Annotated in this window: 111 protein-coding genes and 2 pseudogenes (2 of these 113 only partly in view); 65 read left to right on the top strand and 48 right to left on the bottom strand. The window is 41.5% G+C overall.

The annotated features are described in order from the left end of the window. Positions 1-1,030: the 5' portion of an ABC transporter substrate-binding protein gene (locus ACOQOA_RS06380; protein ID WP_420547814.1), read on the bottom strand. Its footprint begins 551 nt before the window's first position; the window shows 1,030 of its 1,581 coding nt (coding positions 1-1,030); it begins with the start codon at positions 1,028-1,030; the stop codon falls past the left edge of the window. A 571-nt stretch (positions 1,031-1,601) separates the two neighbouring features. Between ACOQOA_RS06380 and ACOQOA_RS06385 the strand changes: the two genes are divergently transcribed. From ACOQOA_RS06385 to ACOQOA_RS06415, 7 genes are all read left to right on the top strand, one after another. After that, complete coding sequence (locus ACOQOA_RS06385) at positions 1,602-2,552, top strand: ABC transporter permease (RefSeq protein ID WP_420547815.1); 951 nt, start codon at positions 1,602-1,604, stop codon at positions 2,550-2,552. Then, positions 2,549-3,415 carry an ABC transporter permease gene (locus ACOQOA_RS06390; protein WP_420547816.1) on the top strand — a complete coding sequence of 289 codons (867 nt, stop codon included), beginning with the start codon at positions 2,549-2,551 and terminating at the stop codon, positions 3,413-3,415. Before ACOQOA_RS06385 ends, ACOQOA_RS06390 begins: the two co-directional genes overlap by 4 nt. Beyond that, positions 3,415-5,217 carry an ABC transporter ATP-binding protein gene (locus ACOQOA_RS06395; RefSeq protein WP_420547817.1) on the top strand — a complete coding sequence of 601 codons (1,803 nt, stop codon included), beginning with the start codon at positions 3,415-3,417 and terminating at the stop codon, positions 5,215-5,217. Before ACOQOA_RS06390 ends, ACOQOA_RS06395 begins: the two co-directional genes overlap by 1 nt. A gap of 158 nt (positions 5,218-5,375) precedes the next feature. Beyond that, complete coding sequence (gene gcvA / locus ACOQOA_RS06400; protein ID WP_420547818.1) at positions 5,376-6,287, top strand: transcriptional regulator GcvA; 912 nt, start codon at positions 5,376-5,378, stop codon at positions 6,285-6,287. Between the two features lie 103 nt (positions 6,288-6,390). Beyond that, a complete protein-coding gene (locus tag ACOQOA_RS06405; RefSeq protein WP_420547819.1) occupies positions 6,391-7,521 on the top strand; it encodes a glycine cleavage T C-terminal barrel domain-containing protein in 1,131 nt (376 codons plus the stop codon). Between the two features lie 28 nt (positions 7,522-7,549). Then, on the top strand, positions 7,550-9,088 hold the full coding sequence (locus ACOQOA_RS06410) for a class I adenylate-forming enzyme family protein (RefSeq protein ID WP_420547820.1): 1,539 nt from the start codon (positions 7,550-7,552) through the stop codon (positions 9,086-9,088). Next, positions 9,085-9,918: an SDR family NAD(P)-dependent oxidoreductase gene (locus ACOQOA_RS06415; protein ID WP_420547821.1), complete on the top strand. Its 834-nt coding sequence runs from the start codon at positions 9,085-9,087 to the stop codon at positions 9,916-9,918. The genes ACOQOA_RS06410 and ACOQOA_RS06415 overlap by 4 nt, the downstream gene beginning before the upstream one ends. On the opposite strand, the gene ACOQOA_RS06420 is transcribed toward ACOQOA_RS06415, so the two are convergent. Continuing rightward, positions 9,911-10,675, bottom strand: a complete 765-nt coding sequence (locus tag ACOQOA_RS06420; protein WP_420547822.1) for a class I SAM-dependent DNA methyltransferase — start codon at positions 10,673-10,675, stop codon at positions 9,911-9,913. The genes ACOQOA_RS06415 and ACOQOA_RS06420 overlap by 8 nt on opposite strands. Before the next feature lie 126 nt (positions 10,676-10,801). On the opposite strand from ACOQOA_RS06420, the gene ACOQOA_RS06425 reads away from it, so the two are divergent. From ACOQOA_RS06425 to purH, 8 genes are all read left to right on the top strand, one after another. Then, positions 10,802-11,815, top strand: coding sequence for an SLAC1 anion channel family protein (locus ACOQOA_RS06425; protein ID WP_420547823.1), 1,014 nt, complete (start codon positions 10,802-10,804; stop codon positions 11,813-11,815). A gap of 189 nt (positions 11,816-12,004) precedes the next feature. Then, a complete protein-coding gene (locus tag ACOQOA_RS06430; protein WP_420547824.1) occupies positions 12,005-12,874 on the top strand; it encodes a hypothetical protein in 870 nt (289 codons plus the stop codon). Between the two features lie 72 nt (positions 12,875-12,946). Beyond that, positions 12,947-13,345, top strand: a complete 399-nt coding sequence (locus ACOQOA_RS06435; protein ID WP_420547825.1) for a DUF423 domain-containing protein — start codon at positions 12,947-12,949, stop codon at positions 13,343-13,345. A gap of 71 nt (positions 13,346-13,416) precedes the next feature. Continuing rightward, positions 13,417-14,085, top strand: coding sequence for a ribulose-phosphate 3-epimerase (gene rpe, locus ACOQOA_RS06440; RefSeq protein WP_420547826.1), 669 nt, complete (start codon positions 13,417-13,419; stop codon positions 14,083-14,085). Positions 14,086-14,109: 24 nt separating this feature from the next. Beyond that, positions 14,110-15,732 (top strand): heparinase II/III family protein, encoded by a 1,623-nt coding sequence (locus tag ACOQOA_RS06445; protein WP_420547827.1) that lies wholly within the window; start codon positions 14,110-14,112, stop codon positions 15,730-15,732. Beyond that, entirely contained in the window at positions 15,732-16,709 is a 978-nt protein-coding gene (locus ACOQOA_RS06450) for an MraY family glycosyltransferase (RefSeq protein WP_420547828.1), read from the top strand. The genes ACOQOA_RS06445 and ACOQOA_RS06450 overlap by 1 nt, the downstream gene beginning before the upstream one ends. Positions 16,710-16,772: 63 nt before the next feature. Continuing rightward, positions 16,773-18,713 (top strand): polysaccharide biosynthesis protein, encoded by a 1,941-nt coding sequence (locus tag ACOQOA_RS06455; protein WP_420547829.1) that lies wholly within the window; start codon positions 16,773-16,775, stop codon positions 18,711-18,713. 30 nt (positions 18,714-18,743) lie between these two features. Then, on the top strand, positions 18,744-20,300 hold the full coding sequence (gene purH / locus ACOQOA_RS06460) for a bifunctional phosphoribosylaminoimidazolecarboxamide formyltransferase/IMP cyclohydrolase (RefSeq protein WP_420547830.1): 1,557 nt from the start codon (positions 18,744-18,746) through the stop codon (positions 20,298-20,300). A 56-nt stretch (positions 20,301-20,356) separates the two neighbouring features. Here the strand turns inward: purH and chrA are convergent, their stop codons facing one another. After that, on the bottom strand, positions 20,357-21,556 hold the full coding sequence (chrA, locus tag ACOQOA_RS06465) for a chromate efflux transporter (protein ID WP_420547831.1): 1,200 nt from the start codon (positions 21,554-21,556) through the stop codon (positions 20,357-20,359). A gap of 93 nt (positions 21,557-21,649) precedes the next feature. Further along, positions 21,650-23,056, bottom strand: a complete 1,407-nt coding sequence (gene lpdA, locus ACOQOA_RS06470; protein WP_420547832.1) for a dihydrolipoyl dehydrogenase — start codon at positions 23,054-23,056, stop codon at positions 21,650-21,652. 234 nt (positions 23,057-23,290) lie between these two features. On the opposite strand from lpdA, the gene ACOQOA_RS06475 reads away from it, so the two are divergent. Together ACOQOA_RS06475 and ACOQOA_RS06480 are read left to right on the top strand one after the other, a co-directional pair. Then, positions 23,291-23,866, top strand: coding sequence for a TetR/AcrR family transcriptional regulator (locus tag ACOQOA_RS06475; protein ID WP_420547833.1), 576 nt, complete (start codon positions 23,291-23,293; stop codon positions 23,864-23,866). Between the two features lies 1 nt (position 23,867). Then, positions 23,868-24,314 carry an SRPBCC family protein gene (locus ACOQOA_RS06480; protein WP_420547834.1) on the top strand — a complete coding sequence of 149 codons (447 nt, stop codon included), beginning with the start codon at positions 23,868-23,870 and terminating at the stop codon, positions 24,312-24,314. A gap of 16 nt (positions 24,315-24,330) precedes the next feature. Here ACOQOA_RS06480 and rlmH read toward each other — a convergent pair whose 3' ends face one another. The 3 genes from rlmH to ACOQOA_RS06495 form a co-directional block, all read right to left on the bottom strand. After that, the gene (gene rlmH / locus ACOQOA_RS06485) at positions 24,331-24,789 is read right to left on the bottom strand and encodes a 23S rRNA (pseudouridine(1915)-N(3))-methyltransferase RlmH (protein WP_420547835.1); all 459 of its coding nucleotides are present in this window, start codon (positions 24,787-24,789) and stop codon (positions 24,331-24,333) included. 51 nt (positions 24,790-24,840) lie between these two features. After that, positions 24,841-25,200, bottom strand: a complete 360-nt coding sequence (gene rsfS / locus ACOQOA_RS06490) for a ribosome silencing factor (RefSeq protein WP_420547836.1) — start codon at positions 25,198-25,200, stop codon at positions 24,841-24,843. A 111-nt stretch (positions 25,201-25,311) separates the two neighbouring features. After that, entirely contained in the window at positions 25,312-25,917 is a 606-nt protein-coding gene (locus tag ACOQOA_RS06495; RefSeq protein ID WP_420547837.1) for a nicotinate-nucleotide adenylyltransferase, read from the bottom strand. 109 nt (positions 25,918-26,026) lie between these two features. Here ACOQOA_RS06495 and ACOQOA_RS06500 point away from each other — a divergent pair, with 109 nt between their 5' ends. Together ACOQOA_RS06500 and ACOQOA_RS06505 are read left to right on the top strand one after the other, a co-directional pair. Then, a complete protein-coding gene (locus ACOQOA_RS06500; RefSeq protein ID WP_420547838.1) occupies positions 26,027-26,764 on the top strand; it encodes a hypothetical protein in 738 nt (245 codons plus the stop codon). A gap of 105 nt (positions 26,765-26,869) precedes the next feature. Next, positions 26,870-27,610 carry a substrate-binding periplasmic protein gene (locus ACOQOA_RS06505; protein WP_420547839.1) on the top strand — a complete coding sequence of 247 codons (741 nt, stop codon included), beginning with the start codon at positions 26,870-26,872 and terminating at the stop codon, positions 27,608-27,610. 18 nt (positions 27,611-27,628) lie between these two features. On the opposite strand, the gene ACOQOA_RS06510 is transcribed toward ACOQOA_RS06505, so the two are convergent. The 8 genes and pseudogenes from ACOQOA_RS06510 to nhaA form a co-directional block, all read right to left on the bottom strand. Next, positions 27,629-28,498 (bottom strand): hypothetical protein, encoded by an 870-nt coding sequence (locus ACOQOA_RS06510; protein ID WP_420547840.1) that lies wholly within the window; start codon positions 28,496-28,498, stop codon positions 27,629-27,631. A 29-nt stretch (positions 28,499-28,527) separates the two neighbouring features. Continuing rightward, the gene (locus ACOQOA_RS06515; RefSeq protein WP_420547841.1) at positions 28,528-29,808 is read right to left on the bottom strand and encodes a glutamate-5-semialdehyde dehydrogenase; all 1,281 of its coding nucleotides are present in this window, start codon (positions 29,806-29,808) and stop codon (positions 28,528-28,530) included. A 29-nt stretch (positions 29,809-29,837) separates the two neighbouring features. Then, positions 29,838-30,953: a glutamate 5-kinase gene (gene proB / locus ACOQOA_RS06520; protein WP_420547842.1), complete on the bottom strand. Its 1,116-nt coding sequence runs from the start codon at positions 30,951-30,953 to the stop codon at positions 29,838-29,840. Positions 30,954-30,990: 37 nt separating this feature from the next. Beyond that, positions 30,991-32,082: a GTPase ObgE gene (obgE, locus tag ACOQOA_RS06525; RefSeq protein WP_420547843.1), complete on the bottom strand. Its 1,092-nt coding sequence runs from the start codon at positions 32,080-32,082 to the stop codon at positions 30,991-30,993. Positions 32,083-32,224: 142 nt separating this feature from the next. After that, entirely contained in the window at positions 32,225-32,491 is a 267-nt protein-coding gene (gene rpmA, locus ACOQOA_RS06530) for a 50S ribosomal protein L27 (protein ID WP_155153610.1), read from the bottom strand. Between the two features lie 133 nt (positions 32,492-32,624). Next, positions 32,625-32,933 (bottom strand): annotated as a pseudogene (rplU, locus tag ACOQOA_RS06535) (50S ribosomal protein L21); the annotation flags it as partial. Positions 32,934-33,146: 213 nt separating this feature from the next. After that, positions 33,147-33,515, bottom strand: a complete 369-nt coding sequence (locus ACOQOA_RS06540; RefSeq protein ID WP_420547844.1) for a response regulator — start codon at positions 33,513-33,515, stop codon at positions 33,147-33,149. Positions 33,516-33,610: 95 nt separating this feature from the next. Further along, complete coding sequence (gene nhaA, locus ACOQOA_RS06545) at positions 33,611-34,771, bottom strand: Na+/H+ antiporter NhaA (RefSeq protein WP_420547845.1); 1,161 nt, start codon at positions 34,769-34,771, stop codon at positions 33,611-33,613. Between the two features lie 268 nt (positions 34,772-35,039). On the opposite strand from nhaA, the gene proC reads away from it, so the two are divergent. Both proC and ACOQOA_RS06555 read left to right on the top strand, forming a co-directional pair. Then, the gene (proC, locus tag ACOQOA_RS06550) at positions 35,040-35,870 is read left to right on the top strand and encodes a pyrroline-5-carboxylate reductase (protein WP_420547846.1); all 831 of its coding nucleotides are present in this window, start codon (positions 35,040-35,042) and stop codon (positions 35,868-35,870) included. Between the two features lie 228 nt (positions 35,871-36,098). Continuing rightward, positions 36,099-36,641: a phasin family protein gene (locus ACOQOA_RS06555; RefSeq protein ID WP_420547847.1), complete on the top strand. Its 543-nt coding sequence runs from the start codon at positions 36,099-36,101 to the stop codon at positions 36,639-36,641. A gap of 99 nt (positions 36,642-36,740) precedes the next feature. Here the strand turns inward: ACOQOA_RS06555 and ACOQOA_RS06560 are convergent, their stop codons facing one another. After that, on the bottom strand, positions 36,741-37,553 hold the full coding sequence (locus ACOQOA_RS06560) for a substrate-binding periplasmic protein (protein WP_420547848.1): 813 nt from the start codon (positions 37,551-37,553) through the stop codon (positions 36,741-36,743). 115 nt (positions 37,554-37,668) lie between these two features. Between ACOQOA_RS06560 and ACOQOA_RS06565 the strand changes: the two genes are divergently transcribed. Beyond that, entirely contained in the window at positions 37,669-38,007 is a 339-nt protein-coding gene (locus tag ACOQOA_RS06565) for a tRNA-binding protein (RefSeq protein ID WP_420547849.1), read from the top strand. 103 nt (positions 38,008-38,110) lie between these two features. Here the strand turns inward: ACOQOA_RS06565 and ACOQOA_RS06570 are convergent, their stop codons facing one another. Further along, positions 38,111-38,614, bottom strand: coding sequence for a YbjN domain-containing protein (locus ACOQOA_RS06570; protein WP_420547850.1), 504 nt, complete (start codon positions 38,612-38,614; stop codon positions 38,111-38,113). Between the two features lie 420 nt (positions 38,615-39,034). After that, positions 39,035-39,349: an accessory factor UbiK family protein gene (locus ACOQOA_RS06575; protein WP_420547851.1), complete on the bottom strand. Its 315-nt coding sequence runs from the start codon at positions 39,347-39,349 to the stop codon at positions 39,035-39,037. Positions 39,350-39,535: 186 nt separating this feature from the next. On the opposite strand from ACOQOA_RS06575, the gene rfaD reads away from it, so the two are divergent. The 10 genes from rfaD (at position 39,536) to ACOQOA_RS06625 (ending at position 50,067) form a co-directional block, all read left to right on the top strand. Continuing rightward, positions 39,536-40,519 carry an ADP-glyceromanno-heptose 6-epimerase gene (rfaD, locus tag ACOQOA_RS06580; protein ID WP_420547852.1) on the top strand — a complete coding sequence of 328 codons (984 nt, stop codon included), beginning with the start codon at positions 39,536-39,538 and terminating at the stop codon, positions 40,517-40,519. A gap of 43 nt (positions 40,520-40,562) precedes the next feature. Continuing rightward, the gene (gene lgt / locus ACOQOA_RS06585; RefSeq protein ID WP_420547853.1) at positions 40,563-41,414 is read left to right on the top strand and encodes a prolipoprotein diacylglyceryl transferase; all 852 of its coding nucleotides are present in this window, start codon (positions 40,563-40,565) and stop codon (positions 41,412-41,414) included. Between the two features lie 3 nt (positions 41,415-41,417). After that, a complete protein-coding gene (locus ACOQOA_RS06590; protein WP_420547854.1) occupies positions 41,418-42,521 on the top strand; it encodes a class I SAM-dependent methyltransferase in 1,104 nt (367 codons plus the stop codon). Between the two features lie 6 nt (positions 42,522-42,527). After that, on the top strand, positions 42,528-43,325 hold the full coding sequence (pgeF, locus tag ACOQOA_RS06595; protein ID WP_420547855.1) for a peptidoglycan editing factor PgeF: 798 nt from the start codon (positions 42,528-42,530) through the stop codon (positions 43,323-43,325). A gap of 111 nt (positions 43,326-43,436) precedes the next feature. Next, a complete protein-coding gene (locus tag ACOQOA_RS06600; RefSeq protein WP_420547856.1) occupies positions 43,437-44,249 on the top strand; it encodes a hypothetical protein in 813 nt (270 codons plus the stop codon). A 224-nt stretch (positions 44,250-44,473) separates the two neighbouring features. Beyond that, positions 44,474-45,409: a ribose-phosphate pyrophosphokinase gene (locus ACOQOA_RS06605; protein ID WP_420547857.1), complete on the top strand. Its 936-nt coding sequence runs from the start codon at positions 44,474-44,476 to the stop codon at positions 45,407-45,409. Positions 45,410-45,622: 213 nt separating this feature from the next. After that, positions 45,623-46,255 carry a 50S ribosomal protein L25/general stress protein Ctc gene (locus ACOQOA_RS06610; protein WP_420547858.1) on the top strand — a complete coding sequence of 211 codons (633 nt, stop codon included), beginning with the start codon at positions 45,623-45,625 and terminating at the stop codon, positions 46,253-46,255. A 6-nt stretch (positions 46,256-46,261) separates the two neighbouring features. Further along, positions 46,262-47,014, top strand: a complete 753-nt coding sequence (gene pth, locus ACOQOA_RS06615) for an aminoacyl-tRNA hydrolase (protein ID WP_420547859.1) — start codon at positions 46,262-46,264, stop codon at positions 47,012-47,014. 67 nt (positions 47,015-47,081) lie between these two features. Then, entirely contained in the window at positions 47,082-48,182 is a 1,101-nt protein-coding gene (ychF, locus tag ACOQOA_RS06620) for a redox-regulated ATPase YchF (RefSeq protein WP_420547860.1), read from the top strand. A 22-nt stretch (positions 48,183-48,204) separates the two neighbouring features. Next, positions 48,205-50,067, top strand: a complete 1,863-nt coding sequence (locus ACOQOA_RS06625) for an acyltransferase family protein (RefSeq protein WP_420547861.1) — start codon at positions 48,205-48,207, stop codon at positions 50,065-50,067. Here ACOQOA_RS06625 and ACOQOA_RS06630 read toward each other — a convergent pair. Together ACOQOA_RS06630 and ACOQOA_RS06635 are read right to left on the bottom strand one after the other, a co-directional pair. Further along, the gene (locus ACOQOA_RS06630; RefSeq protein WP_420547862.1) at positions 50,051-50,665 is read right to left on the bottom strand and encodes an FMN-binding negative transcriptional regulator; all 615 of its coding nucleotides are present in this window, start codon (positions 50,663-50,665) and stop codon (positions 50,051-50,053) included. The two genes, ACOQOA_RS06625 and ACOQOA_RS06630, sit on opposite strands and share 17 nt — an antisense overlap. Positions 50,666-50,750: 85 nt before the next feature. Further along, entirely contained in the window at positions 50,751-52,496 is a 1,746-nt protein-coding gene (locus ACOQOA_RS06635; RefSeq protein ID WP_420547863.1) for a methyl-accepting chemotaxis protein, read from the bottom strand. A gap of 255 nt (positions 52,497-52,751) precedes the next feature. Here ACOQOA_RS06635 and ACOQOA_RS06640 point away from each other — a divergent pair, with 255 nt between their 5' ends. The 5 genes from ACOQOA_RS06640 (at position 52,752) to ACOQOA_RS06660 (ending at position 55,459) form a co-directional block, all read left to right on the top strand. Then, the gene (locus ACOQOA_RS06640; protein WP_420547864.1) at positions 52,752-53,126 is read left to right on the top strand and encodes an AtpZ/AtpI family protein; all 375 of its coding nucleotides are present in this window, start codon (positions 52,752-52,754) and stop codon (positions 53,124-53,126) included. A gap of 121 nt (positions 53,127-53,247) precedes the next feature. Beyond that, positions 53,248-53,982: a F0F1 ATP synthase subunit A gene (locus tag ACOQOA_RS06645; RefSeq protein ID WP_420547865.1), complete on the top strand. Its 735-nt coding sequence runs from the start codon at positions 53,248-53,250 to the stop codon at positions 53,980-53,982. 94 nt (positions 53,983-54,076) lie between these two features. Then, entirely contained in the window at positions 54,077-54,301 is a 225-nt protein-coding gene (locus ACOQOA_RS06650) for an ATP synthase subunit C family protein (RefSeq protein WP_155153031.1), read from the top strand. Positions 54,302-54,386: 85 nt separating this feature from the next. Then, positions 54,387-54,956: a F0F1 ATP synthase subunit B' gene (locus tag ACOQOA_RS06655; protein ID WP_420547866.1), complete on the top strand. Its 570-nt coding sequence runs from the start codon at positions 54,387-54,389 to the stop codon at positions 54,954-54,956. Between the two features lie 11 nt (positions 54,957-54,967). Further along, positions 54,968-55,459, top strand: coding sequence for a F0F1 ATP synthase subunit B (locus ACOQOA_RS06660; protein ID WP_155153029.1), 492 nt, complete (start codon positions 54,968-54,970; stop codon positions 55,457-55,459). Between the two features lie 73 nt (positions 55,460-55,532). On the opposite strand, the gene ACOQOA_RS06665 is transcribed toward ACOQOA_RS06660, so the two are convergent. Beyond that, on the bottom strand, positions 55,533-56,426 hold the full coding sequence (locus ACOQOA_RS06665) for a LysR substrate-binding domain-containing protein (RefSeq protein ID WP_420547867.1): 894 nt from the start codon (positions 56,424-56,426) through the stop codon (positions 55,533-55,535). A 96-nt stretch (positions 56,427-56,522) separates the two neighbouring features. On the opposite strand from ACOQOA_RS06665, the gene ACOQOA_RS06670 reads away from it, so the two are divergent. The 4 genes from ACOQOA_RS06670 to ACOQOA_RS06685 all read left to right on the top strand — a co-directional run bounded on the left by ACOQOA_RS06670 (position 56,523) and on the right by ACOQOA_RS06685 (position 59,931). Next, positions 56,523-57,470: a glutathione S-transferase C-terminal domain-containing protein gene (locus tag ACOQOA_RS06670; protein ID WP_420547868.1), complete on the top strand. Its 948-nt coding sequence runs from the start codon at positions 56,523-56,525 to the stop codon at positions 57,468-57,470. Between the two features lie 130 nt (positions 57,471-57,600). Beyond that, positions 57,601-57,936 carry a hypothetical protein gene (locus tag ACOQOA_RS06675; protein ID WP_420547869.1) on the top strand — a complete coding sequence of 112 codons (336 nt, stop codon included), beginning with the start codon at positions 57,601-57,603 and terminating at the stop codon, positions 57,934-57,936. Between the two features lie 22 nt (positions 57,937-57,958). Continuing rightward, a complete protein-coding gene (locus tag ACOQOA_RS06680) occupies positions 57,959-59,503 on the top strand; it encodes a PAS domain-containing sensor histidine kinase (RefSeq protein ID WP_420547870.1) in 1,545 nt (514 codons plus the stop codon). 5 nt (positions 59,504-59,508) lie between these two features. After that, positions 59,509-59,931, top strand: coding sequence for a secondary thiamine-phosphate synthase enzyme YjbQ (locus tag ACOQOA_RS06685; RefSeq protein ID WP_420547871.1), 423 nt, complete (start codon positions 59,509-59,511; stop codon positions 59,929-59,931). An 8-nt stretch (positions 59,932-59,939) separates the two neighbouring features. Here ACOQOA_RS06685 and ACOQOA_RS06690 read toward each other — a convergent pair whose 3' ends face one another. Further along, positions 59,940-61,166 (bottom strand): NAD(P)/FAD-dependent oxidoreductase, encoded by a 1,227-nt coding sequence (locus ACOQOA_RS06690; RefSeq protein ID WP_420547872.1) that lies wholly within the window; start codon positions 61,164-61,166, stop codon positions 59,940-59,942. Positions 61,167-61,304: 138 nt separating this feature from the next. Between ACOQOA_RS06690 and ACOQOA_RS06695 the strand changes: the two genes are divergently transcribed. The 3 genes from ACOQOA_RS06695 to ACOQOA_RS06705 all read left to right on the top strand — a co-directional run bounded on the left by ACOQOA_RS06695 (position 61,305) and on the right by ACOQOA_RS06705 (position 63,640). Beyond that, on the top strand, positions 61,305-62,063 hold the full coding sequence (locus ACOQOA_RS06695; protein WP_420547873.1) for a class II aldolase/adducin family protein: 759 nt from the start codon (positions 61,305-61,307) through the stop codon (positions 62,061-62,063). Between the two features lie 122 nt (positions 62,064-62,185). Further along, on the top strand, positions 62,186-62,755 hold the full coding sequence (locus tag ACOQOA_RS06700) for a TetR/AcrR family transcriptional regulator (RefSeq protein WP_420547874.1): 570 nt from the start codon (positions 62,186-62,188) through the stop codon (positions 62,753-62,755). A 126-nt stretch (positions 62,756-62,881) separates the two neighbouring features. Beyond that, on the top strand, positions 62,882-63,640 hold the full coding sequence (locus tag ACOQOA_RS06705; RefSeq protein WP_420547875.1) for an SDR family NAD(P)-dependent oxidoreductase: 759 nt from the start codon (positions 62,882-62,884) through the stop codon (positions 63,638-63,640). 39 nt (positions 63,641-63,679) lie between these two features. On the opposite strand, the gene ACOQOA_RS06710 is transcribed toward ACOQOA_RS06705, so the two are convergent. Beyond that, the gene (locus ACOQOA_RS06710; protein WP_420547876.1) at positions 63,680-64,339 is read right to left on the bottom strand and encodes a glutathione S-transferase family protein; all 660 of its coding nucleotides are present in this window, start codon (positions 64,337-64,339) and stop codon (positions 63,680-63,682) included. Positions 64,340-64,446: 107 nt separating this feature from the next. Here ACOQOA_RS06710 and ACOQOA_RS06715 point away from each other — a divergent pair, with 107 nt between their 5' ends. Both ACOQOA_RS06715 and ACOQOA_RS06720 read left to right on the top strand, forming a co-directional pair. Next, positions 64,447-65,826 carry a leucyl aminopeptidase family protein gene (locus ACOQOA_RS06715; protein WP_420547877.1) on the top strand — a complete coding sequence of 460 codons (1,380 nt, stop codon included), beginning with the start codon at positions 64,447-64,449 and terminating at the stop codon, positions 65,824-65,826. Between the two features lie 72 nt (positions 65,827-65,898). Further along, positions 65,899-66,249, top strand: a complete 351-nt coding sequence (locus ACOQOA_RS06720; RefSeq protein ID WP_155155135.1) for a MarR family transcriptional regulator — start codon at positions 65,899-65,901, stop codon at positions 66,247-66,249. 24 nt (positions 66,250-66,273) lie between these two features. Here ACOQOA_RS06720 and ACOQOA_RS06725 read toward each other — a convergent pair whose 3' ends face one another. From ACOQOA_RS06725 to ACOQOA_RS06735, 3 genes are all read right to left on the bottom strand, one after another. Continuing rightward, complete coding sequence (locus ACOQOA_RS06725) at positions 66,274-67,137, bottom strand: bile acid:sodium symporter family protein (RefSeq protein ID WP_420547878.1); 864 nt, start codon at positions 67,135-67,137, stop codon at positions 66,274-66,276. A 55-nt stretch (positions 67,138-67,192) separates the two neighbouring features. Beyond that, the gene (gene hisN / locus ACOQOA_RS06730) at positions 67,193-67,978 is read right to left on the bottom strand and encodes a histidinol-phosphatase (RefSeq protein ID WP_420547879.1); all 786 of its coding nucleotides are present in this window, start codon (positions 67,976-67,978) and stop codon (positions 67,193-67,195) included. Positions 67,979-68,071: 93 nt separating this feature from the next. Continuing rightward, the gene (locus tag ACOQOA_RS06735) at positions 68,072-68,620 is read right to left on the bottom strand and encodes a c-type cytochrome (protein ID WP_420547880.1); all 549 of its coding nucleotides are present in this window, start codon (positions 68,618-68,620) and stop codon (positions 68,072-68,074) included. A gap of 209 nt (positions 68,621-68,829) precedes the next feature. On the opposite strand from ACOQOA_RS06735, the gene ACOQOA_RS06740 reads away from it, so the two are divergent. Then, positions 68,830-69,561 carry a 3-deoxy-manno-octulosonate cytidylyltransferase gene (locus tag ACOQOA_RS06740; protein WP_420547881.1) on the top strand — a complete coding sequence of 244 codons (732 nt, stop codon included), beginning with the start codon at positions 68,830-68,832 and terminating at the stop codon, positions 69,559-69,561. On the opposite strand, the gene ACOQOA_RS06745 is transcribed toward ACOQOA_RS06740, so the two are convergent. From ACOQOA_RS06745 to ACOQOA_RS06755, 3 genes are read right to left on the bottom strand one after another with little or no spacing between them, the layout of a single operon-like run. Beyond that, a complete protein-coding gene (locus tag ACOQOA_RS06745) occupies positions 69,558-70,895 on the bottom strand; it encodes an ATP-binding protein (protein WP_420547882.1) in 1,338 nt (445 codons plus the stop codon). The two genes, ACOQOA_RS06740 and ACOQOA_RS06745, sit on opposite strands and share 4 nt — an antisense overlap. 43 nt (positions 70,896-70,938) lie before the next feature. Continuing rightward, a complete protein-coding gene (locus tag ACOQOA_RS06750; RefSeq protein WP_420547883.1) occupies positions 70,939-71,640 on the bottom strand; it encodes a response regulator in 702 nt (233 codons plus the stop codon). Positions 71,641-71,663: 23 nt separating this feature from the next. Beyond that, on the bottom strand, positions 71,664-72,188 hold the full coding sequence (locus ACOQOA_RS06755) for a MarR family winged helix-turn-helix transcriptional regulator (protein WP_155155128.1): 525 nt from the start codon (positions 72,186-72,188) through the stop codon (positions 71,664-71,666). Positions 72,189-72,431: 243 nt separating this feature from the next. On the opposite strand from ACOQOA_RS06755, the gene ACOQOA_RS06760 reads away from it, so the two are divergent. The 9 genes and pseudogenes from ACOQOA_RS06760 to ACOQOA_RS06800 all read left to right on the top strand — a co-directional run bounded on the left by ACOQOA_RS06760 (position 72,432) and on the right by ACOQOA_RS06800 (position 80,348). Then, positions 72,432-73,337 (top strand): branched-chain amino acid aminotransferase, encoded by a 906-nt coding sequence (locus tag ACOQOA_RS06760; protein WP_420547884.1) that lies wholly within the window; start codon positions 72,432-72,434, stop codon positions 73,335-73,337. Positions 73,338-73,455: 118 nt separating this feature from the next. Continuing rightward, positions 73,456-74,211 (top strand): annotated as a pseudogene (locus tag ACOQOA_RS06765) (SDR family oxidoreductase); the annotation flags it as partial. A 420-nt stretch (positions 74,212-74,631) separates the two neighbouring features. Further along, a complete protein-coding gene (gene uvrC, locus ACOQOA_RS06770) occupies positions 74,632-76,518 on the top strand; it encodes an excinuclease ABC subunit UvrC (protein ID WP_420550094.1) in 1,887 nt (628 codons plus the stop codon). A gap of 111 nt (positions 76,519-76,629) precedes the next feature. Continuing rightward, a complete protein-coding gene (gene pgsA, locus ACOQOA_RS06775) occupies positions 76,630-77,217 on the top strand; it encodes a CDP-diacylglycerol--glycerol-3-phosphate 3-phosphatidyltransferase (protein ID WP_420547885.1) in 588 nt (195 codons plus the stop codon). Position 77,218: 1 nt separating this feature from the next. After that, positions 77,219-77,722: a molybdopterin-guanine dinucleotide biosynthesis protein B gene (mobB, locus tag ACOQOA_RS06780; protein WP_420547886.1), complete on the top strand. Its 504-nt coding sequence runs from the start codon at positions 77,219-77,221 to the stop codon at positions 77,720-77,722. Between the two features lie 10 nt (positions 77,723-77,732). Beyond that, positions 77,733-79,010 carry a gephyrin-like molybdotransferase Glp gene (gene glp / locus ACOQOA_RS06785; protein WP_420547887.1) on the top strand — a complete coding sequence of 426 codons (1,278 nt, stop codon included), beginning with the start codon at positions 77,733-77,735 and terminating at the stop codon, positions 79,008-79,010. Next, the gene (gene moaD, locus ACOQOA_RS06790; RefSeq protein ID WP_420547888.1) at positions 79,007-79,258 is read left to right on the top strand and encodes a molybdopterin converting factor subunit 1; all 252 of its coding nucleotides are present in this window, start codon (positions 79,007-79,009) and stop codon (positions 79,256-79,258) included. The genes glp and moaD overlap by 4 nt, the downstream gene beginning before the upstream one ends. Positions 79,259-79,262: 4 nt before the next feature. After that, positions 79,263-79,736 (top strand): molybdenum cofactor biosynthesis protein MoaE, encoded by a 474-nt coding sequence (locus ACOQOA_RS06795; protein ID WP_420547889.1) that lies wholly within the window; start codon positions 79,263-79,265, stop codon positions 79,734-79,736. A 96-nt stretch (positions 79,737-79,832) separates the two neighbouring features. Then, the gene (locus ACOQOA_RS06800; RefSeq protein WP_420547890.1) at positions 79,833-80,348 is read left to right on the top strand and encodes a GNAT family N-acetyltransferase; all 516 of its coding nucleotides are present in this window, start codon (positions 79,833-79,835) and stop codon (positions 80,346-80,348) included. 52 nt (positions 80,349-80,400) lie between these two features. Here the strand turns inward: ACOQOA_RS06800 and ACOQOA_RS06805 are convergent, their stop codons facing one another. After that, complete coding sequence (locus ACOQOA_RS06805; RefSeq protein WP_420547891.1) at positions 80,401-81,252, bottom strand: phytanoyl-CoA dioxygenase family protein; 852 nt, start codon at positions 81,250-81,252, stop codon at positions 80,401-80,403. Positions 81,253-81,364: 112 nt separating this feature from the next. Here ACOQOA_RS06805 and ACOQOA_RS06810 point away from each other — a divergent pair, with 112 nt between their 5' ends. Next, positions 81,365-82,243: a LysR family transcriptional regulator gene (locus ACOQOA_RS06810; RefSeq protein ID WP_420547892.1), complete on the top strand. Its 879-nt coding sequence runs from the start codon at positions 81,365-81,367 to the stop codon at positions 82,241-82,243. A 59-nt stretch (positions 82,244-82,302) separates the two neighbouring features. Here ACOQOA_RS06810 and ACOQOA_RS06815 read toward each other — a convergent pair whose 3' ends face one another. Then, complete coding sequence (locus tag ACOQOA_RS06815; RefSeq protein WP_420547893.1) at positions 82,303-83,589, bottom strand: uracil-xanthine permease family protein; 1,287 nt, start codon at positions 83,587-83,589, stop codon at positions 82,303-82,305. Positions 83,590-83,815: 226 nt separating this feature from the next. Between ACOQOA_RS06815 and ACOQOA_RS06820 the strand changes: the two genes are divergently transcribed. The 5 genes from ACOQOA_RS06820 to ACOQOA_RS06840 are packed head-to-tail and all read left to right on the top strand — an operon-like array spanning position 83,816 to position 91,631. After that, the gene (locus ACOQOA_RS06820; RefSeq protein ID WP_420547894.1) at positions 83,816-84,979 is read left to right on the top strand and encodes a DegT/DnrJ/EryC1/StrS family aminotransferase; all 1,164 of its coding nucleotides are present in this window, start codon (positions 83,816-83,818) and stop codon (positions 84,977-84,979) included. 10 nt (positions 84,980-84,989) lie between these two features. Next, positions 84,990-85,940, top strand: coding sequence for an NAD-dependent epimerase/dehydratase family protein (locus ACOQOA_RS06825; RefSeq protein ID WP_420547895.1), 951 nt, complete (start codon positions 84,990-84,992; stop codon positions 85,938-85,940). A 5-nt stretch (positions 85,941-85,945) separates the two neighbouring features. Beyond that, a complete protein-coding gene (locus tag ACOQOA_RS06830; RefSeq protein WP_420547896.1) occupies positions 85,946-88,822 on the top strand; it encodes a 6-hydroxymethylpterin diphosphokinase MptE-like protein in 2,877 nt (958 codons plus the stop codon). After that, the gene (locus tag ACOQOA_RS06835; protein WP_420547897.1) at positions 88,812-90,242 is read left to right on the top strand and encodes a hypothetical protein; all 1,431 of its coding nucleotides are present in this window, start codon (positions 88,812-88,814) and stop codon (positions 90,240-90,242) included. The genes ACOQOA_RS06830 and ACOQOA_RS06835 overlap by 11 nt, the downstream gene beginning before the upstream one ends. Before the next feature lie 42 nt (positions 90,243-90,284). Continuing rightward, complete coding sequence (locus ACOQOA_RS06840) at positions 90,285-91,631, top strand: sulfotransferase domain-containing protein (protein WP_420547898.1); 1,347 nt, start codon at positions 90,285-90,287, stop codon at positions 91,629-91,631. A 218-nt stretch (positions 91,632-91,849) separates the two neighbouring features. On the opposite strand, the gene ACOQOA_RS06845 is transcribed toward ACOQOA_RS06840, so the two are convergent. The 15 genes from ACOQOA_RS06845 to ACOQOA_RS06915 all read right to left on the bottom strand — a co-directional run bounded on the left by ACOQOA_RS06845 (position 91,850) and on the right by ACOQOA_RS06915 (position 107,991). Beyond that, complete coding sequence (locus ACOQOA_RS06845; RefSeq protein ID WP_420547899.1) at positions 91,850-92,089, bottom strand: SPASM domain-containing protein; 240 nt, start codon at positions 92,087-92,089, stop codon at positions 91,850-91,852. After that, positions 92,026-92,379 (bottom strand): hypothetical protein, encoded by a 354-nt coding sequence (locus ACOQOA_RS06850; protein WP_420550122.1) that lies wholly within the window; start codon positions 92,377-92,379, stop codon positions 92,026-92,028. Before ACOQOA_RS06850 ends, ACOQOA_RS06845 begins: the two co-directional genes overlap by 64 nt. A 92-nt stretch (positions 92,380-92,471) precedes the next feature. After that, positions 92,472-92,819 (bottom strand): radical SAM protein, encoded by a 348-nt coding sequence (locus ACOQOA_RS06855; RefSeq protein WP_420547900.1) that lies wholly within the window; start codon positions 92,817-92,819, stop codon positions 92,472-92,474. Between the two features lie 219 nt (positions 92,820-93,038). Beyond that, positions 93,039-95,003, bottom strand: coding sequence for a B12-binding domain-containing radical SAM protein (locus ACOQOA_RS06860; protein ID WP_420547901.1), 1,965 nt, complete (start codon positions 95,001-95,003; stop codon positions 93,039-93,041). 66 nt (positions 95,004-95,069) lie between these two features. Continuing rightward, positions 95,070-95,483, bottom strand: coding sequence for a TIR domain-containing protein (locus ACOQOA_RS06865; protein ID WP_420547902.1), 414 nt, complete (start codon positions 95,481-95,483; stop codon positions 95,070-95,072). A gap of 101 nt (positions 95,484-95,584) precedes the next feature. Further along, a complete protein-coding gene (locus ACOQOA_RS06870; protein WP_420547903.1) occupies positions 95,585-96,436 on the bottom strand; it encodes an SDR family NAD(P)-dependent oxidoreductase in 852 nt (283 codons plus the stop codon). After that, entirely contained in the window at positions 96,433-99,399 is a 2,967-nt protein-coding gene (locus tag ACOQOA_RS06875; protein WP_420547904.1) for a B12-binding domain-containing radical SAM protein, read from the bottom strand. The genes ACOQOA_RS06870 and ACOQOA_RS06875 overlap by 4 nt, the downstream gene beginning before the upstream one ends. 43 nt (positions 99,400-99,442) lie before the next feature. Continuing rightward, entirely contained in the window at positions 99,443-100,921 is a 1,479-nt protein-coding gene (locus tag ACOQOA_RS06880; protein WP_420547905.1) for a B12-binding domain-containing radical SAM protein, read from the bottom strand. A 10-nt stretch (positions 100,922-100,931) separates the two neighbouring features. Next, on the bottom strand, positions 100,932-101,996 hold the full coding sequence (locus tag ACOQOA_RS06885) for an alpha-ketoacid dehydrogenase subunit beta (protein ID WP_420547906.1): 1,065 nt from the start codon (positions 101,994-101,996) through the stop codon (positions 100,932-100,934). Continuing rightward, positions 101,980-102,939, bottom strand: a complete 960-nt coding sequence (locus ACOQOA_RS06890; protein WP_420547907.1) for a thiamine pyrophosphate-dependent dehydrogenase E1 component subunit alpha — start codon at positions 102,937-102,939, stop codon at positions 101,980-101,982. The genes ACOQOA_RS06885 and ACOQOA_RS06890 overlap by 17 nt, the downstream gene beginning before the upstream one ends. Positions 102,940-102,954: 15 nt before the next feature. Further along, positions 102,955-103,887 carry a hypothetical protein gene (locus tag ACOQOA_RS06895; RefSeq protein WP_420547908.1) on the bottom strand — a complete coding sequence of 311 codons (933 nt, stop codon included), beginning with the start codon at positions 103,885-103,887 and terminating at the stop codon, positions 102,955-102,957. Between the two features lie 9 nt (positions 103,888-103,896). Further along, positions 103,897-104,715: a kinase gene (locus ACOQOA_RS06900; protein WP_420547909.1), complete on the bottom strand. Its 819-nt coding sequence runs from the start codon at positions 104,713-104,715 to the stop codon at positions 103,897-103,899. Between the two features lie 212 nt (positions 104,716-104,927). Further along, on the bottom strand, positions 104,928-105,686 hold the full coding sequence (locus ACOQOA_RS06905; protein ID WP_420547910.1) for a sugar phosphate nucleotidyltransferase: 759 nt from the start codon (positions 105,684-105,686) through the stop codon (positions 104,928-104,930). A 13-nt stretch (positions 105,687-105,699) separates the two neighbouring features. After that, positions 105,700-107,022 (bottom strand): glycosyltransferase family protein, encoded by a 1,323-nt coding sequence (locus ACOQOA_RS06910; RefSeq protein ID WP_420547911.1) that lies wholly within the window; start codon positions 107,020-107,022, stop codon positions 105,700-105,702. Positions 107,023-107,025: 3 nt separating this feature from the next. Then, positions 107,026-107,991, bottom strand: coding sequence for a GDP-L-fucose synthase family protein (locus ACOQOA_RS06915; RefSeq protein WP_420547912.1), 966 nt, complete (start codon positions 107,989-107,991; stop codon positions 107,026-107,028). Positions 107,992-108,260: 269 nt separating this feature from the next. On the opposite strand from ACOQOA_RS06915, the gene ACOQOA_RS06920 reads away from it, so the two are divergent. Beyond that, complete coding sequence (locus ACOQOA_RS06920) at positions 108,261-110,378, top strand: YgiQ family radical SAM protein (RefSeq protein ID WP_420547913.1); 2,118 nt, start codon at positions 108,261-108,263, stop codon at positions 110,376-110,378. 65 nt (positions 110,379-110,443) lie between these two features. Further along, complete coding sequence (locus tag ACOQOA_RS06925; RefSeq protein ID WP_420547914.1) at positions 110,444-110,839, top strand: hypothetical protein; 396 nt, start codon at positions 110,444-110,446, stop codon at positions 110,837-110,839. A 91-nt stretch (positions 110,840-110,930) separates the two neighbouring features. Here ACOQOA_RS06925 and ACOQOA_RS06930 read toward each other — a convergent pair whose 3' ends face one another. Together ACOQOA_RS06930 and betB are read right to left on the bottom strand one after the other, a co-directional pair. After that, positions 110,931-112,772: a BCCT family transporter gene (locus ACOQOA_RS06930; RefSeq protein ID WP_420547915.1), complete on the bottom strand. Its 1,842-nt coding sequence runs from the start codon at positions 112,770-112,772 to the stop codon at positions 110,931-110,933. A gap of 339 nt (positions 112,773-113,111) precedes the next feature. Beyond that, complete coding sequence (gene betB / locus ACOQOA_RS06935; RefSeq protein WP_420547916.1) at positions 113,112-114,569, bottom strand: betaine-aldehyde dehydrogenase; 1,458 nt, start codon at positions 114,567-114,569, stop codon at positions 113,112-113,114. A gap of 126 nt (positions 114,570-114,695) precedes the next feature. On the opposite strand from betB, the gene ACOQOA_RS06940 reads away from it, so the two are divergent. Continuing rightward, positions 114,696-115,343, top strand: partial view of a LysR family transcriptional regulator gene (locus ACOQOA_RS06940; protein WP_420547917.1) — the 5' portion only. Its footprint extends 225 nt past the window's final position; the window shows 648 of its 873 coding nt (coding positions 1-648); its start codon is at positions 114,696-114,698; its stop codon lies beyond the right edge, outside the window.

Here is a 115,343-nt window from a genome sequence, read left to right on the forward strand (position 1 = left end):
CACTATAATAGCGATATGTTGGACCAATTGGCGTGTCATTAGAAATTGTACCAATACCACTATATGCTTGGTTCAAGACCAATTCACGGTTCAAGGAATGTTTGAAACCTTTGCGGAAATTGATATCATTTGTTGGCGCACGGTCACACATCAAGACAAAGTTCGCAAAAGAACCTGTTGGAATGTTATAAACATTAATCCCTGGTGCCTGAGACATTTTATTATATGCAGCAGGTGCAATATCGTGGATCATATCCACATCACCAGAAAGAATTGCATTCAGGTTTGCAGTACTATCAGGTACCGGAATAAATTCCATACCATCCAAATATGGTTGTCCATCTAGGAAATATTCATCAAAACGTTCGAAATACATAACTTCGCCAGGGCGGAACTCAGCAATACGGAATGGACCGGAACCAATTGCACCTGCACCAAAATCTGTCTGGCCAGCAGGATGAACGCTTAAGTGATAATCGGAAACTGTAATTGGCATATCCGCGTTACCAGATTCCAATGTGAAACGAATTGTCAATTTATCTACAACTTCGACAGATTTCACACCGGATAGAATTGCTTTCGCTGCGGACTCAGAATTTTCTGCTGTATGTAATGCAAAAGATGCTTTGACATCATCCGCAGTTACGTCCTGACCATTATGGAACTTCGCTTTACGTAACTTAAAGGTCCAAACTGTCGCAGTCGAGTCAACATCCCAGCTTTCGGCCAGATCACCTTCCACTGTTAGATCAGCTTTAAAACGTGTTAAACGGCTATATACCTGATTTGCGTAAATAGCATCAGTTGTAGAAACCATACGTACTGGTTCTAATGTATCTGCTGTATTACCTTCAGCAATGCGCAATACCCCACCACGTTTCGGTGTTGCCGCATGTGCTGGACCAGCCATGGTCAGGATGCTGCTTGCCGCTGGCGCAGCAACACCCAAAGCACCTGCCCCTTTAATAAAGCCACGACGGCTTAAGGCATTGAATTTGTATTGCTTCACGAGTGAATCAAGATCAGACATGGAAACTCCCTTTCCCGTTATTTCATATTTATTTCTATATTTAATATAGCGTGCCTTTTTGTAAGCACGAAATTTATCTTATAAGGTAAATATGAGTCGATTTGACTAAAAACGACAACCCAACCCTTTTACAATTGAATTATCTGCCCATAGGTCGCTATTTTACAAATAAAAAATTACATGTCATAGACAAAAAAATCGGAATACTTATGTTTTTATAGTAACTTGTAAAAGCTGGCCTAAAATATTTTTTAGGCACTACCCCAACTGATTTTTCTGGATCAAATCTCATAACATCCTGTAAAAGATAAATAATATTTTTGCATAACTTCAGTTATATCTAATTCCATCATTTTTCCATTTGTAGAAACTATCATTAAATCGGAAAATTTGATATCACTATTGTACATTTGATCAATAACGACTAAAAAATTCTATAAACCTAAAAAAAAATGTTGCATAGTCGCAAACAGTCAAAATTATATAGAGAGCATGTGCAAACATTATCTAATTAATTTCAGATTAACTGAATAATAAAAATAATATACAGGGAAAGAAAAGGAGGAGCATCTTGCTTCAACTCATCGTTAATCGATGTTTACAAGGTCTTTTGACGCTTGTTTTAGCATCGATCATTATCTTTGCAGCGACGGAGATCCTTCCCGGCGACGTAGCAGAAGCTATATTAGGACAAAATAGGAATGATGCAGCGGCACTAGAAGCTCTGCGTGAAGAACTTGGTCTTAATCGTCCGGCGATCGTTCGCTATTTTGATTGGTTTTTTGGTATCTTACAGGGTGATTTAGGTGTATCGCTCTCTACAGATCGCCCAATTGCCGATATGATGTCTGGCCGTATCTGGAACACGGCGCGCCTCGCGATCATGACAGCATGTGTTGCTATTCCACTTGCACTAATTCTTGGTTTGATCTCAGCTATTCGCGCAGGCGGTGTTTTAGATAAAAGCCTCGCTGTGACTACATTGAGTTTGATTGCTGTACCGGAATTTTTCATTGGCTTGGGTTTAATGACCATCTTTGCTGTAGAGCTTAAATGGCTCGGAGCCAATGCAAATATCCGTCCTTATTACGATTTTGGCAGAATTGTTCACGCCATGGCTTTACCCGTAATGACTTTAGGTTTTGCGGTATTAGCACATATGCTACGTATGACACGTGCTTCCGTGATTAATATCTTTACATCCCCTTACATTGAAATGGCGGTATTAAAGGGTATTCCGAAACGTCGTATTGTTATGCGTCATGCCTTACCAAATGCACTTTCTCCTATCTTTGCAGTTATCGCGTTGAACCTGGCTTATATGGTGAGTGGTGTAATCATTGTGGAAACAATTTTTGCTGTACCTGGCCTTTCTCGCTTGTTGATTGATGGCGTTGCCTTGCGTGATATTCCATTAATTCAGGCATGTGCCATGTTGTTTGGTGCTGTTTACATCATTGTAAACTTACTCGCAGATATTTTTTCCATTATCTTTAATCCACGTTTGAGGTTCCCAAAATGAGTGATGTAGCAGATAAGCCGTCAGCCTCAAAAGGGTTGAAAAGCTTGCGCCTGACCCCGACAGCGGCAATCGCAGGTATCATTTTAATTTTCTGGATTATAGTAGCATTTTTTGGCCCGGCACTTGCGCCTTATGGCGAAGCCGAGATCATTGGTGAAAGCTTTGGCCCTATCGGCGGCGAAGGTCTATTGGGCACAGATAAGCTGGGCCGTGATATCCTGACACGTCTATTATACGGTGTTAGAACCACTTTATTCCTTGCACTCATTACAACAGTCATTTCATTTGTTGTTGGTGTTGTACTTGGTTTCTCTGCCGCAATTTTGCGGGGATGGTTCGATATCTGTATCAGTCGCCTAGTTGAAGCATTTATGGCTTTCCCATCTACAATGTTGGCCTTGGTTGTTATTGGTGCGATGGGGACTTCCATCACCGTATTGATTATGACGGTTGGCCTTGTTCTTTCTATCGGCGTTTTCCGTGTATCCCGTGCCATTGGCATGGATATTTCCGTTATGGATTACGTTGAATCTGCCCGTGCCCGTGGTGAGGGTGTCTGGTGGATCATTACCCGTGAAGTTCTTCCAAATGCAATGCCGCCATTGATTGCGGAATTTGGGTTACGCTTCACTTTCTCCATCCTGTTCCTAAGTGGTCTAAGCTTCCTTGGTTTAGGCGTTCAAGAACCAGCAGCTGACTGGGGCTTAATGGTACAGGAAAATATGGGCGGTATTTTCTTGGGGTCTTCATCTGCATTGATCCCGGCAGCATGTATCGCGTCACTCACTATTTGCATGAACTTGATTGTGGATTGGTTCCAACAACGTCAGCAAGGTGAAACAGTGTTGGAGAAAATGGAATAATGACTGACGTATTATCAATTGAAGATCTCTGGGTTGAAGGCCGTCCACCTGGGGGTAAATATAAGCCAATCGTTAAAGGTGTTAGCTTTAACGTTAAAAAAGGCGAAGTAGTTGCACTGATCGGTGAGTCCGGTTCAGGAAAGTCAACTATTTCACTTGCTTCCATGGGTTTTGCCCGTCCGGGCTGTCGTATTTCCGCTGGCACCATCAAAGTGAATGGCGAAAACGTGATGGATATGACGTCCAACGAACGTCATAAACTTCGCGGTGAGAAAGTAGCCTATGTAGCACAATCAGCCGCTGCTTCTTTCAACCCTGCTATTAAAATCGGCGACCAGGTGATCGAAGCCCCTGTTTTCCATGGCTTACAAACAGCTTTGGAAGCAACTGAAGTTGCCGTTGATCTTTATAAAAAGCTGGATCTTCCGGATGCAGATCGCATTGGCGGACGCTACCCACACCAAGTAAGTGGTGGTCAGCTTCAACGCCTTATGGCGGCTATGGCTTTATCTTGCGGCCCCGATCTTTTAATTTTGGACGAACCGACAACTGCGTTGGATGTAACAACCCAGATTGAAGTTCTGAAAGCCTTCAAAGATATCATTCGTGAACAAAACACAGCTGCAATTTATGTAACTCATGATTTGGCAGTTGTCGCACAGGTAGCCGATCGTATTCTGGTATTAAATGGCGGTGAAGTTCAAGAATTGGGAGAGACGGATCAAATCGTCCATAACCCAACTCATGAATATACCAAAACCTTGATGAATGCCGTTCGACCAGCACCTAACCAATTAGAGTTAGAGCATAAAACCGGTGATAATGATCCGGCGCCTATTCTAACTGCAACCAACATTACAGCTGGTTATGGTTCTGGTCCGTCCAAGAAAACCATTTTACGTGATGTAACTGTTGATGTGCCAGAAGGGTCCGTGGTGGGTGTTATCGGTGAATCTGGTTGTGGCAAATCCACACTGGCTCGTGTCATTGCAGGCCTCACTCCACAATGGGAAGGTGAAGTCACTATTACAGGTCACAAAGCAAATCCACGCGTTGAAAAACGCGATAAGGAAACTTTACGTGATTGTCAGATTGTCTTCCAGATGGCGGACACAGCCTTAAATCCACGCCAGCGCATCTCTGATTTACTAGGACGTCCTTTACAATTCTATCATGGACTGAAAGGCAAAGAGAAAGCAGATCGTGTTGCAGAATTGTTGGAGCTTGTTGAATTGCCTGCTGCTTTTGCAAGCCGCTTTCCAGGGGAATTATCCGGCGGTCAAAAGCAACGTGTTAATCTAGCCCGTTCTTTGGCAGCCAACCCAAAACTAGTTCTTTGTGACGAGGTAACATCGGCACTTGATACAGTTGTAGCTGCCTCTGTGATTGACTTGTTGCAGGATCTAAAGGAACGTTTAGGGCTTTCCTATATGTTTATCAGTCACGATTTATCTACCGTCGCATCCTTCGCAGATCACATTGTGGTTCTATATGCAGGGCGCGTGGTGGAAAAAGGCTTATCCTCACAGGTATTCCAACCACCTTATCACCCATATACGCAACTTTTGCTGAACTCTGTGCCAGAGATGCGTCAAGGTTGGCTGGAAGAGGTTGCAACAACGGACGAGGCCAAGGCTGCCAGCGCAGGCTCAGTTGAGCTTCGCGAAGTTGGATGTCCTTTCTCAAACAGATGTGCCAAGGCAATTAAAGGTGTATGTGAAACAAAAACACCTCCGCTTCGCAAGATTGAAACGGGCCATGAAATCGCCTGTCATCTTGAGACGGATATCTTACCAAAGTAAAAATTCAGGGCGGCTTTTTAGCCGCCCTTTTCTTTTCTATCATTTCGCAAAACCGCTAATCTTGTCGCATATGCGTCTTGTTCTGATTTTCTTTTCACCATATACATAACTCAAATTATGACAAAGTTATGCAAGTTTACATGTATGAGTTTTAAGAAATGCAAAGACGTTTACCACCCTTAAATTGGTTGCGCGCCTTCGAAGCTGCGGCTCGCCATCTAAGTTTCACCCATGCTGCTGAAGAATTAGGCCTAACACAGGCAGCCATTAGTAAGCAGGTAAAAAGCCTTGAATTACATTTAAAGGAACAATTGTTCGAACGAAAACCACGTAGCCTCGTTTTAACTCAGGCCGGCAATGCCTATCTGCCAAAAGTACGTGAAGCATTTGACCGTCTCGCTGCAGGTACAGTGGAAGTATTCGGGCGTCGAAGTGGCGAACTTTTGACCATCCGTGTTTCCGTCGGCTTCTCTACCTATTGGCTGGCATCCCGTCTCCATCGATTTTATGAACGCCATCCAGATATTCCGTTACGTATCGTAAGTTCAGTTTGGTCTGAGGATTGGGAAGACCATGTAGATTTCGAAGTCAAATACGGAACAGGCCGTTGGAGCGGTTATAACGTGCACTTGCTATGTAAGGAAAGCCTATTCCCGGTTTGCAGTCCCAAACTTTTGGAAGGCCCAAATGCCATTCGTGATCCAGAAGATCTGGTAAATCATTCCCTACTTCATGTGATTGGCTATGAAGAAGGATGGGCGAATTGGTTGACCGCAGCAGGTTATTCTAAACTGGAAGTTGGTCGTGGTCAGCAATATGATACTTCTGTTTTGGTGTTTGAAGTCGCGGCATCTGGATATGGTGTGGCATTAGGACGTCGTTCCATGGCCCATCCATTGTTAGAATCTGGGCGATTGGTAAAACCTTTCGATATCGATATTGATGGCAACGAAGCCTTCTATTTACTGGAAACGCAGGATCGTGCACCGCATGCTCATGCAGAAGCTTTCCGGGATTGGATTTTGGAAGAAGTTTCTGCCAGCGACTGGTCACTCACAACCAAGCCATAACTTTTATATAGTCATGGGGTGTGAATTCCTCGTTTGAATCTTATCCTATCTTTTGTGAGAAAAGCGTTAGAAAGTTTAATCATAAAAGATAGGAATAAGCCTCATGGCAAAAATTTCTCTCAGCCCTCGTATTCGTAAATCACCTTACTTCGAAGCAACCGAACGTCATGGCGCTGCGGCCTATAGCGTCTACAATAAAATGTATCTACCTGTTGGATATGGAGATGCTGAAAAAGAGTTTGATGCTCTTTGCAATGCGGTCACTCTTTGGGATGTAGCGGTACAACGGATTGTCGAAATTTCCGGTCCTGACGCCCTAAAATTCACCAACATGCTAACGCCACGTGATTTGACAAAATGCAAAGTCGGCCAGTGCAAATATGTTCTGATTACTGATCAATATGGCGGCATCTTAAATGACCCCGTCCTTCTTCGTATAGCCGAAGATAAGTTTTGGCTGTCTCGCGGGGATAGCGATATTTTAATGTGGGCTAAAGGCGTCGCTGTTAATAGTGGTCTAAACGTGACAATTGGTGAACCGGATGTTGCCGCCATGCAAATTCAAGGGCCGAAATCCTTGGATGTTGTAAAATCCTTGTTTGGACAAGCAGCTGAAAACCTCAAATATTATGACTTTATGGAAGGCCAAATTGCAGGAAATGATGTCATTCTTGCACGCACAGGATGGAGTGCAGAGCGCGGTTATGAAGTATATCTGCGTGGTACCGAAAATGGTGTGAAAGTTTGGGATACAATTATGGAAGCGGGGCAACCATTTGGTATGATCCCATCAGTTCCCAATCGTATTCGTCGTATCGAAGCCGGTATTTTAGATTATTCTGTCGATATGGATGAAAGTAACAATCCATTTGAAATTGGTTTAGATCGCCTCGTTCACCTAGATGGTGATGACTTCATCGGTAAAGAAGCACTTACCAAAATCAAAACTGAAGGCGTAACGCAAAAACTTGTCGGCCTAAATGTTGAAGGCGCCCCTCTCGCCTATAACGAATATAAATGGCCTGCTAAAACAGAAGGCGGTACTTCTATCGGCGCCTTAACATCGGTGGTTTGGTCCCCTCGTCTATCTGCCAACATTGGTATGGCCATGGTAGATATCGCCTATACAGATTTGGGAACAGAGTTTATCATCGAAACCGTTGAGGGGCTGCGTAAAGCAACAGTGGTGGAAAAACCATTTGTTGATCCAAATAAAAAACTCGCACGGGCATGAAAACAACAGGGATAATCGGGGAGGTTTTATGATCCAACATATCGGGCAATTGCTGCCACGCCATGCGAAATATCGACCTAACCACCAAGCCTTATGGACGGAGGGTAAAGACTATACGTTTCAGGAATTTCATCTTGAGGTGAACAAAGTTGGTCATGCCTTATGCAAGGCTGGATTAAGAAAGGGAGATCATTTTGCGACAATCCTTCCCAATGGCTTTGCTTTAATGGCACTTTATTGGGCAGCGGCAGAAACTGGTACTGTTATTGTCCCTATGAGCCCACTGCTGCAATCTGAAGGCTTGAAATCATTGATCAATGTTTCAGATAGTAAAATGATTTTTGCAGATGTTAGTTTTGCCTCAACCTTATCTGAAATCTTGCCCGAGTTAGACAATATAGACCAATCCAACTGCATATTATGTGGTAATAGTAACGATAGTTTTAAATCTTGGAACAGTTTCATTTCAGAAAGTTCCGACGCTGCTTTACCTGATATTAATCTCATCCCATCAGATATCTTCAATATTATGTATTCAAGCGGGACAACAGGCCTTCCCAAAGGGATCATTCATACGCATGAGGTACGGGCGAATTATTGTACTGGCTTTGCGAGTAGCTTACGCATATCGCCGGAAAGTGTGATTTTACATACAGGCTCTATCGTCTTTAATGGTGCTATGATTGATTTGATGCCATGGATGTATCTGGGGGCACGTTACATTCTTCATACTGCTTTTGATGTAGATGCAATGCTATCAACTATTGAAGAAGAAAAAGTCACACATGTGGTGATGGTGCCTGCCCAGATCATTGCGATTTTGACACATCCAAATTTTGATCCAGAAAAGATGAAATCTTTAGAGATGATACTTTCGGTCGGCGCGCCTCTTCTAATGGACTATAAAGAAAAACTAAACGAAGTACTTCCAAATCGATTTTATGAACTCTATGGCCTGACAGAAGGCTTTGCGACTGTTTTAGATTGCACAGTATCCATGCAGAAAACAGGATCGGTCGGCACGCCACCACCTTTTTATGAAATGAAGATTCTACGTCCCGATGGATCGGAATGTGATATTGATGAACCGGGTGAGATTGTTGGCCGTAGCCCGGTCATGTCCCCTGGTTACTATAAACGCCCGGAATCAACGAAAGAAACTTTTCGAAATGGTTGGATACATACGGGCGACGTTGGGAAAGTCGATAAAGATGGTTATCTTTATCTGGTAGATCGCATCAAGGACATGATCATTTCTGGTGGTGTGAATGTATACCCAAAAGACATCGAAGAGCTCATCATCCAACATTCAAACGTTATAGATGTTTCAGTTTTTGGTGTAGAAGATGATCGTTGGGGTGAAAAGCCAATTGCCGCCATCACTTGTTCAAATACCGAGAAATTTGACAAACAAGAATTGATTAATTGGACCAATGAAAGGGTAGCTGCGAAATTCCAGCGCATTCATGACGTTTATATTCTCAACGAATTTCCAAGAAATGTAGCAGGAAAAACCCTGAAGCGGGAAATCAAAGAAAACTATATTAAAGAAGCAGGTGTATCATGAAAAAACTTGAAGGTAAGGTCGCCCTTGTCAGCGGATCTGGTCGTGGTATTGGACGCGAAATCGCCCTCAAACTCGCATCGGAAGGAGCATCAATCGTCGTTAACGACTTAGATAAAGAACCTGCAGAAGAAACCATTTCATTGATCAAGGAGATAGGATCAAATGCTGTCGCGTCTATTGGCGATGTAACCGATAAAGCATTCCCAAAGAAATTTGTCGATACTGCCATCAATGAATTGGGCGGTCTGGATATCATCGTAAATAACGCCGGTTACACATGGGATAATGTCATCCATAAAATGTCTGATGATCAATTTGACGCAGTGATGGATGTGCATGTGGGCGCGCCGTTTCGTATCTTGCGCGAAGCCTCCAATTTCATCCGCGATGCCGCAAAAGCCGAAATTGAAAAAGATGGCGTAGCGAGATGTCGAAAAGTCGTAAATATTTCATCCATCTCAGGGCTTTATGGCATTGCCGGTCAAGTTAATTATAGTGCAGCTAAATCCGCGCTTGTCGGAATGACCCGTACATTATGTAAAGAATGGGGGCGTTATAATGTGACCGTGAATTGTGTTGCCTTTGGCCTCATTCAAACTCGCATGACACAGGCCTTAAATTCCTCAGAAGCAGAAACTGTTGTGGTTGGGGACAAAGAGTTAAAGGCAGGTATGCAACCAGAAATGATCGATATGATTACCAAAATGACACCACTTGGTCGCCCAGGCAGCCCTGAAGATGCAGCCAATGCTGTTTATCTATATTGTGCGCCAGAGTCTGATTTTATCAGTGGACAAGTGACCGTTGCCGCTGGTGGCCTTATTATTTAGTCGCATGTACGATTATTTCGTGCTGACTGGGATCAAAGGGGCGTTGATCCCAGTCCCCATACCATTCCAAATCCCTAAATCCTGTATCCTCTAGCATCTGTTTCATCTTTTGCTGGGGTAAAAAACGCAACCTGTTATCGTCACGATATTCTCTACCATCCGGAAATTTGAAATAAGTAGCAAATCTGACCAATTCATCTTTTTCCTCAATAATATCATGCCAGTAAGTTACATCGCCTACATCTGGTACCGAAACAGTTTCCCGGGTTTCATCCGGCGTCCATCCATCCCAACTTCGAAATTCAATATTTCTGTTTTCAAAAGCTAATATCCCGCCATCCTTAAGATGTGTATAAAGATTATTGAATACTGAAAAAATCTCATCATCTGCCAGAAATACTTGAAACACATGCCCAGTCATTACAATCAAATCAAACCGAGTTGATAACTTAAAAGAGCTCGCAGTTTCTTGATGCCAGTTTACCAAATCACTATCGGGTCGATAATTCGCAACTTTCAACATCCCAAAAGCAGGTTCAATGCCTTCCACTTTATGACCTAACTTTGCCAGTTCCACCGCCAACCAACCGGTACCGCATCCCACATCCAAAATATGCAATTTTCTATCACTTCGGGCAGCTATTTCAGAAGCTAGTTTAATGTAATACTGAACATCATGATCAGCTTCGTTAATCGGATCATAGATTTGCGCCAATTGATAATCTGTATAGCTGTTCCCTTGTGTGATTTCCGTCAAAATGTTCGCTTTCCAAATAAATTTTACATATGAATTCTTTGAATTCTGTACAAATAGAAAAATTATGCAATAATCATCTGATATTTTTCTTTATCTTTATTTATGAATATTTGGGAAGGTTCCATCGTGACAAACGCGACAAATACCCCAGAAGAAACACTTGCTGTTGAACCTGAAACAGAAGATGTGCGGTCTATCAAACATTTTCCTGTGGCAATGTTTGCAGGCTCACTTGGTATCTGTGGTCTTGCTTTAGCGTGGCGATTGGCCGCTGAAAGCTTTGGTCTTCCTATGATTATTTTCAAAATTCTAATGGGATTTGGCATTGGCTATACAATTGCTGTTGCAGCCCTTTACATGACGAAAGCAATACGCCATTGGGATCATATTCCAGCTGACATAAGCCACCCTGTACGTGGTAATTTTTTATCTGCTGCAGGCTTGGGCGTCATGTTGATTTCCTATGGCATACAATCGTACCTACCAAATTTCGCCAGTATTCTTTGGCTGATCGCGGCACTATTTTCGATCTTTATGGCTATCGTTGTGATGAATAGCTGGATTAAATGTGAACATAAGTCTGACCAAATCACACCTGCCATCTTTATCCCTGCCGTTGGGTTGATTATTGGCCCGATGACCGGGGCAGATATGGGATATGATTTACTTTGCTGGATGATGTTAGGGGCTGGTGCATTTGGCTGGTTGGCTATTTTGCCCGTTGTTTTAAACCGCCTGTTCTTTCATGCATTCATGTCACCGCCTCTTCGCCCATCCATGTTTGTCATGATTGCACCTCCTGCCGTTGTTGCCTTGGCCTTAACACGTATGGATGGCGGATATATGGATAATACGGCCCGCATGTTAACTGGGATGGCTTTATTTACATTTTTCTATGTTGCTGCAGGTTGGCGCAAACAAATGGGCATTCCATTTGGCTTGCCATGGTGGGGATATACCTTCCCGATGTCTGCTTTAACCAGCGCACTCTTTTTCTTTTATGAATCCAGCGGAGAATGGTTTGTAGGTTTTCTTGCAATTATCTTCTTGGTATTAACCACAGCTATTACAACATTAGTAACGGTTAAGACCTTGATGGCATTTGCAAAAGGGCATTTATTTCGGGCACCAAAATTCTAACCGAAAATTCAAACCACGATAGATAGTTGATTCATAAGACTCTTTTTCCATCCGACTGCTGATCGCCAATACTATTTCACTTAAACCGCGGAAATCCTTGATTTTTGACTCTTTTTCTTCTATATTTCTTATAGAGTTGTATACCCATGTGAATATTTCATTCATTTGGTTACAGAGATTGGAAAGAAAATGGCTGATATTTCCGGTGTAAGTAATGCTTTTAACCCTGCAACTGCAGCGGCTGGCATTCGTAATCAGGAAGAAGATGATCGTAGTCTTCTAGAACAGTTACGTGAGGAGCTTCGCGAAGAAGCCCGTGTTGCGGCACGTGAAGCTGCACAGAATGAAGCCAATGGCGCAACTAGCGGTGTTACAGCCCCTGATCCGTTAAATCGTTTTTCCATTGAACGTTCTGTTCCTGGTGACAACCAAGAACGTCCACGCGGTTTCCAACCGGAAGACACAGAAGATCGTGTTGAGTTAAGTGAACGCGCACGTGAGATTTTGGCCCAAGGCCGTGAAATTGAGAATGAACAAGATCGCTTGAATGCATTTACCAGCGAAGTTGTAGACGATACACGTGCAGTCAATGCTGAAAGAGATGCAAACGACGCTGATGAAGCAAGTCGCGCATTCGTGGCTGCTGACACAGAAGAAGATTCCTTACAACAAGAAGAAGTTGAAGCGGCTGAAGCGGCTGAATTTGTTGCAGAGGTTAACTCTGTTATTGCGGATACTAATCAGTCTGTCAGCGATACTGCCGCTGCAGATGAAAGCAATGAAGATAGCGCAACGCAACTTGCCTCTGGCATTGAAGCTGATGCAACAGAAAATAGTCAAAATGCAATTGCTGACCAGATTGCCGAAAATGATGCAAATGTCGTAAATTTTCAGAGTGAGCAACAAGCTATTAATGCTGAAACCGTTGTAAATGAAGACGAGACAAATCAGGTCGCAGCCAATGAAAATGATACGACAGAAGTGAATGGTAATCTGGATCAAGCGACACAACCTCTTGGACAACGTGTCCTCGGACAAATCGTTGATCAATTCGCTTAAATGATTTGACCATCGCCAATTCCTGATTTAAACGCCTCACAAATTGAGGCGTTTTCTTTTGAAAGTATCTAGATGCAATCATCTGCCCTATTCCATGCAAAAGCTTTTTTGATTTTCGCAGGCCTTTTTGGATGCGAAGCAATATTATTTGGTGCATGGTCAAGTCACGGTTTATCAGGTCAAGAACAAGAATGGGCGGAGATAGCCTTAAGATACCAATTCCTACACATTTTAGCTTTACTTATCCTTGGTCTCACTTTCTTTGTGGCGTATAAATCCACTATTCAGTTGAACCGCTTATTAAAGCTATCGGGATATCTATGGCTTGTCGGAATTCTTCTCTTTTCTGGTAATCTTTCAATTATGGCAGCATTTAGCTTTACCGGGCTAGGTTTCCTAACTCCAATTGGTGGAATAACTCTAGCATCTGGTTGGCTGGTTATAGCCATATCAGCTATTAAATTAAAATAAGAAGACCTCTTGCCCTGCATGGGGACGCAGCTTAAATTTAGAATAAATATTAGACATACAGGATCTAAGAAATGTCCAACTCAAAAAACGTAAAAATCGCCCCAAGCATTCTTTCTGCCGATTTCTCAAAATTGGGCGAAGAGATTGTCGCTATTGATAAGGCCGGGGCTGATTATATCCATGTTGATATTATGGATGGGCATTTCGTACCTAATATCACATTTGGCGCACCTGTTGTAAAAGCAGTACGTAAAACGACGGAGAAACCATTTGATGTGCATTTGATGATTTCTCCTGTTGATTGCTATTTAGATGATTTTGCCAATGCAGGTGCTGATATTTTGACGATCCATCCCGAAGCAGGTCCTCACTGTCACCGCACCATTCAGCATATTAAATCTATTGGTAAAAAAGCAGGTGTGGTCCTCAATCCAGGTACACATCCTGATACAGTTGACTATCTTATGGATATGGTAGATTTAATTTTAGTGATGTCTGTAAATCCAGGTTTCGGTGGACAATCTTTCATTGATAGCCAATTACGTAAGATTGCAGATTTGAGCGATAAAATTACTAAATCTGGTCGTGAAATTGAACTAGAGGTTGATGGTGGTATTAATTTTGAAACCGCACCATTGGCGATTGATGCAGGTGCCACAGTTCTTGTTGCGGGCTCCGCAACTTTTAAAGGCGGACCGGACGCATATGCCGATAACATTGCCCGTCTAAAGGGTATGTAGTGAAGGAAAAAGAGAGGCTGTAAAGTGACAGTTAAACTTCCAGTTCCTCCAGCTTTGGGTTACGTTATGTATCGTGTGTATAAAACAGGCGGTATGTATGGTTATCTGCTGCGCAAAATGAATGCCGCATCTCCTGTTTTTTCACCGACATATGGTCGCATAGGTGATCGCCAAAATGGTGTAAAAATAATTACTGGTGGCTTTACTGATAACTTTCTTTCTGGCGATACCGATCCTGACAAGTGGCATAATTGGCAATGGATTAATGATCTAGCTGCAATCGCAACGCCAGAAGCACAGGATAAATCTACATCACTTCTCCTTCAATGGGTGAGAGAATTTGCGGATTTCAAAAACAAACGTAAACTAGAGCCTGAAATCTGGGATAAATATAGCCTTGCTCAACGGATATGTCATTTTATCTATGCTTGGCACCCAATGCTTTCACTGGGAAAAACCAATAACGAAGAATTTGAAGAGATCAAAATCAGTTTTGCCCAACAGCTTTTTCATCTTGCAAATTTATCCAGCAAATCAACTCTAAATTTCAAAGAAATATACACATGCAAAGCTCTTATCCTAGCATGCCTGACAGAATGTCTTGATGACAAACATCTCTCTTCTCTAGAGAATAAACTTTCAACCTTTATTGACTACCATCAACTTCCCGACGGCGGCATTATCGATAGAAATCCGGAACATGCAGCGCTATTACTTGAGCACCTTTCTGATTTACGTTTAGCATATGAAGAAAGCCAGCATCCACTTCCGGGATTCATACAACAAGCCTTAGATCGTACAGCTTCTTTTCTTCAGTATTTGAAATTTAGCGATGGGCGTCTTCCACATTTTCAGGGTGCTGAAAACAAACCAGGTTTTAAACTTGATAAGATCCTTAAACGTTGCGGCTTCGAAGGCGCGGCTGCACTATCTGCGCCTCATAGTGGGTACGGAAAAGCGAATGCAGGACAAACTGAATTGATACTGGATTATGGGTTGCCTCCACTTAAGAAAGAAGCACAATCCAACTACCATGCATCTATTGCTTCTTTTGAATTATATGTAGGTCAAACTCCTTTCATCATTAACTGTGGTGATGTTTCAACAACCGATAAAAACTGGTCTCTTGCTCAACGTAGCAGCTCTGCTCACTCGACAGCAATCATTGCCGATACCAATCAAACCGAGCTGAACTCTCATGGTATAGGAAGACGTCTCCCATCAGTTTCTTATGACATTCAAAACTCAGAAGAAGGTACCTTTCTTTCAGTATCTCATACTGGATATGAAAAGAATTTTGGATATCATCACAATCGTCAAATTTTCATATATTCAAATGGTAATGATATTCGGGGACATGACGAGTTTTTAACATCTCAACAATCAGCGCCCCAAAACTTCAAAATCCGCTTTCATTTACATCCAAGTATACAAGTATCGTTACTGCAAAATAAAACGGCAGCCTTGTTAAAATTACCAACGGGGCAAGGTTGGCGTATGCGTACAGATGGAGCAGAATTAAGCATTGAAGGAAGTTATTTCTGCGATCTCGGCTTACAACGCAATAGTAAACAAATCGTGTTATCCAATATTTTAAAATCTGATAAGACCATTGTAAAATGGGCCTTCCAAGTAGAAGGTGATTGATGTCTTATTACTTTTTTGTATCGATAATTCTTTATTTTTTTATCTCCTGGATAGCCACTATACTTATTCGTAAATACTTGATCCATAAAGCCATAATGGATCATCCAAATGAACGATCAAGTCATACGATTCCAACACCACGTGGCGGGGGAATTGTTGTAACGAGCTTAATTCTTATAACTTGGTGCTGGTTCGCTTATGAAAGTCAAAATTGGCTTGCTTTCGTGCCAGCAATTTCCGTTTTAGGCTTGGCAATCATTTCTTGGCTGGACGATCTCATTGATTTATCTGCAGGAAAGCGTTTGTTACTGCAGCTATTCGCTGTTTTTATTGGATATTACTGGATTGCAGAAACAGGTAGTATTACTCAAGGGTTATTACCGATTTGGTTAGAATGGATTGTCTTCAGCCTTTTCTGGGCTGGTTTTGTCAATTTCTATAATTTTATGGATGGTATTGACGGCATTAGCGGTGTTGAAACAATTGCGATTAGCTTAGGATTGTTTTTAGTTGCCAATCAGGCAGGTCTTTTATCCGAACTCTATATTATTGGCATATATATCGGGGCTATCGCCCTGGGCTTCTTAATGGTGAACTGGCATCCTGCCAAAATTTTCCTTGGCGATGTAGGCAGTATTCCTTTGGGTTATTTATTAGGGGCATTACTTTTACATCTAGCTGCCAAAGGATATTGGGTTTCTGCGCTGATTCTTCCTGCATACTATCTATGCGATGCAGGCTTAACACTTACGAAAAGACTGATAAAAAGAGAAAAGATCTGGCACGCACATAAACAACATTTTTATCAACAAGCGACTCAAAAAGGGTTCAGCCATGCAAAAGTTTCAATTGCAATAGCTTGTGGAAATATACTTTTAGTTGGTGCTGCTTATTATGCGCTTTTTGAACCATTATATTCATTTATTTTTGCAACTATTGTTGTGGCAAGTTTGCTACTATGGATGAGAAAAAAATGATGTATTATCAGATTTCTTCTTTGTCTCTTGCACCAATAAGTTCAGGTAAGTAAAACATCATCCATGAAGCAATTGATCCTTTCAAATCGCGCCAGATTAGCGTTCCTGCATGATATTGCTATGACGGGCTTGTCTGTACCTGCTGCCCTTGCGCTGCGTATGGGTGATAGCATCATGTCAATTGCTCAGGAAGAAATTCTCTTTGCCTCAATCGTTATGATGTTAATAGCGATACCTGCTTATGCCAGTTTTGGTATGTATAAAGGTATTTGGCGTTTTGCATCTCTAGAAGATATGATCACCGTAGGGAAAGCTGTTAGTATCGTTTCCCTGATTTTCTTATTGATTATGTTCTTTGTTTCCCGTCTTGAATGGCTACCTCGCTCTTTTCCGGTCATTAGCTGGCTATTGTTAATTATTATCCTAAGTGGTTCACGTGCGGCTTATCGTATTCTACGAGATCGTAAAACAAGCAATCTTCTGAAAGCAAGCGCCCCTAATCGTATTCCGGTTTTACTAGTTGGCACAGGTCCAGAAACAGACCTATTCCTTCGAGAATTACGTAACGCTGAGGCACCAATATATAATGCTATCGGCTTGCTGTCTTTCGACCGCCGTCGTGTTGGTTTACATATTCAAAACACCCCGATTATTGGTACAATCGAAGACTTGAATCAAGATTTAGTAAAATCTCTGCAAATCCAACCTAGTAAAATCATTATTACAAAAGAAGACCCGAACTCTGAATCTTTACGTAAATTGGTTGAGATTGCTCAGGATCTCGGATTAACAGTCTCACGCTCTTCCCGCCTATCTGAATTAAAGGAAGGTACGGAAGATCACGTAACGGAAAACATCCGCCCCATCGCTATTGAAGATTTACTTGGCCGTCCTCAAGCCTCTCTGGACCGTCCTGCCATGAAAGATCTAGTACATGGTAAGCGTGTTCTGGTTACAGGCGCAGGAGGCTCTATTGGTTCAGAGTTGGTTCGACAAATTACAGCTCAAGGCCCTGCCGAAATCACCTTGGTAGATGCATCGGAATATCTTCTTTATCTAATCGATCACGAAGTTGCTGCATTATATCCAGATTTACCTCGACATACTGTTTTAGCAAACATCCGTGAAGAAGATCGTATTAACGATATTTTTTCCAGATTGAAACCTGAACTTGTTTTCCATGCAGCCGCATTGAAACATGTTCCGATGATCGAAGAAAACCCAATGGAAGGCATCCTCACCAATTTGGGAGGCAGCCGAATCATTGCGGATGCATGTCGAAAAGCTGGTGTTCTATGTATGGTTCAGATTTCGACAGATAAAGCTGTAAATCCAACAAATGTAATGGGTGCAACTAAACGTCTGGCCGAATGTTATATTCAATCTCTTGACCCGATTTCACGTGCTGAAGATAGCACCAAATTTGTTGTAGTACGTTTTGGGAATGTCTTAGGCTCAAACGGCTCAGTTGTCCCTCTCTTCCAGAAACAACTCGCTGAAGGTGGTCCATTAACAGTTACCCATCCTGAAGTGAACCGCTTTTTCATGACAATTCGTGAAGCAGTTGAACTAGTTTTACAAGCATCTGTTCTTGGTGTGAAAGATGCGGAATCGGCTGGAAAGATTTATGTGCTGGAAATGGGACAAGCCGTAAAGATTGCAGATCTTGCGCGTCAAATAATCATTCTTGCAGGGAAACGTCCGGACATCGACGTCGAAATTAAATATACAGGACTACGCCCGGGCGAAAAACTGTATGAAGAAGTCCTGCATGACGATGAATCACAAATGCCAACGTCGGCTGATGGTATCTTACTTGCAGCCCCCCGTAGTTACGAATATAACGAGCTCGTAAAAGAATTGAATGCTATTTTAAATGCCGCTCAATCACGTGATCGTAAGGAAACACTAACTCGTTTACAAACATTGATCCCCGAATATAAGGGAGATCAAAATACGCTTAACAGCGATGAGCCGAAAGCTAAACTAACTCATTCGGCTTAATTCCATGACAAAACCTAGGAGCTGATCCCAATGTCTGAGGAAACTCAAATCACACGTGCCCTGATCTCAGTATCTGATAAAGAGGGCCTTGTTGAATTCGCACAAGGACTTGCTAAACACAAAGTTCGTATCCTTTCCACAGGCGGTTCTGCCAAAATGTTACGAGATGCAGGTATTGCTGTAACAGATGTTTCAGACCATACAGGCTTCCCAGAAATTATGGATGGCCGTGTAAAAACCTTACACCCAACGATCCACGGCGGCATTTTAGCGGTTCGTGAAAATCAAAAACATCGCGTCGCAATGGAAAGCCACGGGATAGCACCAATTGATCTAGTTGTTGTTAACTTGTACCCTTTTGTAGAAACCGTGGCTTCCGGTGCAGATTATGACACTTGCATTGAAAATATTGATATTGGTGGTCCTGCAATGATTCGCGCTGCTGCGAAAAACCATAGAGATGTAACCATTGTCACTGATCCAGCCGAATATGCTTCCGTTCTTAAAGACATGGATGAGAATAACGGCGCGACAACAATTGAACTTCGTAAATTCCTTGCACGTGAAGCTTATGCCCGCACATCTTCTTATGACTCAGCTATTACAAATTGGCTCGCTGGTGAACAAGGTGAAGCTTGGCCAAAACGTGTAACTGTCCCAGGACGTCGCCAACAAGTATTACGCTACGGAGAAAACCCACATCAGGAAGCAGCGCTTTATCGCACAAGCCCAGAACGTAAAGGCGTAACCACCGCAGAACAACTTCAAGGCAAAGAGTTAAGCTTTAACAATTTAAATGACGCTGATGCGGCTTTTGAGCTGGTCTCAGAATTTGATAAACCGGCTGTAGTTATTGTAAAACATGCAAATCCATGTGGTGTGGCGCAAGCAGATAGTTTGATTGATGCATGGAAACCTGCCTTGGATTGTGATCCAACTTCTGCTTTCGGTGGTATTGTCGCGGTTAACCGAGAATTAGATGCAGATTTAGCAAAAGAATTAACAGAACTTTTCCTAGAAGTTGTTATTGCGCCTGCGATTACAGATGAAGCAAAAGATGTATTAGCAGATAAGAAAAATGTGCGTGTTTTAATCACAGGTGGCATGCCTGATCCATCTGATAAGTCAGTTACATGGCGTACGTTGTCTGGCGGCTTATTAGCTCAATCCCGCGACAATGGTGTAATCACCCGCGAAGACTGTAAAGTCGTTACCAAACGCGAACCGACGGAAAAAGAATGGGAAGATATGTTATTTGCTTGGAAAGTGGCAAAACACGTGAAATCCAACGCAATTGTCTACACCCGTGATCAATCCACTGTTGGTATCGGCGCCGGTCAAATGAGCCGTATTGATTCTTCCAAGATTGCAGCAAGCAAATCTGCGGAACATAAAGGCACAGAAAACTCTGTTGTTGCGTCTGACGCTTTCTTCCCGTTTGCTGATGGCTTAATTGCGGCTGTTGCAGCAGGTGCAACGGCGGCGATCCATCCAGGTGGTTCCATGCGTGATGAAGAAGTGATTAAAGCTGCCGATGAAGCAGGGATCGCCATGGTTTATACAGGCATGCGACATTTCAAACATTAAGGTTTAGCAATCTTACAAAAGAAAGCCGACCTCAATGCAGGTCGGCTTTTTTTTGTTTAAAACAAGTTTTCTAATCCCCAACCTGCCAAGGCTGTGCCAATAACAACAAGCCATGGGGGAAATTTAGCAACCATCAAAGCAACTAATGCTAAGATAGCTAGAGTTATAGTTGGCATCTCAAGGGGGACAGAGATTAGGATGGGATCAATGAGAGCTGCAGCGATCACACCGACCACAGCTGCATTCACACCCATTAAAGCCTTTTGCACAGATTGATAGGGATTAACCTTGGCCCAATAAGGTAGCAAAGCAGGCACTAACAAGAATGAAGGCAGGAAGATCACCAGTAGGCAAATGACAGCCCCTGTCACACCATTATAACTGCTACCAAGTACCGTTCCTAAATACGCTGCAAAGGTGAAAAGAGGTCCCGGTACCGCTTGGGCGGCACCATATCCAGCCATAAAGCTTTCCTTGTTTACCCAGCCTTGATCTACAACGCTATTTTCCAACAAAGGTAACACCACATGGCCTCCACCAAAGACAAGAGAGCCTGCGCGATAAAAACTCTCAATAATCTGTAAGAGTTCATAGTCATAAAAAGTGACTAGGATTGGTAAACCAATCAGTAAAACAAAAAAGGTGCCTGTCAAGATATTCGCTAAACCAAATGAGATGCTGGTCTTTAGATAATCTGGACGGGTATGAACAGCAGCAGGTTTAGAGAATAGATAACCAATTCCACCTCCTGCAATCAGCACTAAAATCTGATGTAAGGGGGATGGCAGAAATATGAGAAATATGGCCCCAATCAAAGCCAATATAGAGCGAGGTATATCGGGGCATAAACTTCGCCACATACCAACCACAGCTTGCGTGACAACAGCAAGGGTCACAACTTTCAAACCGGTTAAAATACCAATAGGAATATGATCGCTATATTCCAAGACCCCAAAGCCAAAAATCATCAAAGCCAAAGCCGATGGGATAGTAAACCCTGTCCATGCCAAAACAGCGCCCCAGCCTCCACCTTTCAGTAGTCCTACTCCGAGACCTACCTGACTTGAGGTTGGTCCGGGCAAAAATTGGCAAAGAGCGACTAGGTCCGCATAAGTCTTTTCATCCATCCATTTCAAACGACTGACGAATGCTTCACGGAAATAACCAAGATGTGCGATAGGTCCACCAAAAGAGGTAAGACCTAGCTTTAGAAATGTAAGAAATAAGTCAGACTTGCTCGGCTGTGTATCGGACATCTAAAACCCCAATCGTCCAAAAATACTCAAGAAAAAACCCTTCGACCTTTATAGGCTGAAGGGTTTCTTCAAATCCAGTTTAAATTCACAAAATTACGCGTGAATTGGACCATCCTGTGTTGCCATCGCAGCTTCACGAACTGCTTCGGAGAAAGTTGGGTGAGCGTGACAAATACGTGCCACGTCTTCCGCAGAACCACCAAACTCAATCACCGTTGTCAGCTCATGGATCATCTCACCAGCCGCAGGGCCAATAATATGTGCGCCTAACAATTTGTCTGTTTTCTTGTCCGCTAGTAATTTCACAAAACCATCGCGATAGCCATTGGCCTTTGCACGACTATTAGCCATAAAGTTAAACTTACCAACTTTATACTCAATACCGGCTTCTTTTAATTTTTCTTCACTTGCACCCACATCAGCAACTTCCGGGAAGGTATAAACAACACCCGGAATTGCATCATAATTGATATGTGGTTTTTGGCCCGCCATCATTTCAGCAGCAACAATGCCTTCATCTTCGGCTTTATGCGCCAACATTGGACCAGGGGTGCAATCACCAATCGCATAGATGCCTGGTACATTTGTTTGATAATCAGAACCGACTTTAATAAAGCCACGCTCATCACGCTCAACACCGAGTTCCTCAAGGCCTAGACCATCCACATATGGACGACGACCGATACAAAGCAGAACAACATCTGCTTTCATTTCTTCCGCATCGCCACCAGCAGCAGGTTCAACTGTCAAAGTCACTTCTTTCGCAGATTTCGCTGCACCGGTAACTTTAGACTTCATTTTAAATTTAATGCCTTGTTTCTTCAAAGTGCGTTGGAAGACTTTAGATACCTCGCCGTCCATATTAGGCACAATACGATCCAAGAATTCAACAACAGTTACTTCCGCGCCTAAACGCTTCCATACAGAACCAAGTTCAAGCCCGATAACACCACCACCAATAACGATCATATGTTTTGGTACAGAAGAAAGTTCCAAAGCACCAGTAGAAGTCACGATTTGTTTTTCATCCACTTCGATACCCGGTAATGGTGTAGATTCAGAACCTGTTGCAATCATAATGCGTTTAGTTGAAAGTGATTTACCTTTGTCGTCACCATCAACAACATCTACTTGAGACGCAGAGATGATTTTACCAGCGCCTTTGACGTAAGTTACCTTATTCTTCTTGAAAAGGAACTCAATACCATTGGTCAGTTCATCTACGATCTTCGCTTTACGACCAAGCATGCTATCCAGATTCAGTTTTGGCTTCACTTCGATACCGTGATCATCAAAACCATGACAAGCTTCATGATATAATTCAGAAGATTGTAATAATGCTTTAGAAGGGATACAGCCAACATTCAGGCAAGTACCACCCAAACGACCACGTTTTTCAACGCAGGCAACTTTCATCCCTAACTGTGCTGCGCGGATCGCTGCAACATAACCACCTGGACCGCCACCTACAATTACGAGGTCGAATTCTGTTTCAGACATATCTGAACATCTCCGTTTTATGGGTTTATACCACCTGTCCCACGCCAAAAAGAAACTTCACAGGTAGCAATTCTCTTATTTCGTTATTAATCCATTATATGACGCTTTTGGTCAACTAAAACAAGAAGCTGCCCTAAGATTTTCTTGATACTTCATTTATTCCACCCCATAACTTGACATTATGTAAAGTTTTACTATCTTTACATAATGTCAAGTAAACCAAAAAATACAAAATTGCGTATCCTAGAAGTCGCCAGAGAACTGATTGAAAACTCAGAAGGAAAATTGGTTCGAATTTCTGATATCGCAAAAAATGCAGACCTTTCGCGCCAAGCGATTTATCTACATTATGAGTCGCGCACTGAATTACTTATTCATCTCGTGCGTTATGTTGATGAAGTACATGAATTCAAAAAGCTGATGGAATCCGTCTGTGCTCAGGAGTCATCAGAAAAAATGTTGCACGCATTCATCCATCAATGGTGCGATTACTTACCATTGATAGGCAAGATCGCCCATGCGATGCATCATCATCAAGAATATGACGATGATGCACGTATTGCATGGCAAGACCGTATGCACGTTTTCATGGAACTTTGCGAATGCGTCGCTGAAAATTTACATCTTTCAGGACATTTAAAAGACGATTGGGATGTAAGACGCGCTGCAGAATTTATCTGGGTAACCTGCTCCATCCGTAACTGGCATGATTATACAGAAATAATTGGTTGGGAGGGAAGCACTTACAAGAAATACATAGAACTTACTCTAAACAATACCTTATTAAAACAACTCCATAAGGAACTATAAAATGCATAGGCTTGCACAAGAATCCATCTGTCTAAATGCTGCTTTACCAGAAGTTTTTAAATATGTAACAGATTTAAACAATTTCAGTGAGTGGTTCCCTGAAGTCCAAGAATTCAAAGAAACACATTCTTCTCCCGCAGGAACTATAGGCAAAACATATGCTGAAAAAGTCTTTCTTGAAGGCGATACAGCAACCGAAATTATTGTTGAGGTTGTTGAATATGTGGAAGATGAGAAAATTGTGACTCAAGCGGAATTCAATCCACTGCTCCCACGCATGGAAATTAACTTCATTCCCGTAAACACAACCATTACGGAAATAATCTGGAATATGGATAGCCGCAACGAAGAAGAAGATTTCCTCAGAAATACCTTACCTATGATGCAATCTATAATCAGTGAGCGTGCCAACAAAGGCCTCACAAATTTAAAAATTAAATTTGGTTAACGTCCGATACGCCACTTTACTCACGATGATAAGGATGGCCTGCTTGAATTTGCTGGCATCGATAAATCTGTTCTGCCAACATGGGACGCACTAACATATGCGGCCATGTTAACTTACCAAAAGATAAGGATAGATCTGCACGTTGTCGCACTGTTTCATGAAGGCCATCTGCCCCTCCAATAATGAAACACACCGCAGGTCTGCCTTCATCTTGCCAAGCTTGAACCTTGGAGGACAAATCCAACGACCCCATAGCTTTGCCCCGTTCATCCAAGGCAATAACGGCTGCACCAACCGGCACAGCACTAAGAAGTAATTCAGCCTCTCGTTGCTTAAGAGCATCGCCTGATAAAGCTTTCTTTTCTTCTAATTCATGGAGGGTAAATGGCCAACGGATCCGCGAAACATAGTGATCAAACAGTTCCTTCTCCGGGCCTCGCTTGGCCCGGCCGATGGCAATAAGGTGAACCTTCATGGGCTCACGCTCCTTATCTCAATACGTAACGTTTAAGAAGCCGAGCGCTTCTTATGCGTCCGCATGTAATGCATTCGCCGTTTCTGGCATATCCACGCCCCACATCTTTTCCAGATTGTAGAACTCACGCACTTCTGGGCGGAAAACATGCACAATAACATCACCTACATCGATCAAAACCCAATCGCCTTGGGATTTACCATCTGTAGAAACATGTTTCTCACCAGCTGCTTTTAATTTCTCCACCAAATGATCAGAGATCGCCGCAACTTGACGTGTAGACGTACCAGATGCGATCACCATGTAATCAGCGATAGAGGATTTTCCAGATAGGTTAATTACCGTTACGGCTTGTGCTTTATCGTCGTCCAGAGAAGTTTCAACGATTTCCAATAAAGCGTCGGAAGACAAAGGCTTCCCGTATTGACTAGCTATGATTTTCACTCCATTACACTAGCAGTTATCGATACGTCTTTATCACATATAACAGATCGCTAGATGATCCATTTTTAAACCTGCAAATTAAAGCCGTTTCTTTTTAGTTGCGTTACGAATACGCGTTGCAGATTCAGGATGACGACGTATCGCCAAAAATGTCCAGCAGGGCGTTTCGTGATTTGTAAGTCCCCGTGCACCACTCTCTGGCACACGATCTCTTTTAAATCGCTGGGCAGCCTTCCCAGACAATGCACCTAAATCATACCCTGATCTGCCAAAAACGGCAATGGGCACTGTGTTAAAGATATGTTGCCATTTTTTCCATTGTGATATCTGGCGCAAATTATCTGCGCCCATCAACCACACAAACTGACAATCAATGAAATTTTGTTGCAATGCCATCAAGGTGTCCGCGGTATAGCGGGTCTGAAGCTTTGTTTCAATATCTGTAACGATAATTCTAGGGTGAGAAGCCATTTTTTGTGCAGATTCTACACGCTCTTGCAGGTTGGCCATACCTTCTGCTGATTTTAAAGGGTTTTGAGGGCTGACAAGCCACCACACTTCATCCAATCCAAGACGCCTGAAGGCCGCCTGGGAAATATGTAAATGCCCCGCATGTGCCGGGTTAAATGACCCACCCAACAAGCCAACTTTGCGTTTACGTCTAATTTTCAGCTCTTTACCCATGCAAATGCTTTAAAAGCTAATTTCCGAAAAGTCGAGCAAAACCGGAAATAGCGGACAATTTTCTTGCATCAAAATACGTATTCTCTTCTAATGAATACAAGGAGACAAAATGTTTCGGCCTGTTATATTCTTGCACATCTTATTCAGTTGCTTTCTGACACTATTGTTTACACTGCCCGTGAAAGCGTCTGACCCTCACCCTTGCCATAAAATAGATTACTGGCTGGGATCAGTGACACTGGACGCAGCTTACTCCATGATCGAAGAAATATACGATATCAGCGATTTATGTTCTGAATTTAATCACACCTCTCTTAAAAAGGCACAGCATAATCTCCTGACAAATAACAGTGCGGCAAATGGATGGCGTTCAGAATATTTTATAAACCAATTTAGCGACGATATCGTTTATACGGACCCTGTTTTCACGGTGAATGTCACCTTATTCTTAAACGAAGAAAAATACGGTACATCGCCAGACTTGTTTTCGGTGACCGGACAAAAAATCGGCTATTTTCTCGGTGATGTTTACGCGGTTGAAGAACTCAAAAAATTGGGTGGAATTCCCGTACATGGAGAGAGTTTTGACAAAGTTATCAAATCATTTCTCAATGGCAGAACAACGGCGATCATTGTTCCGAACACCATTTTTCTTGACCAGACAAATATACAAAATATTAATGTAAACTACACAAGCCATGATCTTGAACCTGTCTACTATCGACATGTCCTTCACAAAGATCATGAAGGCCTCATTCCCATCCTTAACCAGGCTATTCCGAAAATGTTGCAAAATGGCACATTGGAAGAACGCCGTGCGAAACTTCTTTCAGAAAAGATCAATTGATTTTCGATTACCTAACAAAAATCTAATCAACTCAAAATATTACGCTTTATTTTACTGAATAAGAGCATAAAATATCTATAGTCTATTCTGACTGGGGGAACTTTTTTGTATAATCAATTTATGAAATATCTAACGTTTATAGTGACGATGTTCGTGCTTTCCATATCCGCCTATGCACAGGACAACAGTCAAACTAAATGCTATAAGATTGGCGTTTGGGATAATTCCATTCCATCACAAGCGGCAATTTCAATTGTTGAAGAAATATATGAACGTAACAATTTATGCTACGAGCTGATCAACACATCCCTAGAAAAAGCGCGTCATGATATTTTGGTAAATACGTTAGATGCAAATATATGGCGTTCTGATGCGTTTATAGAGAAGAATAAACAAGAAATTGTGCATACAAGTCCACTTTTTGCGCTTGGCGTAAGTATCTATGCAAATACCCAACGTCTTGGATCAAAACTAGATAAGTCACAATTTAAAGGAAAACGCATTGGCTTCTACCATGGTGATCTCCATGTAAAAAATGAGATTGAGGCTTTAAATGCCAAAGCCGTTCATAGTGAATCCAACCAGCACACTATTAAAGCGTTTATCAATCAACGCGTGGATGCAATTGTCATTACACCACTTCTCTTTCAAGCCCACAAAACTTCTATTCCGAGCGACATGATCATAGAAGAGATTCCTTTAACTTCTCTTCATTATCGTCATATTCTGCATAAAGATAACGCTGCACTGATTCCATCGCTAAATGCTGCAATCGCGAAAGCATTAGAAAGAGAAACGCTTGAAGAGCGAATTGAACGATTTAAAAGCACTTCAAAGTCGGATTAACACCAAAGGCGTCAAGAACTAACGATCAAGCCAATCACGTTGCCATTTTGGTAAAGCAAAGGAGGCTTGATGAACATCCGCATCATAATGCTTGCCTTGATAATCCTTCACAGGATGACGTAAGCTAACGCCGTCTTTACTATAAAGATAGAAGCCAAAATCCCCGCCGGGATAAAGAGGTACATTTGCACGATAAGCTTCCATATGCGGCAATAACCGTGTTTTCAACATAACACTTACTAAATTCTCGCCATCACCCGATTGCTCTTGCAAGAAACCGCCGCCATGCAGCGTTAGGAAGACACTATCACTGTCTACAACCACGCCTGCATCTGAGACGATTTCAACCAAATCTGTAAAGAAAGCTTCGGTGAAGAGAACAGCAGAAGGACCAACAGGCTCAGTCAAATCGAGGATAATGACATCAAACTTCTCACCGCGATCTTTGGCATTTGATACAAATTTCTTCGCATCATCAATTACCAAATTTACACGTGGATCATTATAATCACCATTCACACCAAGATATTCTTCGGAAAGGCGAATAACACGTTCATCAATCTCAACCATAGTTACAGATTTCACAAAATCATGCACCAAGGCTTCGCGTAAGTTACCGCCATCGCCCCCACCAATGATCAAGACATTCGCATCTTTACGTTCGCGACCAAGTAAGGGCACATGCATACCCATTTCATGGTAGATAAACTCATCTGCTTGACTGGCTTGAATATAACCATCCAATACCAATAAACGACCGAAATCCTCATGATCATAAATTTCAATCAATTGAAATGGACTTTGTTCACGATGTAACAGTTTCACTTTTAAGGACTGGGAAATTCCCATGCCATCACAGCGCTCTTGCCACCATTCATATTCAGACATGGAAATTCCCTTTCCTAAAAGACTTCAAATTACGGACGGGTCTGTCCTGTACCGCGCACTTGATATTTAAAACTGGTGAGCTGTTCCGCACCAACTGGACCACGGGCATGCATACGGCCTGTAGAAATGCCAATTTCCGCGCCCATACCAAATTCACCACCATCCGCAAATTGCGTAGATGCATTTTGCATTACAATCGCAGAATCAACTTCGCGCAGGAATTTCTCTGCGACATCCGTATCTTCGGTGATAATACTTTCAGTATGATGCGAACTATAATGATTGATATGGTCAATAGCGGCTTGAGCATCCTCAACAACTTTCACAGAAATGATCGCATCCAGATATTCTGTATACCAATCTTCTTCCACTACTTCTTTTATGTAAGATGCCATGGATTGAACCGCCTCATCCCCACGGATTTCACAGTTCAGATCGTTTAAGCCATCAAGAATAGCAGGCAAAATATCCGCTGCAACATCCTTATTCACTAATAAAGTTTCCGCTGATCCACAGATACCTGTACGACGCATTTTTGCATTCAAAGTGATATCCAACGCTTTTTGTGCGTCTGCATCCTTATCAAGATAGATATGACAAATACCATCTAGATGCGAGAATACTGGCATACGCGCATTATTCTGAACACGCTCAATCAATCCGCGGCCACCACGTGGGACAATCACATCCACATAATCACTTAAAGATAAAAGTGCATCAACCGCCGCACGATCGCGGGTCGGAATCATCTGTACAGAATCTTCTGGCAAGTTCGTCGCCTTAAGACCGGAACGAATACAATCCGCAATCACACCTGCACTGTTCAAGCTTTCAGATCCACCTCTCAAGATAGCAGCATTGCCAGATTTCAAACAAAGCGCACCTGCATCTGCGGTCACATTTGGACGGGATTCATAAATCACCCCGATCACACCAAGCGGCGTGCGCACACGGGAAATCTTCAATCCATTAGGACGATCCCATTCATCCATCACTTCCCCGACTGGATCTTTCAATGTGGTGATTGCTTCCAAGCCAGCCGCCATGCCTTCGATACGATCTGCATCCAGCATCAAACGATCCATCATTGCATCTGATAGACCCTTTTCACTTCCAAAGGCTAAATCTTTCTTATTCGCTTCGATGATTTCATCTTGGCGTGCACGCAAAGCATCTGCTGCGGCTTGTAGCGCTTTATTTTTCTGTTCGGGGCTTGCAAGACCCAATGCATGAGATGCCGCACGGGCTTTTTTGCCCATATCGACTAATAGTGCATTTACATCCATGTTCATATCTTCTGCCATAGACATAGTCTTCTCTCCCGAAGTTAAGTTAATAATCAAGCTTCAAGGGCAAGATCATCACGGTGGATCACTTCCACTTTACGATCAATACCCAGTTTTTCTTTTACTTCATCACTGTGAAGGCCAAGAATTTCTTTTGTATCATCACTGGAAAACGCTGAAAGACCAACGCCCAAACGTTCTCCATTTAAATTTTTCACCAAAATGGAATCGCCACGATCAAAATGACCATCCACTCCCGTCACACCTGCCGGTAATAAACTTTTACCTGCGTTTAAGGCACTCACAGCCCCATCATCCACAGTCACACTGCCAGCCGGCGTTAAACTACCTGCAATCCATTTCTTACGTGCTGCACGTGGTTTCACTGCTGATAAGAACCAGGTACATAGGCCACCATCAAGGATGCTGCCCACCGGATTCAATTTCGCCCCTTGTGCAATCACCATGGCGCAACCACCTTGAACTGCAAGCTTTGCTGCCAATAGTTTGGTCACCATACCGCCTGTGGATATTCCAACGGGTGCATCACCTGCCATGGCATCGATTTCCGCAGTGATTTTTTCCACTACAGGAATATGGGTGGCATTTTCATTTTTACGAGGGTCCGCTGTATATAAGCCATCAATATCACTTAACAAGACCAATGCATCAGCTGACACCATAGTTGCCACGCGGGCTGCTAAACGATCATTGTCACCATAACGGATTTCTTCGGTCGCTACCGTGTCATTTTCGTTAATGATTGGCACAGCTCCAAGGCTCAACAATTGAAAGGCAGTTGCACGCGCGTTCAAATGACGACGACGTTCTTCTGTATCAGATGGGGTCAATAACATCTGTGCCACAGTGATATTATGACGATGCAAGGCTTCTTGATACGCATGAGCTAAACGGATTTGCCCCGTCGCCGCACTTGCTTGTTTTTCTTCAAGTTTTAGTGCCTCGCCTTTCAGACCAAGATGACGACGCCCCACAGCGATAGAGCCAGAGGACACAACAAGGACTTGCTTACCTGCCTTGTGCAGGCGCGCAATATCATCCGCCAACGCATTCAACCATTCCTGACGAATACGTCCCTCACTATCCACCAATAAGGCAGACCCAATTTTTATGACAACACGTTTTGCCTGTTGCAGGTCAAATGACATGTCTAATTTCTCCCAATCCTATCCCCAATAGACAGGATTAAACTGGTGACCACGGCTTAGCGATTTCTTCCGCTGCGTCGTAGGCTTCACCTTTTTCTTCTGCTTCCAATATCGCTTCAGCTTCTTCTTTTTCCTTCACGCGATATTGATCAATCTCTGAATAAAGAACACGTAAGGCTTTATCCACACCTTCACCGGAAATACCGGAAAGGACCACGATGGGGCTATCTGTGACTTCACGTAATTCTTCAATCATTTCGTCAATAATTTCCGGGATTAAAGCATCCGCTTTATTGATACCAATTACTTCCGGTTTATCAGCAAGACCGGCGCCATAAGCTTCCAGCTCTTCACGGACAACTTTATAGCTTTCAACGACTTTTTCTGCGGAACCATCAATCAAATGTAATAAGATACGTGTACGTTCAATATGACCAAGAAAACGAGTACCAATTCCCTTGCCTTCATGCGCGCCTTCGATAAGTCCCGGGATATCCGCAATCACGAATTCATTTCCATCACTATTCACCACACCCAGATTTGGATGAATCGTTGTAAATTCATAATCAGCAATCTTAGGCTTGGCATTACTGGTCGCTGAAAGGAAAGTCGATTTACCTGCATTTGGCAAACCAACAAGACCCGCATCTGCAATCAATTTCAAACGCAACCAAACCCATAATTCCTGTCCTGGCCAACCCGGTTCGGATTTCCGCGGCGCACGGTTTGTTGGTGTTTTAAAGGCCGTATTACCACGACCGCCATCACCACCACGAAGGAGGCAAATCTTTTGCCCTACCTCAGTCAGATCCGCCAGCACAGTTTCTTTATCTTCAGATAGAATTTGCGTGCCAACAGGTAATTTTAAGGTCACGGACTCACCATTGGCACCGTTCATATCACGACCCGCACCCGGATTACCACGGCGGGCTTTAAAATGCTGCTTATAGCGATAGTCAATCAGGGTGTTCAAACCCGGAACAGCTTCAATAAATACATCACCACCACGGCCGCCATTGCCGCCATTTGGGCCACCAAATTCAATATATTTTTCGCGTCGGAATGAAACGGAACCGGGACCACCCCAGCCACTTTTCATATATACTTTTGCTTCATCAAGGAATTTCATGGGCTTATCCGCCGTGTGTTAAACTTTGTTCAATGTATTTATGCAAACTGCTCTGTTATGAAAAGAACAATTTTCAGACGAAAAAAGGGAATGGCGTTTCGGCCATTCCCCTCAATCTCACAGATCCGTAAACGGGAAGGCCTTATTCGGCAGCTTCCGCTAGAGGTGTTACGGATACGAATGTGCGTTTGCGTGTTTTACGGAATTGTACTTTACCGCCTTCCAATGCAAACAATGTGTGGTCTTTACCCATACCAACATTGTCACCTGGGTGCACTTTTGTGCCACGTTGACGCATGATGATGTTACCAGGAACTACTGCTTCACCACCGAATTTTTTAACTCCGAGGCGACGACCTTCGGAATCGCGACCGTTACGTGAACTACCGCCTGCTTTTTTATGAGCCATGACTTAGGTCTCCTTACCTCTAGAATTAATCTTTTTTCGCTGCAGCTTTTTTAGCGGCTGTTTTTTTAGCTGCTTTTTTAGCTGTAGATTTCTTTGTTGCCGCTTTAGGGGCAGATGCTTTCTTCGCACCGGAAGCAACGATGTCTGTTACCTTAAGAACGGTGATCTCTTGACGATGACCTTTCTTACGACGGTAGTTATGACGACGTTTCTTTTTGAATACGATTACTTTGTCATCTTTCTTTTGGCTGATAACTTCAGCTTTAACAGCTGCGCCTTCAACCACTGGTGCACCAACAGTTTGGGAGTCAGCATCGCCAACCAACAAAACTTGATCCAAAACGATTTCAGAACCAGCTTCACCTTCAAGTTTTTCAACTTTGATCACGTCGTCTTTTGCAACGCGATACTGTTTGCCACCAGTTTTAATTACTGCGAACATATCTTTGCTCTCTTTTAAACCCGCGCTTTACGGTGATCGATCAACGGGATAATCCCAAATAGACCAATACTTTAGTCTCATCCGACCCCATGTCGGAAAACCTCAAGCGGCGCAATACAAAATGACGTGAGAAACGCATAATCCCTCACGTACAGGCGGGGTTTATACTTTATTTCTTGTGAAAGTCAATAGCTATCAAGGATTTTACAGTGACTATCCCAATTTAAATTCGGCAAATACCTCAGCCAAACTTTCTGCACTGATTGGCTTTTGCACATAGCCCTGCATCCCCGCAGCGATGTATTCTGCCCTATCTTCTTCAGAATTGGCTGTAATCGCCACGATAGGAAGGTCATCGGGAACAACTTTTGTCTTACGGATTAATTGCGTCGCCTCAACACCATTCATATCTGGCATCTCAATATCCATTAAGATGATATCCACTTTTTCTGAACGCAATTTAAATATCGCCTCACGTCCACTTTCAGCTTGAATTGCCTCATGACCAGCCGCCTTTATCAAAGCTTCATTTAGCATTCGATTGATCTTTTGATCATCAACAATCAAAACTCTTATGGCCATTCTTATTCCTCTTACGGGTGCTAGCTTATACAAAAAATGGAGAAACCATTGTTAAAAGTTTCCCCATTAATTTGCAAGCTATTGAAAGTGATATCTTACTCTTCTTTCACGCTAAAGCTTTGGACCGGTGGTGTTGTGCGCAACACGAAGTATCCAACTATCGCCGAAAGAATGGAGCCAGACAGCACACCTATGCGAACTTGTGCTTCATATACAGGGTCACTAAAGGCCAAGGCACCAATAAACAAACTCATGGTAAAACCGATACCCGCCAACAAAGCCGCACCATAAATGTGACGGTAACTTACACCAGCAGGCAAACTACTTATACCAAGCTTTGTGAAAGCAAATACAGTTCCAAACACACCAATCTGCTTACCTAGGAACAAGCCTGCAGCAATGCCCAAAGGTACCGCCGCGAATAAATCAGCAAGCGCTATCCCTTTTAGCGAGACCCCTGCATTTGCGAAAGCAAAGACAGGCATAATAAAGAACATGACCCAGGGAGACATGGAATGTTCCATTATCTTCAATGGCGGCACATCATAATGGTTTGTACGCTTCAACGGAATTAACATCGCAATTGCCACGCCCGCCAAAGTCGCATGAACACCAGATTTGAGAACAGCTAACCAGATAAAGGCACCCACCAACATATATGGTGAAATCCGTGTTACGCCAGCAAAGTTGAAGATTGCTAAAACACCCAAGCCAGCAAAAGCCAAACCAATAGAAATAAAGGAAAGATCTGCCGTATAGAACATGGCAATTACGATAATTGCACCTAGGTCATCCAAGATCGCCAATGTTAACAAAAAGACTTTCAAGGCAGGTGGCACACGACGGCCTAAAATCGCCAAGATCCCCAATGCAAAAGCAATATCTGTTGCAGCTGGGATCGCCCAACCGTTTAGTGCTGTTGGATCCCCCATATTAATGACGGCATAAATAACAGCTGGCACTGCCATACCACCAACGGCAGCCCCGGCTGGCAAAATTGCGTTACTGACTTTTGAAAGATTACCCTTCACAAATTCATATTTGATCTCAAGCCCCACATACATGAAAAAGAGAGCCATCAAACCGTCATTAATGAAATGTAACAAAGACTTGGTCAGAACCAATTCACCAATACCAATTGTCACGGGCATGCGTAACAAATCGTCATAATGAACCGCATAGGGAGAATTATAAATCAGAATAGCCAGCCCTGCCGCAGCTACGAGGACCAAACCACTAATCACTTCTTTGTTCATATGTCACCACCCAGAAAAACCTTATTTATATTTAAAATAAGCGAACCCAATCCATATGTATACATACAATAGGCTGAATTCGCTTTCTTATCTTGAACTATTACTCAATCAAATGGTGATTTAAAAGTATTTTTCAAGCAAACGCCTAGTCATTTAAATAATTTTGAAATAGTTAAGCTAGACAGGAATTCTTGCAAAAATTAATATCCATCCGAAATTGAAATAGCGAAAAACACCTCTCTCTCTTTAAATCTGAAAGGATATTCTAATGAACCAACGATTAAAGCGACCTCTTCTCCTAATGGGCTGTGGAAAAATGGGAGGGGCGATGTTAGAAGGTTGGCTTAAAAGCGGGATAGCCGCTGCTGGTGTTACTATCGTTGACCCCTATCAGAATGAAGATTTCGCCAAACATCCAGATGTTACCTATTATGACACTGCCGAAACCGTACCCGCGGACCTAAACCCTGAAGTTATCTTGCTTGCTGTAAAACCACAACAAATGGACGATGCACTTGCTGCTTACAAGAAATTTGCAAAACCAGACACAGTTTTCATTTCTGTCGCCGCCGGTAAAACCATTGCATATTTCGAAAGTCACCTAGGTGCAGAAGCAGCAGTTATCCGCGCCATGCCAAATACACCGGCTGCAATCGGTCAAGGCATTACCGTCTGCTGCCCGAATAAGAATGTATCAAGCGCGCAATCAGAGATGGGCATCACCTTACTTCAAGCCGTTGGCGAAGCATATAATGTGGATGATGAATCATTAATTGACCCTGTAACTGCTTTGTCTGGCGGTGGCCCTGCTTATGTCTTCTGGATGATAGAAACCATGACAGAAGCGGGCATTAAGGCTGGCCTACCAGAAGATTTATCCGCACGTCTTTCCTTGATGACCGTCGCTGGTGCCGGACAACTGGCCCTTTCCACAGCAGGGGAAATTGAACCTTCACAATTACGCATCAATGTAACAAGCCCAGGCGGTACAACAGCCGAAGCTCTTGCCGTACTTATGAATGAAGAAAACGGTCTTCAACCAATCATGACACAAGCGATTCAAGCCGCGACCGATCGATCCATTGAACTGGCAAAATAGATATATTGCACTGCAATATATATAAATATTTTTAAACTTTATCATTATAAAACATATAGATAAAGTCAGTTCATAAAAGTTTAATATTGCGCTGCAACAAAAAATATTGACGCGGCGCAATATTTCTCCTATATCTATATTCATGTTGCACCGCAACAATAGATATTTTTAGCCCTTCAATAACCGTTTCCCCTGTCGTTTTGATTGGCAACATTAGGAGATAAACCGATGACAAACACAAACCCATTCATGGACTTAAAAAACAATCCATTCTTTGATCCAAAGAATAATCCGTTTTTAAACCCAGAGAATAATCCATTCTCCGGTAAAGAATTCACCAAAATGTTTGAAAAGTTTGATGCGAAGGCATTCGACCTTCCTGAACTTAAATTAGAAGAGATTTTCGCCGCTCAACAAAAGAATTTTGAAGCAGTTGCTGCTGCAAATAAAGCTGCTGTTGAAGGTGTACAAGCTATTTTCGCGAAGCAGGCAGATACTTTGAATAAAGTTATCGAAGAAAGCAAAGATGTTATTTCTGAGATGACAGCTGCTGGCGAACCACAAGACAAGATTGCTAAGCAAGCTGACTTGACCAAAGAAGCTCTTGAGAAATCTGTTGCAACAATGCGTGAAATTGCAGAATTGATTGCAAGCTCTCAATCCGAAGCATTTGATATTTTGAACACTCGTTTGAATGCTCAACTAGACGAATTTAAATCTGTTGTTAAGAAACCTGCGGCACCTGCTAAAAGCAAAAAAGCTGTGGCATAATTAACATACAGATTTTACTTCGGTTAACACCGAAGACTTATACCTCCTCCCTATTGAGGTTCTAACTGGTCAGCTTCCTTGTGAAGCTGGCCTCTTTTTTTATGGCTTATCAGCTGTGACATAACGTGATTGGATTTCCGCCAGCTCACCTGAAATCTCAATCTTCAAAATTGCATCTTCAATTTTTGCAACAAGCGACTTATGAGTTGAACGACTATAGAGTAACCATTGAGGGACTGTTCGAAACTTGGTTGGAATGATGCGCAAAGGCAAATCCAGTTTCTTAATCAAATAGACCATTCCAAGATCATGATAATAAAATAAACGAGATCGACTAGGATCAGAAACCCGCTTTAATGCTTCATTTAGGTTCGTATATGCATCATCAACACGAATGCCGGTTTGCAACTTCAAAAATTCCGCAGATGTTGTTCCAGAAAATGCCCCAACCAATAAGCCACTCTCTTTTAAATCCATGAAATTTTTAGGAAAGAATGAATTGTCCTTATGGGAAACTAAAACATTTGAGGTATAATAAACGGGACGTACAGAATAGATATATGCCGCCTCGCGTTGCTCATTTCGGCCTGCCCCGCAAAAAACATCCGATCTCCCCATTTCCAGATCATTTAAAATTCTTTTAATAGGACGAGGCTGATCATCAAAACGAACCGATATACCAACCTTCAGCAACTCACGTTTCATCGCCTGATATATTTCGCCACATAACCCGGAAAGCACACCACCTTCTTGTATAAGATATTTTGGTTCAGAATTTTGAACTGAAAAATTAACATGCCATTCATCAGCCGCAGCAAAGCGAACCATTTCACCACAAATGCACACAGAAACGAGTGCATATAACACATATTTAGATGCATGTTTTAAGCCGTAATTTTTATTTTTTTTCACTTCAAGCCCTTCCCTTCTTGAATGAATTTTTAAATTGTCCTTGGAATTCAGAAAAAAATCAATCAAGTTAAGCACATACAAATACTATACCAAATTCATGAATGGGGGTTTATTCATGTCTACGATTACTTTTGATGATTTTTTGAAAGTTGACATTCGCGCAGGCACTATCATTCGTGCAGAGGCCTATCCTGAAGCACGTATTCCTGCAATTAAAATGTGGATCGATTTTGGGCCGGATATCGGCGAACGTAAAACATCAGCGCAAATAACAGCTCACCACACGCCTGAAGGATTAATTGGCAAACAGGTTTCAGCTGTCGTTAACTTTCCACCAAAACAAATTGGTAAGTTTATGTCTGAATGTTTGGTATTAGGATATGAAGACGAAAATGGTGGTATCGTTCTAAACACACCGGATAGCAATGTTCCGAACGGTAAGAAATTGATGTAAAATCTACCTACTGACATCAATTTCTTATTTGATGTCAGTTATTTTGCTCGCATCCCAAATTTAATCATTTGGGACCAAGCTTGGCATTATTGCAAAGCTTTAGTTAAGCTTCACCAGCGCAATCCAATAGAGCTGCCGATATTGCCTTTTCCGGAGTATGGCCACCCCAAACCAGGAATTGGAACGCAGGATAGAAACGTTCGCATTCAACCAACGCGACATCCATCATATCTTCCAAAATCTCGACACTCACCTGAGACAATCCACGCACCGGAATTGTATTCCGATACATTGGCGATCCATCTTCTTGGGACAGATCAAAATGCCCCATCCAAATTTTTTGGTTCATCATAACCAAAAGATCGTTAATTCCCTTGCGTTTGCTTTCAGGAATTTTCATATCGAATTTGCACGCAAAATAAAGGGATTGCAGATCTTCGCGCCATGCGAAAAACATTTCATAATCACACCATCCCCCAGTTGTCTCCACAAAGATTTCGTCATACTCTGTGCGCTCAAATGGCCATTCATTCGCGCGAAACATAGCTTCAACAATATCAATTGGACTAGGTGAGGAAACTGCAAATTCCATTTCTGTCAAAGACATACTTTTTATTCCCCTATACAGGTTATTGAATTAACCGGTACTGCCTGTGCGACTCGTCCTATTTTGGTGATTTCGACGATATTGCTACCCCCGACATCTTGTGGATAAGTCTTATTTCTTCAATAGATGTAGAGTGCCATATGCCTCTTCCTGACTCAAGAAAGAATTCCTATACGCAAGCAAAATCTTGTGGATAAAAATAGGTCCGACACACAAGGGGTTGTGGATAAGCGAGTCAAATCCGCAGTTTAGCAGGCATCGCAAAAAATCTAATTTTCTATGACTTTTTTATGTCAGATTGGGAATATATACCCTATCTAGTAGGGCAATCAAAAAAGCGCGTTTGCCGCACAAGCCACAAAACACGCTTAAACACTTGATTTTTATAAACTAAAGTCTGATTCGCGACTTTCGAATCACTTAATCGGAAGATGCCTTCTTCGCAGCAGTCTTCTTTGCTGCAGTTTTCTTAGCTGTCGTTTTCTTTAAAGAAGCAACTTGTGCCTCTAGTGTTTCAACGCGTTCTGCTAGTTTTTCTTGTTCTTGACGTGCTTTTGCAGCCATTGCCTGAACGGCATCAAACTCTTCACGGGTCACCAGATCCATTTCGACCATCATGCGTTCGATACGATCTTTTACCAACCCTTCTAATTCCCCCTTAAAGCCGGAAAATACACCAGCAGCAGAGTTCGCTACTTTGGCTACATCATCAAAAAGTTTACCTTTGGTTTGCATGGGATGCCTCCTGAATTTTAAGCAGGTCAGTTAAAAATAACGTAATTTTTACTCTGACAAGCAAAATAAACCTTGGCAGAGCTGAATTGCACCCTAGATATAGGCAGGAAGGGCCAGCGTTGCAATGCCAAAGAACGCAGCTTATAACCTTGATAATAATTCTTTGATTAAATAAGGCTAAATTTCATGATTATTGTGACCGGCGGCGCAGGTTTTATTGGCTCTTACCTTGTAGGTGAATTATCAGATAAAGGCATTGGCCCAATCATTGTTTGTGATCGCTTACGTAATGGCGGCAAATGGAAAAACATCGCAAAACATAATGTTGCCGACATCATTAACCCCGATAATTTGATGGAATGGCTTGAAAGTAACGGTCAAAATGTGGATTGCATTTTCCATTTAGGGGCAATCTCAACCACAACAGAAACCGACGCAGATTTCATCTGGCGCAATAATGTACAATTCACTCAAAACCTTTGGGACTGGTGCGCACGCAATCAAGCACGTTTAATCTATGCCTCTTCCGCTGCAACATATGGAGATGGCAAACTTGGTTTTGAGGATGATCAAAGCCTTGAGGCAATTAATAAATTACAACCACTCAATCCCTATGGCTGGTCAAAGAAGATATCAGATCAACGCGCTATACAAATGGCTGCAGCGGGCTATGCCCCACGCCAATGGGCAGGTCTGAAATTCTTTAATGTCTATGGCCCAAATGAATATCATAAAGGCGGACAAGAATCTGTAGCCGTTCAGCTTTTCAACAAAATCAAACAAGATGGGGAAGCGGTTTTATTTAAATCGCATCATCCCGATTATGAAGACGGCGGACAGATGCGTGACTTCGTATGGGTAGGTGATGTGATAAATGTGATGCTTTGGCTTTATGAAAACCATCAAACATCCGGTATCTTTAACTGTGGTAGCGGGAAAGCGCGAAGCTTCAAGGATCTTGCTCTAGCTGTCTTTAAGGCTATGGATATGGCCCCAAAGATCAGCTATCGCGACACACCAGAACATATTCGTAAACATTATCAGTATTTCACTGAAGCCAATATGCAGAAACTTCGTGCCGAAGGGTATAACCATAACGGCACATCCTTGGAAGATGGTGTCGGTGAATATGTCCGTAAATATTTAGCAACAGAAGATTGGTATCGTTAAGAAGTTCCACTTCGCGTCAGATAAAGAAAGATAAGGTTAGCAGATGGGCCCCTTCCACTTCCCTGAAATTGATCCGGTGGCATTAGCTCTTGGTCCTATTGAAATTCGTTGGTATGCACTTGCCTATATCACAGGTCTTGTTTTTGCTTGGCGATACGGCATGCGCGTCGCAGGACGTCCGCCTCATCTTTTGAAACCAGACCATATTGATCAATTCCTCACCTGGGCGGTATTCGGTGTCATTCTCGGCGGCCGCCTTGGTCATATCTTGTTTTATTATCCAGGTTATTATTTAAGTAATCCCATAGAAATTCTTTATGTTTGGGAAGGTGGCATGGCATTCCATGGTGGATTACTTGGTGTGATTGGCGCCATGTATCTATTTGCCAAAAAACACAAACTCAAGTTTTTCTGGCTTGCTGATGTTGCTGCGATCGTAGCCCCTGTTGGTTTATTCTTTGGCCGTATTGCTAATTTTATCAATCAGGAACTCTGGGGGCGCGTAACGGATGTATCATGGGCGGTTATCTTCCCTCGTGCGGGACCGGAACCACGCCATGCAAGTCAGCTCTATGAAGCAGCAATGGAAGGTTTATTATTATTTCTTGTGACATTCGGCGCGTATAAATTCTTGAACGCTCGCCAACGTCCGGGATTAATTTCAGGCCTGTTCTTAATCGGATATTGTATTGCACGTGCCATTGGTGAAGTTTTCCGTGAACCTGAAGTTCTAACAACAGGTTTACCGTTCAACACCACTTGGGGGCAATGGTTATCCGTTCCAATGGCCCTTTATGGTGGGTATTTAATATGGCGCGCCTACAAGAACCCAATTGAAGAAGGTAAAACATTAAAGAAAAACACCACTTCAAAAAAATCAAAGAAGAAAGCTTAGTTTATGACACCGCTTGCCCATGTCATTCGTCAACATATTGAAGGCACGGGCCCGATGTCTGTCGCCGATTATATGGGGCTATGTCTTGGGCATCCAGAATATGGATATTACATCACTCGGGATCCTTTTGGTAAAAGTGGCGATTTCATTACAGCCCCCGAAATATCTCAAATGTTTGGGGAATTAATCGGGCTTTGGTTTGCTCAAGCCTGGATAGATAGAGGCAGTCCAAAAGAATGCCATCTCATAGAATGCGGCCCGGGGCGTGGTACTTTAATGTCAGATATCCTACGTGCGACTAAAATGGCACCGGGTTTTCAAGATAGTCTGCGCATCCATTTAATCGAAACCAGCCCTGCTCTTCGCCAAGTACAAAAACAAACGTTAGATGAATACTCAGTTGAATGGCATGAAAACCTGAACACTCTGCCTGATCCCACAACTGATTCTCCACAATTTTTTGTCGCCAATGAGTTTTTTGATGCACTTCCGATTCAGCAGTTACTGAAAACGGACGTTGGATGGCGTGAACGTGTAATTGTTTGGGATGATGAGAGCAAAGGGTTTGCTTGGAGCTTAAATGCAAGAAAAACCAATTTGGATGCCATGCTTTCTGAAATGGTTATTAAGGAAGCAGAAACAGGTAGTATCGCCGAAGTGAGCCCTATTTCGATAACGTTAGCCGAAATCATGGCCGACCATATTGCCCGCAGCAATGGCGTTGGTCTATTCATTGACTATGGATATGCGCAATCGGCAACAGGCGATAGTTTTCAGGCCCTGAAAGACCATGAATTCTGTGACTGTCTGGACCATTGTGGTGAGGCTGACTTAACAGCACATGTTGATTTTCAAGCGATAGCCAATGCCTTTAATCGCATTGGATGTGAAAGTTTGCCATTATTAGAACAAGGTTTGTTTTTACAAAGAATGGGAATTGAAGCGCGTGCGGCCCAACTTGCTGCCAATGGGAATGAGAAGCAAAAACAAGATATTGCTAGCGCACTCAAACGCTTGACCGATAATGAAGAAATGGGCAGCTTGTTTAAGGTTTTAGCGATACGCGCCGCTGATGGCCCTTCCCTAGCCGGATTTGAAGCAGGATAAATTTTGATGATTGAAGCCAAACATATTCTTACAGATGATAGTTTAAAACTGGATGGCATAAACCATGGTTTTTTCACGCGTGGTGGTGGCATCAGTGAAGGTATCTATAAAGGACTAAACTGCGGTAGTGGTTCCAATGACAATCCTGATAAAGTTCAAGAAAACCGTAATCGTGTTGCAGGCAAATTAAAGGTGGCTTCCGGCCATCTTTTAAGCCTTTATCAAATTCATTCCGCTGAGGTCGTGACAATTGATAGTAAACCTGATCTAGAGGTATGGAACAGTATGCAACGTCCAAAAGCCGACGGCTTTGCGACAAAACGCGATGATATAGCACTTGGTATCCTCACCGCAGATTGCGGTCCTGTTCTTTTCGCGGACGAAAAAGCATCCGTGATTGGTGCCTGCCATGCAGGCTGGAAAGGCGCTATTGGCGGGGTTATGGAGAATACTGTGAACGCCATGGAAAAACTGGGTGCTAATCGCAGCAATATCAAGGCTGTTTTAGGCCCCTGCATTCATCAACATTCTTATGAAGTCGGTTCCGAATTCGTTGTTGAGTTTGTTACAGCCGATTCAGGTAACACAAAATATTTCAGCCCTAGTGAACGTCCTCGCCATTCTATGTTTGATCTTCCCAGCTTTATTCTAGACAAACTTGCAACTCTTAATCTGGCTTCTTTTACAAAATTGGATTGGGATACTAGAGAAAACGAAGACTTGTTTTATAGCTATCGTCGCACCACTTTAGCAAAAGAACCCGACTATGGTCGCCAAATCTCAGCGATTTCACTCGCAAAATAGAGGATCAATTTATGCCTTGGCTAATCCAGTTATTTGCTTTTTTCTTTCTAGCAATGATCGCAGGATGCTTCTTCGTTGTTTAAACATTTCCTTGCGATACTGTGCGTTTTCATGATTGCAGCTTGCGGTGAAATCCCTCGCCCGTATAAAGCGCAAACTGAAAATGAAAAACTTTCCAACATCTTAATTATTCCTGATGATGCCCGTGGTATCTATTATCAAACAAGTGATAATGAAGACGATCAACGCTTTGCATTTTTCCTGATGGAACGTCTGGCAGAATATAATATCCCAGTCACGCAAACGGATAGCCTTGATATGGGTTATCATTTATCCGGCAGCATTGTGCATAAAGAGAGAGAAATACGGTATGTCTGGGACTTCTTCGACAATGAATATGATGAATTAAGCACCAAAGAAACTGTCATCCCTATACTGGAGGATGTTTCAAAAGAAGCGATAGAAAAACGCCTTGCAGATCAAATAGCCCTAGAAATTGCTATCACCTTAAAGCCCGATGTGATTGACGCCATCAACAAACAACAAAATCTTAATAATATAAGTGTTAAATTATTGAGGATAGCAGGCGCGCCCGGTGACGGTAATGTTGCCCTAAAACGCAATATCATCTCGATCTTGAAAAAAGCGCGTATCAAAATTGTAGAGGACACCGCCCGTGCAGATCTGGTTATTTCTGGCGCTATTCTCGTTAAACAGTTAGACGAAACCCAAGACCAAGTGCGGATTGATTGGCTTTTTCAAGACCATCTTGGAAATGAATTGCGAAGCATAAAGCAGCAAAATAATATCCCTCATGGCCAACTGAACGAACGTTGGGGCGATACAGCATATATCATTGCTGTTGGGGTTGTTCAGGATGCTGCATTAACGTTAGATGAACTTCTATTACAAAGAGCAAATTAGTCACATTCGAACTATAATTTTCCTAACCGTCAAAAAGATTCACTTTTTCATCTGAATCAGCACGAAGAGTCGTTTACAAATTATCCTCATCTTTGCTATAGGAGGACTCGGAATTTGCAGTGATCCAGCATTGTTGATAATGCATCAGGCATTTTCGTCAGGATCAAAACCTAGGCACCTGCCCGTTGAAGTAGCTGCCCTACTAAATAAAGAGTGATACTTTCATGAAAATCCTCTCTGGTAACGCCAACCGCCCTCTTGCTGAATCCATCTCTGCCTATCTAGGTGTACCTCTTACAAAAGCTTCTATCCGTCGTTTCTCCGACATGGAAATCTTTGTAGAGATCCTGGAAAATGTACGTGGCGAAGATGTATTTGTTGTTCAGCCAACAAGTTTCCCAACCAACGATAACTTCATGGAATTGTTGGTAATGATTGATGCTTTAAAACGTGGCTCTGCCCGTCGTATTACAGCTGTGATCCCTTACTTCGGTTATGCCCGTCAGGATCGTAAAACCGGACCTCGCACACCAATTTCTGCAAAATTAGTTGCAAACCTGATCGAGACAGCAGGTGCGGATCGTGTTTTAACCATCGATTTGCACGCAGGACAAATTCAAGGTTTCTTCGATATCCCGACAGATAACTTATTTGCATTACCTGTTTTGCACACACATTTGAAAAGCCAGCTTTCAGAAGATGATACGCCGTTGGTTGTATCCCCGGATGTTGGTGGTGTTGTACGTGCACGCGCTTTGGCAAAACGTTTGGATTGCGACTTGGCAATCATCGATAAACGTCGTGAAAAAGCGGGTGTCTCCGAAGTCATGAATATTATCGGTGACCCGGAAGGTCGCAGCTGTATCTTGATTGACGATATTGTTGATAGTGCTGGTACATTATGTAATGCAGCCAAAGCATTGAAAGATGCTGGCGCGAAATCTGTGAGTGCTTATGTAACCCATGGTGTTTTATCAGGTGGTGCGGTTGCCCGCGTGGCATCCTCTCCATTAGAAGCATTGGTTGTTACAGATTCTATTCAAGCCACTGAAGCGATGCGTGCTAGCCATAATATTCAACAAGTTCCTGTTGCTCCATTATTGGCTGAAGCAATTAAACGCATTTATGAAGAAAAATCTGTCTCTTCTCTTTTCGAATAAGGCAGTATTTTCCTTCTACGAAAATATTCAGGGTCGCATTCTAATGCGGCCCTTTTTATATATGGGTATTAAACAAATTAAGGTTGCATTTTGCCCGACTTTTCCTTATAAGCCGCGCCATGGTCTAACACCCCTGGAGGTTGGACCTTAAACCTAAGGGTAATTTTATAAAATATGCCCTATGTTTTAACACTCATTTATTAGGAGATTTCCATGAGTGATATTTCTGTGATCCCAGCTGTCAAGCGGGAACGAGCAGGTAAGGGGGCAGCTCGCGCTATCCGTCGTGAAGGCCTCGTACCATGTGTAATTTACGGTGACAACAAAGACCCATCTATGGTGTCTGTTGATCCACGTGTAATCTGGAAAGGTCTAGAAAGCGGCCACTTCTTCTCTACTGTTTATACAGTTGACGTTGAAGGTGGTTCTAAAGAAAAAGCTTTGGTTCGCGACGTTCAGTTCCACCCAGTTTCTGATCAAGTATTGCACGTTGATTTCGTGCGTGCTGGTAAAAACACAACACTTCACGTATCCGTTCCTGTTGTTTTCTTGAACGAAGATTCCTGTGAAGGTGTTAAAGCGGGCGGTATCATCAGCTACGTACGTCACGAAGTTGAAGTTATCTGTGCTGCAACAGACGTTCCTTCTGAATTCACACTTGATTTGGCGACAGCTCAAGTTGGCGATACAATCCGTATCTCCGATATTGATATGCCAAAAGGTGTTACCTCTGCAATTACCGACCGTGATCCAGTTGTTGTGAATATCGCAGCACCTAAAGGCGCGGCTTCTGCTGATGATGCAGAAGAAGAAGGTGAAGCAGAAGAAGCTGCATCTGAAGAGTAAGACTTTATGTTGTTGCTGGTTGGTTTGGGCAATCCTGGCCCGAAATATGAAAACAACCGCCACAATATCGGTTTTATGGCGGTGGACGAACTCGTTCGCCGCCATTCTTCTTTTGGCCCTTGGAAATCTCGTTTCCAAGGTATGGTTTCCGAAGGTCGTATCGGAACAGAGAAAGTTCTGCTTCTCAAGCCGCATACATATATGAATAATTCAGGCCAAGCTGTTGGCGAAGCCATGCGTTTCTACAAATTGGAATCGCAAGACGTCTTTGTCATTTATGATGAACTGGATATTCAGCCTGGCCGTTTAAAAGTAAAATTTGCAGGCGGCCATGGTGGGCATAATGGTCTACGTAGCATGGATGCCCATATCGGCAAAGATTATACTCGCATTCGTTTAGGGATAGGTCATCCCGGTGATAAAAATAAAGTTTCCAATTATGTGTTGGGTGACTTTGGAAAACAGGATCGCGATCTGATTAATAGACAGATTGATGCAGTAATTGATGCGTTACCAGAGTTACTAGAGGCAGAAGATATCAATAAAGGCAGCGGGAAATTCATGACCAAAGTTAGTGTCATTATGAATCCACCTGCCAATCAAAAGAAATCAGAAACAAAAGATGCGTTGGCTGCTGCAAAAAATAGCGCCCCTCAAAAAGTTTCACCTCAACAAAAACAAACAGAAGAGGCTAAACCTACCTTATCCGGTTTAGCCGCGGCTTTTCAAAAAGCAAAAGACAAGTTAAATAATTCATAAATGAGCTGGGCCAATTGGCTCCTGTACAGAGATTATGCTCTGTCCTAATCAATAAAGGATCAAAACCATGGGTTTTAATTGCGGTATTGTTGGTCTTCCAAATGTTGGTAAATCTACGCTTTTCAACGCATTAACACAAACACAAGCAGCTGAATCTGCAAACTATCCTTTCTGTACGATTGAGCCGAACACAGGTCGTGTATCTGTACCGGACATTCGTTTGGACAAGCTAGCGGCTTTAGCAGGGTCCCAAAAAGTAATCCCAACACAATTAGAATTTGTAGACATCGCCGGTCTTGTAAAGGGTGCCTCAAAAGGTGAAGGTCTAGGCAACCAGTTCCTTGGAAATATTCGTGAAGTAGATGCAATTTGCCATGTTTTACGTTGCTTTGAAGATGGCGATATTACACATGTGGATGGTTCTGTTGATCCGATCCGCGATGCGGATGTGGTTGAAACTGAATTGATGCTCTCCGACATGGAAAGCCTTGAAAAACGTGTCGCAAACCTAACTAAGAAACTACGTGGTGGCGATAAAGAAGCAAAAGCTGATATCGAATTAATGGAACGTTGTCTGGACGTTCTTCGCGACGGTAAACCTGTACGTGCTATGGAAATTGACGAAGATGAAAAACCACGTCTAAAACGCATGCAACTTATCACATCTAAACCTGTTCTTTATGTATGTAATGTAGAGGAAGATTCTGCGTCAGAAGGTAATGAGTTGTCCGCCAAGGTTGCAGCATGGGCAGAAGAACAAGGTTGTGGTTCTGTTGTTATTTCTGCAGCGATCGAAGCTGAAATTGCGCAAATGGAAACAGAAGAAGAAAAATCTGAATTTTTGGCAGATCTAGGCTTGGAAGAAACAGGTCTGGCTCGTGTCATCCGCGCAGGTTATCAACTTCTTGATCAAATCACCTTCTTCACTGTCGGTCCGAAAGAAGCACGCGCATGGAACGTGAAAAACGGCGCAACGGCACCAAATGCTGCTGGCGTGATTCATACCGATTTTGAACGTGGCTTTATCTGCGCTGAAACAACTGCTTATAACGACTATATCGATGCAGGTAGCGAAGCCGCAGTAAAAGAAGCTGGTAAAATGCGTCTGGAAGGCAAAGAATACCTCGCGAAAGATGGTGACATCTTTAACTTCCGTTTTAACGTGTAAGAATGTAAAGATACCAAATTAAATGCAGTATCGTCCTGAAATAGATGGCTTACGTGCTATAGCAGTAATTCCAGTCATCTTATTTCACGCTGGCTTTCAAATTTTCAGCGGTGGTTATGTTGGTGTTGATATCTTCTTTGTTATCAGTGGCTATCTAATCACCTCTATTTTGTTGAAGGAACTCGAACAGGGCGATTTTTCTATTCTACGTTTTTATGAACGTCGCGCAAAGCGAATCCTACCTGCACTTGTTGCGGTTTCTCTTTCAATTCTAATATTTGGATATTTCTTCACATTACCATTCAAATTAGAAGAAATATCTAAGACAATTATCGCTGTAGGCCTCTTTGTCTCTAACATCTTCTTTTGGACCGAAGTTAATTATTTTGCCCGGTCTGCCGAGGAAAACCCACTGCTTCATACCTGGAGCCTGGCGATCGAAGAACAGTTCTATCTTATCTTTCCAATATTCCTTCTGCTGGTTTGGCGTTTTCGAAAACAATGGGCGTTATGGCTTATCATTCTAGGCACTTTGAGTAGTTTTGCCATTGCTGAATATGGTTGGCGGTTTAATCCCGTTGCAAATTTTTACCTAGCCCCCACTCGCGCATGGGAATTACTGATAGGCTGCATTTGTGCATTTATGTTACATAGGAAGAATATCACAGGGCATAATTCATTAGCTCTCATTGGCTTCATTTGTATCATCCTGTCTATCTTCTTATATGATAAGACAACACCTTTCCCATCCGTCTATACCCTATTGCCAGTGATCGGAACCGCTTTAATTATTCTGTATGCAAAAAGCGATACCATTATCTCCAAATTCCTCTCTCTGAAAGCTTTTGTAGCTATTGGATTGGTTAGCTATAGCGCATATTTGTGGCATCAACCTATATTTGCTTTTGCACGCATTTTATCACCGAGTCATCTTACAGATTTCGCAATTACTTTGTTGATTGTATTAACTTTCGTCCTTGCTGTTCTTAGCTGGAAATATATTGAGCAGCCCTTTAGATCAAAAGAGTACCGTTTAACACAACGGTCCACATTAACACTTTCAATCACAAGCTTACTATTTTTGATTTGCCTTGGAGCAGCTGGATATTACTCGAAAGGTGCCCTCCACCGCTTCCATGTTGAAGATCAATATCTAGCGTCGTTAAATTACGTGGAGGAAGGAAAATATGTTGATAAACAGTTTAACATACTTTCCGAACAATCTTTCCCTGAAGAAAACACTAAACAAAATATTCTTATTATCGGGGATAGCTATGCTAAAGATTTCGTAAATATGCTTTATGAAAATAATTACGAACGAAGTGTAAATATTGTGACATATACAATACCTGGTAATTGTGGAAACCTTTACACCAATCGTGATATCTCGCATTTTCAAAGTCATGATTGCTATCTCCATCCAGGGTATAAAGATAAGAAACTTATACAGTTAACCCAAAAGGCCGATTATATATTTTTAGTCTCTTCCTGGGCACAATGGCACCTCCCCTATTTGCAGGAAACCTACGATAATCTTGATGCGATCACAGATGCCGATATCGTGCTCGCTACTACAAAAGGATTTGGGCATATTAACCCACAAGAGCTTTTATATATGCCGAAAACAAAACGATCGAGTTTTCGGCAAAAAGCTCCGGATGACGTGAATAAATTGAACGAATTTATAAAAAAACTAGATATTCCATATATTTTAGATATTCCCGAATTTGTTTGCGATTCAACAAATTCATGTCCAATCTTTGATACACAAAACCGCCTAATATCATACGATGGAGGCCACCTAACAAAATATGGCGCCCTATATATAGGCGCCCGACTTCGCCAATCACCGATCATGATTGATGCATTTAATTTGAAGCCATGAGATTGCTAATTTCCTGAACCAACGCAGGCTCCGTTCCTTGTTCCTTCAGGACAGATAGTACGGAATTTTGATCCAACTCAGATTTATTCTGGTTCAGTTTCAGCTTACACTGAATATCCGACATCTCCATTTTAAAACAGACAATTCCACGTTTTAGTGCTTCATATTTTTTGGGATCCACCTTCGATGGTTTCCATCCTGCGGCACCTTCATATTGGGCTGATATTTTTTCCATAAGACTATTAATCTCATCCATCTCTTCGATAAGCTGGATGACACCTGTTACATGAACAGTCGCATAAGCCCAAGTCGGCACCTGATCTTCATTTTGATACCAACGTGGAGAAATATAACCATGCGCACCTTGGAAGATCACTGTATGTGCCACCTCATTATCAAATCGCTTCCAGTGTTTATTTGGACGAGCTAAATGCCCTAATAAAACATTACCATCTCTCAAAAATGGAAGATGTGTAACATAAGGCATATCTTCCGTCACACTAACATGTGGCGACACTAGTGTAGCAAAGCCATATTGATCGATAATCTCATATGCCTTTTCAACACTATCCTCTTTAAAATGGGATGGAATATACATGACTGCCTCCTAGATTTTCATCGCACCATAAAAAAATGGCCCTTCCCAAGGAAGAGCCATTTTCACCAAACGGAGAGAGCCACTTTTATGCTTCTCTGACTTTCTGTAGGAATGTTTGAATTTGGCTGGTTAAAAAATCTGACTTTTCCAACAATGCCTCTGAAATCTCCAACACATTCATGGAAGCTTCACCTGTTTTATTGGCGGCAACACTTACTTCCGTAATGGTATCGGTCACTTCCTGTGTTCCACGTGCGGCTTGTTCCACATTCATCGCAATTTCACCAGTTGCGGCTTCTTGTTCTTCAATTGCACTTGCAACGCCACTGGAAGTTTCGTTTAACTGACCAACCGTCCCAACAACTTCACCAATGGCCTTCACGGCTTCCTTAGTTGCAGATTGTACTTGCGTAATCTGCGTATCAATTTCCCCGGTTGCATTCGCAGTTTGGTTGGCCAAGTTTTTCACTTCATTGGCAACAACAGCAAATCCTTTACCAGCTTCCCCAGCACGCGCCGCTTCAATAGTCGCATTCAAAGCAAGTAAGTTAGTTTGATCAGCAATCTCGCTAATCAGCCCCATGACATCGCCGATTTTTTGCGCCGCTTCATCCAAACCTTTAATTTGTTGTGCAATTGCATCTGCCTGACCAGTTGCATTGGTAGAAATTTGTGCCGAAATCGCAACTTGATGGCTAATCTCACGAATAGACGCTGTTAACTGTTCCGCTGCAGACGCAACAGTTTGCACATTGGTTGCCGCCTCATTGGCTGCAGAGGATACAACAACTGACCGTTCAGACGTAGAGACTGCGATTCCTTTCATCGCCTCCGCAGTACCTTTCATCAACTCGGCATTTTCCGAAACATATCGGATGGCATCCGCAACATCCCGATCAAAATTCAAACTCAATTCTTCAATATAAGCGGCGCGTTTGGCAGCCATTTCCTGAACTTGACGATCCTTCTCTGCCAACTCATCTGCCTTGATCATGTTTTCGCGGAAAATTTCAACTGCATCAGCCATATGACCAATTTCAGTATTTCGACCAAGCCCTGGAATACGGATATCCATATTCTTCTTCGCCAATTCTTTCATCGCGTCCACCATGGATGAAATTTGCAATGTGGTCGTTGTCACTAAACTGATGCCAATTACCAAAGATCCAACGATTGAAACAATACTTAATACTGTTAACGTATATAGAGTTGATTTTTCATGACTTTCCGCTGTTAACAAAGCCTGTTCAGTAAAGGCTTCAATCTCATGCAGCGCCGTTTCCAGTTCGTGATCGATTTGATCTTCAAGGACTTGAATTTTTTCAGTTCCCTTGATCACCGCATCCCATTCACTATTTGAAACCTTCTGAAGCATGTCCAAAGCAAGTTTGTCATATTCGTCATGCTCTTTTTCAACATTCTTTAAGACCGCTAATAGCGTTTTAAATTCTGCTTCCGCCGCGGTCCCTGCCACATGTTCAATCGCTAATTCAACACGTTCTTCAGTATCAATAATTTCTTGTTGGACGGACTTGGTTAAGCCTTCAAAAGTACGATATAGCTTATCAAACTTCACACGAATCGATGGCTCTTTCTCCATTTCAAATCCCAGCGCAATGCCACGTTCGAATAAAATAGCCTGTTCCAATTGATGAATTGTAATCGCCGTAATTTGCTTGGTAAGAGGCATATCCTCTTCGGCAATTTCTTCAATTTCCTTACCAATGGAAGTCATCTGGTAGATAGCGTAAGACGAAATTGTTATCGTCACTAATATACTAACGGCTAACAGCGCATAGATTTTATGAGAAATCTTATAGTTTTTGAGCATTTATAAATTAATCCCCGCCCTATCGTTGTTCTTCAGGTGCCAATCAAGAATAAGATAGCTTTCCATCTATAGTAGCACCTTCTAATCAAAAATAATACTTAAAAATTAAAGCCTTATTAGCATAAATAAATTAGAAATCTAATCTTTTATTTACAACCACTGAAATCCTTGACTTTCGATGTAAGAATTCCTAAAGTGCGCGCGATTTCGGCGTAATATTTTGCGCCGCCTTTTTTGTGCAAGGATAATTCATCTATGTCCAACGGCAAGGACGGTTCAGATCTTGATGAACTTGGCCGGAAAATTGAGGAAGCGAAAGCCGCCTCACCGACCATGCAAAAAATTAAGAAGAGAGCTGAAAAAAATGAGATCGATAATAAAGGTCTCAGCTTTGCGGTACGGATTGGCACAGAATTCGTGGCGGCACTTCTTATTGGTGTCGGAATTGGATATGCATTAGATACATGGCTTGATACCAAACCATTGTTTTTGATCATATTCTTCTTGTTTGGATCTGCATCTGGATTCATGAATGTTTATCGTGTGGTAAACGGCATGGATATGACTATTGGTTATAAAGACCAACAGGAAAAGGCAGAAGAAGAACAGGATAAAACGTCTAATTCATGAGGGGTTGGAAGCTTTCTTTCGGGGATGCTCTAAAAACTTTTGAATTTATAGCGCGAGCGAGTCGGGCATAAAAACTTCCCCGGCTTTAACAGTAACGCTAGTGAAAAAGTGAGAGTGCAACGTGGCTGGTCCTATCGCACAATTCGAAATTAAGGTTTTGGGTGCAGAAGCTGGTGCTTCTCTATCTGAAATGCCTTTCCACACATTCACTAACTCCAGTCTATGGATGTTGATTACCGTTGCTGCGGTTTCAATTTTCATGATTGTTGGCATGAACCGACGCGAGTTGGTTCCTGGTCCTTGGCAATCACTGGCTGAGTCAGTGTATGAGTTTATCTCGGGTATGATTAAAGACAATGTGGGTGATGAAGGCCGTAAATTCTTCCCATTCATCTTTACTTTGTTCATGTTCGTCTTTTTCGGTAACTTACTGGGTCTCATTCCATATAGCTTCACCTTCACAAGTCACATCATTGCAACTTTTGCAATGGGTGCATTTGTTGTGACAGGTGTAACCCTTGTTGGTTTGTTCCGCCATGGATTTAAATTCTTTGGCTTGTTCGTTCCACATGGGGTTCCTGCTTATATGATCCCTGTAATGGTACCGATTGAGTTGATCTCATATCTATCTCGTCCTGTGAGTTTAGCAGTACGTCTTTGCGCCAATATGGTTGCGGGTCACATGCTGTTGAAAGTATTCGCAGGATTTGTTGCAGCTCTAGGCTTATTCGGGATTCTCCCGCTTGGCATGGTAGTTGTACTTACCGGTTTTGAGGTACTGGTAGCTTTCTTGCAAGCATATGTGTTTACCATTCTCACATGCTTGTATTTGAACGACAGCATCCACCTTCACTAAGATTTGGTGGACTGTTAACTCTTTTTTTACAACCGTGATTGGTCGGGCCTAAAACTGAATCCCCCGTCAATCCAACTGATAAGGAATTTTTAAAATGGAACTAGAAGCTGCAAAAATGATCGGCGCTGGCTTGGCTGTCATTGGTCTTTTCGGTGTTGGTATCGGTATTGGTAACATCTTCTCCTCTTTGATCGCATCTATCGCTCGTAACCCAGCGGTTCAACCAAAAGTATTCCCATTGGGTATGTTGGGCTTCGCCTTGGTAGAGGCTGTAGGTCTTTTCGCGTTGGTAATCGCGTTCCTAATCCTGTTCGGTTAAGAAACACTTTCGTTTCGGATATTTAGATTTCGATCCAAATCATTCGAAGCAATTTTCTAACGAACAAGACTTGGGAGCCGGCAATATGGCGAATATTAAAAATACTCTTCTGCGGATAACAGCTGCGACAGCAGTTGTAATGCCTGCAGCTGCACAAGCAGCTGGCGGTATGCCGCAGCTGGACCCCACAAGTTACCCTAGTCAGATCTTCTGGCTGGCTGTTTCTTTTGCAATTCTTTTCTTGGTTATGTGGAAAGTTGCGTTGCCACGTGTTGGTGAAACACTTGCCAATCGTCAACAAAAACTAACCGGCGACCTTGAAAAAGCAGAGCAGTTGAAAGCAGATGCAGAGAAAGTTCAGGAAGACCTGGACAAAGCTCTTGCAGATGCACGTGCGGAAGCACATGCCGTTTTGGCAAAAGCTGCTGATGAAATTGCGCAAGCTCAACAAAAGCGTATGGATGCTTTTGAAGCCGACATGGCTTCACAAGCTGAAGAAGCTGAGAAGCGTATTTCTGCTGCTCGTGAACAAGCTATGGCTTCTGTTCGCGAAGTTGCAACAGAGGTTGCTGCATCTGTTGTGGAGAAGCTCTCCGGTACAGCAGCGGATGCAAAAGCTTTGGACAAGGCACTTGATGCCGCTAAAGACGCATAAGGTAGGTAGTCATGGATAAGTTGTTAAATGATCCAACATTCTGGACTGCTGTTGCCTTTGTTATCTTTGTCCTTCTCGTAGTATGGAAATTACGTGGTGCAATTGCAGAAGCTGCAACTGCACGCGGTAAAGCCATTCGCGAAGAACTGGAAACAGCTGAGAAGCTGAAAGAAGAAGCACAAGCTGCCTTGGCAGAGCTTCAAAAGAAGCAACGTGACGCAACTCAACAAGCGGAAGCAATTGTTGCTAATGCTAAGTCTGAAGTTGAATCAATGAAGGTAAACGCTCAGAAAACTCTGGACGAAACCCTTTCACGTCGCGAACAACAGGCGAAAGACAAGATTGCACAAGCTGAACAAGCGGCAATCAACGAAGTTCGTAACCTGGCTGTTGATATGGCGATGACTGCTTCTCGTGAAATCTTGACAGAGCAACTATCCGGTAAATCCGGTGATGCACTTCAAGATGCAGCTATCGAAGGTTTGGCTAACAAATTGCACTAAGGCGTTAGCCTTACGGTAACCTTGTTGGTACGAATTTAAACGGGACCTTGAGATATCGGGGTCCCGTTTTCGTTTAAGAAGCAGTTTTTAACAACCATTCCCATACGAGCCGAGTTGCTTTTGATTGATGATGCGGTTGTGCACCAACCAGCCAATAGGCATCTTTCAACGGCACATGTTCCTCCGGGAAAAGATCCACTAATATCCCTTGTTTGAGTTCATCGCGACATAATTGTTCTCTCACCAACGCGACACCATCTCCGGCCATGGCCGCACGGATCACCAAATCCGAAGATGCATATATCGGCCCAGACTTACTTTGTTTCCGTCCTGCCGCAGTTCCAAATATTTCTGGTAAGTATTTTTCAAACCAAGAATGCCAACTCCCTTCAGGGTCGCCATCATGAATAAGCGGCACAGTCATTAGATCGTGTTTATCTCGATACGTGTCTTGCCTGTTAGAGGCTGGAATTAGACAGTCATCCATTAAAGGCTGTTCATAAGGCTCATCCCAGCCACCACGCCCCATACGTATGGCAATATCAAATTCACCGACCTTGAAATTCTCAACCTTTTGATCCAAACGGATATGTATCTCAATATTTGGATATTGTTTTTGAAAGTCTGGCAGCTTAGCCATAAGCCATCGGGAGGCAATCGATGGTGTCGTTGAGATAATAACCTGATTGGAATGCTTTTCTTCCTTCAACTTGATCAAATTACTCTCAAAAGGCGGGAAGAATTTGCTTACGCTGTCACCTAATTGCTTTCCCTTTTGGGTAAAGATAAGCGATTTCGAATTTGGCCTTGTTTCTATTAGAGAAGCACCGCACCACATCTCCAATTCTTTTACATGACGTAATACGGACGAATGGCTGACCTCTAAGACACGTGCGGCTGCACGAATGCCACCTTGGGAATAAACATGCCAATAAGCGTATAGGGAATTTAACGGTAATGATTTCATAATGGTCTATTTTATACACCATTATTTAAAATTTCCAAACCAGATTTATCTTCAGAATTTATCTATATTTGCTTCATACAATAGAAAGGAAATAAAATGGGAATGTTAATTGATGGAAAATGGACAATTGAGAATCAATACATAAATGATGGTAGATATAATAGTCCATCTTCTCTATTCACCGCAATCGAAGATAAAGAAACACTTATTCAATCGATTATTGAAAATGCGTCTCAACCTGAAACTAGATATTGGATTATTGGTTCAAACAGTTGTCCGTGGTCCCAACGCTGTTTGATCAGTTACAATTTGTTGGAGTTATCAGACTATTTTCACATCCATATCGCACATGGTGAAAGGGTGGAAGGCTACGCTTTGGATGATGGGCAAGTTTGTAACTTCAATGCCAACTTTTCAGCTATTCATTTGCACCAATTATACACAGAAACCAATCCTAATTATTCAGGGCGCGTAACAGTTCCTTTGTTATGGGATAATTTGGAACAAAGAATCTTATGTAATGAATCCAGTGAAATTGTTAAATTTCTTGATGACTTTTCAAAAGCACTTAAGAAGTTTCCAAAATTCTCGCTTTTTCCTGCAGATCGATTAGATGATATTCAATGCCTGAATACAGAAATACATACCAAATTTAGTACTGGCGTTTATCGTGCTGGCTTCTCTCAATCACAAGAAGCTTATGAAGAAGCTGTTCAGGGTGTTTTCGAAGTTATGCGAATACTAGATGATAGATTATCAGAGCATGAATACCTTCTTGGTCCATCTATTTGCATCTCTGATATCAATCTTTTTTCAACACTAATCAGGTTTGATTTAGTTTATCATATCTTGCATAGATGTAGCCTAAAACGCCTAACAGACTTTCCAAATCTTTGGAGCTATGCGAAGCGCCTATACCAACTGTCATCATTTCAAAAAACCGTCAACTTCGACGTCATAAAACACGCCTCTTATAAAAATGATACAGCAAATAACCCTTACGGCATCATCCCAATTACCAACGAAGATATATGGGTTAGCTAAATCTATAGGTGATGAGTATAGATTTAGCTGTAATTTTTAATCGGGATGGTTGAAATATATCATCCTGACTTGCCTTTAAAGGCAAAGCCTGTCTAAATACGTCTACTTATTTATAAAGTGCAGGATACCAATGCCTTACGTTACACGTGATGAAAAAGGTTATATTGTTACGGTCTCAGATCACCAAACCGCTTTGGAATCTGAACAATTGCCGTATGGTCATCCTGAAGTACAAGAATTCCTTCTTCAAAATAGACCAGATGACGTTCATGGTGCATTGGCACAATCTGATGCGGCCATGTCACGAATCATTGAAGATTTAATTGATGTGTTAGTGAAAAAGAACATTATCAATTTCACGGATTTACCACTTCCTGCGCAGAAGAAGCTCGTCAGTCGACAAAATCTGCGTCGTGACCTTTCAGCCCTAACCAATTTAGTGTCTGATCAAGACGACATTTTATAGGTTATATTGAGGTTTAAAAACAATGCCGAAGCTGGATCTTACAATCAGTGATTTTAGCGCTATGCTTGACCATATGAACATGGCGATGATCAAGCTAAATCAAGATGGTGAAATTTTATCAGCCACATCCAACCTCGGTCAAATCCTCTCAATAGACAATAAAACAGATTTACCTGAAGACATCTACCAACTAACCGAAATTTTAACGCCATCTGATTTTGTATATGTAAAACTAAGCCTTGACGGTGCCTTAAAGCAGAAAAACAAATTTGATATGGCATTTGGTTTAGCGGCCGAACAAGTATCAGAATATAATTTACGTTTGGTAATTGAACCTACAGGTGAAGACAGCTTTGACGGTTATGTCCACCGCATTGCTCATCCTGATACAGAAACAATTGCATTTTATAACAGCGAGCGTCGATTTAGAAATTTCATAGAAAATATGCCTAACGCAATTTCCTATAAGAATGTTGATAGGAAATTTGTCACGACGAATAAACATTGGAACAAGATTTTCAATCCCAAGAACTTACCTACATTAGGTAAAACAGTTCACGAATTTATTGACGCGCCACAAGCCGATCAAATTTTCCAAGAAGAAGAGAAAATAATCCAGACTGGTGAATCTATTGAATATGAAGCCAATGTGCGCCTGCAAGATGGTAGTGTAGTTACCACGATGACACAGCGTTTTCCTTTAAGAGATATGCAGGGCGCAATTGTTGGTATTGGCAGTATTCATACGGACATGTCGAAACATAATGCCGTCGCCCGTGAATTAAATCAGGCAAAAGAAGCTGCAGAAATTGCCAATAGATCAAAATCAGAATTTTTGGCTAATATGAGTCATGAACTCCGCACCCCACTGAATGCTATTATTGGGTTTTCCGAGATTCTACAAAATGAACTATTCGGCCCAATGGGTGTTCCATCCTATAAAGAATATGTAGACGATATTAATGATGGTGCACGTCACCTTCTGGAAATTCTTAACGACATTTTGGATATGTCCAAAGTTGAAGCAGGCGAATACCATCTAGAAGAGGAAATGTTTGAAGCTCATGTTGAAGTTGAACGTTGTCTTCGTTTTATCAAGGAACGCGCAGCGAAAAATGGCTTAACTGTAAACTTGGTTGAAATTGATCGTGATCCGATATTGAATGCCGATCGTCGCGTCTTTAAACAAATCCTGTTAAATATTCTTTCCAATGCCGTAAAATTCACTGAGAGCGGAGGTACAATTACTATTCGCTTGCGTGAAGATATCGATGGATGTTTAGAAATCTCCGTTGCAGATACAGGTATTGGAATCGCAGAAGAAGATATTCCGATAGTCCTTCAACCATTTGGACAGGCTGATACGTCCCTAACACGACATGTGGAAGGGACAGGGTTAGGCCTAAGCCTCGTACAACGATTTATGAACTTACATCAAGGCAAATTACATCTGGAAAGCGTCATAAGCGAAGGTACAACTGTGTATGTTACTTTTCCCAAAGACCGCTGGAGTTGGGATATTGAAGAACTGATGTCTCGAAATAATTTTGAAGCAACAAATATCTAAATAAAATGTTACGTCAGGAACAAACAGAATTGGTGATCAAAACGCAGGGGCAAAACCTGTATGAATTCACCTATGATCTGGAAAACTGGCTTTTACAAATTCAAGCTTCCGTTGGACAGGTAACATTATTTTGCCGCCATACCAGCTGTTCTCTTACAATACAGGAAAATGCTGATCCTGATGTAAAAACGGACCTAACTAATTTCTTTAAACGTTATGTGCCTGAAAACGAGCCTTGGTATAAACATACTTGTGAAGGCCCTGATGATATGCCGGCACATATCAAATCAGCCTTGACGGATGTTAGCCTTACAATTCCGGTTTCCCATGGTCGATCCGTATTAGGAACCTGGCAGGGTATATACCTGTTCGAACATCGTCACGCTCCACATCATAGAAAAGTTATTCTTCACTATGCAGGCGGATGAGCCTAATTCTATTGATCTAAATATCTTATGATTTCTTTTGCTGCATAAACACCGCTGGAAAAGCAAGCTTGTAGTAAGTAACCACCAGTTGGCGCCTCCCAATCTAACATTTCTCCAGCCACAAAATATCCGGGGCAAGCTTTTAACATTAAACTCTTATCGACTGATGATTGCTTAATGCCTCCTGCTGTGGAAATCGCTTTATCCATCGATGCAAGCCCGGTTAATTTCACAGGACAGTTTTTGATGATCTCGGCCAACTTGGGCATTTCGGATAGCTCAGCGGAATCCGTAAATTCCCGTAATAAGGCGACCGCCTGAGATGTTAGCTTTAACTGAGACTTCAAATATGATGATAAAGATTTTCGTCCTGGACCCGACTTTAACTTATTTAACAAATGTGTTTCATTCATAGATGGCTTCAGATCAATTTTAAGGATCATCTCACCATCACGCTTAACTTGATCACGCAATGAAGCACTTAACGCATAAATGGCATTTCCTTCAATCCCGTATCGGGTCAACATCGCCTCACCCGGCTTACGTTTACCATCAATCTTCAAGGCTATGTTTTTAAGAGGTTGTCCCTGAAAACTGTTTTTAAAGAAATCTGACCAAGGTACGTTAAATCCCACATTGGATGCCTGTAGTGGTGTTACGTCTACGCCTTGCTCTTGAAAGATTGGTATCCACTTCGCATCTGCACCCATATGAGCATAACTGCCACCACCTAAGGCAAATAAGACTGCATCTGGACGGATTTCGTAGTGATCCCCTTCCTTCTCCTGCATCGTAACGCCGTCAGTGGTGAACCCTACCCATCGCTGGTTTGTTTTTAATTCGACACCTAGTTGCCCCAGGCGCTGAAGCCATGCGCGCAATATACCTTTCGCACGGAAATCTTCCGGGAAAACACGCCCACTTGTTCCAATAAAGGTCTCAACACCTAAATCCTGCGACCACGCGCGCAAATCTTCTGGCGAAAATCCTGCGATCCAATCTTTCACCCAGCTTTCACCTTCTGCATAACGGGATAAGAAAGACAAGATATCTTCGCTATGAGTTAAATTTAACCCGCCTCTTCCTGCTAAAAGGAATTTACGAGCAACTGACGGTTTGGCTTCATAAACCACAACTTTAACACCTGCTTCAGCTAGCTTTTGAGCTGCAATTAAACCAGCAGGCCCTGCGCCGATAATGGCAACATTATGAGTTAAAGAAGCAGATGCAGTCATAAAGCTCACCGATGGAAGTTACTTGAACAAGATAAATAGATAAATTTTGATCTTTCATCACATAACAAACTAGGCCTTATCAAGCCAATTTTTGAGAATTGATCAAACTCAAGAAAGATATGAACAGGGGAAGTCACTATGAATAAAACACTTAACACCGATAAAATTTCTGCGGAAGAATGCCAAACACGCGTTGAACTTGCCGCATGTTATCGCTTAATCGCTCATTACAGTATGGACGAACTTATCTGGAACCATATCTCCGCCAAGATACCCGGAACCGAAGAATTCCTCATCAACCCTATGGGGTATATGTATCATGAAATCACAGCCTCCAATCTGGTTAAAGTGGATATTGAAGGAAACACGGTGGGTGGATTAGAGGATTCTCCAACCAATTTCACAGGCTTTGTTATTCATAGTGGAATTCATAAAGCGCGTCATGATCTGCAATGTGTTTTACACACACATTCCGAGGGCGGTTTGGCTGTCTCTTCACTAGAAGAAGGTTTCGTTCCGACTACACAAGACGGCTTTATGTTCCATGGTCGTATGAAGTATCATGATTATGAAGGTTTATCTGTTGATCTGGACGAACAACAACGTTTAGCTGCTGATCTTGGCGAAGATGGTATGGAAATGATTTTACGAAATCATGGCCTACTCACTTGTGGTCAAAGTATCGGTGAGGCCTTTGTTCGGATGTATTATCTGGAACGCGCATGTAGGGTTCAGATGATGTTGATGGCCTCTGGTAAACCTGTTCGCGACGTGCCTGAGGAAATTAAAGAAAAGGCGTATCAGCAAAGTTGGAACTGCTTTAATAAAAACGCGCCCGAATGGCCCGCTTTGATGCGTCTGGTTGAAAGCCGTTACGCAGACTTCAACGATTTATAAATTATAAGGACAGGATTCTTGCATTGCATGGGAATCCTTTTCTTTACGAGTTCAAATTTTATTGGACAGATGAATAGGTTATACTGCATATCTATCTATAGATAGAACATCATAGGTAACCAATGTCTCTTAATAAAACAGCTCTTGAAATTTTAGATATCGCGGAAAATCTAACTCAGACAGTTGGATTTAATGCGTTTAGCTATAAAGATATTCAGCGTGAAGTTGGTGTTAAAACATCAAGCATTCATTACTATTTTCCTACCAAACAGGATTTAGCAACCGCCATTGCCAAAAGATACACGGATCGCTTTTTATCCGAGTTGGATAGCATAAACGCAAAATGTAAAAGTGGGTTGGAAAAACTTGAAGGAATCAGCAAAATCTTCATAGATGTATCCAACGCAAATAAGCTTTGCCTATGCGGCATGCTTTCTTCAGAAATTCTATCGCTTCCGGAAGAAGGGACTGCAGAATTAAGACGTTTTTATGCTAAAACCGAAGCATGGATTTCTATAGCGATTAGTCAAGGAATTGAAGAAGGAGATTTAAAGCAGGTTCCATCTATCTCTGATTCAGCCATAGCGTTTCTTGCAAGTTTAGAAGGTGCTATTTTAATAGCGCGTACCCGCAACAATAAAGATTACATCCAAGTTGCTACTAATCAGGCAGTCAATTTACTAAGAAAATAAATTGCCTAATTTATCAATGTTCAATTCGTATTATTCGATTTATCTACCTATCAGTAGATAAATTTCTTGATTTTATATTTTTATCTATCTATTAGTAGATAAATTAAATTTGAAAGGAGATAGAAAATGACATCAGAAACAGCATTAATTATCGGTGGGTCAAAAGGAATGGGTTTAGACACCGCTAAAAGATTAGCTAATCGGGGTGTAAATCTGATATTGGTGGCACGTGATAAAGACAGCCTATCTGAGGCCAAAGCAAAAATTGGTGATCAAGTAGAAATAGAACTTATGCCTCTTGATCTATATAATCGTGAAGCTGTATCAGCATTTGCGGAAACAATTAAAAAGCATCAAAGCCATATCAAACATCTTGTGAATGCAGCAGGCTATTTTAATCCTGTTCCATTTCTCGATCATAGTCTTGAAGATTACAAAGCTTATATGGATATCAACGAAGCAATATTCTTTATTTCGCAAGCAGTCGCAAAAAACATGAAAAGTAATAATGGAGGTTCAATTGTCCATATCGGATCTATGTGGGCAAAACAAGCGATCAAAGCGACTCCCTCATCCGCCTATTCTATGGCAAAAGCAGGTTTACACGCTCTCACCCAACATATGGCAATGGAACTAGCTGATGAGAATATCCGTGTAAATGCCGTTTCTCCGGCCGTTGTTCAAACAACGATCTATAAGTCGTTCATTGAAGAAGACGAAATTCCCGAAACCCTTGCCAGTTTTAATAATTTTCATCCTATTGGTCGGATTGGACAGCCAAAGGATGTAGGTTCAGTTATCGACTTCTTATTATCTGACGAAGCAAATTGGGTGACGGGTGCGATTTGGGATGTTGATGGTGGCGTAATTGCAGGCAGAAACTAATCTCAACAAGAGGGAGGCATCTTTGCCTCCCTTTTCATTTTAAATTTCATTACTTTCCATTTTCCAGCTTTCCTCCTTAGCCATAGCAGCCCATCCCTGCATCTCCGGTATAGCCATCATAACCTTCATATATTGCAGTGTTTCTGGTTGTAAGTCTTTCTTGGAGATATAGCTGTTAAACCTCCATACAACGGGTGCAAAAAACGCATCTGCAATAGAACGTTCCCCAAATAAAAACGGGCCCGCTTGGGCATATGTATCACGTGTATTTTTCCAGAGTGCTTCCATCAACTTCACATCCCCCCAGGCTGCTTCAGAGAGCACTATGGGTTTATTACGCCGACGCACATTCATCGGCATTTCATTTCGAAGATTAAAGAATCCTGCGACCATTTCTGTACAGATTGATCGTGCCTTAGCCCGCTTAACTGGGTCGGAAGGCCATAGGCCTTTGTTAGGATAAAGCTCCGCAATATATTCTGCGATCGCCAAGGATTCAGAAAGAATCATATCATCCGTCTTTAAATAGGGAACCTTTCTATTGGGACTTTCACTTCTAATTCTTGCTGTTCCTTCTTCGGTCAATAAAGGCACTGTCTCGCAAGCGAAATCAACATTGGCGAATTTCATCACCAACCATGGACGTAAAGACCAGGATGAATAATTCTTGTTTCCGATCACAAGCAATAACTGCTTCATTTTTCAGTTCCTTTATTTGAAATAGAGGCTTGCACCATCAAGGTAGCCGTTTACAATTGACGACCATATAAGACCAAAGATTCACAGATCAATAAAGGCTGCTTTCCATGAATGTTTTCGTATCAGAAAAAAATGACGAAACCATAACCCTTCTGCCGGTTACGAAGGATGTTTTATCCGGCTGGTTAGATGACGAAGGAAAAGATCATAAAAACTGGGTAGAGGCCAATCAGTATAAAGCCGCATCTGGCAGTATTTTGATGATTCCATCTGATGATAAGTCTATCAAAATACTTGTTGGCATTGATGAAGATGAACCTCATTGGTCTTGGGGTGGTATTGTATCCAAATTACCTGCAGGTCGCTATCAACTACCCGACGATATGGAAGATGATGAGATTGAAGCAGCTATGCTGGGATGGGCTTTGGGGCTATATAATTTTGATGCCTACAAGTCTAAGAAAAATGAAAAACTTGTGGAATTGGTTATTCCTTCTGATTTTGAAGGAAGTGAAATTATCAACATTGCTAAAGGCATTTATTTAACCCGCGATTTAATCAATACGCCTGCCCAAGATATGGGTCCTGCTCAACTTGCTAAAGAAGCACAGAAATTAGCCAAGGATTATAAAGCGAAGTTTAGCGCCATTGTTGGCGATGACTTACTTAGCGAGAATTATCCAATGATTCATGCAGTAGGGCGTGCTGCTGCGGAGGGACGGGAACCTCGTTTGATCAAACTTACATGGGGTAAAAAATCTGATCCGGCAATCGCGCTTGTTGGTAAGGGTGTTTGTTTCGATACGGGCGGCCTAGACCTTAAGGGGTCGCAATATATGCTCACCATGAAAAAAGACATGGGAGGCGCAGCCAATATTCTGGGCCTTGCCAGTATGATCATGTCAAATGAATTGAATGTTCATCTAACTGTATTAATTCCTGCCGTGGAAAATGCAGTCTCAGGTGACAGTTACCGTCCTATGGACATTCTAACGTCTCGTGATGGAACAACCGTTGAAATTGGCAACACAGATGCAGAAGGACGATTGGTCCTTGCCGACGCCATTACAGAAGCCGTGGAAGACAAACCGGAACTTCTTATAGATATGGCAACCTTAACCGGAGCCGCACGTGTCGCACTCGGTACTGATATGCCTGCAGTCTTTTGTAACGATGATGAAATGGTAAATAGCATTCTAAATAAATCTGACACCGATTCGGACCCGCTATGGCGCATGCCACTTCATGCCCCCTATAGAAAGATGCTCGACAATGATAATGCTGATATTTCAAATATTTCCGCAGGTGGATATGGCGGTGCGATTACGGCCGCATTATTCCTTGAACATTTCGTAGGTACTGAGACACCATGGGCACATATTGATCTTATGGCCTATAATTTATCTACAAAGAATGGTCGCCCTAAAGGCGGTGAAGCACAGGGAATCCGTGCTCTATATGCATATTTGGCTGAAAAGTATAAATAATTTTACGTAATCGGACTTGAACAATTTCCGAACCATCGGTAGTTTTCAAGAAACAGTCGTAACGGAATCGATATGAGCCTTAACCTCACACAAAATCAGGTCCTGTCCATTTGGCAAGGTGCCATCACTGAATCAGTACGTAAAGATACACCAGATTTGTCCGCACGCCAGATGGCTGTTTTGACAACTGTTTATCTAACACCTATGCCGCATACCGTTCGCGGCTTGGCAGAAAAATTAAACATTTCCAAACCTGCTATTACACGCTCTTTGGATCGTTTATCTGAATTAGGGATGGTCAAACGGAAACCAGATGAGAATGATCGTCGTTCCGTTAATATTCAACGCACCGTTAAAGGCTCTGTTTATTTGCATGAATTTGCTAATATGATGATGGAAGCCGCGAAAGATGCGGCTGAATAATCCATCAATTATAAAATTACTCTCTTAAGCTTCTGAATGGCGACGCCAGATCAACACCATCACTAGTGATGTTGCAAACATGATCAGGCTATAAATCGCTGCTGGAATGATATAGACCCCGCCTGCAAATAACAAACTACCAATGGCAATGGCTAAAGTACCATTTTGCAATCCACATTCGATTGAGATCGCCACCCGTTGCTTAAATCCTGACTTAATGAGCTTGGCCAAATAAAACGCCAAAAACATCATCACAACATTTAGACATAATGTGATCAGACCTGCATCAGCAAAGTATGACACAACATTGTTGCGCTCTTTTACAATTGCGCCAATCAATACAAGAATGAAAAAGGCTGTAGAAATTTTCCCTGCGATTGGTTCGAATTTTAATGCAGCTCCTGTTGCTAAACGACGTAACAACATGCCTAATAATACTGGAACAGTCACAATTGCAAAAATGCTCAAGGCAATCTTAGTGATAGAAAAATCCTGCATTTGACTAGCACCAAAAATATACTCATATGACATACCAATAATCAGGGGTATTGTTAACAAGCCAAGTAGGCTGGTAACTGCTGTCATGGAAACTGACAAAGCCACATCTCCACGCCCCAAAGAGGTAAGGATATTTGATGTCGCCCCGCCTGGCGCCGCTGCGATTAACATGACACCCATTGCAAGTTCCGGCGCCAAGTTATCCCCCCATAGGATAACCAAAGCAATACCAACGATTGGCAAGACGATAACTTGTGATAACATGCCTACAATAAAGTCTTTAGGCTGTGTAAAGACACGTTTGAAATCTTCACCCGTCAAACCAAGCCCTAATGTGAACATAATAAATGCCAAGGCTAGTGGCAGGACAACATCCGTGATAATCCCCATATTTCTTTCCCTATTCCAACATTAATAGTCGTGGTTAGATTACACATCTTTCCATTTATGCGGAATGAATTTTTTCTAACGCTTGTTTATGCAATTCTTTTGTGGCCGCTGCAATAACTTGCGGTCCTGAAGATAAAGTTAAAGGATTGCCATCCCAATCACTCATCACACCACCAGCACCTTCAATTACAGGCACAAGTGCCATAAAATCATAGGGCTGTAACTGACTTTCAAATACAAGATCAACTTGTCCTGCCGCTAATAAACCATAGGAATAACAATCGCCACCAAAACGATTCACGCGAACAGATTGACGTAAATTTTGGAATTTAGCCCGTTCATCATCTGTGGTCAGCATATCTGATGTGGTGATATACATACGTGCATCTTCAAGTTTAGTACATCCACTTGTCTGAACAGTTTCCCCGTTTAAGGTAGTAACGTGCCCCTTCGCACCAACCCAACGCTCTCTCGTAATCGGTTGCTCAATAACTCCCAATACAGGAATTTCCGCCATAGATACAGCGATCAAAGTGCCAAATACTGGCATGCCGGTAATAAAGGCCGCCGTTCCATCAATTGGATCTAACACCCATACATAATCTGCATCTAGACGTACTTGTCCGTGTTCTTCCCCATAAATTCCATGGGAAGGAAAAGTTGCCTCAATCACCTTACGCATTTCCAACTCGGCGGTTTGATCTGCAATCGTCACCGGGCTTTCGTCTGCTTTGGCCACAATATCCAAGGGCTGACGAAAATACTGTCGTGCGATTGGCGCAGCTGTATCTGCTAATTTATTTGCAAGCTGGATGATCTCAAGCGGAATGATTTGCGTCATTAGAAAATCCTTAACTATAAGAAGTGATTGAGATTATAGATAAAAAAAAGGCGACGCTAAAAGCGCCGCCTTTTCTATACCGATCTCTCGACCTTATGGCAATGCTACAGGACTATCAGCTTGTTCACGTAAGAAAGCGATAATATCTGCGCGATCCTTAACTTTCTTGAAGCCACCGAAGTTCATCGCTGTGCCTTTCAAGTATTTCTTAGGTTTTGCCAAGAATGCGTTCAATTCTTCATAAGACCATGTGCTGCCTGTGTCTTTCAATGCGGCCATTGCTTTGGAATATCCGCCAAAACCATCTACGCCACCTTGTACACGATCAATAAGGTTCCATAAGTTTGGACCAACCTTATCAGCGCCGCCTTTTTCATATGTGTGACATGCGCCACATTTCTTGAACAGTTTCAAACCTTTTGCAGTATCAGCAGATGCCAATAACGCAGATACAGGTTCTGGACCAGCAGGTGCTGCTGCCGCTGTTTCTGTTGTCGCAGCACCAGCTTCAATTGGGTAAGCATTTTCTGCGATTTGATCTGGTTGGTATAGGATACTAGACAACGCGCCGGCAACCATTGCCAACAACATTGCGCCGATAACCGCAGCCGCTACTTTATTGATCAGCAGAGCGTCTTTCATGTTCAAGCCCTCTTATTCGATATCGATCCCGCGTATTTTTATTCCCTATATAGTTGGAACCCCTAAAATACGCATAAAATTCTTAGAACAAACATTGTTGATTGTTCCTTCACCTTTGGGGTATATCCTCTAGTCACGATCAAATCAATGCCCGATAAGCTTATCGACGCATTTTTTCCGTTAAAACGCTCTTTTTTTAGGATTTTAACATGAATTCTCTCATCGTCATCCCCTCTCGATTGGCTTCAACCCGCCTACCAAACAAACCTTTGGCGGATATTGCTGGATTACCGATGATTGTCCAATGTTTGAAACGTGCAGAAGAATCCAATTCTGGTCCTGTCATTGTCGCCGCCGGTGACCAGGAAATCGTTGATGCGATCGAGGCACATGGCGGTACAGCTATTATGACAGATCCTGACCTGCCTTCTGGTTCAGATCGTGTATGGGCCGCAGTTGAAGCATATGACCCTGAAGGAAAATATGACGTTATTATCAATGTTCAAGGCGATTTACCAACACTCGACCCGCATGTGATAGAAGCGACTGCCGAACCATTGAAAGATGCCGCAGTTGATATTTCAACAGCGGTTGCAGAAATCACTGAAGAAGAAGAAAAAACCAATCCTAATGTGGTGAAGGCGTATCTTGCGTTTCAACAAGGAAACCATATTGCGCGTGCTTTAACATTCACACGTGCAACTGCTCCTTTTGGGGAGGGTCCATTATACCACCATATTGGATTATATGGCTATCGTCGTGAAGCGTTAAAACAATTTGTTTCTATGCCTCCAGGCTTGCTGGAGCAGCGGGAAAAGCTTGAACAACTTCGCGCTTTAGAAGCTGGTATGCGTATTGATGCTGCTTTGGTCAAAACTGTGCCACTTGGTGTCGACACACTTGAAGATCTGGAAAAAGCTCGTCAAGTACTCGCTGGCTAAAGCGGTAATCGTATCCGCGCACGCAATCCACCATAAGGGGATTCTTCTAAATAAATTTCCCCGCCATGAACACGTGCAACATCGCGGCTAATTGATAATCCCAATCCAGTTCCACCTGTTTTGGTATTGCGAGATTCGTCAATACGATAAAATGGACGAAATGCCTTTTCACGCTCATTTTCAGGAATACCAGGCCCATCATCATCCACAACAATTTCCAATACATCCCCACGTATACCGCCACTTAACCAAATAGTTTCTGCGTAACGATTAGCATTGGAAATCAGGTTATCAACACAACGACGAAGCGCTTGAGGTTTCACATCTGCAATCAAATGTCCCTCTACATGACAGTCAATATTAACTCCACCACTACGCCAGTTTTTTGCTAAGGTGGAAAGCATATCAGACATATCATATTCAACTGATGGTTCTCCTCCTTCACCTTTGGCAAAAGTTAGATAACCTTCGATCATTTTTTCCATTTCTTGAAGGTTAGATTTCAATGCCTCAGAATCGGGACTGTCTTCCATCAATGCAAGTTGTAACTTCATGCGGGTCAAAGGCGTTTTTAGATCATGGCTAACACCTGATAGCATATCTGTACGCTGTCTGATTTGGCGACGAATGCGGTTCATCATACGATTAAAAGCATTTGCAGCTGTTCGTACTTCCGAAGCACCACCTGGTTTAAATTCTCTCCCGGGATCTCGACCTTTACCGAAACTATCCACCGCGTCCGCCAAACGTTTAATTGGGCGCACCTGATTGCGCATGAAAATTGAAGCAACAGCAAATAGAATCAAGGAAGTGCCAACCATCCAAGTAATAAAGATATACGTTGTAGAACTAAATAAACGTTTCCCCGGTGCAACAACGGTTAAAACAGCATCTGCCAACTGAAAATCGATGATAACTTCTTCTTTAAAGGAAGAGCTATCGATTAGGAAAGGGCGCCTTACTCTTTCATCCAAAGCTTTTGCCAATAAGCGATCTAACAAACCATTATTATGTGGAAGCTCATTTGGTAAAATTTCACCTTTTTGTAAGATGAATTGCAAGTTCATATTTTCATGTGCTTGCTCGAAAATAACATCTGCCATCTCTGGGCGCTCTTTGATTTCCCACAGCACATGTTGGATATCACCGGCTAACGCAGAAGCCAGACGCCAGGTAATAGTATCCCAATGACGATCATAAAAAATCCATGCTGTAATCACCTGTAACAAAATCAAAGGTGTCACTATGATTAGCAAAGCGCGCCCGTAAAGGCTTCGTGGAAGCGCTAATTTGACCAGACGTCTTAAACTTATTAGGGCGTTTGAAATACTCATGCGAGAAGATTACAGAGCTTTGTAGCCGCTGCCTATTTTTAAATTAATTATCTGGTCGCAAGACATAACCTTGTCCCCGAACCGTATGAAGATAGCGCGGATTTTTTGGATCCGGTTCAATTTTACGACGTAGACGTGTTACTTGAACATCAACCGTACGTCCTGCCGAATCCACGTTGGACTTTTCACAAAGTTCTTCTCGGCTCATCACTTCCCCCTTCACTTCAGCCAAAGCCTTTAACAAAGCGATTTCAGTTGTGGTCAACTTTATTGTCGCCTCTCCTTGCAGGAGAATTTCACGATCCATATCAAAGATCGACATACCAAGCTTAATCTCTCGGCTATCTTCTAAATTAGGATCCGTTTCCGGCATGGTGAAAGAACGGCGCAGTATTGATTGAATCCGTAAAATCAACTCCATCGGTTCAAACGGTTTTGCCAGATAATCGTCCGCGCCCGCTTTTAAGCCTGCGATTCTAGCTTCTGTCTCCCCCATAGCTGTCAGCATTAGAATTGGTACCGTTGTCTTTGTCCTAAGAGATTCAGTAAATTCCAAACCTGTTTCCCCCGGCATCATCACATCTACAATCAACAAATCAAATTCAAAAAATGCCAGCTTATTTCTTGCATCTACAGCATCTTCTGCCACAGTGACACGATATCCCTCCTTGGACAAGAAACGTTGTAACAAATCACGGATTTCCGCATCATCATCAACAACAAGAATATGTGTTTCTTCTACCATTCAGCCAACCTAAATATATAATTTTAAAAACGAGCCTTGTCGTCTGGATCTGAAATAATCCCCATCATTACCTGACAAAAACCATCTACAGCCTCAGCCCCAGCTTCCCGAAAAGCTGCTTCGATTCGGTTACGTTGAATAGCTGTTAATTCGCTTTCCAACTCTTTCCCCTTATCTGTTAACTCTAACAATCGCTGTCGGCGATCAACAGGCCCTGTTTTTTGTACAATATATTCTTCATCCACCAATTGGCCTAAAACACGACTTAAACTTTGTTTTGTAATGCGTAATATGGCTAACAAATCAGAAACTGTCATTCCCGGATAACGACCAACAAAGTAAATCACACGGTGATGTGCGCGCCCCAAACCTTTATCATGAAGAACTTCATCTGGCTCTTCAATGAAATCACGATAGGCATAAAACAGCATTTCAATACCTTGTCGCACGACTTCTTCGCGTAAAAAAAGCGGATTTGCATGAGATTTTGATGCCTTAGCCGGTGAGTTGGCAAGAGGGCGAAATGGATGAGATTTTATGTCAGTCATATTGACATATATGCCTTACGATGTTACACGGACCACGTTATGAATGAAATATAAGAACATATCTTTTATCATTGAGTAACAAAATTACAACAATTTAAAATATACCTTACACTAACACCCTGTTCTGTTTGGTAAATTATAGACAACACGCAAGGAATGCAATTCAGTTACACCTGCTTTTTGCATGATTAAGAAACTTAAACGCATTCTTTTGTAGGTTTGATAAGAAATTGGAGCACTATCATGAGCCTTGTCCCTTTTGATGACCGCGATGGATTTATCTGGATGAATGGAGAGTTTATCCAATGGCGTGATGCAAATTTGCACGTCTTAAGCCATGCTGTACATTATGCATCGGCAGTTTTTGAGGGCGAACGCGCATATGACGGAGAGATTTTTAAACTTCGTGAGCATACAGAACGTTTATTTAAGTCAGCAAATATTCTCGATTTCGAAGTTCCTTTCAGCATGGATGAAATCGATAGCGCAACCAAAGAACTTCTAGAAAAAAATAACATCAAAGATGGTTATATTCGCCCAATCGCTTGGCGTGGCTCTGAACAAATGGGTGTATCCGCGCAACAAACAAAAATCAATGTCATGATCGCAGCTTGGGATTGGCCTGCATATTTCTCTGCCGAAGCTAAAATGGCGGGTCTTCGTATGCGTATTTCTGATTGGCAACGACCAGCGCCAAATACAGCTCCTACTGATTCAAAAGCCGCGGGTCTGTATATGATTTGCACGTTATCCAAGCATAAAGCTGAGAGCGAAGGTTATGACGATGCTCTGATGTTTGATTATCGTGGCTATGTGGCGGAAGCTACTGGGGCCAATATCTTCTTCTTGATGGATGATGGTAAAGTTCACACACCGACACCAGATTGTTTCCTAGATGGTATTACACGTCGAACTGCTATTGAGTTAATGAAACGCGGTGGTTATGAAATCGTAGAACGTCATATCAAACCAGAAGAAATGGCAAAAGCTTCCGAAGCCTTTCTAACGGGTACGGCTGTAGAAATTACGCCAATCCAATCTATTGGTGATGAGTATAAATTTACGCCGGGCAAGCTATCCCGCTATATGATAGATGCCTATGAGGCAGAAGTTCACGGACGTGAATATAGCGCGGCAGCAGCTGAATAAATCTATTTAGCAAAATGTTTCGTAGAAAGGCTTGTCATGAATTTGACAAGCCTTTCTTTTTAAGTGTCAAAAATCAAACTTTTAGTGACTTGAATTCGTAAAAAACAAACCCTACAAAGAACATATGACTGAAATTGCTCTTATAACAGGTGCGGCCAAACGCATTGGTCGGCATATCGCATTAGAACTTGCAAAAGCGGGATACGATATCGCGATCCATTACAATGGTTCACGTAAAGAAGCAGAAAGTTTAAAAACGGAAATTCTATCTTTGGGACAGCAAGCCGCGTGTTTTCAGGCTGATCTATCCAAAGAGGAGGAAACTCAATCCCTTCTTCCACATATCTGTCAGCAATTTGGGAAGCCAAGTGTTTTGATAAATAATGCATCTCTCTTTGAAGAAGATGATGTTACAAATGTCACTCGCAAAAGCTGGGATTTGCATATGGAAACCAATTTGCGGGCTCCCTTTATTCTATCTCAAGCCTTAGCAAACCATACGGGTTACGGTCATATTATCAATATGATTGATCAACGTGTCTTAAATCTAACCCCACATTTCATGTCATATACTTTATCAAAGGCCGGATTATGGACTTTGACACAGACAATGGCCAGTGCATTGGCTCCTCAAATCCAGGTAAATGCCATTGGGCCTGGCCCAACTTTACCAAACCAGAGACAGGATGATGAAGATTTCAAAGAACAATGGCAAAGTATTCCATTAGAACGCCCAACCCCGTTGGACGACATTTCAAACGCAATTCTGTTTTTATTGAAGAGTCGTTCAACTACCGGACAGTTAATTCTTCTTGACGGGGGAGAGCATTTAGGTTGGGCACAACCTAAAGATGGCGTCATCATTAAAGAATAATTTTCCTCATTTTTTTTGCGGGAAATTCCTTTAATCCTGTAATTCTATGCAATTTAGAGCAAAAGTTTTTCACAAGCTTGAATTGCATTATGCAAATGTTAAAATAATCCCGTTGTGGAACTATTTTAATAATTTGTTTACATTTGATTTTTATTATTGACGTTTAAAATCAATAACTTAAAAAATTTGCCTATTTTTTAGGCAAACTGGTCGAAGCAAAGCAAAACTCCGTGTTTGCTGTTTCGGCCCCCAAGTTATCCAATAAGTTATCCACAGGAATCGTGGATAGTTGTCACAAATGAGGATTCCTGCCAAAGTATCAGTGAGATAGATTAATTTTTATGTAATTCTTAAAACTCCAACTCGAATGAAATCATGTCCGAAAACATCGAAAAAAATTCAGAACAAACTGAAAACAATATACAAGATCAGGATCAATCCATTACCAGATTGGAACGTGGTGTCGCTGTTATTAAATCTTATTTGGTGCATTTGGGTGATAGCCCAGGCGTTTATCGAATGTTGGATAAATCGGGACAACCTTTATATGTGGGAAAAGCGAATAGCTTAAAAAAACGCGTTGCGAGTTATACACGCCCAAACAAGTTGACCATCCGTATCCAGCGTATGATTGCTCTTACTCAAACTATGGAGTTTGTAGTCTGTCATACGGAGGTCGAGGCTTTATTACTGGAAAACAACCTCATCAAGAAGCTTAAGCCTCGCTATAATGTTTTGCTACGTGATGACAAAACGTTTCCAGATATCCTTATTCGTCGAGATCATGAAACACCGCAACTCATCAAACATCGTGGCGCCCGCAAGATAAAAGGAGATTACTTTGGTCCTTTTGCCTCTGCCGGGGCGGTCAATAGAACGATTAATGTCCTTCAACGTGCCTTCTTACTTCGCACATGTTCAGATGGTGTTTACAGCAACCGCAGTCGTGCATGTTTACAATATCAAATCAAAAGATGTTCCGCCCCTTGCGTAGATAAAATATCCCCACAGGAATATGCCGAGACCGTCGAACAAGCCCGCGATTTCCTTTCTGGGAAAAGTCAGGAAATCCAAAACAAGCTTGTAGATGATATGCAAAAAGCGAGTGAAGCACTGGATTTCGAAAAAGCAGCAGCTTTACGAGATCGTATTCGCGCCATGGCACAAATCCATTCACAACAAGATATTAATCTATCTGGTGTTGCCGATGCGGATGTAATGGCGTTGTATCACCAAGGTGGTCAAAGCTGCATTCAAGTCTTCTTTTTCCGTGGAGGCAGAAATAATGGTAACAGATCCTATTTCCCCAATCATGCGAAAGAGGCACCATTAGAAGAAGTTATGGCGGCATTTATCGGGCAGTTCTATGATAACAAACCCATCCCCAAGCAGATTTTAACCAATACATTGCCTGTTGAAATTGACCTTTTATGCGAGGCTTTTACACAACGCAGCGAGCGTAAGGTTACTATTACGCAGCCACAACGCGGGGATCGTCGTAAGATTCTGGACTATGCAGAAAATAATGCGAGAGAAGCTTTGGAACGACGCTTAGCTGAAAGTTCTTCACAGCGTCGCCTATTAGATGCTTTATCAGAAAAGCTTAAATTGGAAATTACTCTTAACCGTATTGAAGTATATGATAACAGTCATATTCAAGGGAGCAGTGCGATCGGCGCAATGATCGTTGCGGGCCCTGAAGGCTTTATGAAAAACGCCTATCGAAAGTTTAACATCAAAACTGCTGGTAAAGAAGCCGGTGAATTTGGCGGTGATGATTTTGCCATGATGCGTGAGATGTTAACACGCCGTTTTAAAAGAGCTCTCAAAGAAGATCCAGAACGAAGCAGCGATAATTGGCCCGATCTACTCATCATTGATGGTGGTGCTGGGCAATTAAATATAGCAATTGAAGTGCTGGAAGAACTTGGCTTACTAAATGAGATTGCCGTTATGGGTGTGGCGAAAGGTGTAGAACGTAATGCGGGACGTGAAAAAATTCATTTACCGGACAAGCCTGCCTTCATGTTGGATCACAAAGATCCTGTCTTATACTTCATCCAGCGCTTACGTGATGAATCACATCGTTTCGCAATTGGATCTCATAGAAAGAAACGCAAGAAAGATATGGGACGTAATCCACTGGATGAAATTGCAGGCATTGGCGCAAAACGTAAGAAAGCATTATTACTGCATTTTGGTTCTGCCAAAGCTGTCTCCCGTGCAGGCATTCAAGACTTGGGTGCTGTTGAAGGTATATCTGAAGCCGTCGCAGAAAAAATCTACAACCACTTTCATAACAGTTAATTAAACCTATATAGGATAAACATTTGCGTTGAGGCCTTTGCCGTTATAAAAGCTGTCTAACAGGTTTAATGCATAGAATAGAAAAACTGCTTCTTACAGGGTCTTGAGGGAATGATCACCAGCCTCCCAAATTTGCTTACCTTATCACGTATTCTTGTGATACCGCCGATCGTTGTGCTGTTCTTTTTTGACAGCCCGACTATCCGATGGGTGATGCTTGGCCTTTATGTAGTTGCATGCATTACAGATTTCTTTGATGGTTGGGCTGCGCGTTCCATGAATCAAGTCTCAAACTTGGGACGTTTCTTAGATCCAATAGCAGATAAATTATTGGTTGCTTCTATTATTTTAATGGTTGCAGCAACGGGTCAATTAGATGGCGTAGATATCATCGCCTGCCTGATTATCCTTATTCGTGAAATCACCGTTTCGGGATTACGTGAACATTTAGCGGAAGTGCAAATTGGCGTTCCAGTTAGTAAGCTCGCAAAATGGAAAACAACCATTCAAATGTTAGCTTTAGGCTTCTTGCTCATCGGAAATGCAGCTGAAAACATTTTACCTGCACATGATATCGGACGTGCAATGATCTGGGCTGCAGCCGTCTTGACTGTTATTACAGGCTTCGACTATTTACGTGCTGGTTTACGTCACATGACTGAAACTGATATGGCTGCTCTTAAAAATCAGGACAAATAAAATGAAAGTATTCGGCCTTGCCGGGTGGAGTGGTAGTGGTAAAACCACCCTTGTGAAACAATTAATTCCCGCATTAATCCAAAAAGGAATTAAGCTTTCAACAATCAAACATGCGCATCACAACTTCGACATTGATACACCAGGTAAAGATTCATACGAACATCGTCATGCAGGTGCTACTGAGGTCATGGTAGCATCAGGGTCAAGATGGGCTCTACTCCATGAATTACGAAAAGAAGCTGAACCGACGTTAGATGAACTTATCGCTAAGATGACCCCTGTGGATTTATTGCTAGTGGAAGGTTTCAAGTTTGATCCAATTGACAAACTTGAAATCCACCGACCAAGCATTGGCAAAGATTTACTTGCCCTACAAGATGATCATATTGTTGCAGTTGCAAGTGATGAACATATCCCAAACCTTCCGGATCATTGTAAATTACTAGACTTGAATAATCTGGAAGAAGTTTTAGATTTTATCGTAGATCATACAGGTTTGGCGTAAGGGGACCGATATGGCCCAATTAACAGATTGTTGTTTTGATGCGGGTGGTGCGCTTTTGCCACTGGAGCAAGCGATCGAACATCTAAAAGAAAATTTAGTTCCTGTAGTTGAGAAGGTTTTGCGCCCTTTGGCGGAATGCCAGAATCATATTTTGGCTGAAGACATTATTGCCAATCACAATGTTCCTCCTCACAACAATTCCGCTGTCGACGGATATGCCGTTCGATTTAGTGATCTTTCTGGTTCCGAAAACACGATTTTACCTATAGGCGCCCGTATCGCAGCTGGCCAGTTTCTGGGACGTCCATTGGCAGAAAAAGAAGCCATCCGTATCTTCACTGGCGCACCCATGCCAGAAGGCGCAGATACGGTAATGATGCAAGAAGATGCAATTGAGACCGATGGTAAAGTCACGCTGCTTCCTGGCATTAAACAAGGCGCAAATAGCCGTAATGCAGGCGAAGATATGCGAGCGGGTAAGGTTGTACTAAAAGCGGGTCAAAAATTAACAGCCCCTCAAATCGCAATTGCTGCTGCACAAGGTTACGCAAACCTACCCGTCTACAAAAAGCTTTCGATCGCGCTATTTTCATCCGGTGACGAAGTAAATGAACCGGGTACAGATTTGCCAACCGGCGGGATTTTTGATGCCAATCGTCCCATGCTTCTTTCTTTACTTGAAGGATGGGGATGTGACGTAACTGATCTGGGCATATTACCTGATGATCCAAAAGCTATGGAAGAGGCGTTTTTGAAAGCTGCAAGAGATCACGATCTGCTGGTAAGCAGTGCTGGTATGTCTGTGGGGGAAGAAGACCATCTCTGCAACACTATCAAAGCCAATGGTAATTTAAATTTTTGGAAATTAGCAATTAAACCCGGCCGACCTGTGGGAATGGGTCTATTACAACAAGATGGAAAATCCACACCAGTCTTGGGATTGCCAGGCAATCCAGTGGCGGCGTTCCTCACCTGTAATGTGGTAGGCCGGGTCATCATTCAAATTTTATCAGGCATGTCTTTAAAATTCCCGATGCGCTTCCCATCTATCTTGGCAGAAGACATTAAAAAGAAAGCAGGACGCGAAGAATATTTACGCTGTAGTTTGACAGGTGAATTCAACACAGCTGGCCTTCCTTACGTTAAGCGATTTGGAAAAAGTGGCGCAGCAATCCTTTCTTCTTTGGAAGGTGCAGATGGTTTCATGTTATTGAGAACTGATTTGGAAAACCCGAAAATGGATCAGCAAGTATTATTTCTTCCAATTGAAGGATTATTAACATTATGAAGATTTTGTATTTTGCTTGGTTACGTCAGAAAATAGGTACAGGCGAAGAGCGCAAAGATATTCCTGCCAATGTAACAACTGTCGCACAATTGGTGGATTGGTTAAAAAGCGAAGGTGATCATTATGCCGACGCCTTCAAAGATACTTCCGCAATCAAAGTTGCCATTAATCAGGAATTTGCAGATTTCAGTGCAGCTGTACAATCCGGTGACGAAGTTGCCTTCTTTCCACCCGTGACTGGAGGCTAAAATTATGGCTGTTCGGGTGCAAGTAGACGATTTCGATCTGGGCATGGAACTCAAACAATTAACCGACGGCAATCATGCGATTGGTGGATTATGCAGTTTTGTAGGCTTGGTGCGCGACATGACCAAAACAGATGACGGTGCAATGACAAGATCAGCTGCTATGACGCTTGAACACTATCCCGGCATGACTGAAAAAATGCTGGAACGTATAGAAGCTGAGGCACATGAAAGATGGCCTTTGGAGAGCAGCCTGATTATCCATCGTTACGGACGTATGGATGCAGGAGAGCAAATTGTTTTGGTAGCGGCAAGTTCCGCCCATCGTGAAGCTGCATTTGAAGCCTGCCATTTTCTAATTGATTGGCTGAAAACCAAGGCCCCCTTCTGGAAAGTTGAAGAAGACGAAAGTGGCCATGAGAATTGGGTTGAAGCCCGAAATAGCGACGATCAGGCAACTGAACGTTGGAACAAAAACTAAGTATATTCCAAAATGCAAATATTTGTTATTAGTATGAGGAAGATCAATTCTTTGGGGGAAGAATTGCGGTACAAACCACAACTATAGGGTACAAGAATGAGATCAATGCACGTAGATTCAGTAAAGTTAGAGATTGTTGAAGCCGGACAACATGATGCGGATTTGGTATCGATCATGGTCTATCAACTTTTATCTGAAGTTAGTGAAACCAGCGGCACAAGGCTGCATGTTTCAGACGAAGAAATTTATAATACCTGTCATATGCTTTTTGAAGAAGAAGGCCATAAATTCACCGCCTTCCTTGCTTTTGCACAAACCGAAGACACTGGGATTCGAAAACCTGTTGGCGTTATGACCCTGACAGAAACGGTGGCACTTTATGCAAAAGGTCGATTTGGGCAAATTATGGAATTCTTTGTGGATCCGAATTTCCGATCTCGTCGTGTTGGTGTCAGGCTTTTACATGCAGCCATTGAACATGGCAAAGAGAAGGCATGGAGTTGTCTGGAAGTAAACGCGCCAGACATTATTGGCGGTCCACGCGCCATCTCTTTCTACAATCGTGAAGGCTTCACCAATTCAGGCCCCAGCATGAAGCTATGCTTACGATAATCCCTTAAACAAATAAAAATGGCAGCTTAAATAGCTGCCATTTTTAATTCTATTATATAATCTGGGGATATAAGTCCGTTCCCAGACGATCCCCATCCTTGAGCCCCATATTGGTCATGACTTCTGTATGATCCGGATCCATGCCCCATGGCTTGAAAGAAACCCTCACATCATCCCCACACCATTTAGTGTTAAAGACACGCAGGTCTTTTCCTTCATCCAATTGACCTGATCCACCATGGATACAGCGCGCATTAAAGAATAAACAATCCCCCGGCACCATATCAAAACTGACAGGTTTATATTTATCGGGTTCACCATCAATATCCGGCAAAGGTGGGAAACCAAATTCATCAAAGTTTGAATGGCTTACATCTTCTACATTGCCTTCGTTAAACTGTCCAAAATCAGCTTGGCTATAGACTTTCTCCCAACGATGGGAACCCGGCACGACAGATAAAGCACTTTTTGCTGCAACTGGTGTTAAGGGCATCCAGATGGAACAGGTATCAAATCCTTCCACGGACCAATAAGGCTCATCCTGATGCCAAGGCGTTCTGAACTGAACCCCTGCCTCACGACAAAAAACAGCATCAAAAAAGAAATTCACATGTTCGGATCCCATCATTTGACGAGCCAAATCTGCACAAGGGCTCTCAAAAACGAATTGCTTATATTCTGGTATCTCTTGCCAGGCCTGACTATCATAAAAGGTCCGGCGCCCCTCACTATCCCTATTCCAGTCACGCGCTCGATGGGTTGGCTTATTCATACTGTCATCAAGTCCCTTATTCAGGATCGCAATCCATTCTTGATCAAACACCTGTTTCAGTAAAGCAACCCCATCACGATCATATGTTGCGTGCTCTTCTTTTGTGATTTGTCGCAATGTTTTTTGAATCATCTTATAAATCTGCCTTCATCCGAATTAAGATTATCTTTTCATCTAGATTTTATATTTCCATATTTTATAATAGTTTCAATTCATCAATTTTTATTTGTTTTAAGATTTTCTTATGAATAGTTGGAAAAACATACCGCCCTTGAATAGTTTACGTGCCTTTTCTTTGGTTGCACAAACCAACAGCTTTCTTGAGGCTGGCAATCAACTAAATGTCACGCAAGCCGCCATCAGCCAACAAATTAAAATCTTGGAAGATTGGCTTTCTCTGACATTAATTAATCGAAATGGGCGTGGTGCGATTACCTTAACAGATGCAGGAAAGAAACTGGCGCATGACCTGCAACATGGATTTGATATTATCCAGAATTCCATACAGGATTTAATTCAAGAGGATCAGGGACGTCCTGTTCAAATAACGGCATCACCGGCCTTCACCTCAGAATGGCTCATGCCGCGCCTGTCTGATTTTCAAGCGAGATTTCCTGACATTACCCTCATGCTAAATCCCACAGCTGAATTTGTGGATTTGAAACATACGGGCATTGATCTCGCTATCCGTTACTATGACCATCGCATAAAGGCACAACATGGAGAATTTTTCATGCAGGCCGAAACTGTGCTTGTAGGTAAAACAGATTTATTTGACCAACTTGATTCAAACAATCCAGCGTCTATGCAGCATCTTCCATGGTTAGAGGAGTTAGGGACAAAGAATGTGCAAGATTGGTTCCAGCGCCATAATGTGACACCGACCGAACCGTTATCAATTACCCAAATGCCGGGCAGTTTAATCATACAATCTTTACGTCGAGGGGAAGGCATCACTCAAACTGTGAGAGATTTCATTTCCGAAGATCTTCAATCAGGCGATTTAACCGCCCTTTTCCCAGAACCGAAACTTGGCTGCTTTCGAATTCTAACTGGCATAGAAACACCGCGTCCTTCCGTCAAAGCCTTCAAAGACTGGCTTTTAGAATTAAGGCCAGCGTAAAAATAAAACCCCGACCAAGTTTGATCGGGGTTCTACACCGTTCAGGTAAGACGAAAAACTTAGGCTTCACCTTCACCTTTTTCGATCTGGATTTTAGCTGGCAAGATGATATTCAAAAGAATACCAACGATACCAGCGAGCCCGATGCCACCGAGGGCAAATCCACCAACAGATACTTCAAGACCACCAATACCAAGAACGAGGATCATGGAAATAATGATCATGTTACGTGGCGTCATGATATCATCCTTGGATTTCACCAAAGTGTTCAAACCAACCACGGTAATCATACCGAATAGCAAAACCAATATACCGCCCATCACTGGTGTCGGAATAGTTTGTAAAATGGCGCCCAATTTTCCAACAAATGACAAAGCAATCGCCCAAACCGCGGCCCATGTCATGATAGCAGGGTTAAATGCACGTGTTAAAGCAACCGCCCCTGTTACTTCTGAATATGTTGTATTTGGTGGACCACCTAAAAAGCTTGCAGCAGAAGTCGCAAGACCATCGCCAAGCATGGTGTTTTGAATACCCGGCTTCTTCAAATAGTCTTTACCTGTCACACTGCGGATTGCAAGAATATCACCGAAATGCTCAATGGCAGGTGCCAAAGCTACAGGAAGAATAAATAGGACTGCCTGCCAATTCCATTCAGGTAATGTGAAATCTGGAATTGTAAACCAGGATGCATTTCCAACAGCAGCAAAATCAACGATTGGATTACCTGTAAACGTACCAAGAAGGATGGATGTTACATATCCGACAATGACACCTAAAAGGATCGGTACAATACGGATCAAACCGCGTCCCATAATTGCTGCAATCAAAGTTGTACCAAGGGATGCCCCAGCAATGATCAACGCATCACTTTGTGCAACTAAAACAGCTGCACCATCACCGGTTTTACCTAGCGCTAAATTCACACCAACAGGTGCCAAGATTAAACCAATCACCATAATGACTGGGCCTGTTACCACAGGCGGCAAATATTTGGTCAGGATTTCACTGCCCTTAATACGGATTACAAAACTGATCACCACATAAAGCAAACCTGCAGCTGCCAAACCCGATAATGTTGCCGGAATACCCCATGTTTGCACGCCGTAAATAATCGGCGCAATAAAGGCAAAGGAAGAGGCCAGGAAAACTGGCACTTGACCACGTGTACAGATCTGGAAGATCAATGTACCAAGACCTGCGGTAAACAAAGCTACATTTGGATCAAGGCCAGTTAACAATGGCACCAATACCAATGCGCCAAAGGCCACAAACATCATTTGGCCGCCAATAAACCACTGTCCCGGGCGGAATGAATAGTCCGTATTGGAAATATCACTTTTCATAAATTAGTCCCTCAAACTAGAAAAATTCCCTATTTGCGGCGCATAAGCACATGATTCTTAAGGAATTAAAAGATCGCCAACCAAAACATTGCTCAAAAAAATACCTCTTTCAATCTAGATGATCCATTCAAAATATAAATATAATCTCAGCAAACGAGTTATTGATAACCTTAACGAACAAAACTATCATCAGGACGAATGCCATTATTCTTAAAAAGGATCACTTATGCATTACGAACTTACTTCTTCCAGTTGGGGTCCAGAAGAAAAAGAAGCCCTTCTTAAAGTTGTGGAAGGTGGTTATTTCACAATGGGAGAACTTGTTGCAACTTTCGAGGATCAGTTTGCTGCATATCACGGTAAAAAATATGGTATAATGGTGAATTCTGGGTCATCTGCCAATTTAGCTGCAACAGCTGCGCTTTTTTATAAAAAAGATAATCCTTTGAAACGCGGAGATGAGGTTATCGTTCCTGCAATTTCCTGGAGCACCATGTACCACCCTCTCCAACAATATGGCTTGAAACTCAAATTTGTTGATGTTGAATTAGACAGTCTGAACGTTGATATTGATGCCTTAGAAGCTGCTATTACCCCACAAACAAAGATGATCGTTGCTGTCAGCATTTTAGGGAATCCGGCTGCGCTAGATAGAATGCGTGATTTAGCAGACAAGCACGGCTTATATTTCCTAGAGGATAATTGCGAGTCAATGGACGCAGAACTCAATGGTAAAAAAGCAGGTTCTTTTGGTGATTTATGCACGTCTAGTTTTTTCTATTCTCATCACATTTCCACCATGGAAGGTGGCATGGTCATTACAGATGATTATGAACTTATGCAGCTCTGTCGGGCAATTCGTGCCCATGGTTGGAATCGTGACCTTCCCTCAGATAGTGACTTATACGAAAAAAGTTCCAATGACTTGTTTGAAGCATATCGTTTCATCGTACCTGGATATAACTTACGATCTGGCGAGATCAATGCAGCTATCGGTCTTGAACAGTTAAAAAAATTGCCTAATCTAACAGCAATACGACGAAAAAACTGGCTACATTTCAAATCCAAGTTCGAAGATGATGATCGTTTTATTATTCAGAAAGAGAATGGTAAAAGTTCAGCCTTTTGTTTCCCAATGATTATCAATCCATCAACTAATATTGATAGAATGAAAATCTTTGCAACTTTAAAGGATGCTGATATCGGTCATCGAATTATTACAGGCGGCTGTTTCACACGTCATGATGTCATTAAATATTATGATTATGAAATTGTAGGTGATCTCCCAAACGCAAATTTAGCACATGACTATGGTTTTTTTGTTGGTAATCATCCAAGAGATATCGCGAAAGAGATTAACTATTTGCACGCCACCCTAGCAGGCATTTAAAGGAAAAAGTATGTCTATCAATCATCAATATACCATTTTAATTACAGGTGGTGCAGGTTATCTAGGATCGGTTATGACCGAGTATTTCCTGAATGCTGGACATAAGGTGATTATCTTAGATAATTTTATGTTTGGTCAGGCTAGCTTGAACATGTACTGTACCAATCCTAACTTCAATGTCGTACATGGTGATTCTCGTAATCAAGAAACACTTAAACCGATCCTGAAAAAGGCTGATATTATAATTCCTCTTGCTGGGTTAGTTGGCGCACCTTTATGTAGTCGCGATAAAATTGGAACTGTGTCCGTCAATCAAGATGCTATTGATTTACTTGTTAAAAACTTAGCCCCATCTCAAAAGATATTAATTCCAATTTCTAACAGTGGATATGGCATTGGCGAAAAAGGTAAATTTTGTACGGAAGAAAGCCCTTTAAATCCTGTCTCACTTTATGGAGTAACTAAGGTAGAAGCCGAAAAAATTGCGATGACCCACGGGAATACAATAAGTTTCAGATTAGCTACAGTTTTTGGTATGTCGCCAAGAATGCGCCTAGACCTCTTGGTTAACGATTTTGTATATCGTGCGGTGAAAGATAGAGCTATTGTCTTATTTGAGGCACATTTCAAACGCAATTATATTCACGTACGAGATGTTGCACGGGCCTTCATGCATGGTTTAGATAATTTTGATAATATGAGAAACGAAATTTACAATGTCGGATTATCTACCGCTAATCTTTCAAAGAAAGAATTATGTGAAGAAATAGAAAAGCAAATCCCCTCTTTTACCTTTATAGAAGCTGAAATTGGAGAAGATCCAGATAAAAGAGATTATATTGTCTCCAATGACAAAATCGAAGCCACTGGGTTTATGCCAAACTATTCACTCCAAGATGGAATAGCCGAGCTTATTAAGGGGTATACGATGATTAACAACTCACGTTATAGCAATGTGTAGCTAGCATGCATAATGAACCGAAAATTTTATTCGATAAAAATTTATCTATACTCAAAGATTTTATTCCGGAGAACCTTTACAATCTATTTAAAGAAACTGGCCCGAATATAACTGGCGTTGTTGGCTCCCTCTCCGACGGAAATATTAATCTTCTGAATGATCAGGCTCAACCACTCTATTTTCCAAATGCCATTGCGCATATAGACAAAGAACTATCATCTTACATTCAAAACCCTAAGCCTATAAGCTTCAGTGACGACATTAATATTGATAGCGAAATTACTGACTATGCAAAATTTCTCGCCTCAGAGATTCAAAGCTCATCACGCTACAAATACGAAAAACATAACGCAACATTTGAACAAAATGGATTTTTAATCTGTTTTGGCTGTGGCCTAGGCTTGCATCTTCCATTTTTGGCACAAAAACTAAATGTTGAAACCATCATCTTAGTCGAAGAGAATCTAAGATATATCCTTAACAGCCTCTCTATTTTTGATTGGACTCCTTTCCTTCAATTCTTAAAAATAAAACAGCGCAACTTACATCTCATTATCGATGATAGAGAACTAGAAACCTCGTACACGATTCAATATTTCTTAAAAGATAAAGGCGTCGAACTTATTGAAGGAAGTTATTATTTTTCACATTATGGTTCTAATTTTTTTAAAAATGTTCAAAGAAGACTAGAGATCGGGCATGACAATTTAATTAGTTATAATGGCTGGGTTGAAGATGAGATGATCCATCTGAGTAATCATATACAAAACATGCATTTGTACGATTACTATTTAATTGAGCAAGATAATCCTCTGAAACAAGACTCACCTTTAAAAGATTTACCTGCTATTGTTGTCGGCAGTGGGCAGTCTTTAGATGATGCTATATCATATATTAAAAATAACAGAGCTAATCTGGTAATTTATTCCTGTGGTAGTGCTTTAAAACCATTATTAGCGGCAGGAATTCATCCCGACTTTCATTGTGAGCTGGAAAATGTTTCTGTTGTCGCAGATATTTTTGAAAGTTTATCTAAACAATACGACTTGTCAGCAATTCGATTAATAGCTTCCACAACAATTAACCCTGATGCCGCTGCCTATTTTGATACTAAATATTTCTTCTTAAGAGAAGGAACTGGCATTCCTAAAGCAATTGCACAAAACAGGCAGCAAATGAACTTTGTTGCACCTTCAGGCACTAATACAGCAATTAGAATCGCTGATATTTTAGGTCATGATGAAATTTATCTCGTTGGAGTCGATTATGGTATAATAAATCAGCATCAGAAATATGCTAAAGATGTTATCTATAACGATTTCGAAAAAATAAACAATAAACGACAATCAAAAGGACTTGCTCCCATCCCTAATGGAGGGGCTGCAGCAGGTATTAGCAATAGAACTTTACCAGGAAATCTTGGTGGTACTGTTAAAACAAACAGTACTCTTCTATATATGAAAAGTCGCCTTGAAATTACTGTACAGAACTTAGATGCAACTGTTTACAATTGTGGCCATGGAGCATTAATTGAGAATGTACTCCCAGTCGAAAATGAAATTATCAGCCAATTTCGTGCTTCTACAAAAGAAACGCTATCCCAACAATTAGATATTCCAATTTTTCGACGTGGAGAATTATTAAATCTGAAACTCCTCGAAGAAATTCAGCTTACCTATGAAACAATTTTGGATAATTTCCATGCAAAAATCCAAGATCTTTGTACTCCCACAAATCAACACATTACGATCCAGAGAATACGTACTATATTTCAAGATATCTTAATATTCGATACAGAATCTCAGCAAAAGTCTGATTTACCATCAGCTATTAGGTCAACGTTAACAGGTTCTTACTTACGTATCTTCCATGCAATTAGATATTATGGGAGCCGTTTAAATAATGTAGATCAAAGCTCATTTTATCTAGACGCACTCCAAAAAATAATAGCATTTTCGCCACTTATCAAAGCAAGAACATGTCATCTAATCGAGGGATATCGCACACAATTAAAACGGAGCTTAGAAAAACGCTCTACACAAACTGACATTACAATCCCATTAAACAAGCCTATATCTCTTTTAGACTACTACTTGGCTGATCACGAAAAAACAGCGATCTTATGGAAAACTTCCTTTTCTGATAGTGATAATGAAAAAGTTTATACAGCTATCGGTATGGCACGCTATACACGACAAAATTTCTATAGTTCTGATTTAATTAATCTGGTGCTTCATACTCATAAAAATAGCCCGTATGATCATAATAGTTTCCTTCGTATACTTGCTTACATACAACAGGACCCCAACATCCACAAAATGGAACCCTATCTAGTTTCTTTTATGGATAATTTAGATTCAAAAACACCATTCATTGATAATATGGTTAAACTTGCTATAGCGGCAAACATGCTTCATGGCGGGAAAATTAATAAAGCTAAAAGCAAGTTCGAATTAGCCTTACAGTATTTTCCGTCAACAGCCCATGCAGATGGTTGGCGGGCAACTCATATGCTTATTTCTGGAAAATTAAATGAGGCAGGCAAACTATACGAAGAATGGGAATCCCAACAACAGCACAGTTTGCATAACTCTTTTCATGGCTTATACCATTATATTAGTGGGAATATAGAAGCTGCTTTTGAGAAATGGTCACAAAGTCTACCTACCGATCATCAAGGAGGGACTGGTGCATCACATTTCTTCGCTATCAGTGTCGCCAATGAACTAAAAATGTATGAAAAAGAAAAAGAACTACTTGTTAGTGCAGAAAATAAAAGCCTAATGAAATGGCAAAAACGTGCTACAGCTCTTTTTCACACTGTTGTAGATATTTATCGGAAGTATGAAGCAAACGAAGTTAACGATCACAATGACGTATGATAAAAAAGATACAATCGAATCAGAACTTATTTATGAAGCTGATTTAGAAAGACTGATATCAAAAATACAAAAACTCCATAGTCAATCTGCTTCAATCTGCGTTTTTCTCGGAGAGGACATAGATTGTCCTGATAACATTATCAAACTAAGTACCGACCAATTAGCAGAAATAACTGAAAACCGAGCTAAATACTTCTTCATCTTATCTAAAAATACAGAGACTATTCAAAAAGCATCTCATTTTCTTGGTAAAAAAAACAATATAAAAGTGTTTATATTATCTGATGAGGCACATCAAAAAGAACCAGTCTTTCTTATCAGTCCACCTAAAGCAGGAAGCCATCTACTCATTTCTCTTATGACCGCATTTGGCTATTTACATGGTGGAGCATTACCAACCACGCCCAAGTATGGCAAATGGTATAATTTAGAACATGATAGTATCCATACTTTAGCATCCGAGTTCTTTTACAATAGAAACATTCAAGGTTATTCATATGGCGGCAGATTGAGCGCCTTTAACAACTGTTTAGGCGTTGTGATGTATCGTCACCCAAGAGATATACTGAAATCGAGATTGAGTTATTATTTTGATCCTGAACGCTCAATTATGGGACGTTTTATGGAACAGGAAAGCCGAATAAAAAAATTAGAAGCTTTATTAGATCCGAATAGTATTTTTGGTGATATGGGCCAAGAACTCGCCGATTTTGTTAACTGGATTCATTTTCCTAATATCATACCTGTGTCATTCGAAGAATTTAGTCCTATCAAACATTCGAAACACTATCATCTAGATCTTATTTGGGAATTACAACTTGCCTTGTGTGTCCCAGGAAAACCTTCCGAATACTTTCGTCAGGCATATGGTAAATCTGACACCTTCAATGATGGCGCGATCTTCCCAGATGATGCGGATATTCAACAGGTATTACCTGAATTATACGAGAAATGCCGTTATTATATGTCCAATCTCGGCTATAATGATAGTAGCCCCTATAGCGATGTTATTCCAAATTCTCGCTTAAAAAGAACCTCCATCCACGATTACAGGCCAAAAGATACCAGTATACAGATAGAAGCTCTCTTTGAGCATAATATCCTATATAGAAACAAAAGATACTATGCTTTGAAATATGGACATCCCAACGAAACTTTTATTGATGAGCATCAAAAAGATCCCCAAAAATACTTTCAATCAGACAGATTAGAAGAGACAAAGTTGTTTCTTCAAATAAATGAAGTAACAAAACGCACTGGACTTCTAGATCAAAACATCCAACTATCCTCTTTGATTAGTATATTGTCTGACGATCCTTGTGAAATTCAGATAATTGATGATAGCGGTGAAACTTACGAATTTGAAGTCACTTCCACATCTCCTATGGTACTCCGAATCCGTAAAAAAAATCGTCTTTAATACTCAACCAATCAAACTCCTTTTTTTGTCCAGAGGTAATTGATGCCCAATTCTAAATTTGCTCCACTCGTTGTCGGCCTCCCAAGAAGTGGCTTCTCTTTACTAGCCTCTGTAATTATTCATTTTTTTAAAAGAATGCCGAATAACAAGTTTGATGAGAGATGCAAGGTTTACAGGATTTTCTGTGATACATTTGGGCAGCAATTTTCAGAAGACATAATCAAAACGATCAAACTACATTCACCAGATACTACTGTTTTATTTAACGATAACTTTCGTAAAATGGCAGGAGGACCAATTTGGAACCAAGATGAAAAAGGAAAAAAAGCTTATTTTAGAAAATATATCGGGCTTGGTGATAAAGGTGATTTCACTCTAATTACATCTTACCCTCTAGAAGTTCTGGACCAATATGAAATCGTCCATTCACATGGCCCTTATAAAAGTTGGCTTAACATTCCTGAATTTGCTGATTATCAACGTTTCGCATCTATTCGTAATCCTGCAGGAATAATTAATTCTGCCTGCCACTCTCTAAATGCACTTGCAAGTGAGTATATACAATTACTTGCTCCAAACATAAATGCAGAGCAAGCTAGAGTAGACTTGGCATATTACAAACTAAGCGATTTAAAATTTTTTGACGCACTAGCAATGCCTTTGAAAGAGGGCTTAGAAGAGTTGATGAAATATGCAGATCAATATCACATTGTGGCTTGGGAGGATGTAGTCACAAATCCAAAAGAAACAATATACAAGCTTGCTGAAGAAATAGGTTTCCCACTATCTCAAGAAACATGTGATCAAATCTGGAGTCAAATTGGGTTTAGAAATCTAACAGGTGCACATAAACACAATTATAGAGTTGGTAAGGCTTATGTCGGAGATGAAAACGAAAGCTTAACAAATGAGCATATTCAACTACTAAAGGATGCAGGCTTTGATAAATATTCCAATTTCTTTGGTTATGGGGATCTCCAGTATCTAGATCCGTCGAAATATACTAACTTTCAAAAAGAAGTTAGTGAGGCGATTCAAGCCGGTAAAATAATTGACCCTTTAAAAGATCGTGTCTTGTTTGATTGTGCATTTAACAAAAGCAATATCGATTTTTCAGGATTTGGATTTAGAACTTATGAATGGCGGGACTTCACACGAATTGAACGCTCCAATATAAAAGATCCCACTATCGAGTTAGCAGTATCGGAGAGTGCAGAGATAATTGTGAAAGTTCTTGGTCACTTATTTACAAGCCTCTCCAATGTTATCCATAAGAAAACATCCTTTAATAACTTCTCATCGGATGTAAAAAATGTTGCAGAATACTTCCCTGATGTAGATATCAATACATCGCTTAATAAAATCGAAGCAATATTAAGTCATCACTGAGTCTCATCATAACTTCATGGGTTTATATGTTGTAATAAACTAAAATGACTGGACGATTTTAAAATCCCATACTGTTGATAATTTCCAAATCTAATCACCTTTTCGAGGTCTACATTACTAGCTAAAATCTTTCGTGCGAGAGGGATTGGTAGAGCAATATAATTTCCAAACCATGCATATAATATATGCGTTTCTGTCATGCCGATTTGTGTCGGAATTTATTGTGACAAATTTGAACCGGGTTCAAACGCACTATTGTTAGTATCAATCGCCTTATCTCCTGCGACACAGAATTTGAAATGACACGTATCGCAGTTCTCCGGATTAAGAAACAGACCTTCACGCACAGTCATTGCTGTCACATTATTCCATACATCCTTAATCGATTTATCTTTTATTTCACCGATCTTAAATGCGTTGCAAATCGATAAATCAAGATTAGCATTAATCTTAACCATTTATACGGAGCCGCGCATGTTAATGGGAAAGGAGAACTCGGATCACATGCATTCCTATAAAAATTTGTAGCAAACAGCACATTTTTCTTCGCATGTTGAAGAGCAGCAGTTACATAATTGTCATATTTATGCTTCAATTTCACATGTTCAAAAAAACTACTAGAAATCGCAATGTCAGGCTTCTTTTCCATCATATAGTCTAGCAAATCTGAGAATGCCTCGATAACTTCATCATCAACTTCCGAGAGACATTCAGGCTCAAGTTCGGAACTACTCCATCTTAGAGCCATAGGAATGAAGCCTATAGACTTAAAACCTAAACTATCCCAATATTTTACACACTCTATCATCTCATGAAGGTTACGTTTCATAATCACACAATTTATAGTAAATTGTGTAGAAGTATTTTTAGAGCATTTCGGAATTTCGATATTTTCTCGAGTGTCGCCTTCCAATTTGCCCGAACTCTTATCCATTCATATGTTTCTTCACGAATACCATCGAAAGAAATGCCCACTCTTTCGATGGGAACACTTGCTAGGGCTTCAATATTCTCATCAGTGAACAACGTCCCATTCGTAATAAATTGAATTGGATAACCTTTTTCACCTAAGGTTGTGACTAATTTCGTAAAACCTTTATGGGCCATTGGCTCAAACGCTGCGCCGATGATAATCTTTGTTGTAGAGGGCAGTTCTAATATTCTTTCTAAAAGAATATCGATGTCCACTTTAACTTTAGATAGAGGCTTAATTTAGGTTACATGACACATCCGGCAACGTAAATTACATGTATCTATCGGCTCTATAAAGACAACATCTGGATCAGATGCAGCCACAGCATGTTTTCCCTCTGGATACAAATCCGTCATTATCTTAAAATCTTTCAAATATTTTGTAATTCAATCCTGATGATATCATTATAAGCAACGCTCACATAGATATCTATTCTAGTTAGTATCTAAACATCCGTTTAAGGGTGCGTATATTCGTTCATCGCTAACGCCCCATTCTTTAAGTTCTTCATATATCTTCTCGGTATCACGATGAGGCATGATAACAACTTTAGCTTTTGGAAAGGTATAAAATATCTCCTGATTGAAATGTTTAATAGGCCAATCAAACATCTTCATTCCTCTCAATGCCGGGCGGTTTTGCAATAAGGCATTTATATTCAAATCAAAGAAATTCATGCCAAGAGCGGCGATACAATCAATCGTACTAAATGCTAGAACAGGTGCTACAAAAACTGTCTGATCGGTTTCTGCTATTTCATTAACCTTTTGAATATATTTCTCAAAAGCATCCGCAAACACACTAAATGAAACAAATGAAACCAACACTCGCTTAGAACAGTGAGAACAAATCTGGCGCGTAGGTTCCAGCAATTTAAGTTGATCTGCCCAGTTTTCTTCAGATGGCATCACACGTGGTAAGATATATTCGCACGTCTCCCCACAATGAGGGCATTCACCTTGTACCTGATGAAGTGTTTTATTATCAAAATAGGGATGCGTGAAACCTGCTTTATCAGCGATGCCGAATTTGAGATTCTTAAGGTGCTTCAAACCATATAATTGAGTTTGAACATGCTGATCCACTGCTGAAAAGATATCCTCATCTTTCATCTTCGTCATATTATATTGTGGACGTGTATGGATCGTTTCATAATAATTACTGCGATCCCCTATTAACCCCTTACGAACCGTATGGTCAAAAATGGGGCTTCCAGGATAAGGTGTTACGTAGTCACAGTGGATAATATGATCCTTACAGTGTTTTTCATAAAAATCTATTGTATTCTCTATAGAGCTTTGTGTCTCAGCAGGGTCGCCAAAAATAAAGTTCCCCTGGACACCTACACCTGCTTGCTCCGTAATCTCGATTGCATGCTGTATTTCTTTAACCGTTACTTTCTTCTGCATGCTATCTAGTACATTGTCATCCGCACTTTCGAAGCCATATCCAATATAAACGCATCCAGCATCTTTCATATCACGTAGTAAATCTGGCGTCACATCACAAACACGCATAGAAGCGTTCCAATGAATACCAAGCTTCGTCTCCCGCATTAAATCACAAAACTCACGGATACGGTCTTCCTTCACAGAAAACAAATCATCATAAATCTTTAGAATATTAATATCGTATTTATCGTGAAAATGAGTAACCTCATCGACAACAGAACGCATGGTACGACCGCGATATTTACGTCGAGACCCTTCTACAGTTGAATATTGGCAGAATGTACATTTATAAGGACAAGATCGACCTGAACTGATAGGTAACATGCGAGGGCGTGTTTCCTTCAGTACTTTGAAATATTGATCCGTTTGATTGGACATTTCAAAATATGTATTGATATCCAATACATCATAATCCGGTAATGCAAGATCATCTAACTTTTTCACAGCAGGACGCAATTTATTATAGATCGCTCGGCCATCTTTCCAATAGGCAAGATTGTCAATATCATGAACTGCTTGATGAGTTTCTAGCGCACTAACGAGATCAAGGATCGGATCTTCACCTTCATCCATGATCGCAAAGTCTGGTCTTAACATCTCAAAAGCAACCCGGTCATTGGTCATAATGCTGCCACCACATACTATAGGCACATGAGATGCATGTTGACGACTTAGTTGAATAGCATCACGTAAAAATAAATATTCTGCTGCCATTGCCCCAACAGCAATTAATTCAGGCTGATAAGTGTTTATTGCGTTTTTTATAGCTTCCTCCAGAACAACGTAAGCGGGCCGACCTGACATGTCATAGTTCGTCGTAACCCCAAAAACCGAATGCCCCGCTGCTTTTAAGGCTCCTGCAATATAAGCGGGCCCTTGTGGAAGCATATCAAGGTTAGGAGGCGGAGCCGGATAATTAGTCTGGGGTATTATTAATGCTATTCTCATTATTTTAACTCCCGAACATTACAAAACAAACTGACCCTAAAAAACTTAAATCGATCACTACCATTGTTAAACTTTCTGAATTTCTTGCCGAATTTGATTTAAATCCCAAACCATTGGGAAAACATCGCTTCCGTCAAGCAATCCTTGATAACTTAAAGTTTGAGAGTCAGGTAATGCGATAATCTTCTTTCCTAATTTTCGCGCTTGCTCAATCTCATAATCTATCCATTCACGGCTGCTTTTTGATTGATATGGTTCCTCCAAGAACACAACCGCTTCGGCTGGTAGGATCTGTGTAAAAAGCATATTCTTCAACGCCAGTTTACCAGTTTCAGTATGTGTACTTATGGCAGGATCATACCAAGGAACACTATAGTTAATCCATGGTGTTTCCTTAATATTCTCCATCATTGATGTTAACAAATTCCAGTCATTATGAAATCGCCAAGCATGTGTTATAAATATTGATACTTTTTTCATGGTTACTACTTTAATTTTAATGTTCACTCGAAGCGGAATAGCAAATATTTATCTCTACAATTAAAAGCATAACATCCATTTCACTAACAGTTCGATTGTCTTTACAATCCCGCAGCATAAGGCAGACGATCTGTAAATCGATAGGATGCTCCATTATGGTGAAAGAAATAGCCATTTGGACCATCAAATCCTTGTGCCAGCAATTTTAACAGCATAGGTATTATTTTGAGTGGACTTTCTTCTGAACCTTGATTCATTTCGCTTTTTGCTTCTGTTGGTATCAAGACATTCATTTGGATATCTTCATCAGGCATTTTCATTGCAGTTTCATGAGCCATAGACATTGTCATATTATTCAATGCTGCTTTCGAAACGTTATATGGCCCAACACCACCTTTATAACTCCAGCCTGCAAGGGAAGAGAAATTCACTATTCTAAGTTTGTTACCTGGTTTATGTAATCGAATTAATTCGCGAGATGCATACCATGGAGCAGTTACATTCGTTTGCATAATACTTTGCCAATCTTCTAACTCTAACGTTAACATAGGAGATTGATTTCGCCCTGGTGATTTGCAAGGCAATGCCGCATTATTGACCCAGCCATGAATTTCTCCATATTCTGACAAAAACCGACATAAATAATCTGTAACTTGCTTTTCTTTCGTAAGATCAACAGGTGCAATGAAAATTCTGTGCTCATCGCCCCCTTCAGACATCAACAAAGCTTTCGCTGCTTCTAGTTTCGATAGTCTTCGTGACAACAGAATAACTGTTGCTCCAAGAACAGATAAAACTCTAGATATCTCTAGTCCATAGCCAGTTGCGGCACCTGTTACGCAGATTGTCATTCTGGCAATTTCTCCGACTTCATCAGCACTTAGACCAAAACAATGATCCTGCCACTCTGACGGATTGGAATATCTATCTAGATCAAACTGTTGAATTCTCATAGTTGTGCTTGACCATAAAGCATCGCCATTCCCTGCTTTTCTTCCACTTGATCAAGTACAGCATCTCTGGAGACATCTCTAATAACCCCAGGCCAAGATATAATATCAACTTCGGTTAAATCTACATCCGAATATTGACTAGGTACACCATAGATAACCCCTTCATATCCGATAATATGATAATCGCCTTTTTCCTCAAGCAATATAGGTTTTGAGGTAAATGCCTCAGATGCAGGACCTAAATTCTCTCCCACATTCTGTTCTTCACTATTCTCACTAGTTTCTCTTACCAAGGCAGAGGCTATCTTGGAGCTACTATGTGACCAAGCATGATCAACCGCATCGTTAAAAGTTACAAATGCAGAAATACCATAATTTGACATTTCCGGAAGCATTTCGGCAGTCATTCTAGGGACATCCAAGGGCACTGTATAATATTGGTCAGCACATCCAATAATTTTATATTCCCCAGCATAAGTTACTAATACACCGGACCAGTTATCTCGATAATGACTGTTCACCTTTACTTGATCAACTTCATCTAGGGATAAATGCTTCTTAACTTCTATCCATTGCTCATTTGTAAAGGCATAAAAGTTCTCATCAAGCTTGATAACATATTCATAATTCGATTTTTCCTGATCAGACAAAAGCTTATGCGGTTTTGAGACAACTTTATATTGGCCTCGGGAGTCTGCCCAATCTTGCGAGGTATCGATGACCGATTTAAGTGCTTCGATTGTAATATCTCGTAAAACACCTCTCGGTAATTCATTATAAATCATAAAATCTAACTCAGTGACATGCACTGGAACTGCATAAAAGCGCTTGGTATATTGGTAAATTTTATACCCCTTATAATCTTCCTTAAACTCATATTCAGGTAATTCAAGATTTTCCTTTGCCTTCATCTCTGCATTATCGTCACCTCTATTTGCGTCACGATTTTGCAAGACATCTTCAATAACCCTTGAAGCCCAGTCACCAATTGGAAAACCTTCTTCATGAAGTCTCAAAACTATTTTTTCAAACCATCGCTTTCGGACAGATCCATCGATATATGGTTCTTCCGAATACCAAAGATGAGCAGGTATCGCTCTAAAAAAGCGTTTGTATAGTTCTTCTTTGGGCAATCGGAACTTAATATTATGCGCCTCTGGCTCAAGCCAATAAACACCGCCATTTGCAAGAATTAACGGATTGATATTTGCCAATCTGAAAATATATTGTTTATTCTCTAAGATCAGATCGATACCTTCATCAATATCTTCCTCTGTCTCGCCAGGAACTCCAATAACCCAGTTAATTTCAGATAATATCCCTGCGTCATGACAGGCTTTAAGAGTTTTGGAAATTGTATCTTTCGTATAACCCTTTTTCTGTAACCTCAAAGCATTCTCAGAGAAAGCATCGATCCCAAAACGAAGCGTTGCGAAACCTGCCTGTTTTAATTTCTTAAAGAAATTATCATCGCAACGTTTATGAATTCTAAGTTGCCCTGTTAGAAGAACATTCAATTCTCGACGGATGATTTCATCACAGATATCCATAAGCATGGTTGGGTTGCCATTTAAGTCACTTTCATTAAACATGAATAAATGACATCCTTGCTTTGCAAGCCACTCTAATTCATCAACAAAGTTTTTAGGGGAACGAATTCTCCAATAAAATCTTTCCGCACAGAATGTGCATCTCGCCCATCTACACCCGCGACTAGCAATTACGGGTGTCAAACGATATCCATTGAAATTGATGTAAATATCAATACCAAACCATTCATATTTAGGGAAATCCAAGACATCTATATTATGACACATAGGGGCGGGAATGAATGGAATTTCAGGATCATCGTCCCTTGACAAAACTCCAGGCATATTTGCAGGACGCTCTCCTTTAGTAACAGCTTCGACTAAAGGTCCAACAGAAAGATCGGCTTCGCCAATACACATATAATCCGCGTCTGGGAAAGCTCGAAAGCCAATATCTGCACTATTACAGCTATAGCCGCCCAAGAGAATTTTAATTTCCGGAAATAATGCCTTGACGCGATTGATTAATCGCGCAGTAAATTGTTCGTTGCAGGCTTGAATAGATAAAGCCAAAATTTTAGGTTTGTGCCGAGCGATCTGATAAGCAGCTTGTTGGATAAATGGTTCAAAATAATCAATAACATCTGGACGTGCCCACACATCATAATTTTGCGATTGCCAAGGATCCTCTGGTAATTCATATCCGCTTTCTAAAACAACTTTACCACCTAAATTAAAAATACGGTTAATGTGATACTGATGATAGACAACAATATCCAAATCAAAGGTTTGATGCTTCACATTCGCTTTTTTCAAGGCATTATGTACATATGCCAATCCGTTAGGCATCAATGCTAAATTTCTAGAGGGACAATCAAAGAGCAATACATCAAGATTGTCTTCAATTTCTATATGTGGCACTCGAATAGGGTAAATTGTACGTTGAAAAGCTGTCCAGGCAGATAAAGGAATCTCGTCTGTAGCAATCTTACCAATAATGTTTGGCGTAATAATTTCTTGCTTCGAATTAATACGGTCTTTGAGCATAAATTCCATATCAAAAATATGGACATAATCAATCTCAGCAATAAAAAAATTATCGACCTCATCTAGGGTAGCTACATCTAACGAAATATATTCAAAAGCTTTATCCCCATCGGCATCGGAAAGATCGTCTATAAGAATAAGTTTCGTATGTGTCCGTAACGCATCGTTAACCTTAACTAAACGTTTCCAGAAATCACTCCTCACATAAACAGCTAAGTTCGGTAAACTTAACAAATAAGCCGATAGTTTTTCCATGAGGGCCGACTTGTCAGATTTCATGTCACTTGAATCTGAGAAAAGGTTAAACAAGGATAACTGTTTTCTCTGCCCCTGAAGGTTAAATACCTCCCCATTTAGACTACATTCTAGATTATTTAAGTTATTCATTGACATCCATCCAATCAAAAGTGAACACTTTTATGTTTCTATTTTATAATAGATTTCGAGTTAACCTCACTTTAGCCATCTCTTTTATATGTTCTCTAGTTTCAGTTCCAAATTTGCTAGAAATCATATTCAGATATTTTTCTGAATCGAAAAAATCATGAAATGCATCATCACGGAATTTCAAAACCTGTGCAGCTGACAGTTTTACTGTAGGCATTGGCAAACAATTCACACTATGTTGAGAGTATCCGGCCCAATCATCTGGCAGTTTTATGTTGTTATTAACTGCCTGCATATACAGGGCAGAGCCAGGATAAGCCATCGCCGCATAGAAATTTACAAATTCACAATTCAACTCTTTCGCTAAATCGAATGTTTCTCGCATACTTTCATGTGTATCATCAGGTAAACCAAAAATGAAATTACCAATCACATTGATGCCTGCATCCTGAATACTTTTTACAATATCACGTATATCTTGTTGAGAGAATGATTTTTCTGCCCCATCTCGAACAAGCTCACTTCCAGATTCAATGCCAAGAGCAAGCCATTTGATACCCGCATTAAACATCAATTCAAGAGTATCTTGCTTAATAGTATCGACACGCGCATAGGCCCATATATTTAAATCTTTGGAGAACTCTTTTTGAGCAAGTAATTCGCATATCTCAATATAATGACGCCTCTTAAGAACAAACATTTCATCAATGATTTTATATGATTTAACACCATAATCATGATAGAGAGTTTCAATCTCTGCAACGACAGCCTGCGGCGATCTACAACGATAACGATTACTATCAAATGGGGCGTTAATACAGCAAAAGACGCATTTGTAAGGGCACCCCAAAGTTGTATAGATAGATGCATAAGGCATCCGATCGTCTAACTGACCAAAACAATGCCAATTATGCGCACGGTATTTCTCCATAGGAAGAAGGTGCCATGTATTTCCGTGCAAATCCTTATCTAAATCCTCAATAAGCGGAGGCGGCGTTTGGCGGATTACTTTGCCATCTAATAGATAACAAATACCCGGAATATCCGAAAAATCTTTCTCCTCATTCTCAGAAGACAAAACCTTCAAAATCCCTTCAAGAGTCCGTGGCCCTTCACCCACGCATGCGAAATCTACTGCTTCTTCAAGAACGGTTCGTTCCGGCAAGGCAGAAACATGCCCACCAACAATTGAGATTTTTTGATGTGAAAGTTCTTTTTTAATTTTTTTACATAATTGTCCAGCCGGCGCCATCATCTGGGTTGACGCTGATGGTTGATGTCCAAATACAACCACAGAAACAAGCTTTGTAGGGTTTTCTTCTAACCAAGAAATAACATCATTGTCAGACATTTCCATTGCTTCTGTATCTAGGATTTGAACTGAAAACCCACGATCCAAAAGATAACCGGCAATAAGTCGACACCATAACGGCGGCTCAATCGCCGTTAAACTTTTCCCCAAAGACTGATAAATTTTTCCTCGGCCACCAGGATTAATTAGGACAATATCATTTGTAACCATTTAATCCCCCCTAAAAAGGCCCTTTAAATTCTTTTTCATGAGCGAGCTCTACAACAGATGGATCCAAACACCATTCTTTATTAGGGTGAAGCATTTTGTATGCCACTTGAGCAATAGTACCTGAATTTGGATAAAACACATCTTCAAGACTCGGTGTTGTCGGACAGGTAGCTTCAGCAAAACCAATTCGTTTTACTGAGAAAGTCATTTCATTAGATAATGCTTCTGTCACTTTAGTAATGATCTCCGCACTTGCACCGCAAGTTAACCACCCACTATCGACAACAACCAATCGTTTCGTCTTCCGCACTGATTTAATAATGGTCTCGCTATCCAAAGGAGAAAGTGAAATAGGATCAATAATTTCAGCAGAGATATCTTTTTCTTGTAAAATTTCAGCGGCACGTAACGCTTCTAGCTGCATACTAGAAATACCGACTATAGTAACATCACCACCACTTCGCGCAACACGTGCCTTTCCAAACTCAATTTCATAAGGTTCTTCAGGAACATATGAAGATGTACCATACAATAACCGATGTTCCATTACGACAACAGGATTGTTATCTCTAATCGCCGCAATCATACATCCTTTCACATCATAAGCGTTTGATGGCGCAACTATCTTTATACCCGGCACATGCATAAACATACTATGCAACCCTTGCGAATGTTGTCCTCCTTGCCCCCATGATTTACCAATCATCGTCCGTATTACCATTGGAACCTGAACTTGGCCCGCATACATATAATGACTTTTTGCTGCGATATTAATAAGTTGATTCATACATAATAGTAGAAAATCCATCCGGATATGTGCATGAATAGGACGCTGTCCAGCCATTGCCGCCCCAATTGCAACCCCTGTCATAGCATCTTCAGATAAAGGTGTTGTAAACACGCGGCTTGCACCAAACTCATCAACCAAACCAAGCGTTGATCCTTGAATACCTTTATGGTCATCTACATCGAGTCCCATCAGAAACACACGGTCATCTCGTTGCATTTCCTGTTGAGTAGCTTCACGAATGGCCTCGAAATATTTTAAACTTCTTAAATCACTCTGCGTAGACATAATCATACAACTCATCTGATTGAGGGAAATTAGATTCTTCTGCGAAATTGAAAGCGTCATTTATTTCCGCATCAATATCAGCATCGATATTTTGTGCAATTTCATCAGGAATTCGATCTCGGATCACTTTGACACAATCTTGACCGTGCCACTTTTGTGCAACTGCTCTAGATCGATAAGGCGCATCATAATCCATGTTTGGCCCGACATGTTCAAACCAACGATGTGTATGACATTCAATAAATGCAGGTCCCTCACCATTTCTGATACGTTCAATGTCTTGTTGAACTTCGGTATAAATTCCAATCATATCTGGTGCTTCAAACTTTCGGGTTGAAATACCATATGTTTCAATCCGTTCCGTTAATTCGTTCGAAGCCCATCTTTTTTCAAGAGGCTCATGGATTGCCAAAAAATTGTTCTCACAGACAAATAAAATCGGCAACTTATGCAATGCAGCAAAATTAACACTTTCTATAAAACATCCCTCTTCTGTAGCACCATCACCGAAAAAACAAACAACTACAGCATCACTAGCTTGCATCTTCAATGTTAAAGCATGGCCAACAGCAACGGGAATACCAGTTCCAACGACAGCAGACATACCTATTACACGGTCAGCTGCGCTAACAAGATGCATGGAACCAGCACGCCCTCGTGCGATCCCTCCCTCTTTACCATACAACTCTGCAATCATACCTTTTAAAGGAGCTCCTTTTGCCAAATAAGCTGCATGCCCCCGATATGTTGCAGATACATAATCACTTTCGCGAAGATTTTCGCATACTGCTACACTAATATATTCTTGGCCGATTGAGAGATGAACAGGACTTTTAATTTTGTCACTTGGATATATTTCGGCGATTTTTTCTTCTACTCTTCTAATAAGATATAGTTTCTTATAAAAAGTTTGCAAAATATCTTGATTTAACTCGGCTGGCATTTCCCGCTCAATTCTTTACTCAAACAAACCACTATCACTTAGTAATAACGGTATAATCATCTCAGGTGTTTTATCTTTTGCGAAATCTTGACGAATACCAATTGCACGCTCCGTGAAATGGCCAAGGCTCAACTGCTCTTTAACAAGCTCAACCCAATTGTTATCGACTGTAACTACATATTTATTTAGATCTGATGGATCAGAGCATTTTTCCGTCAACACCAATGAATCGTTATTTATATGATAAAAAAGACGTGAGTTTGATTCATAAGCCCAATCGGAATTTTGTTTAATATTAACAGCTAGCTTAGAGCGCGCGATTAAATCTTCTCTATGGAATGGGGCCGTCATTTGATGGGTCATAACTACATTCAAACCAACATCACGTAAGCTATCTAAAATTTTATTACGGTATTGATTTTGAGCGCCAGAAAAAAAGACATCAATATCTTTTTCATCGTCTTGCAAATGGGTAACACGTGAAAAATTTTCAGAATAGATATGAGGAAGATAACCGACAGGTATATCTTTAAATATATTCTGGTATATAGGCACCTCTTGAAACGCCAGATGCCAGATTGCTGACATCCTAGGAGCAAGCTTCACAAAGTTATCAAACCGATCCTGCCAAAGCTTCTTATTCTGATAATGATTTCGTTTACTTTCACGCTCTTCAGGGTCGTCATAAATATCATTAAAAGTTGAGCCCGTTAAAAACTCTGTCGCAATTACGATCAGCTTAGTATCATCTGTCCACTGATCATTAATTCTAGCCAAAAACTCTTCATCAAAATTTTCCATAACTACATTGATAAAGCCAGGGCAAAATTCTTTCTCTATATCCGCACGATGGCCGACATTCTCCAACGCATATTTGAGCATCAAAAATGTCTCCGCAACGCTTAAGCCAAAATTCCAGTGATTTTCATAAATAAGTTTAAAATGCATATCTGATCTTTATAGCTTGTCCAAACCGTCTCGTTCACAAACGACAATTTTACTACCTGGGCTTCCTAATGAAAAATTTACATGTATCAAAGAATTTAATTTTTCTCGAATTTTCTGATGATACGAAGGTTTTGCAACAAACAATATAAAACCGCCACCTCCAGCTCCAAGTAGTTTACCTCCATAGGCTCCGGCACCAATCGCTGCTTCATAAATATCATCAATAAATGAATTAGTAACTTCAGGTGCCAAATCACGCTTTAACTTCCAGTTCTCATGCAAGAGCTTTCCTAAATCTGCAATATTGAACTCTTTGGCCTCTAAGATAGTTTGAGCTTCATCCACAAATTTTATCATTTCAAAAACTTGCTTTTCCTTGTTTGGTAAGTTTTGGATTTTATTTTTCGCGATCTTATCAGCGAAGCGCGTTACACCGGTAAAAAATAACAACAAATGATCTTCCAACTTCTCTTTCCTGTCTATCGAAACACTTAGCGCCTTCATCTTAATATCATTATTTTGCTTAAAATCTATGCGTCCCAAGCCACCATACGCCGCCCATGTCTGATCCTGAGATCCCACATTTTCACCGATAACATCCTGCTCTATTCTGATTGCTTCTTTTGTCAGGAGTTCTGAGGATGTAGGTTGGTTCTTAAGCGTCAAGATTGAATGTATCAAACCAACTGTAAATGCAGAACTAGAGCCAAGACCAGATCGTGCAGGTAAATCCGCTGCGTGACTGACCTCTATTCCATCTCTCATATTGTATTCTTGTAAAATCGCACGCACTGCAGGATGTTGAATATCATCAATAGATTTAGTCAATTCAATTTTCGAATATACGATTCTATTTTTATGCTCAAAAAAGGGAGGAAGCTCCCGTATACTTATATAACAGTACTTATTAATGGTCGCCCCGATAACTGAACCGCCAAATTTTGAGTACCAAGCAGGATAATCCGATCCACCTCCAAACAAGGATATACGAAACGGTGTACGACAAATGATCATATTGAAACAATTTTAAAAATTAATACTTAATCGACCATAAAATTGTTCGCAAAATATGTCATGTGCTTTTTTAAGAAATCGCTTGCAGTCCAATAGGTTTCTTCCGTTCCGATATCTAAAAACGGTACATTCTGACAATCTATAAATACATTTCCCAACACACCATTTTCAAAGAAGTCATATTCCAATGACCCCACCTCAATAGAGGATAAAACAGCTTGAGATTCACGAGTAATAAGATATGCACCAGCATTAATCCATCCCGCCTTGTTCTCACCTGTTTTCTCCGTAAATTTATTCAATTGCTTCTTATTAGAAATATCTAATAAACCATAACGGTTAGCGTCATCACTATAACAGGATAACAACCCAACGTTTTCTTGACGTGCCTTCCATGTCGAAATGAAGCTCTTAAAATCCGCAAAAACAAATGTATCACCATTCAAGATCAACATATCACCTATGTAACCTGTGTTACATCTTACAACATTTGCCACCGCACCTGCGGTCCCGAGGGGCCTATCTTCGATCGTATATTCTAGTTTCAGATTCTCAAACTTATCTGGGGCGCTGGATATATAACTCAACACAGCATCTGCACGATAACCGAGCGCAAGATGAAAATCTCGAAACCCCAAACCATAGAGATAAGAAATCTGCCAAACTAAAAAAGGCAACCCATTCACTTCCGCTAAAACTTTTGGCGTCTCACCGATGACAGAACGAATACGAGTTCCCAATCCACCGCATAAAATCACGACTAATGGCCTGCTTTCACCAACCATCTGCATCCCTCAACTAGAAGCCAATAAAATTGAACAAAGTTTCAGTCCACTTTTTAGCACTATAATTCTCTCTCAACCAGCGATGTCCGTTTTGCGCAATAACTTCTCTCTCATCTTTATGCTCAAGATAATACCCAATTTTTGCAACCAGATCATCTTCGCCCTTAAAGTAAACAAGCGCATTATCAGCCTTAACAAAAGCCCTCGTTTCTTCGTTATCTTCTTCTAATAAGAACGCTCCTACTCCCAATGCCTCCCTCACCTTCCCTTTACATTGTGGTGCGAACGAGAAAGACTGTGTATTCACAACAATTTTTGATCTCCTCAACATGGTCGCATATTCTTCGACGGGAATGTAACCATGAACATTCTCGCCTCCGCCTATATGATGGAAACGGTCCCCGAAAACGCTCTGTAAAAAAGAAATCCATTCTCGTCTATTCCCCGCAGGATTTCCAAAAATCGCAATATCTATATCTTTTTCAACATCTTGAGGATGGAACAATGTTTCACTGAAAATTGTAGGATGAAAAAAAATCTTCTCTGTATTGGGATGTTGTTCATAAGGCGCTTTCGATTTCTTCATTCGCTCAATACGTGAAAAACAGCTATTTTCAATCACACAATCTGAGTAAGTAAGAAAATCTCGCTCTTGAGCTAAATAGCTATTTCCATAGGCTTGCTCATCATAGTCCCAAAGAATGTTTACAAATTTTAAGGATGGATATGTTTCCTTGAGAGACATAAACAAATTGCCAGGTAAACGATCCTCTGCATGCGCACTGCTGTAAGCAATAAGATCAGGTAGAAAAGCAGCTACTTCCGTCCTCAACTGATTTGAAGCATTTTCCTTCAAGAGATCATAATTATCATTCTCATCATATAATGTATATATGTTTACTTTGGATCCATAACGAGATCGCAAATCCATAACTATAGAATCTTCCCATGCCTTGCTGGAAATAATTATATTCGTCGCATAATTTCCGATTTCTTCAGGAGAAATAACCAGATGGCCAAATCTACACCCTTGTTGCAATTTCACATCTTTATCAGCCAACGCCACGACATTAAACTCTGTAAATTCTTTCAAATATCGCGCCGTGTGCACACCTGCCCCATAGACAATCACTTCATCATCATTAAGTAAGTGCTTCAATTCTTTAAGGCGTTTAATAACATGACTATCATGATCAACTTGCCCAATTCCAAAGTTTAAAAGTTTATGCTCAGTAATTAATCCTGATTGTAACATAGGACTGTAAAATTCAATATTTCCAGCGGAATCCTTGAACCTCTTAGACTCAAAATCCTGAATAACAAATAAAACGCGCACGAATTACCCCTCTGCAATCTTTGACAGAAAATAACTCCATGTTTCCCGCAAACCTGTATCAAGATCAACAGCTGGCTTCCAGCCTAGCCCCTCGATTTTTGTAGAGTCCAATGCTTTCCTTGGCATTCCATCAGGCTTATCTTCATCCCAAACAATCTCTCCTTGATAACCTGAAATATGCCGTATCTTTTCTGCTAATTCAAAAATATTACAGGACTGACCGCCGCTGACATTGATCGGTTCTAAATCGCTATAATTTAAAGTAAGATGAACAAGAGCTTCCGCCGCATCCTTTATGTATAAAAACTCCCGAACAGGTGTACCTGTTCCCCAAAATGTTACCTTCTCTTCATTATTTTTGATAGCATTATAAAATTTGTACATAAAGGCAGGAATAACATGACCATATGTAGGAGAAAAATTATCACCTGGACCGTATAAATTCGTTGGGATAGCCGTGATAAAATCAAGTCCATATTCCTGTCGATAAAATTGACATAGCTTCAACGTAGAAATTTTGCCTATAGCATAACCTTCATTTGTAGGCTCTAACGCCCCAGTTAGTAAGCTAGACTCAGCAGCTGGTTGCCTTGCAAGGCGTGGATATATACAGGAAGAACCCAGATTCACAAATTTAGACACACCGATACGAGCGGCATTGTGAACTAAATTCGCGCCAATCATCATATTTTGATATGCGAATTCTGCAGGTTTCAAACGATTGACTTCTATTCCACCTACTAACGCGGCTGCATTTATCACAATATCAGGTTTTAACTGGTTAAAAACCTCTTCCACATCTGATTGGCGTGTAAGATCAAGCTCAGCTCTTGGTATCTTGAAAACTTCGCAATCCAAAGTTTTCAATATTTCACAAATATTTCCACCAACGAGCCCATTATGTCCGGTGACCCAAATGCGAGCGCCAGAGATATTCTCTCCCCAAGAAGCGTTCTGTTTTTTGAACATTTACCCCCCTATTGACTTTTGACAATGGAATTTCATGAAATCACTAGCTACCCCTGTATCAGCCATCTTCATAATAAACAACATAATAAGCCATTAGAAACCCATAGATATTATACCGAATAGTAATAACTCTCACTCTCCAGATACTCTTATTCCTATCGTTTCTTTAACTTGTACTTTTATTGTGATTTGAGCTTTTAGATGTTTTCCGTTAAAAGCTAGGCAAGGCTTGAACGACAGAAGCCATTAGTGATGGATAGATTAAAAAGATGACCCGACCCTTTATACAGCCAGATAAGAAATTATTTTCCTATCGGAAATACTGGGCGCACCGTTTTGGGAATGCGCCGTTTTTACCTATGTCCCGCGAAGAAATGGACATGTTGGGTTGGGATAGCTGTGACATCATCCTGATCACTGGTGATGCCTATGTGGATCATCCAAGCTTCGGCATGGCGGTTATCGGACGCGTATTGGAAGCCCAAGGTTTCCGTGTGGGGATTATTTCCCAACCGCGCTGGCAAGATAAAGAGGATTTTAAACAACTGGGTCGTCCTAATCTATTCTTCGGCATCACAGCCGGAAATATGGATAGTATGGTGAACCGCTATACGGCAGATCGTAAAGTCCGTAATAATGATAGCTACACCCCAAATGATGAAGGCGGCAAACGACCAGATCGTGCGACCTTGGTTTATACACAACGGTGTCGCGAAGCTTATAAGAAAACCCCAATCGTTATTGGCGGTATTGAGGCCTCCCTTCGTCGCATGGCCCATTTTGATTATTGGTCAAACAAAGTACGTCGTTCTATCCTGTTAGATGCAAAAGCAGATATTCTTTTATACGGCAATGCAGAACGTGCCATTGTTGAATTAGCCCATCGTTGTGCCAAAGGTGAACATCCTGCAGATATGCTGGATATGCGCGGTGCTGCCTTTAATCTGGAAAATGTACCTGAAGGCTGGACAGTTCAAGATCATACATCCATTGATGAATTGACACCTTTGCAACCTCACGAAATTGAAAATAACGTGATCCGTGTGCCTTCTTATGAAATGGTATCTCAGGATAAAGAAACCTACGCGCAAGCTAGCCGCCTGATCCATGTGGAAAGTAATCCGGATAATGCACGCCCATTGGTGCAAGCCCATGGCGATCGGGAGATCTGGGTAAATCCACCGCCAATTCCACTTAGTACACCGGAAATGGATGGTGTGTTTGATCTCCCTTATGCAAGAAACCCTCACCCGACATATGGGGATGCAAAGATTCCTGCATGGGACATGATCAAGTTTTCTGTCAACATCATGCGTGGATGTTTCGGTGGTTGCAGTTTCTGTTCCATCACCGAACATGAAGGGCGCGTGATTCAAAGTCGATCCAATGACAGTGTCATTCGCGAAATCGAAGAGATGCGTGACAAGGTGAAAGGCTTCGCTGGACAGATTTCTGACCTAGGCGGTCCAACCGCCAATATGTATCATATGAATTGTAAAGATCCAAAAATTCATGCGGGCTGTCGTAAGCTTTCCTGTGTATATCCCGTAATCTGTAAAAACCTTGTAACGGATCATGGTGAACTGATTGATCTTTATAAACGTGCGCGTAATGTAAATGGCGTCAAGAAAGTCTCTATCGGATCTGGTGTACGTTACGACTTGGCTGTGGAAAGTCCAAAATATATTAAAGAATTAGTGAAACATCATGTGGGTGGATATCTGAAAATTGCCCCGGAACATACCGAAGAAAACAGTCTTAAAAAAATGATGAAGCCGGGCATTGGCACTTATGATCGATTTAAGGAATTGTTTGATCGGGCCGCAAAAGAAGCAGGTAAAGAATTATATCTGATCCCTTATTTCATCGCGGCCCATCCGGGTACCACCGATGAAGATATGATGAATTTAGCGCTTTGGTTAAAGCGTAATAATTTCCGTGCAGATCAAGTGCAAACCTTCACACCGACACCAATGTCACTTTCGACCGCTATGTATTATAGTGAGAAAAATCCACTGCATCCTGTACGCCGTGGTGAAGCAAGTGAACATGTGGGCACACCACGTAGCGGCATGAAACGGAAATTACACAAAGCTTTCTTACGTTATCATGACCCGAAAAACTGGCCTGTTATTCGTGATGCCTTAAAAGAAATGGGCCGTGACGATCTTATTGGGCGCGGTAAGGAATGTTTAGTTCCTTTCCCAAGTCGTAATGAACGTAGCAGCTATCAACGTAGAAGCAGTGGTGGACAAAACCCCGGCGGCCAACAGGAATTCAGATCGGGCGGTATGAATAAAAATCGTGGAAAGCCAAAAGCCAAAACATTCTTCACCACCCATGCAGGCGAAGGTCGTCGAAAAGGTGGGGATAAAAAGAAACGCTAGAATTTTGTTTTTAGATTAGTACTATGGCTATTAATCTTAGCCTTCACTAAAAGCGAGTCCATCCAATGCAATCCGCTCTAAAGATTGTCATAATTATACTTGGCGTTTGGTTTGCATTCTCACGCTCCCTCAGCGTATTCACGGTTGATTGGACAGCGTCTCCCATTCCTATAGAGGTATTTCCACTTCTTGCACTTTTTTCTTTCGGATTCGGGATGCTTTACGCTTTTCGTAAATGGATAAATTTTACTCTTGGGTTCCTCTTTCTTATTTTCTTCTTAACAATTGTCTTTGAATACGGGAATGATCGCGTTTTCTACGATCCAAGCTTATGGGAAAATATTCTGATGATTGGCGCATTAGGCTTATGGAAAGCCAATTATGCCAAGCCTATCCCGAATACAAAAAGCAATCTGCAAAATAAAAAAGAAGAATATATCAAGAAAATATCCAATACATAATTTGAACGTGATTATGAAATAAAGAACACTTCGAAAAACAGGGCTCCAAATTGAAGCCCTGCCTTTTCTTTATATTCTCAAAATGATGTATTTAGTCTGCTGCGGCTTCAGATGCTTCCCCAGCTTTCTCACGCAAGCCATCACGATAGAGGGCTTTGGCAAGGGCAATACACATCAAGCCCATCACCATGGTGAATGGTAAAGCACCAATGATCATGGCATTTTTCAAGGCATCAAGACCACCACCGCCGGCAAGCAGCAAGGCACCAATTACAGTGGTCAGGATTACCCCCCAAACGATCCGATGTTTATTACCCGCCAACTGATCGCCACCAGACATAATGGTGTTCATCACCAAAATACCGGAATCTGCAGAAGTCACTAGGAAGGTCATGATCAAGACTACACACATGACAGTGATCAATTGCAAGAAACCGCCATCAATCATATGTCCCAAAGTGACGAACAGCTTCGCACCGTTTGACGCACCAATGATGCTACCTTCTGCAACGCCCGCTAATTCAAGATCGATTGCAGTACCACCAAGAATGGTCATCCATGCAAAACAAACCAAAGCAGGGGCAATCACACAGCCAAGGATGAATTCGCGAACGGAACGGCCTTTGGAAATACGCGCCAAGAACAATCCAACAAATGGGGAGAAGGCAATCCACCATGCCCAGTAAAAAGATGTCCAACCAGATTGCCATCCAAATAGACGGCCTTCTGTACCGGCTTCATAAACGGTGGCTGCCAAAGCATCTGCATTTTCAAGAGCTGCAAAGCTTTCTGGTAAACCAGACTTAAAGCCATCCAAGCTGCCCCATGCATTTGTAGCACCACTATAGAGGCTCGCAATATCTTCTGCCGGCAAGGCTTTAACCGCTTCTGGCAACATTGTCGCAAATGCATCTGCGGAAAGTGGGCCATGGGCAACAAAGGACAAGGAAACGAAGTTTAGGATATAATCCAACATCGCTGATCCATATGTGGTCATGGAGAATGCGAAAGAACCGAAGATGATAAAAATCGCAACCAAAACCAAGGACAAGACGAGGTTCAGGTTAGATAGATATTTCACACCACGTCCAACACCGGATACGGCAGAAACTATAGACATGCCCATAATCATGATCAATGCAGCCATCAAACCAACTTTTGTCGGGCTTGGCGCATCCCCTGTCACATCCATCAACCAGCCCATGCCAGTGATCGCATAAACACCTTCAACAAACTGATTGATACCAAAACCAATGGTTACAGATACACCAAGGATCGTCGCAACAACCCCGAGGACATCAATAACATGACCAATCATACCATTCACATGTTTGCCCAAAAGCGGGGTCAAAGCAGAACGAATGGTCAAAGGCATATCACGTGTATAGGCATAATAAGCAAGTGACAGGCCTGTCACCACATAGATCGCCCAAGCATGGAAACCATAATGTAAGAATGTGTAACGATATCCACTTTCCAAGGATTCAACGGTGTTTGGTGCAACATCACCTGCCACAATAACCGGGTTTGATCCCCATAAACCTAGAGGTTCCGCTGTAGAGAAAACCATCAAGCCAACACCAAGGCCAGCACCAAACATCATGGAGAACCAAGAGAAATTGGAAAATTCTGGTTTTTCCCCTTCTTGCCCCATAATACGGCTGCCCGTTTTTGGCAGTAGCGCAATCACCAAAAGGAAGAAGGCAAAGAAGCCTACAATGATGACATAAAAACTATTGAACCCTTCTAGCAAGGCCCAGTTGAAACTTCCCAAGACACTGTTGGCATTTGCTGGCCAAACCAAGGCCCAGATTACAAGCGCGGCCATAGAAATCTTACTAATGAGGGCGATAGGCAAACTATAGCCATCATAAAAACCTTTATCGGCCTTTTTAATATCAAGGTCGGTAAAGGGTGGTTTAATACTACTCATATCGTAGTCTTCTCCCTTGTTCATATATGTGAGACACTGGTTCTTATTATAGTTATTATGAAAGATACGAAGAAATAGTACCCCTCCTTCGCATCCATGTTGTTAAGTCAACAAATCCAGTATTTTCCACAACTCAATCAAGTTGTATCCAGCTAATATACAATAAAGAGAGCGTAAATTCCGAACCAATAATATTGATGTTCACTTCAATAAAATTAAACCGACGGTTCAGAAATTCTATAAGCAACAGAATTTAAATAAAAAAATGGCAGAGCCTCCGTAAAGAGACCCTGCCAGTTTTGCAGGTTAAAAGCGATGAGCCTGTGTTCTTATGGGAGTTTAGAACGCAGCCTCAGTCGCACCCATCGCCACATAAACGGTTTTTACTTCGCTATAGTGGTTCAGGGCTTCCTTGGAATTCTCACGACCGATACCGGAATCTTTCACCCCACCAAATGGCGCTTCAACAGGCGCTAGGTTATAGGTGTTGATGTAACAGGTACCTGCCTCAAATGCTTTTACAACGCGATGTGCGCGGTTGATGTCAGATGTGTAAACGCCAGCCGCCAAGCCAAGCTCGGTCGCATTGGCGCGTTCCAACACTTCTTCTTCTGTATCGAAATCAAGAACGGACATGACAGGGCCGAAAATTTCTTCTTTGGCGATACGCATCTCATCTTTCACGTCGGAAAATACTGTCGGCTCCATAAAGAAACCATTGCCGTCCAATTTCTTGCCGCCATGAGAAAGGGTCGCGCCTTCTTCTTTACCAATCTCAACATAGCTCATAGCGATGTTCAGCTGATTTTCAGAAACCATTGGGCCAAAGTTTGTTTCTTCATTCATTGGGTCCCCAATGATCACACCGCTTTCAAGACGTTCTTTCATACGGGACAGGAATTTATCCTTGATGCCTTTTTGCACAAAGACACGGGTACAGTTGGAACATACCTGACCGGAAGAATAGAAGTTACCATTGATGGCACCACTGATCGCGCTTTCGATATCCGCATCATCAAAAATGATCAATGGGGATTTACCACCAAGTTCCATGGTCACATGTTTCATTTGTGCCGCTGCTGCCGCATAAACTTTCTTACCCGTTGGGGCAGAACCTGTCAGGGAAACTTTCGCCACGCGTGGGTCCGTTGTCAGGGCCGCGCCCACATTTCCGAAACCTTGCACCACATTCATCACACCTTTTGGTGCGCCAGCTTCGATCAAAATCTCTGCCACCTTCAACGCACAAAGCGGGGTTGTTTCAGAAGGCTTAAACACCATGGCATTACCACAAGCCAATGCTGGTGCAGATTTCCAACATGCAATCTGGGTTGGATAATTCCACGCCCCAAGGCCCACACAAATACCCAATGGCTGACGCACGGTATAGGCAAATGTGTCATTATCCAATGGCACATATTCACCTGTCACTGCCGCGGCCAAACCACCATAATATTCCAACGCATCCGCACCGGATGTGGCATCGGCAATGCTTGTTTCCTGATAAGGTTTACCTGTGTCATAGGTTTCAAGAACAGAGAGGTCATGGTTACGTTCACGCATGATATCCGCAGCTTTGCGCAGGATACGACCGCGTTCTTTTGGTTCCATCGCGGCCCAGATTTTCTGTGCCTTTTCCGCAGCCACCATTGCTTTTTCAATAATGGCAGGTGTCGCAGAATGCAGCTTGGCAACAACTTCACCTGTTGCCGGATAAATCACGTCTAGCGCTTCACCCGCTGTGTCTTCCACATATTCACCATCAATAAAGTGACTTGCTTTTGGTTGGATATCCATGAGTTTCTATCTCTCTTTTCATTTTGTGACATCCGGTGATCCGGAGGAATTCATTAGAAATAAGATAGCCAGGTTAGATAAAATTAAAACTGGACTTTTACTTGGGAATAACCCTAACTACAGGTTATGAATTATTTTAGACGCACCCTCCCCTCTTTAGACGCGCTGGTTTATTTCGAAGCCGCCGCGCGCCACTTGAATTTCACCAAGGCTGCTGATGAGTTAAATGTCTCTCAGGTGGCGGTAAGTAAGCGTATCCGCATCCTAGAAGAAGACTTGGACACAACGCTTTTTCAGAGAGATTCTAAAAAGATTAGCCTGACCGAAGATGGCCTGAAACTAGCAGAACAAATTCCCGCCGCACTTGCCTTTATCGAAGAGGCCGTCAACAACACCAGAAACAAAACCGATTCCAAACGCAAGGTTATTCAAATCGTTGCAGATGAGAATGTGATTTTCTTCTGGCTCAATGATCTGGTGCGCCAATATCAATTAGAAGGGCATGAAGCCCTGATCTCCGTCATTACCTCAAATAATGTGAATGATCCGATCTGGGAAGAAGCGGACCTTGCGATCTTTTTCGGCTCCGCCCCGCCCACAGGCTGGAATGGGCAAATGCTGTTTCGCGAAGCCCTCACCCCCGTAGCCAAACCGGGGATTGATCCCAAAACCTTACCGCTTCTAAATTATGAAAAGGAAGTGCCCAATTGTTTTAACTGGCTCAATTTTATGGATAATGACCTCTGGCTGGATTTAAAACAAAACCCGATCCAA

Source organism: Curvivirga sp. (assembly GCF_965219885.1).
Taxonomy (GTDB): Bacteria; Pseudomonadota; Alphaproteobacteria; order UBA8366; family Aestuariispiraceae; genus Curvivirga.

Bases quoted from the DNA above. Each gene is read 5' to 3' on its own strand.
- ACOQOA_RS06390 (WP_420547816.1), top strand. From the start codon at position 2,549: ATGAGTGATGTAGCAGATAAGCCGTCAGCCTCAAAAGGGTTGAAAAGC.
- ACOQOA_RS06395 (WP_420547817.1), top strand. From the start codon at position 3,415: ATGACTGACGTATTATCAATTGAAGATCTCTGGGTTGAAGGCCGTCCA.
- gcvA (WP_420547818.1), top strand. From the start codon at position 5,376: ATGCAAAGACGTTTACCACCCTTAAATTGGTTGCGCGCCTTCGAAGCT.
- ACOQOA_RS06405 (WP_420547819.1), top strand. From the start codon at position 6,391: ATGGCAAAAATTTCTCTCAGCCCTCGTATTCGTAAATCACCTTACTTC.
- ACOQOA_RS06410 (WP_420547820.1), top strand. From the start codon at position 7,550: ATGATCCAACATATCGGGCAATTGCTGCCACGCCATGCGAAATATCGA.
- ACOQOA_RS06415 (WP_420547821.1), top strand. From the start codon at position 9,085: ATGAAAAAACTTGAAGGTAAGGTCGCCCTTGTCAGCGGATCTGGTCGT.
- ACOQOA_RS06430 (WP_420547824.1), top strand. From the start codon at position 12,005: ATGGCTGATATTTCCGGTGTAAGTAATGCTTTTAACCCTGCAACTGCA.
- ACOQOA_RS06435 (WP_420547825.1), top strand. From the start codon at position 12,947: ATGCAATCATCTGCCCTATTCCATGCAAAAGCTTTTTTGATTTTCGCA.
- rpe (WP_420547826.1), top strand. From the start codon at position 13,417: ATGTCCAACTCAAAAAACGTAAAAATCGCCCCAAGCATTCTTTCTGCC.
- ACOQOA_RS06450 (WP_420547828.1), top strand. From the start codon at position 15,732: ATGTCTTATTACTTTTTTGTATCGATAATTCTTTATTTTTTTATCTCC.
- ACOQOA_RS06455 (WP_420547829.1), top strand. From the start codon at position 16,773: ATGAAGCAATTGATCCTTTCAAATCGCGCCAGATTAGCGTTCCTGCAT.
- purH (WP_420547830.1), top strand. From the start codon at position 18,744: ATGTCTGAGGAAACTCAAATCACACGTGCCCTGATCTCAGTATCTGAT.
- chrA (WP_420547831.1), bottom strand. From the start codon at position 21,556: ATGTCCGATACACAGCCGAGCAAGTCTGACTTATTTCTTACATTTCTA.
- lpdA (WP_420547832.1), bottom strand. From the start codon at position 23,056: ATGTCTGAAACAGAATTCGACCTCGTAATTGTAGGTGGCGGTCCAGGT.
- ACOQOA_RS06480 (WP_420547834.1), top strand. From the start codon at position 23,868: ATGCATAGGCTTGCACAAGAATCCATCTGTCTAAATGCTGCTTTACCA.
- rlmH (WP_420547835.1), bottom strand. From the start codon at position 24,789: ATGAAGGTTCACCTTATTGCCATCGGCCGGGCCAAGCGAGGCCCGGAG.
- ACOQOA_RS06495 (WP_420547837.1), bottom strand. From the start codon at position 25,917: ATGGGTAAAGAGCTGAAAATTAGACGTAAACGCAAAGTTGGCTTGTTG.
- ACOQOA_RS06500 (WP_420547838.1), top strand. From the start codon at position 26,027: ATGTTTCGGCCTGTTATATTCTTGCACATCTTATTCAGTTGCTTTCTG.
- ACOQOA_RS06510 (WP_420547840.1), bottom strand. From the start codon at position 28,498: ATGTCTGAATATGAATGGTGGCAAGAGCGCTGTGATGGCATGGGAATT.
- ACOQOA_RS06515 (WP_420547841.1), bottom strand. From the start codon at position 29,808: ATGTCTATGGCAGAAGATATGAACATGGATGTAAATGCACTATTAGTC.
- proB (WP_420547842.1), bottom strand. From the start codon at position 30,953: ATGTCATTTGACCTGCAACAGGCAAAACGTGTTGTCATAAAAATTGGG.
- obgE (WP_420547843.1), bottom strand. From the start codon at position 32,082: ATGAAATTCCTTGATGAAGCAAAAGTATATATGAAAAGTGGCTGGGGT.
- rpmA (WP_155153610.1), bottom strand. From the start codon at position 32,491: ATGGCTCATAAAAAAGCAGGCGGTAGTTCACGTAACGGTCGCGATTCC.
- ACOQOA_RS06540 (WP_420547844.1), bottom strand. From the start codon at position 33,515: ATGGCCATAAGAGTTTTGATTGTTGATGATCAAAAGATCAATCGAATG.
- nhaA (WP_420547845.1), bottom strand. From the start codon at position 34,771: ATGAACAAAGAAGTGATTAGTGGTTTGGTCCTCGTAGCTGCGGCAGGG.
- proC (WP_420547846.1), top strand. From the start codon at position 35,040: ATGAACCAACGATTAAAGCGACCTCTTCTCCTAATGGGCTGTGGAAAA.
- ACOQOA_RS06555 (WP_420547847.1), top strand. From the start codon at position 36,099: ATGACAAACACAAACCCATTCATGGACTTAAAAAACAATCCATTCTTT.
- ACOQOA_RS06565 (WP_420547849.1), top strand. From the start codon at position 37,669: ATGTCTACGATTACTTTTGATGATTTTTTGAAAGTTGACATTCGCGCA.
- ACOQOA_RS06570 (WP_420547850.1), bottom strand. From the start codon at position 38,614: ATGTCTTTGACAGAAATGGAATTTGCAGTTTCCTCACCTAGTCCAATT.
- ACOQOA_RS06575 (WP_420547851.1), bottom strand. From the start codon at position 39,349: ATGCAAACCAAAGGTAAACTTTTTGATGATGTAGCCAAAGTAGCGAAC.
- rfaD (WP_420547852.1), top strand. From the start codon at position 39,536: ATGATTATTGTGACCGGCGGCGCAGGTTTTATTGGCTCTTACCTTGTA.
- lgt (WP_420547853.1), top strand. From the start codon at position 40,563: ATGGGCCCCTTCCACTTCCCTGAAATTGATCCGGTGGCATTAGCTCTT.
- ACOQOA_RS06590 (WP_420547854.1), top strand. From the start codon at position 41,418: ATGACACCGCTTGCCCATGTCATTCGTCAACATATTGAAGGCACGGGC.
- pgeF (WP_420547855.1), top strand. From the start codon at position 42,528: ATGATTGAAGCCAAACATATTCTTACAGATGATAGTTTAAAACTGGAT.
- ACOQOA_RS06600 (WP_420547856.1), top strand. From the start codon at position 43,437: ATGATTGCAGCTTGCGGTGAAATCCCTCGCCCGTATAAAGCGCAAACT.
- ACOQOA_RS06605 (WP_420547857.1), top strand. From the start codon at position 44,474: ATGAAAATCCTCTCTGGTAACGCCAACCGCCCTCTTGCTGAATCCATC.
- ACOQOA_RS06610 (WP_420547858.1), top strand. From the start codon at position 45,623: ATGAGTGATATTTCTGTGATCCCAGCTGTCAAGCGGGAACGAGCAGGT.
- pth (WP_420547859.1), top strand. From the start codon at position 46,262: ATGTTGTTGCTGGTTGGTTTGGGCAATCCTGGCCCGAAATATGAAAAC.
- ychF (WP_420547860.1), top strand. From the start codon at position 47,082: ATGGGTTTTAATTGCGGTATTGTTGGTCTTCCAAATGTTGGTAAATCT.
- ACOQOA_RS06625 (WP_420547861.1), top strand. From the start codon at position 48,205: ATGCAGTATCGTCCTGAAATAGATGGCTTACGTGCTATAGCAGTAATT.
- ACOQOA_RS06630 (WP_420547862.1), bottom strand. From the start codon at position 50,665: ATGTATATTCCATCCCATTTTAAAGAGGATAGTGTTGAAAAGGCATAT.
- ACOQOA_RS06635 (WP_420547863.1), bottom strand. From the start codon at position 52,496: ATGCTCAAAAACTATAAGATTTCTCATAAAATCTATGCGCTGTTAGCC.
- ACOQOA_RS06640 (WP_420547864.1), top strand. From the start codon at position 52,752: ATGTCCAACGGCAAGGACGGTTCAGATCTTGATGAACTTGGCCGGAAA.
- ACOQOA_RS06650 (WP_155153031.1), top strand. From the start codon at position 54,077: ATGGAACTAGAAGCTGCAAAAATGATCGGCGCTGGCTTGGCTGTCATT.
- ACOQOA_RS06655 (WP_420547866.1), top strand. From the start codon at position 54,387: ATGGCGAATATTAAAAATACTCTTCTGCGGATAACAGCTGCGACAGCA.
- ACOQOA_RS06660 (WP_155153029.1), top strand. From the start codon at position 54,968: ATGGATAAGTTGTTAAATGATCCAACATTCTGGACTGCTGTTGCCTTT.
- ACOQOA_RS06665 (WP_420547867.1), bottom strand. From the start codon at position 56,426: ATGAAATCATTACCGTTAAATTCCCTATACGCTTATTGGCATGTTTAT.
- ACOQOA_RS06670 (WP_420547868.1), top strand. From the start codon at position 56,523: ATGGGAATGTTAATTGATGGAAAATGGACAATTGAGAATCAATACATA.
- ACOQOA_RS06675 (WP_420547869.1), top strand. From the start codon at position 57,601: ATGCCTTACGTTACACGTGATGAAAAAGGTTATATTGTTACGGTCTCA.
- ACOQOA_RS06680 (WP_420547870.1), top strand. From the start codon at position 57,959: ATGCCGAAGCTGGATCTTACAATCAGTGATTTTAGCGCTATGCTTGAC.
- ACOQOA_RS06685 (WP_420547871.1), top strand. From the start codon at position 59,509: ATGTTACGTCAGGAACAAACAGAATTGGTGATCAAAACGCAGGGGCAA.
- ACOQOA_RS06690 (WP_420547872.1), bottom strand. From the start codon at position 61,166: ATGACTGCATCTGCTTCTTTAACTCATAATGTTGCCATTATCGGCGCA.
- ACOQOA_RS06695 (WP_420547873.1), top strand. From the start codon at position 61,305: ATGAATAAAACACTTAACACCGATAAAATTTCTGCGGAAGAATGCCAA.
- ACOQOA_RS06700 (WP_420547874.1), top strand. From the start codon at position 62,186: ATGTCTCTTAATAAAACAGCTCTTGAAATTTTAGATATCGCGGAAAAT.
- ACOQOA_RS06705 (WP_420547875.1), top strand. From the start codon at position 62,882: ATGACATCAGAAACAGCATTAATTATCGGTGGGTCAAAAGGAATGGGT.
- ACOQOA_RS06710 (WP_420547876.1), bottom strand. From the start codon at position 64,339: ATGAAGCAGTTATTGCTTGTGATCGGAAACAAGAATTATTCATCCTGG.
- ACOQOA_RS06715 (WP_420547877.1), top strand. From the start codon at position 64,447: ATGAATGTTTTCGTATCAGAAAAAAATGACGAAACCATAACCCTTCTG.
- ACOQOA_RS06720 (WP_155155135.1), top strand. From the start codon at position 65,899: ATGAGCCTTAACCTCACACAAAATCAGGTCCTGTCCATTTGGCAAGGT.
- ACOQOA_RS06725 (WP_420547878.1), bottom strand. From the start codon at position 67,137: ATGGGGATTATCACGGATGTTGTCCTGCCACTAGCCTTGGCATTTATT.
- hisN (WP_420547879.1), bottom strand. From the start codon at position 67,978: ATGACGCAAATCATTCCGCTTGAGATCATCCAGCTTGCAAATAAATTA.
- ACOQOA_RS06735 (WP_420547880.1), bottom strand. From the start codon at position 68,620: ATGAAAGACGCTCTGCTGATCAATAAAGTAGCGGCTGCGGTTATCGGC.
- ACOQOA_RS06740 (WP_420547881.1), top strand. From the start codon at position 68,830: ATGAATTCTCTCATCGTCATCCCCTCTCGATTGGCTTCAACCCGCCTA.
- ACOQOA_RS06745 (WP_420547882.1), bottom strand. From the start codon at position 70,895: ATGAGTATTTCAAACGCCCTAATAAGTTTAAGACGTCTGGTCAAATTA.
- ACOQOA_RS06750 (WP_420547883.1), bottom strand. From the start codon at position 71,640: ATGGTAGAAGAAACACATATTCTTGTTGTTGATGATGATGCGGAAATC.
- ACOQOA_RS06755 (WP_155155128.1), bottom strand. From the start codon at position 72,188: ATGACTGACATAAAATCTCATCCATTTCGCCCTCTTGCCAACTCACCG.
- ACOQOA_RS06760 (WP_420547884.1), top strand. From the start codon at position 72,432: ATGAGCCTTGTCCCTTTTGATGACCGCGATGGATTTATCTGGATGAAT.
- pgsA (WP_420547885.1), top strand. From the start codon at position 76,630: ATGATCACCAGCCTCCCAAATTTGCTTACCTTATCACGTATTCTTGTG.
- mobB (WP_420547886.1), top strand. From the start codon at position 77,219: ATGAAAGTATTCGGCCTTGCCGGGTGGAGTGGTAGTGGTAAAACCACC.
- glp (WP_420547887.1), top strand. From the start codon at position 77,733: ATGGCCCAATTAACAGATTGTTGTTTTGATGCGGGTGGTGCGCTTTTG.
- moaD (WP_420547888.1), top strand. From the start codon at position 79,007: ATGAAGATTTTGTATTTTGCTTGGTTACGTCAGAAAATAGGTACAGGC.
- ACOQOA_RS06795 (WP_420547889.1), top strand. From the start codon at position 79,263: ATGGCTGTTCGGGTGCAAGTAGACGATTTCGATCTGGGCATGGAACTC.
- ACOQOA_RS06800 (WP_420547890.1), top strand. From the start codon at position 79,833: ATGAGATCAATGCACGTAGATTCAGTAAAGTTAGAGATTGTTGAAGCC.
- ACOQOA_RS06805 (WP_420547891.1), bottom strand. From the start codon at position 81,252: ATGATTCAAAAAACATTGCGACAAATCACAAAAGAAGAGCACGCAACA.
- ACOQOA_RS06810 (WP_420547892.1), top strand. From the start codon at position 81,365: ATGAATAGTTGGAAAAACATACCGCCCTTGAATAGTTTACGTGCCTTT.
- ACOQOA_RS06815 (WP_420547893.1), bottom strand. From the start codon at position 83,589: ATGAAAAGTGATATTTCCAATACGGACTATTCATTCCGCCCGGGACAG.
- ACOQOA_RS06820 (WP_420547894.1), top strand. From the start codon at position 83,816: ATGCATTACGAACTTACTTCTTCCAGTTGGGGTCCAGAAGAAAAAGAA.
- ACOQOA_RS06825 (WP_420547895.1), top strand. From the start codon at position 84,990: ATGTCTATCAATCATCAATATACCATTTTAATTACAGGTGGTGCAGGT.
- ACOQOA_RS06830 (WP_420547896.1), top strand. From the start codon at position 85,946: ATGCATAATGAACCGAAAATTTTATTCGATAAAAATTTATCTATACTC.
- ACOQOA_RS06835 (WP_420547897.1), top strand. From the start codon at position 88,812: ATGACGTATGATAAAAAAGATACAATCGAATCAGAACTTATTTATGAA.
- ACOQOA_RS06840 (WP_420547898.1), top strand. From the start codon at position 90,285: ATGCCCAATTCTAAATTTGCTCCACTCGTTGTCGGCCTCCCAAGAAGT.
- ACOQOA_RS06845 (WP_420547899.1), bottom strand. From the start codon at position 92,089: ATGGTTAAGATTAATGCTAATCTTGATTTATCGATTTGCAACGCATTT.
- ACOQOA_RS06850 (WP_420550122.1), bottom strand. From the start codon at position 92,379: ATGGCTCTAAGATGGAGTAGTTCCGAACTTGAGCCTGAATGTCTCTCG.
- ACOQOA_RS06860 (WP_420547901.1), bottom strand. From the start codon at position 95,003: ATGAGAATAGCATTAATAATACCCCAGACTAATTATCCGGCTCCGCCT.
- ACOQOA_RS06865 (WP_420547902.1), bottom strand. From the start codon at position 95,483: ATGAAAAAAGTATCAATATTTATAACACATGCTTGGCGATTTCATAAT.
- ACOQOA_RS06870 (WP_420547903.1), bottom strand. From the start codon at position 96,436: ATGAGAATTCAACAGTTTGATCTAGATAGATATTCCAATCCGTCAGAG.
- ACOQOA_RS06875 (WP_420547904.1), bottom strand. From the start codon at position 99,399: ATGAATAACTTAAATAATCTAGAATGTAGTCTAAATGGGGAGGTATTT.
- ACOQOA_RS06880 (WP_420547905.1), bottom strand. From the start codon at position 100,921: ATGGTTACAAATGATATTGTCCTAATTAATCCTGGTGGCCGAGGAAAA.
- ACOQOA_RS06885 (WP_420547906.1), bottom strand. From the start codon at position 101,996: ATGTCTACGCAGAGTGATTTAAGAAGTTTAAAATATTTCGAGGCCATT.
- ACOQOA_RS06890 (WP_420547907.1), bottom strand. From the start codon at position 102,939: ATGCCAGCCGAGTTAAATCAAGATATTTTGCAAACTTTTTATAAGAAA.
- ACOQOA_RS06895 (WP_420547908.1), bottom strand. From the start codon at position 103,887: ATGCATTTTAAACTTATTTATGAAAATCACTGGAATTTTGGCTTAAGC.
- ACOQOA_RS06905 (WP_420547910.1), bottom strand. From the start codon at position 105,686: ATGGTTGGTGAAAGCAGGCCATTAGTCGTGATTTTATGCGGTGGATTG.
- ACOQOA_RS06915 (WP_420547912.1), bottom strand. From the start codon at position 107,991: ATGTTCAAAAAACAGAACGCTTCTTGGGGAGAGAATATCTCTGGCGCT.
- ACOQOA_RS06920 (WP_420547913.1), top strand. From the start codon at position 108,261: ATGACCCGACCCTTTATACAGCCAGATAAGAAATTATTTTCCTATCGG.
- ACOQOA_RS06925 (WP_420547914.1), top strand. From the start codon at position 110,444: ATGCAATCCGCTCTAAAGATTGTCATAATTATACTTGGCGTTTGGTTT.
- ACOQOA_RS06930 (WP_420547915.1), bottom strand. From the start codon at position 112,772: ATGAGTAGTATTAAACCACCCTTTACCGACCTTGATATTAAAAAGGCC.
- betB (WP_420547916.1), bottom strand. From the start codon at position 114,569: ATGGATATCCAACCAAAAGCAAGTCACTTTATTGATGGTGAATATGTG.